This is a genomic window from Pseudomonas sp. B22(2017), from assembly GCF_002113105.1.
Classification (GTDB): Bacteria; Pseudomonadota; Gammaproteobacteria; order Pseudomonadales; family Pseudomonadaceae; genus Aquipseudomonas; species Aquipseudomonas asiatica.
Window position 1 is genome coordinate 57,672 of sequence record NZ_NEJN01000012.1, and the last position, 100,986, is coordinate 158,657.

The 100,986-nt window shown below is 63.1% G+C and carries 88 protein-coding genes and 1 tRNA gene (1 of these 89 cut by a window edge); 38 read left to right on the forward strand and 51 right to left on the reverse strand.

The annotated features are described in order from the left end of the window. From CAG18_RS21080 to CAG18_RS21110, 7 genes are all read right to left on the reverse strand, one after another. Window positions 1–144, reverse strand: the 5' portion of a protein-coding gene (locus tag CAG18_RS21080; RefSeq protein ID WP_085721474.1) for a hypothetical protein. 42 nt of this gene lie to the left of the window's left edge; the window shows 144 of its 186 coding nt (coding positions 1–144); the start codon lies at window positions 142–144; the stop codon falls past the left edge of the window. Further along, on the reverse strand, window positions 141–1,253 hold the full coding sequence (locus CAG18_RS21085; RefSeq protein ID WP_085721475.1) for a PepSY domain-containing protein: 1,113 nt from the start codon (window positions 1,251–1,253) through the stop codon (window positions 141–143). The genes CAG18_RS21080 and CAG18_RS21085 overlap by 4 nt, the downstream gene beginning before the upstream one ends. Before the next feature lie 129 nt (window positions 1,254–1,382). After that, window positions 1,383–3,818: a TonB-dependent siderophore receptor gene (locus CAG18_RS21090; protein WP_085721476.1), complete on the reverse strand. Its 2,436-nt coding sequence runs from the start codon at window positions 3,816–3,818 to the stop codon at window positions 1,383–1,385. Between the two features lie 219 nt (window positions 3,819–4,037). Next, window positions 4,038–4,994 (reverse strand): FecR domain-containing protein, encoded by a 957-nt coding sequence (locus CAG18_RS21095; protein WP_085721477.1) that lies wholly within the window; start codon window positions 4,992–4,994, stop codon window positions 4,038–4,040. Next, entirely contained in the window at window positions 4,991–5,509 is a 519-nt protein-coding gene (locus CAG18_RS21100; RefSeq protein WP_085721478.1) for an RNA polymerase sigma factor, read from the reverse strand. The genes CAG18_RS21095 and CAG18_RS21100 overlap by 4 nt, the downstream gene beginning before the upstream one ends. A gap of 281 nt (window positions 5,510–5,790) precedes the next feature. Then, window positions 5,791–6,501 carry a PolC-type DNA polymerase III gene (locus CAG18_RS21105; protein WP_013970547.1) on the reverse strand — a complete coding sequence of 237 codons (711 nt, stop codon included), beginning with the start codon at window positions 6,499–6,501 and terminating at the stop codon, window positions 5,791–5,793. After that, window positions 6,498–8,435, reverse strand: coding sequence for a putative nucleotidyltransferase substrate binding domain-containing protein (locus CAG18_RS21110; RefSeq protein ID WP_085721479.1), 1,938 nt, complete (start codon window positions 8,433–8,435; stop codon window positions 6,498–6,500). Before CAG18_RS21110 ends, CAG18_RS21105 begins: the two co-directional genes overlap by 4 nt. A gap of 116 nt (window positions 8,436–8,551) precedes the next feature. Between CAG18_RS21110 and CAG18_RS21115 the strand changes: the two genes are divergently transcribed. Beyond that, the gene (locus tag CAG18_RS21115; RefSeq protein ID WP_085721480.1) at window positions 8,552–9,091 is read left to right on the forward strand and encodes a response regulator; all 540 of its coding nucleotides are present in this window, start codon (window positions 8,552–8,554) and stop codon (window positions 9,089–9,091) included. Window positions 9,092–9,219: 128 nt separating this feature from the next. On the opposite strand, the gene CAG18_RS21120 is transcribed toward CAG18_RS21115, so the two are convergent. Beyond that, window positions 9,220–11,397, reverse strand: coding sequence for a malate synthase G (locus CAG18_RS21120; RefSeq protein ID WP_015268691.1), 2,178 nt, complete (start codon window positions 11,395–11,397; stop codon window positions 9,220–9,222). 451 nt (window positions 11,398–11,848) lie between these two features. Between CAG18_RS21120 and CAG18_RS21125 the strand changes: the two genes are divergently transcribed. Beyond that, window positions 11,849–12,367, forward strand: coding sequence for a glycine cleavage system protein R (locus tag CAG18_RS21125; RefSeq protein ID WP_013970551.1), 519 nt, complete (start codon window positions 11,849–11,851; stop codon window positions 12,365–12,367). A 332-nt stretch (window positions 12,368–12,699) separates the two neighbouring features. On the opposite strand, the gene rarD is transcribed toward CAG18_RS21125, so the two are convergent. From rarD to CAG18_RS21145, 4 genes are all read right to left on the reverse strand, one after another. Continuing rightward, the gene (gene rarD, locus CAG18_RS21130; protein ID WP_085721481.1) at window positions 12,700–13,587 is read right to left on the reverse strand and encodes an EamA family transporter RarD; all 888 of its coding nucleotides are present in this window, start codon (window positions 13,585–13,587) and stop codon (window positions 12,700–12,702) included. 64 nt (window positions 13,588–13,651) lie between these two features. Then, a complete protein-coding gene (locus CAG18_RS21135; RefSeq protein WP_013970553.1) occupies window positions 13,652–14,626 on the reverse strand; it encodes a serine/threonine protein kinase in 975 nt (324 codons plus the stop codon). A 101-nt stretch (window positions 14,627–14,727) separates the two neighbouring features. Then, window positions 14,728–15,492: a TOBE domain-containing protein gene (locus CAG18_RS21140; protein ID WP_085721482.1), complete on the reverse strand. Its 765-nt coding sequence runs from the start codon at window positions 15,490–15,492 to the stop codon at window positions 14,728–14,730. A 157-nt stretch (window positions 15,493–15,649) separates the two neighbouring features. Then, window positions 15,650–16,381, reverse strand: coding sequence for a ComF family protein (locus CAG18_RS21145; protein WP_015268695.1), 732 nt, complete (start codon window positions 16,379–16,381; stop codon window positions 15,650–15,652). An 89-nt stretch (window positions 16,382–16,470) separates the two neighbouring features. Between CAG18_RS21145 and bioB the strand changes: the two genes are divergently transcribed. The 9 genes from bioB to CAG18_RS21190 all read left to right on the forward strand — a co-directional run bounded on the left by bioB (window position 16,471) and on the right by CAG18_RS21190 (window position 27,003). Then, entirely contained in the window at window positions 16,471–17,529 is a 1,059-nt protein-coding gene (bioB, locus tag CAG18_RS21150) for a biotin synthase BioB (protein ID WP_013970556.1), read from the forward strand. A gap of 1 nt (window position 17,530) precedes the next feature. Further along, entirely contained in the window at window positions 17,531–18,703 is a 1,173-nt protein-coding gene (gene bioF, locus CAG18_RS21155) for an 8-amino-7-oxononanoate synthase (RefSeq protein ID WP_054573686.1), read from the forward strand. After that, window positions 18,696–19,427, forward strand: a complete 732-nt coding sequence (locus CAG18_RS21160; RefSeq protein ID WP_054573687.1) for an alpha/beta fold hydrolase — start codon at window positions 18,696–18,698, stop codon at window positions 19,425–19,427. Before bioF ends, CAG18_RS21160 begins: the two co-directional genes overlap by 8 nt. Beyond that, window positions 19,420–20,238 carry a malonyl-ACP O-methyltransferase BioC gene (gene bioC, locus CAG18_RS21165; RefSeq protein ID WP_015268699.1) on the forward strand — a complete coding sequence of 273 codons (819 nt, stop codon included), beginning with the start codon at window positions 19,420–19,422 and terminating at the stop codon, window positions 20,236–20,238. The genes CAG18_RS21160 and bioC overlap by 8 nt, the downstream gene beginning before the upstream one ends. A gap of 10 nt (window positions 20,239–20,248) precedes the next feature. Next, the gene (gene bioD, locus CAG18_RS21170) at window positions 20,249–20,929 is read left to right on the forward strand and encodes a dethiobiotin synthase (protein WP_015268700.1); all 681 of its coding nucleotides are present in this window, start codon (window positions 20,249–20,251) and stop codon (window positions 20,927–20,929) included. A 230-nt stretch (window positions 20,930–21,159) separates the two neighbouring features. Beyond that, window positions 21,160–21,456 (forward strand): pyrroloquinoline quinone biosynthesis protein PqqE, encoded by a 297-nt coding sequence (locus CAG18_RS21175; RefSeq protein WP_085721483.1) that lies wholly within the window; start codon window positions 21,160–21,162, stop codon window positions 21,454–21,456. A 286-nt stretch (window positions 21,457–21,742) separates the two neighbouring features. Next, window positions 21,743–23,548 carry a phenylacyl-CoA dehydrogenase gene (locus CAG18_RS21180; protein WP_015268701.1) on the forward strand — a complete coding sequence of 602 codons (1,806 nt, stop codon included), beginning with the start codon at window positions 21,743–21,745 and terminating at the stop codon, window positions 23,546–23,548. Window positions 23,549–23,817: 269 nt separating this feature from the next. Next, entirely contained in the window at window positions 23,818–25,101 is a 1,284-nt protein-coding gene (locus CAG18_RS21185) for a diguanylate cyclase (RefSeq protein WP_039613233.1), read from the forward strand. A gap of 123 nt (window positions 25,102–25,224) precedes the next feature. Continuing rightward, window positions 25,225–27,003 carry an acyl-CoA dehydrogenase C-terminal domain-containing protein gene (locus tag CAG18_RS21190; RefSeq protein ID WP_015268703.1) on the forward strand — a complete coding sequence of 593 codons (1,779 nt, stop codon included), beginning with the start codon at window positions 25,225–25,227 and terminating at the stop codon, window positions 27,001–27,003. Window positions 27,004–27,357: 354 nt separating this feature from the next. On the opposite strand, the gene CAG18_RS21195 is transcribed toward CAG18_RS21190, so the two are convergent. Continuing rightward, on the reverse strand, window positions 27,358–28,281 hold the full coding sequence (locus tag CAG18_RS21195) for a LysR family transcriptional regulator (protein ID WP_004375209.1): 924 nt from the start codon (window positions 28,279–28,281) through the stop codon (window positions 27,358–27,360). A 208-nt stretch (window positions 28,282–28,489) separates the two neighbouring features. Between CAG18_RS21195 and CAG18_RS21200 the strand changes: the two genes are divergently transcribed. Next, entirely contained in the window at window positions 28,490–29,770 is a 1,281-nt protein-coding gene (locus tag CAG18_RS21200; RefSeq protein WP_085721484.1) for an aspartate aminotransferase family protein, read from the forward strand. 152 nt (window positions 29,771–29,922) lie between these two features. Then, the gene (locus CAG18_RS21205) at window positions 29,923–30,081 is read left to right on the forward strand and encodes a YqaE/Pmp3 family membrane protein (RefSeq protein WP_009681539.1); all 159 of its coding nucleotides are present in this window, start codon (window positions 29,923–29,925) and stop codon (window positions 30,079–30,081) included. Between the two features lie 125 nt (window positions 30,082–30,206). On the opposite strand, the gene CAG18_RS21210 is transcribed toward CAG18_RS21205, so the two are convergent. The 9 genes from CAG18_RS21210 to CAG18_RS21255 all read right to left on the reverse strand — a co-directional run bounded on the left by CAG18_RS21210 (window position 30,207) and on the right by CAG18_RS21255 (window position 40,483). Next, complete coding sequence (locus tag CAG18_RS21210; RefSeq protein WP_085721485.1) at window positions 30,207–32,030, reverse strand: S9 family peptidase; 1,824 nt, start codon at window positions 32,028–32,030, stop codon at window positions 30,207–30,209. Next, window positions 31,996–33,156, reverse strand: coding sequence for a pyrroloquinoline quinone biosynthesis protein PqqE (gene pqqE / locus CAG18_RS21215; RefSeq protein WP_015268706.1), 1,161 nt, complete (start codon window positions 33,154–33,156; stop codon window positions 31,996–31,998). The genes CAG18_RS21210 and pqqE overlap by 35 nt, the downstream gene beginning before the upstream one ends. Further along, entirely contained in the window at window positions 33,128–33,403 is a 276-nt protein-coding gene (gene pqqD, locus CAG18_RS21220) for a pyrroloquinoline quinone biosynthesis peptide chaperone PqqD (protein WP_004375207.1), read from the reverse strand. Before pqqD ends, pqqE begins: the two co-directional genes overlap by 29 nt. Beyond that, entirely contained in the window at window positions 33,400–34,155 is a 756-nt protein-coding gene (gene pqqC / locus CAG18_RS21225) for a pyrroloquinoline-quinone synthase PqqC (protein WP_085721486.1), read from the reverse strand. The genes pqqD and pqqC overlap by 4 nt, the downstream gene beginning before the upstream one ends. A gap of 156 nt (window positions 34,156–34,311) precedes the next feature. Next, entirely contained in the window at window positions 34,312–35,223 is a 912-nt protein-coding gene (gene pqqB / locus CAG18_RS21235; RefSeq protein ID WP_061303871.1) for a pyrroloquinoline quinone biosynthesis protein PqqB, read from the reverse strand. Between the two features lie 78 nt (window positions 35,224–35,301). Next, window positions 35,302–35,373, reverse strand: coding sequence for a pyrroloquinoline quinone precursor peptide PqqA (gene pqqA / locus CAG18_RS21240; RefSeq protein ID WP_003243383.1), 72 nt, complete (start codon window positions 35,371–35,373; stop codon window positions 35,302–35,304). Between the two features lie 158 nt (window positions 35,374–35,531). Beyond that, a complete protein-coding gene (pqqF, locus tag CAG18_RS21245) occupies window positions 35,532–37,832 on the reverse strand; it encodes a pyrroloquinoline quinone biosynthesis protein PqqF (RefSeq protein ID WP_085721487.1) in 2,301 nt (766 codons plus the stop codon). A 159-nt stretch (window positions 37,833–37,991) separates the two neighbouring features. Next, complete coding sequence (locus CAG18_RS21250) at window positions 37,992–38,786, reverse strand: carbon-nitrogen hydrolase family protein (RefSeq protein ID WP_085721488.1); 795 nt, start codon at window positions 38,784–38,786, stop codon at window positions 37,992–37,994. A 14-nt stretch (window positions 38,787–38,800) separates the two neighbouring features. After that, window positions 38,801–40,483: an NAD(P)/FAD-dependent oxidoreductase gene (locus tag CAG18_RS21255; RefSeq protein WP_025337446.1), complete on the reverse strand. Its 1,683-nt coding sequence runs from the start codon at window positions 40,481–40,483 to the stop codon at window positions 38,801–38,803. Window positions 40,484–40,943: 460 nt separating this feature from the next. Here CAG18_RS21255 and CAG18_RS21260 point away from each other — a divergent pair, with 460 nt between their 5' ends. Beyond that, window positions 40,944–41,375: a hypothetical protein gene (locus CAG18_RS21260; RefSeq protein ID WP_256573423.1), complete on the forward strand. Its 432-nt coding sequence runs from the start codon at window positions 40,944–40,946 to the stop codon at window positions 41,373–41,375. Window positions 41,376–41,388: 13 nt separating this feature from the next. Here CAG18_RS21260 and CAG18_RS21265 read toward each other — a convergent pair whose 3' ends face one another. Further along, window positions 41,389–41,850: an Lrp/AsnC family transcriptional regulator gene (locus tag CAG18_RS21265; RefSeq protein WP_013970574.1), complete on the reverse strand. Its 462-nt coding sequence runs from the start codon at window positions 41,848–41,850 to the stop codon at window positions 41,389–41,391. 469 nt (window positions 41,851–42,319) lie between these two features. Here CAG18_RS21265 and nicB point away from each other — a divergent pair, with 469 nt between their 5' ends. Beyond that, window positions 42,320–43,258: a 6-hydroxy-3-succinoylpyridine 3-monooxygenase gene (gene nicB, locus CAG18_RS21270; protein ID WP_085721489.1), complete on the forward strand. Its 939-nt coding sequence runs from the start codon at window positions 42,320–42,322 to the stop codon at window positions 43,256–43,258. A gap of 73 nt (window positions 43,259–43,331) precedes the next feature. On the opposite strand, the gene CAG18_RS21275 is transcribed toward nicB, so the two are convergent. The 5 genes from CAG18_RS21275 to rpsU form a co-directional block, all read right to left on the reverse strand. Beyond that, window positions 43,332–43,408 (reverse strand) — tRNA-Ile (locus tag CAG18_RS21275). 16 nt (window positions 43,409–43,424) lie between these two features. Further along, window positions 43,425–47,168: a bifunctional diguanylate cyclase/phosphodiesterase gene (locus tag CAG18_RS21280; protein ID WP_085721490.1), complete on the reverse strand. Its 3,744-nt coding sequence runs from the start codon at window positions 47,166–47,168 to the stop codon at window positions 43,425–43,427. 313 nt (window positions 47,169–47,481) lie between these two features. After that, window positions 47,482–49,332: an RNA polymerase sigma factor RpoD gene (rpoD, locus tag CAG18_RS21285; RefSeq protein WP_013970578.1), complete on the reverse strand. Its 1,851-nt coding sequence runs from the start codon at window positions 49,330–49,332 to the stop codon at window positions 47,482–47,484. 67 nt (window positions 49,333–49,399) lie between these two features. Further along, complete coding sequence (dnaG, locus tag CAG18_RS21290; protein WP_013970579.1) at window positions 49,400–51,382, reverse strand: DNA primase; 1,983 nt, start codon at window positions 51,380–51,382, stop codon at window positions 49,400–49,402. A gap of 303 nt (window positions 51,383–51,685) precedes the next feature. Further along, window positions 51,686–51,901: a 30S ribosomal protein S21 gene (rpsU, locus tag CAG18_RS21295; RefSeq protein WP_003255575.1), complete on the reverse strand. Its 216-nt coding sequence runs from the start codon at window positions 51,899–51,901 to the stop codon at window positions 51,686–51,688. A 204-nt stretch (window positions 51,902–52,105) separates the two neighbouring features. On the opposite strand from rpsU, the gene tsaD reads away from it, so the two are divergent. Further along, window positions 52,106–53,131 (forward strand): tRNA (adenosine(37)-N6)-threonylcarbamoyltransferase complex transferase subunit TsaD, encoded by a 1,026-nt coding sequence (tsaD, locus tag CAG18_RS21300; protein ID WP_023661234.1) that lies wholly within the window; start codon window positions 52,106–52,108, stop codon window positions 53,129–53,131. A 3-nt stretch (window positions 53,132–53,134) separates the two neighbouring features. On the opposite strand, the gene plsY is transcribed toward tsaD, so the two are convergent. Next, window positions 53,135–53,704, reverse strand: coding sequence for a glycerol-3-phosphate 1-O-acyltransferase PlsY (gene plsY / locus CAG18_RS21305; RefSeq protein ID WP_013970581.1), 570 nt, complete (start codon window positions 53,702–53,704; stop codon window positions 53,135–53,137). Between the two features lie 74 nt (window positions 53,705–53,778). Here plsY and folB point away from each other — a divergent pair, with 74 nt between their 5' ends. Continuing rightward, window positions 53,779–54,135 carry a dihydroneopterin aldolase gene (gene folB / locus CAG18_RS21310; RefSeq protein WP_004375185.1) on the forward strand — a complete coding sequence of 119 codons (357 nt, stop codon included), beginning with the start codon at window positions 53,779–53,781 and terminating at the stop codon, window positions 54,133–54,135. Next, window positions 54,126–54,635, forward strand: coding sequence for a 2-amino-4-hydroxy-6-hydroxymethyldihydropteridine diphosphokinase (folK, locus tag CAG18_RS21315; protein WP_013970583.1), 510 nt, complete (start codon window positions 54,126–54,128; stop codon window positions 54,633–54,635). Before folB ends, folK begins: the two co-directional genes overlap by 10 nt. Before the next feature lie 110 nt (window positions 54,636–54,745). On the opposite strand, the gene CAG18_RS21320 is transcribed toward folK, so the two are convergent. The 11 genes from CAG18_RS21320 to CAG18_RS21370 form a co-directional block, all read right to left on the reverse strand. Next, entirely contained in the window at window positions 54,746–55,852 is a 1,107-nt protein-coding gene (locus tag CAG18_RS21320) for a multifunctional CCA addition/repair protein (protein ID WP_054573704.1), read from the reverse strand. Window positions 55,853–55,907: 55 nt separating this feature from the next. Next, window positions 55,908–57,476 carry a SpoVR family protein gene (locus tag CAG18_RS21325; protein ID WP_013970585.1) on the reverse strand — a complete coding sequence of 523 codons (1,569 nt, stop codon included), beginning with the start codon at window positions 57,474–57,476 and terminating at the stop codon, window positions 55,908–55,910. After that, on the reverse strand, window positions 57,473–58,744 hold the full coding sequence (locus tag CAG18_RS21330) for a YeaH/YhbH family protein (RefSeq protein ID WP_013970586.1): 1,272 nt from the start codon (window positions 58,742–58,744) through the stop codon (window positions 57,473–57,475). The genes CAG18_RS21325 and CAG18_RS21330 overlap by 4 nt, the downstream gene beginning before the upstream one ends. 130 nt (window positions 58,745–58,874) lie before the next feature. Further along, complete coding sequence (locus CAG18_RS21335; RefSeq protein WP_013970587.1) at window positions 58,875–60,797, reverse strand: PrkA family serine protein kinase; 1,923 nt, start codon at window positions 60,795–60,797, stop codon at window positions 58,875–58,877. Between the two features lie 283 nt (window positions 60,798–61,080). After that, window positions 61,081–61,410, reverse strand: coding sequence for a thiosulfate sulfurtransferase GlpE (gene glpE, locus CAG18_RS21340; RefSeq protein WP_015268719.1), 330 nt, complete (start codon window positions 61,408–61,410; stop codon window positions 61,081–61,083). Window positions 61,411–61,424: 14 nt separating this feature from the next. After that, on the reverse strand, window positions 61,425–62,291 hold the full coding sequence (locus tag CAG18_RS21345) for a symmetrical bis(5'-nucleosyl)-tetraphosphatase (RefSeq protein ID WP_015268720.1): 867 nt from the start codon (window positions 62,289–62,291) through the stop codon (window positions 61,425–61,427). Then, on the reverse strand, window positions 62,291–62,671 hold the full coding sequence (apaG, locus tag CAG18_RS21350; protein ID WP_013970590.1) for a Co2+/Mg2+ efflux protein ApaG: 381 nt from the start codon (window positions 62,669–62,671) through the stop codon (window positions 62,291–62,293). Before apaG ends, CAG18_RS21345 begins: the two co-directional genes overlap by 1 nt. Window positions 62,672–62,991: 320 nt before the next feature. Then, window positions 62,992–63,792 carry a 16S rRNA (adenine(1518)-N(6)/adenine(1519)-N(6))-dimethyltransferase RsmA gene (rsmA, locus tag CAG18_RS21355; RefSeq protein WP_054573705.1) on the reverse strand — a complete coding sequence of 267 codons (801 nt, stop codon included), beginning with the start codon at window positions 63,790–63,792 and terminating at the stop codon, window positions 62,992–62,994. After that, window positions 63,789–64,778 carry a 4-hydroxythreonine-4-phosphate dehydrogenase PdxA gene (gene pdxA, locus CAG18_RS21360; RefSeq protein ID WP_038408583.1) on the reverse strand — a complete coding sequence of 330 codons (990 nt, stop codon included), beginning with the start codon at window positions 64,776–64,778 and terminating at the stop codon, window positions 63,789–63,791. Before pdxA ends, rsmA begins: the two co-directional genes overlap by 4 nt. Then, window positions 64,775–66,094: a peptidylprolyl isomerase gene (locus tag CAG18_RS21365; RefSeq protein WP_015268722.1), complete on the reverse strand. Its 1,320-nt coding sequence runs from the start codon at window positions 66,092–66,094 to the stop codon at window positions 64,775–64,777. The genes pdxA and CAG18_RS21365 overlap by 4 nt, the downstream gene beginning before the upstream one ends. Further along, entirely contained in the window at window positions 66,075–68,906 is a 2,832-nt protein-coding gene (locus CAG18_RS21370; protein WP_085721491.1) for an LPS-assembly protein LptD, read from the reverse strand. The genes CAG18_RS21365 and CAG18_RS21370 overlap by 20 nt, the downstream gene beginning before the upstream one ends. Window positions 68,907–69,036: 130 nt before the next feature. Between CAG18_RS21370 and CAG18_RS21375 the strand changes: the two genes are divergently transcribed. The 3 genes from CAG18_RS21375 to CAG18_RS21385 are packed head-to-tail and all read left to right on the forward strand — an operon-like array spanning window position 69,037 to window position 71,493. Then, complete coding sequence (locus CAG18_RS21375; RefSeq protein ID WP_085721492.1) at window positions 69,037–70,056, forward strand: aminoglycoside phosphotransferase family protein; 1,020 nt, start codon at window positions 69,037–69,039, stop codon at window positions 70,054–70,056. Continuing rightward, on the forward strand, window positions 70,053–70,724 hold the full coding sequence (gene murU, locus CAG18_RS21380) for an N-acetylmuramate alpha-1-phosphate uridylyltransferase MurU (RefSeq protein ID WP_085721493.1): 672 nt from the start codon (window positions 70,053–70,055) through the stop codon (window positions 70,722–70,724). The genes CAG18_RS21375 and murU overlap by 4 nt, the downstream gene beginning before the upstream one ends. 1 nt (window position 70,725) lies before the next feature. Beyond that, window positions 70,726–71,493, forward strand: coding sequence for a TerB family tellurite resistance protein (locus CAG18_RS21385; protein WP_015268726.1), 768 nt, complete (start codon window positions 70,726–70,728; stop codon window positions 71,491–71,493). A 108-nt stretch (window positions 71,494–71,601) separates the two neighbouring features. Here CAG18_RS21385 and CAG18_RS21390 read toward each other — a convergent pair whose 3' ends face one another. Beyond that, complete coding sequence (locus CAG18_RS21390) at window positions 71,602–72,600, reverse strand: alpha/beta hydrolase family protein (protein WP_085721494.1); 999 nt, start codon at window positions 72,598–72,600, stop codon at window positions 71,602–71,604. A 94-nt stretch (window positions 72,601–72,694) separates the two neighbouring features. Here CAG18_RS21390 and CAG18_RS21395 point away from each other — a divergent pair, with 94 nt between their 5' ends. The 9 genes from CAG18_RS21395 (at window position 72,695) to trpE (ending at window position 83,718) form a co-directional block, all read left to right on the forward strand. Beyond that, on the forward strand, window positions 72,695–75,082 hold the full coding sequence (locus tag CAG18_RS21395) for a PAS domain S-box protein (RefSeq protein WP_085721495.1): 2,388 nt from the start codon (window positions 72,695–72,697) through the stop codon (window positions 75,080–75,082). A 7-nt stretch (window positions 75,083–75,089) separates the two neighbouring features. Beyond that, window positions 75,090–75,722, forward strand: coding sequence for a response regulator transcription factor (locus tag CAG18_RS21400; RefSeq protein ID WP_169774891.1), 633 nt, complete (start codon window positions 75,090–75,092; stop codon window positions 75,720–75,722). Window positions 75,723–76,015: 293 nt separating this feature from the next. Next, window positions 76,016–77,140, forward strand: a complete 1,125-nt coding sequence (locus CAG18_RS21405) for an ABC transporter ATP-binding protein (RefSeq protein ID WP_012270208.1) — start codon at window positions 76,016–76,018, stop codon at window positions 77,138–77,140. A gap of 40 nt (window positions 77,141–77,180) precedes the next feature. Then, entirely contained in the window at window positions 77,181–78,215 is a 1,035-nt protein-coding gene (locus CAG18_RS21410) for an ABC transporter substrate-binding protein (RefSeq protein WP_015268730.1), read from the forward strand. A gap of 157 nt (window positions 78,216–78,372) precedes the next feature. Beyond that, window positions 78,373–79,620, forward strand: coding sequence for an ABC transporter permease (locus tag CAG18_RS21415; protein WP_061550909.1), 1,248 nt, complete (start codon window positions 78,373–78,375; stop codon window positions 79,618–79,620). 11 nt (window positions 79,621–79,631) lie between these two features. Continuing rightward, a complete protein-coding gene (locus CAG18_RS21420) occupies window positions 79,632–80,459 on the forward strand; it encodes an ABC transporter permease (protein WP_015268731.1) in 828 nt (275 codons plus the stop codon). A 218-nt stretch (window positions 80,460–80,677) separates the two neighbouring features. Continuing rightward, window positions 80,678–81,352, forward strand: a complete 675-nt coding sequence (gene rpe / locus CAG18_RS21425) for a ribulose-phosphate 3-epimerase (protein WP_003260678.1) — start codon at window positions 80,678–80,680, stop codon at window positions 81,350–81,352. After that, window positions 81,349–82,167: a phosphoglycolate phosphatase gene (locus CAG18_RS21430; RefSeq protein WP_085721496.1), complete on the forward strand. Its 819-nt coding sequence runs from the start codon at window positions 81,349–81,351 to the stop codon at window positions 82,165–82,167. Before rpe ends, CAG18_RS21430 begins: the two co-directional genes overlap by 4 nt. 69 nt (window positions 82,168–82,236) lie before the next feature. After that, window positions 82,237–83,718 carry an anthranilate synthase component I gene (trpE, locus tag CAG18_RS21435; protein ID WP_013970606.1) on the forward strand — a complete coding sequence of 494 codons (1,482 nt, stop codon included), beginning with the start codon at window positions 82,237–82,239 and terminating at the stop codon, window positions 83,716–83,718. A 32-nt stretch (window positions 83,719–83,750) separates the two neighbouring features. Here the strand turns inward: trpE and estP are convergent, their stop codons facing one another. Next, entirely contained in the window at window positions 83,751–85,631 is a 1,881-nt protein-coding gene (gene estP / locus CAG18_RS21440; protein WP_085721497.1) for an esterase EstP, read from the reverse strand. Window positions 85,632–85,999: 368 nt separating this feature from the next. On the opposite strand from estP, the gene CAG18_RS21445 reads away from it, so the two are divergent. From CAG18_RS21445 to CAG18_RS21460, 4 genes are all read left to right on the forward strand, one after another. Then, window positions 86,000–86,593: an aminodeoxychorismate/anthranilate synthase component II gene (locus CAG18_RS21445; RefSeq protein WP_015268734.1), complete on the forward strand. Its 594-nt coding sequence runs from the start codon at window positions 86,000–86,002 to the stop codon at window positions 86,591–86,593. 9 nt (window positions 86,594–86,602) lie between these two features. Beyond that, entirely contained in the window at window positions 86,603–87,652 is a 1,050-nt protein-coding gene (gene trpD, locus CAG18_RS21450) for an anthranilate phosphoribosyltransferase (RefSeq protein WP_013970609.1), read from the forward strand. Then, the gene (trpC, locus tag CAG18_RS21455) at window positions 87,649–88,482 is read left to right on the forward strand and encodes an indole-3-glycerol phosphate synthase TrpC (RefSeq protein ID WP_015268735.1); all 834 of its coding nucleotides are present in this window, start codon (window positions 87,649–87,651) and stop codon (window positions 88,480–88,482) included. Before trpD ends, trpC begins: the two co-directional genes overlap by 4 nt. Before the next feature lie 103 nt (window positions 88,483–88,585). After that, the gene (locus CAG18_RS21460; protein WP_015268736.1) at window positions 88,586–89,290 is read left to right on the forward strand and encodes a lipoate--protein ligase family protein; all 705 of its coding nucleotides are present in this window, start codon (window positions 88,586–88,588) and stop codon (window positions 89,288–89,290) included. Here CAG18_RS21460 and crp read toward each other — a convergent pair. Beyond that, on the reverse strand, window positions 89,287–89,931 hold the full coding sequence (gene crp, locus CAG18_RS21465) for a cAMP-activated global transcriptional regulator CRP (protein WP_085721498.1): 645 nt from the start codon (window positions 89,929–89,931) through the stop codon (window positions 89,287–89,289). The two genes, CAG18_RS21460 and crp, sit on opposite strands and share 4 nt — an antisense overlap. A 191-nt stretch (window positions 89,932–90,122) precedes the next feature. Between crp and CAG18_RS21470 the strand changes: the two genes are divergently transcribed. Further along, on the forward strand, window positions 90,123–90,551 hold the full coding sequence (locus CAG18_RS21470; protein ID WP_025337475.1) for an OsmC family protein: 429 nt from the start codon (window positions 90,123–90,125) through the stop codon (window positions 90,549–90,551). A gap of 116 nt (window positions 90,552–90,667) precedes the next feature. Here CAG18_RS21470 and CAG18_RS21475 read toward each other — a convergent pair whose 3' ends face one another. From CAG18_RS21475 to hemJ, 6 genes are all read right to left on the reverse strand, one after another. Then, window positions 90,668–91,705, reverse strand: a complete 1,038-nt coding sequence (locus CAG18_RS21475; RefSeq protein ID WP_085721499.1) for a DUF2157 domain-containing protein — start codon at window positions 91,703–91,705, stop codon at window positions 90,668–90,670. Window positions 91,706–91,715: 10 nt separating this feature from the next. Further along, window positions 91,716–92,363: a 2-polyprenyl-3-methyl-6-methoxy-1,4-benzoquinone monooxygenase gene (gene coq7 / locus CAG18_RS21480; RefSeq protein ID WP_003258825.1), complete on the reverse strand. Its 648-nt coding sequence runs from the start codon at window positions 92,361–92,363 to the stop codon at window positions 91,716–91,718. A gap of 65 nt (window positions 92,364–92,428) precedes the next feature. Continuing rightward, entirely contained in the window at window positions 92,429–92,767 is a 339-nt protein-coding gene (locus CAG18_RS21485) for a histidine triad nucleotide-binding protein (RefSeq protein WP_013970615.1), read from the reverse strand. A gap of 63 nt (window positions 92,768–92,830) precedes the next feature. Next, window positions 92,831–93,613 (reverse strand): SDR family oxidoreductase, encoded by a 783-nt coding sequence (locus CAG18_RS21490; RefSeq protein ID WP_013970616.1) that lies wholly within the window; start codon window positions 93,611–93,613, stop codon window positions 92,831–92,833. A 67-nt stretch (window positions 93,614–93,680) separates the two neighbouring features. Next, window positions 93,681–94,637, reverse strand: a complete 957-nt coding sequence (locus tag CAG18_RS21495) for a nitronate monooxygenase family protein (RefSeq protein ID WP_085721500.1) — start codon at window positions 94,635–94,637, stop codon at window positions 93,681–93,683. Window positions 94,638–94,665: 28 nt separating this feature from the next. Beyond that, on the reverse strand, window positions 94,666–95,091 hold the full coding sequence (gene hemJ / locus CAG18_RS21500) for a protoporphyrinogen oxidase HemJ (protein ID WP_003258833.1): 426 nt from the start codon (window positions 95,089–95,091) through the stop codon (window positions 94,666–94,668). A gap of 141 nt (window positions 95,092–95,232) precedes the next feature. On the opposite strand from hemJ, the gene argC reads away from it, so the two are divergent. Then, complete coding sequence (argC, locus tag CAG18_RS21505; protein WP_085721501.1) at window positions 95,233–96,267, forward strand: N-acetyl-gamma-glutamyl-phosphate reductase; 1,035 nt, start codon at window positions 95,233–95,235, stop codon at window positions 96,265–96,267. 146 nt (window positions 96,268–96,413) lie between these two features. Then, the gene (gene erpA / locus CAG18_RS21510) at window positions 96,414–96,764 is read left to right on the forward strand and encodes an iron-sulfur cluster insertion protein ErpA (protein ID WP_015268740.1); all 351 of its coding nucleotides are present in this window, start codon (window positions 96,414–96,416) and stop codon (window positions 96,762–96,764) included. 59 nt (window positions 96,765–96,823) lie between these two features. Here erpA and CAG18_RS21515 read toward each other — a convergent pair whose 3' ends face one another. Together CAG18_RS21515 and CAG18_RS21520 are read right to left on the reverse strand one after the other, a co-directional pair. Beyond that, on the reverse strand, window positions 96,824–97,915 hold the full coding sequence (locus CAG18_RS21515) for an anhydro-N-acetylmuramic acid kinase (RefSeq protein WP_085721502.1): 1,092 nt from the start codon (window positions 97,913–97,915) through the stop codon (window positions 96,824–96,826). Between the two features lie 4 nt (window positions 97,916–97,919). Further along, window positions 97,920–99,341 (reverse strand): peptidoglycan DD-metalloendopeptidase family protein, encoded by a 1,422-nt coding sequence (locus tag CAG18_RS21520; RefSeq protein ID WP_015268742.1) that lies wholly within the window; start codon window positions 99,339–99,341, stop codon window positions 97,920–97,922. A gap of 213 nt (window positions 99,342–99,554) precedes the next feature. On the opposite strand from CAG18_RS21520, the gene tyrS reads away from it, so the two are divergent. Beyond that, complete coding sequence (gene tyrS / locus CAG18_RS21525) at window positions 99,555–100,754, forward strand: tyrosine--tRNA ligase (RefSeq protein WP_013970622.1); 1,200 nt, start codon at window positions 99,555–99,557, stop codon at window positions 100,752–100,754. Window positions 100,755–100,986 lie beyond the last annotated feature (232 nt).

The following is a 100,986-nucleotide window of genomic DNA, read 5'->3' on the forward strand; positions in this document are numbered from 1 at the left end:
AGCCGACACTCCCAGGCCGAGCCAGGCGAGGCTGTCCCATGTCCCGTCCCCCAGCAAGGCGGCAAACAGCCCGACGGCAGTGAGCAAGGCCACGACCATCGGCCAGATGAAGATGCGCCAGGTCGGCTGTGACTTGTGGCTCATGCCCGCGCCTCCCGCTTCGTGCGTTGTTTGCCCCACCACAGGTACAAGCCGCTGCCGAGGACGATGATGGTCAGCACATCGAGTAGCGCCCACAGGATTTGCATTGGCCGGCCGCCGTAGTCGCCGAAGTGCAGCGGTTGCGACAGGCCCATGGCATCCATGTACCAGGGGCGTTCGCCGACGGCGGTCACCGCCAGTGTTCGCGCATCGATCAGCACGGGCGTGAGCAAGTGCGAGGTCAGGTGCGTGGCGCCCTTCATGAACACCGCATAGTGGTGCTCACTGGAAAAGCGGGTGCCGGGGAAGGCGATGAAGTCCGGGCGCATGCCGGGGGCGGCCCGTTCGGCGATGGTCAGCAGGTGGGTGGCCGGGGCGCGTTCGGTGAGCGGTGGGGCATCACGGTATGGGGCAACCATGGCGGCCAGGCTGTCGTTGCGCCAGGCGGCGATGACCAGGTCCGACAGCGCGCTGATGACACCGGTCACGCCTACCGTCAGTGCCCAGGCCAAGGTGACCACGCCGATCAGGTTGTGCAGGTCGAGCCAGCGCAGGCGACGGGATTTGCCGTGGCGCACCGTGCCGAAGTCCAGGCGACGCATGAATGGTGCATAGAGCACTGTGCCGGAGATGATCGCCACGACGAAGAGCACGCCCATGAAGGCCAGCAGCAGCTTGCCGGGCAGGCCGGCGAACATGTCAACGTGCAGGCGCAGCATGGTCATCATGAAGCCGCCGTTGGCGGCCGGCATGGCCACGGCTTCACCGGTGCGTGCGTCGAGCATGAAGGTGTGCGACGAATTGGGTTCGGTGCCGGCGGTGGCGGCGGTGATGGCCACTACGCCGTTGGCTTCGTCCTCGTCGTAGCCGAAGTACTGCATGACCTCGCCGGGGCGGTGCTGCTCGGCCTTGATTACCAACTGCTGCAGGTCCAGGTGTGGGGTATTGGCCGGCATTTCCCGCAGTTCAGGGGCATCGCCGAGCAGGTGTTCGAGTTCGTGGTGGAAGATCAGCGGCAGGCCGGTGACTGCCAGCAACAGCAGGAACAGGGTGCAGACCAGGCTGCTCCAGGTGTGGATCACCGACCAGCGGCGGATGGTTGGGCTTTTCATCACGGTACCGATTTTTGCCTGTTGGAAGCTGGGGCTGCTGCGCAGCCCTTTCGCAGCGCAAGGCTGCTCCTACAGGGACCGCGTTGGCCGTTGTAGGGGCAGCCTTGTGCGGCGAATGGCCCGGCTCACTCAGAACTTGTAATTGACACTGGCCACCACGTTGCGCTCGTCGCCGTAGTAGCAGTAGTACCCGTCACAGGTAGACAAGTAGTCCTTGTTGAACAGGTTCTTCGCATCCACGGCTACGGTCACCCCCTTGAGGGTGCTGTTCAGGCGGCCCAGGTCGTAGTGCACCGATGCGTCGTAGACGGTGTATGACCCCACATGGCCCCAATCGGTGTTAGTGGTATTACCGTAGGTGTCGCCCACGTAGCGCACGCCAACGCCGACCCCGAACCCATCCAGTGGTCCGCTGTGCCAGGTGTAGTCAGCCCAGGCAGTAGCCTGGTTGCGCGGTACCTGCGCCATGCGCTTGCCTTTCTCGTCACTGGTGCCTTTGATGATTTCGCTGTCGTTGTAAGTGTACGAACCCACCAGTTTGAGGTTCTCGGTCACATCCGAGGTAGCCTCCAGCTCCAGGCCTTTGACACGCACTTCGCCTACCTGGCGGGTGACACCACCCTCGGTCACCGACATGTTCTCCTGTGTCAGGTCGAACACAGCAGCGGTGAACAGGCTATTGCTGCCTGGAGGCTGGTACTTGATGCCCAGTTCGTATTGCTTGCCTTCGGTCGGTTTGAAGGCATCGGTGCTGTTGACGGTGGAACCGGTGGCAGCCTGGAACGACTCGGCATAGGAGATGTAAGGCGTCAGGCCGTTATCGAATACATAGCTGAGAGCTGCGTTACCACTGAACTTCTTGTCGCGTTGGGTGTTGGTTGCGTCGCCTTGGTTGTGGAAGGTGGTGCCGGTGTGCACCCAGTCCTCACGGCCACCAAGGGTCAGGCGCCAGTTGTCCAACGCCATCTGGTCCTGGATATACAGGCCGGTCTGCTGGGTTTTCTGGTCGTAGTCGTACATGTCGAAGTACTGAACGTTCGAGAAATCCTGACCGTAGATGGGGTTGTGGATATTGCTCGGTGGCACACCCGCCGAGCCCCAGCGCCAGCGGGCATTACTGTCCGAGCGCTGGTGGTCGAGCCCCAGCAGCAGGGTATGGGCAACCTGCCCGGTCTGGAAGTCGGCCTGGAAGTTGTTGTCCAGGGCGAACTGTGAGATGTCCTCCTCGACGATACCGGCGGTGCGTTGCACGGTGCCATCGGCGCTGACAGCTTCGTCCGGGCCGGCTGGCCAGATCGAACCACCGGCGGTAATGCCCTTGAAGTCCAGTTCGTTACGCGCGTAGCGCAGGTTCTGACGGAACTGCCAGGTGTCGTTCAGGCGTGTTTCGAACGCATAGCCCAGGTGGTAGTAGGTGCGGTCGTAGGACTCCCAATCCGGGTCGCCCAGGTTCTTGTGGTGCGAAATCTTGCCTGCGGTGCTATCCAGTTTGGTGCCCTGCAGTGGCAGGAACTGGCCGGTGATGCCGGTGTCATCGCGGGTGTACTGGCTGATGAAAGTCAGCTTGGTGTCGTCGTTGATGTTCCAGGTCAGACTGGGCGCGATGTTGTAGCGCTTGTCCGGGATGTGGTCTACCGGCGAACCGCTGTCACGCACGGTGCCGCTCACTCGGTACAGGAACTGGCCTGCATCGTCGAGCTTGCCAGTGCTGTCGAAGTTGATCTGCTTGTGGTTGTTGCTGCCAACCTGGGCTTCGACTTCGTGGCTGCTTTCCAATTGCGGCCGACGGCTGGTCATGTCAAGCAGGCCACCTGGTGGAGTCTGACCGTAGACCGAAGAGGCCGGGCCACGCAGCACGGCGATGCGCTCCAGGTTCCAGGGCTCGATCTTGGGGGTGGCGTAGTTGCCCTTGGGCAATGGCAGGCCATCGAGGAACTGGGTAGGCACAAAACCCCGTACCAGCAACCAGTCGCTGCGCGAGTCGGATCCATAGCCGCTGCTCTGCACGCCAGCGGTGTAGCGAAGGGCGTCGTTCAGGCTGAGCACCGGCCGGTCTTCCATCTGCTGGCGGGTGATCACGCTTACCGAGCGGGGAAGTTCGGCGATGGCGGTGTCGGTCTTGGTGCCTGCTGCTGTCCGGGTAGCGGTGTAACCCTCTACCGGTCCCCAGGCGCTTTCATAGCTGGAAGCCGCATTGATCGCAGTCTCCGGCAACGCCAGCGTCCCTTCCGGCGTAGCCACCAGGCTGTAGCTGCCCACGCTGCTTTGCTGCAGTTGCAGGCCGGTGCCGCGTAGGGCGGCCTGCAGGGCACCAAGGCCATCGTACTGCCCGCTCACCGGGGCCGAGGTGCGGCCGCTTACCAATGCCGGGTCGATGGCCAGGGTGATGCCGGACTGGCTGGCGATCTGGTTGAGAGTGGTGGCCAGCGGGGCGCTGGGCAGGTCGTAGGCGCGCTGAGGGGATTGCTCGGCGGCGAACAGGGCAGGGCTGGCCAATGGTGCGGTCACGGCGATGGCCAGGGCCATCAGGCTGGGGCGCAGGATACGATCAACAGCACGGGACATGCAGAGGCTCCTCGACGGATAAGTGCTTTCTGCTTCCTTGCCGAGCGAGATTTGAAAAGTGATAGGGCGAATCTGAAAAAAATTGAGAATTATTTGAAGTTGGCTTTTGCCTGTACCGGCCCTTTCGCGGGTAAACCCGCTCCCACAGGGATCGCGGGGGCTTTGAGGCTGGTGCAATCCTGTGGGAGCGGGTTTACCCGCGAAGAGGCCAGTGCAGGCCTACTTGGGACCGACGGTCACCCACCACTGGGTATGCCGCTCGACCTTCACCGGCAGTGCCGGCACCAGCGACGACAGCGCCAGGTCGGTATCGGTCAGCGGGAAGCTGCCGGTCACCCGCAGGTCGGCGACCTGGTCGTCTACCCCGAGGTAACCGCTGCGGTACTGGCCAAGCGTGGCCAGCAGGTCAGCCAGGCGCACGTTGTCCACCACCAGCATGCCGCGGGTCCAGGCGTCGGCACCGGCTGGCACCGTGCCGATCCGGCCAAGGCCGTTGGCGTTCATCAGAACCTGCTGGCCTTCGCGCAGCACCTGTTCGTCGCCGCTGTTCAGCGGCATGGCGGCGACCGAAGCTTGCAGCACTTCCAGGCGCGTGCCGTCGTCCTCGCGGCGCACCAGGAAGCGCGTGCCCAACGGGCGCAGGCGGCCATCGTCGGTGCGCACCAGCAGCGGGCGCCGGTCCTGATGGCCGGTTTCGACGGAAATCTCGCCTTGGTGCAGCACGATCACCCGTTGCTTTCCGGCGTAGTCGATATCCACGGCCGTGTGGCTGTTCAGGCTCAACAAGGTGCCGTCTTCCAGGCGCAGGGTACGCAGTTCGCCGGTGGCGGTACGCTGATCGGCCAGCCAGTAGCTCGGTGCCAGCGATGGTGCGCCGACCCAGGCCAGCAGCGAGCCCAGCAGAAACATGCCGGCCAGCCCGCCGCCGACCTTGCCGATACGTCGGCGCAGCCCGGCGCGCGATTGCAGCAGGGCCTGGCGTGCCGGGCCGGCAGCGGCGCTCACGCGCTGGTCCATGGCACCGAGTTGGCGCCAGGCGCTGGCATGCTCCTCGCTGGCGGCATGCCAGCGCATGAATTCGCTGCGCTCGTCAGGTGTGCCGCTGCCGTTGTCGAGGCTGAGCTTCCAGGCAATGGCGGCTTCCAGCACCCGGGACGAAACCGGTGAACTGCTCACGTCGGCTCCCCGTACAGGGCCACGTAGCACTGGCGCATGCCCTGGGCGATGTACTGGCGCACCCGCGAAACCGAAACCCCCATGCGCTCGGCGATTTCGGCATGGCTCATACCGTCCAGGCGATTGTGCAGGAATGCTGCGCGGGCCTTGCTCGACAGCTTGCCTAGCAGGCGGTCGATGGCCTTGAGGTCCTCGAGGATCAGGTGTTGCACTTCCGGGGAAGGTTGTTCGGCTTCCGGCATCAGGGCCAGTTCGGCCAGGTAGGCTTGTTCTAGCGCGGCGCGGCGGAAGTGGTCGAACATCAGGCCCTTGGCCACGGCGGCCAGGAACGCGCGGGGTTCGCGGGGCGTATCCAGTTGCGCACGGCCGAGCAGGCGTACGAAGGTGTCCTGGCTCAGGTCTTCGGCACGTTGGCGGCAGGCCATGCTGCGTTGCAGCCAGGCGAGCAGCCAGTCGCGATGGTCGCGGTACAGCGCACCGACCAGATCGGCGTGTGGGCTCTGTGCAGAAGACAAGCAGCGTCCCCCCGGAACGAATGCATTAACTAACGATAATTATTCGCGATTGTTGCAGAGGGGAGGGGGTGGGTGCAATGGACGCTTATCGGATGGCCATCATGAAAAAGGCAGGTGGCCGTTCAGCAACTCGGTCGTTGTAGGAGCGGCCTTGCGTCGCGAAAGGGCTGCATAGCAGCCCCGGCCATATCTGCGGCGAAGCTGAAAATGTGGGGCCGCTGCGCGCCCCTTTCGCGACACAAGGCCGCTCCTACAAGATCTTCACCCGTGCTGGCGGAATGTTACAGGCCGTGGTTGTGCACCTTGCGCCTGCGCCACCCGCGCAAGCGCTGCTCCAGCTGCAGCGGGCTGTCCAGCTGCTGGCGCCGGGCCTGGCTGAACAGGATCAGCGCCAGTTCGGCGGTGACCAGCGCATCGGCGCTGGCGTGATGGCGCTCCTCTACCTGCAGGCCAAACCGCGCCACCCAGTCATCCAGCCCGGCCTCGCGCAGCACTGTGTCGGGGTTGAGCATCGGCGCCAGCTCGGCAACATCCAGGAAGGGCGAGTGCAGGCGATAGCCCAGGCTTTCCTTCAGCGCGCGGGCGAGCATGCGCTGGTCGAACGGCGCATGGAATGCCAACACCGGGCTGTTGCCAATGAAGTCGAGCAGGTCGAGCAAGGCCTCGGCCGGGTCGCAACCGGCAGCCAGGGCACTCGGGCCCAGGCCATGGATCAGCACGCTGGCGTTGGTCTTCTGCAAAGGCCGGTGCAAGGTGCGTTCGAATTGCTGGGCAAAGTCGATGGCGCCGTCTTCGATGGCGACGGCACCAACCGATAACACCTGGTCACGGTTGGTGTTCAGGCCGCTGGTCTCCAGGTCAAGCACCACCCAGCGCTGCTCGCGCAGGGTACACACCCCCAATGGCGCTGGCTTGGGCAGCCGGGCCAGGCGCTGGCGCGTGGCGTGGTCCAGTTCCGGCGCACTGGGGCGCAGCCAGGCGAACAGGCTCATAGCTGGTACCGCAAGGCCAGGCTGCTTTGCAGGCGCTGGGCCTGGCGCAGGGACTCGCGCAGGATGCGCCGGTCCAGGTGGTTGAGGCTGTCCGGGTCCAGGCGGTTGGAGTAGGGCAGGTTGTCGCGGGTCTGGCGCTGGTGCTGCTGCATGCGGGTTTGCTGGATGAAGTGGTAGGCCTCTTCATACGCTGCGCCATCCAGTGACTCGATCACGCCCTTGGCCACGAGCTGGCGCAGGCGCTCCAAGGTATTGCAGGCACCGATGCCGTTGGCCAGGGCCAGCAGCCGCGCACCATCGACGAAGGGCGTCAGGCCCTGGACCTTGAGGTCGAGGGTGGCGGCCTTGTCGTTACCCTGGCGGGTCAGCACGAACTCGCGCAGGCGGCCCACCGGCGGGCGCTGGCGCAGGGCGTTGTCAGCCATCATGCGCTGGAAGATGCGGTTGTCGGCCACCTGCTCCAGCAGGCCCTGGCGCAGTTGCTCGCAACCTTGCTCGTCGCCCCACACCACACGCAGGTCGAAATAGATGCTCGAGCCCAGCAGGTTCTCCGGGCTGGCTTCACGGACAAAACTGGCAAAACGCCGCGCCCATTCAATGCGCGACAGGCACAGCTCGGGGTTGCCGGCCATGACGTTGCCCTTGCACAGGGTGAAGCCGCACTGGGCCAGGCACTGGTTTATGTATTGCGCCAGCGGCAGCAGGCGTGCGCGGATGGCGTCGGCTTCGATGCTGTCGGCGGCTTCGAAGAGGATGCCGTTGTCCTGGTCAGTGTGCAGGGTTTGTTCTTGTCGCCCCTCGCTGCCAAAGCACAGCCAGCTGAACGGCACGCCCGGGTCACCGCGCTCGGCCAGCGCCAGTTCGATCACCCGGCACACGGTGTGGTCGTTCAGCAGGGTGATGATCTGGGTAATCTGCGTGGAGGATGCGCCATGGGCCAGCATTCGCTCGACCAGCTGGCTGATTTCGCCGCGCAGCGAGACCAGGGTATCCAGGCGTGGCGCATGGCGGATGGTGCGTGCCAGGTGCACCAGGTCGACCCGTTGCAGGGAGAACAGGTCGCGCTCCGAAACCACACCGCACAGGCGCTGGTTTTCCACCAGGCATACGTGGGCGATGTGCCGCTCGGTCATCGCCATGGCTGCGTCGAAGGCGCTGGCCTGGGGGCTGAGGTAGAACGGCTGGGCGGTCATGTGGCGCGCGATGGGTGCACCCAGGTCGGCATCGGCCGCAGCCACCACCTGGCGCAAGTCGCGCAGGGTGAAGATACCGGTGGGGTAGCGCTGCTGGTCGACCACAACGATGCTGCCGACCTGCTGCTCGTGCATCAGTCGCACGGCGTCTCGCAGAGGCGTTTCGGGGCTGCACACCACCGGGTGGCGCATGGCCAGTTCACCCAGTGGCGTGTTCAGCGAATACTGGGTGCCAAGGGTTTCCACCGCGCGCTGGCGTACCTGCTGGTTGACCTGGTCGAGCAGGCTGCTGACCCCGCGCAGGGCAAAATCCCGAAACACTTCCGACATCGAGAACACGCGGATGAACGCGGCCTTGTTCAACTGCAGGCAGAAGGTGTCCTCACCTGCCAGATGCTCGGTGCGGGTCGCCCGCTCGCCGAGCAGGGCAGCCAGCGGGAAGCATTCGCCGCTGGTGATCTCGAAGGTAGTCTCCACACCAGGTTTGACCAGATGCTGGCGTTCGCCGACCACGCGGCCCTGCTTGACTATGTAGAAGTGCTCGACCGGCCCATCGGCAGGTTTGACGATGCTTTCGCCGCTGGCATAGAAGCGCAGCTGGCACTGTTCGACCAGGTAGGCCAGGTGGCTGTGTTCCATCTGGTTGAACGGCGGAAAACGCTGCAGGAACTGCAAGGTGCCCTGGATGTTCTGCAGCACTGCCGTCCTTCCCGCCTGGCTGTAGGCGTCCTTTTTGCTCATGAAACTGACCGTATCGCTATGCCGAACTATATATCTATATATATAGGTGCCGGCCATGTTGTTCTCTGCCTCCATGGTCGGCTTGCGGCGGGATGGTGCCCATTGGACGTAAGTCTATGAGCGCCCCTGTCAAAGACCCGACGAAAGGCCAGCCGGGTTACGCAAGTTCTGCGGTCCTAATGCTGAAGCGGAATTTTTTTGACGAGATGAGCATGCCTGAGCAACACGACATCCTGAGTGACGCCGAGCGCGAGGCATTGGCCCTCGTAAGTGCGCCCGTGGTTGCCAAGCCACTGGTGCTGGTGGTGGATGACAATGCGGTGAATCGTGAGGCGCTGATCCTGTACCTGAAAAGCCGGGGGATTGACTGTGTCGGGGCGGATGGGGCCGAGGAGGCCAGGCTGTACCTGCACTACCAGCAACGGATTGGCTTGATGATTACGGATTTGCGCATGCAACCCGAGGATGGGCTGGACCTGATCCGCAAGGTTCGCGAATCAGAGCGGGCGGCGTTGTCGATCATCGTGGTGTCGGGCGATACCGACGTGAAAGAGGCGGTGGACGTGATGCACCTGGGGGTTGTGGATTTTCTTCTGAAGCCGGTCGACCTGGACAGGCTGCTGGAGTTGGTGAAGAAAGAACTGCAGATCGCTTAGCTGAGGAGCCTGTTCCGGCCTCATCGCCGGCAAGCCAGCTCCCACAGGGACCGCACAGCGTTTGGGGCCTGTGGGGGCTGGCTTGCCGGCGATTGGGCCGCAAAGCGGCCCGCTGTCGCAGATGTCGCTTACAGCCCGTTACGCGCCTTGAACTCGCGGCGACGGCGGTGCAGTACCGGCTCGGTATAGCCGTTCGGCTGCTTGCCACCTTCCACCACCAGTTCTACCGCCGCCTGGAACGCGACGTTGTCGTCGAAGTTCGGTGCCATCGGGCGGTACAGAGGGTCGCTGGCGTTCTGCTGGTCCACCACCACGGCCATGCGCTTGAGGCTTTCCAGCACCTGCTCCTGGCTGACCACGCCATGGCGCAGCCAGTTGGCCAGCAGCTGAGCCGAGATGCGCAGGGTGGCGCGGTCTTCCATCAGGCCGACGTTGTTGATGTCCGGCACCTTCGAGCAACCTACACCCTGGTCGATCCAGCGCACCACGTAGCCGAGGATGCCCTGGGCGTTGTTGTCCAGTTCGTTGCGGATCTCTTCGGCCGACCAGTTGGTGTCGGCGGCCAGCGGGATGGTGAGGATGTCATCCACCGACGCGGGTGTGCGCGAAGCCAGTTCACGCTGACGCGCCTGTACGTCCACCTTGTGGTAGTGCAGGGCATGCAGGGTGGCTGCAGTCGGCGACGGCACCCAGGCGGTGTTGGCGCCAGCCAACGGGTGGGCGATCTTCTGCTCGAGCATGGCTGCCATCAGATCGGGCATGGCCCACATGCCTTTGCCGATCTGCGCACGGCCTTGCAGGCCGGTGGCCAGGCCAACGTCGACGTTGTTGTTCTCGTAGGCACCGATCCACTTCTCGTTTTTCATGGCGCCCTTGCGCACCACGGCGCCGGCTTCCATCGAGGTGTGGATTTCATCGCCGGTGCGATCGAGGAAGCCGGTGTTGATGAACACCACGCGCTCGGCTGCGGCCTTGATGCACGACTTGAGGTTGACCGTGGTACGGCGCTCCTCGTCCATGATGCCGACCTTGACGGTATTGCGCTTCATGCCCAGCAGGTCTTCGACCTGGCTGAAGATTTCGGCGGCGAAGGCTACTTCCTCCGGGCCGTGCATCTTCGGCTTGACGATGTACACGCTGCCGGTGCGGGTGTTCTTGCGGCTGGTGTTGCCATTGAGGTTGTGCAGGGCGATCAGGTTGGTGAACAGGCCGTCCTGAATACCTTCGGGGATTTCGTTGCCTTGGGCGTCGAGGATCGCCGGGTTGGTCATCAGGTGGCCAACGTTGCGCACGAACAGCAGCGAACGGCCATGCAGGGTCACGCTACCGCCGTTGGGCGCGGCGTACTCGCGGTCCGGGTTCATGGTGCGGGTGAAGGTTTTGCCACCCTTGCTAACGCTTTCTGCCAGGTCGCCTTTCATCAGGCCCAGCCAGTTGCGGTAGACGATCACCTTGTCGTCGGCGTCAACGGCTGCAACCGAGTCTTCGCAGTCCATGATGGTGGTCAGCGCCGATTCCATCAGGATGTCTTTCACGCCGGCGGCGTCGGTGCTGCCGACCGGGGTGCTGGCGTCGACCTGGATTTCGAAGTGCAGGCCGTTGTGCTTGAGCAGCACGGCGGTCGGCGCAGCGGCATCGCCATGGAAGCCGATCAGCTGGGCATCGTCACGCAGGCCGCTGTTGCTGCCGCCTTTCAGGGCAACTACCAGCTTGCCGCCTTCGATGCGGTAGCCGGTGGAGTCGACGTGCGAGCCGGCCGCCAGTGGCGCGGCTTCGTCGAGGAAGGCGCGGGCGAAGGCGATGACCTTGTCGCCACGTACCTTGTTGTAGCCCTGGCCTTTCTCGGCGCCGCCTTCATCGCTGATGGCATCGGTGCCATACAGCGCGTCGTACAGCGAACCCCAACGGGCGTTGGCGGCGTTCAGGGCGAAGCGGGCGTTCATCACCGGTACGACCAGCTGCGGGCCGGCCATGTGGGCGATTTCTTCGTCCACGTTCTGGGTGGTTGCCTGGAAATCGTCGGCTTGTGGCAGCAGGTAGCCGATTTCCTGGAGGAATGCTTTGTAGGCTACGGCGTCGTGGGCCTGGCCTTTGCGTGCCTGGTGCCAGGCGTCGATCTTGGCTTGCAGCTCGTCGCGCTTGGCGAGCAGGGCTTTGTTCTTTGGAGCGAGGTCATTGATGATCTTCTCTGCACCGGCCCAGAACTGCTCGGCGACGATGCCGGTCCCTGGGATGGCTTCGTTGTTCACGAAGTCGTACAGGACCTTGGCGACCTGAAGGCCACCGACTTGAACGTATCCAGTCATTGCTTGCCTCACTCTGCTCAGCTATTTCGCTCTTCTGTATTAAGCCTGTAGCGCTTCTCTAAACACGGCACCAGTGCATGCCCCCGAGTAAAGCCCCGAGCGCGGCTGGGTGCGGCCTGCCAGACCGGCTGGCAGACAGTGTGCGTATTTTCACAGGCGCCTTGGCAGACATCCAAACGACGTTTTGTAGTCCGCGCCACGGGATACTACACGAAGCAGTAGGCGGGGCAAAATCAGACTAAAAGCGCCGTTATGCGACCCGTTGGTCGCGTATGGTCACGCTGGGAGTGAGTATGTTCGCAAAAAACAGGTGGATTGTTCCAGATAAATCTTGAAACAGTACACGATTCGTTGTGCGGATTGCCCTGCGGCAGGTTGCCGCGCCTTGCCTATACTGAGTCGATCCCCCGATTTTCTGCCGCACGGCGCGGTCCGACACGAGGAAGGGCTTGTGGATCATCTTGTACTGACTGTGATTGCCCCTGACAAGGCCGGCCAGGTCGAGCGCATTGCCCAGTGCATCGCCGACCACAGTGGCAACTGGCTGGAAAGCCGCATGTCGCGCATGGCCGGGCAGTTTGCCGGCATCCTGCGGGTGGCGGTGCCGGCGGAAAACTACGACGAGCTGGTGGCTTCGCTGCAGGGGTTGGTCCGATATGACATTCGCGTGCTGATCGCCGAGAGTGGCATCGAGCCTTCGTGTACCTGGAAACCGATTGCCATGGAGCTGGTAGGTAATGACCGGCCAGGGATCGTGCGTGATATCACCCGCTTGCTGGCTGAATTGCAGGTGAACGTCGAGCGGTTTTCAACAGAAGTGCGGCCGGCGCCGATGAGCAGCGAGCCGTTGTTTCATGCAGATGCGTTGTTGGCTTTGCCGTTGACTCTACCGCTCGAAGAACTGCAGCAGCGACTGGAGAGCCTGGCGGATGACTTGATGGTGGAGTTGAAGCTGCGGCCGGAGGATTGATCCGAGATTGCCGGGGCCGCTTCGCGGCCCATCGCGACACAAGGCCGCTCCTACAAGGGTTACGCGTTCCCCTGTAGGAGCGGCCTTGTGTCGCGATGGGCTGCAAAGCAGCCCCCTGCGGTTATCCCGATATCACGGGGAAGGCCCTGTGGATAACCTGGGGGTTCCCCTCTCCAGCCCAGGCCTCGCGCGCCTTGCACGGCCTTGATCAAAAAACACCCAAAAATCAGCAGCTTGTGCACAAAGCACGGGGACGAGGGTGTGGATAACCTTTGGAGATGTCTCTGCAGGCCACGAATCACAAGGCCTGCAGAGTTGTGATCATTTTCTGATCAACTACGCTTGCGCAAACTGACCCACGCATCGACGCTGTAAATCGCCAAACCTGCCCAGATGAACATGAACGCCACCAAGGTGCTCGGCGACAAATGCTCATCGAACAGCAGCACCGCCTGCAGCAGCACCAGGGTCGGCGCCAGGTACTGCAGGAAGCCCAGCGTGGTGTACGGCAAGTGCCGCGCAGCAGCGTTGAAGCACACCAGCGGCACCAGTGTCACCGGCCCCGCAGCCATCAGCCACAACGCTTCGCTGCTGGTGTAGAACGCGCCTTGGGCACTTGTCGCCGCCGGATGCAGCAATAGCCAGCCAAGCGCCAGCGGTACCAGCATCCAGGTTTCCACCACCAGGCCCGGCAGCGCCGCTACCGGTGCCTGCTTGCGAATCAGCCCGTAGAAGCCGAAGCTCAGCGCCAGTACCAGCGACACCCACGGCAGGCTGCCCACCTGCCACACCTGCTGAGCCACACCCACGGCGGCCATGGCCACGGCCAGCCACTGAAGCCGACGCAGGCGCTCGCCAAGAATCAGCATGCCCAGCAGCACATTGATCAGCGGGTTGATGTAGTAACCCAGGCTGGCCTCGAGCATGCGCCCGTTGTTCACCGACCATACGTAGGTCAGCCAATTGCCGGCGATCAGCGCCCCGCTCAGGGCCAGGATGCCCAGCCGGCTCGGGTTGTCACGCAGTTCACGCCACCAGCCGGGGTGTTTCCACACCAGTAGCAGCAGCGAGCCGAACAGTGCCGACCACAGCACCCGGTGGACAATGATCTCCACGGCCGGAACGCTCTGGATTGCCTTGAAGTACAGGGGGAAAAGACCCCAGATGATGTAGGCGCTGAGGCCCAGTAGGTACCCGCGACGCGGGTTTGCGGCGTGCATGCAGAATCCTTGCTTAGGTAGCTAAATAAAGCGACGCCTATTGTAGACAGAGGCGGTCGTGCTTCTAGAACAATTTCAGCGGCGCTTCATCCAGTGCGGCCATTTGCTCGCGCAGGGCGAGGATCTGGTCTCCCCAGTAGCGTGGCTGGCCGAACCAGGGGAAGCTCGGCGGAAATGCCGGATCGTCCCAGCGCCGCGCCAGCCAGGCGCTGTAGTGCAACTGGCGCAGGGCGCGCAGGGGCTCGATCAGGGCCAGCTCGCGCGGGTCGAAGTCGTGGAACTCGTTGTAGCCGTCGATCAGTTCGGCCAGTTGCCCCAGGCGCTCCTCGCGGCTGCCGGCCAGCATCATCCACAAGTCCTGCACCGCCGGGCCCATGCGGCAGTCGTCGAGGTCGACCACGTGGTACACCTCGTCGCGGTGCATAAGGTTGCCGGGGTGCAGGTCGCCATGCAGGCGGATGAGCTTGTGCGGGGTGCGGGCATAGATGTCCTCCACTCGCTTGAGCAGGTCGCGGGCCACCGATTCGAACGCCGGCAGCAGTTCGCGAGGGACGAAATCGCCTTCCAGCAGGGTATTCAGTGAGGCGTGGCCGAAGTTGTCCACAGCCAGCGCTTCGCGGTGCTCGAACGGTTTGCTGGCACCCACGGCATGCAGGCGGCCGAGCAACTGGCCAAGACGGTAGAGCTGGTCGAGGTTACCCGGCTCTGGCGCGTGGCCGCCGCGGCGGGGGAACAGGGTGAAGCGGAAGCCCTGGTGTTCGAACAGGGTGCGGCCGTCGTGCTGCAAGGGGGCGACCACCGGCACTTCGCATTCGGCCAGTTCGGCAGTGAAGCTGTGCTCTTCGAGGATGGCCGCGTCGCTCCAGCGGCCTGGGCGGTAGAACTTGGCGATCAGCGGTTGCGCGCCCTCGATGCCCACCTGGTAGACGCGGTTTTCGTAGCTGTTCAGCGCCAGCACCCGGGCATCGCTGAGAAAGCCCAGGCTTTCCACGGCGTCCAGGACCAGGTCGGGGGTGAGGGTATCGAAGGGGTGAGACATGGGGGCTCCGGGGATAGGCGGCGTGGGGACCATGGTAACGCGTTATGCCTGTACCGGCCTCTTCGCGGGTAAACCCGCGAACCGCGCAAAGCGCGGCCAGGCTATGCAGGAATCCCAAGCAATACATAAGAGGGATGAAATTGAACCCGCACCGAACTGCCTGCTGCCACCCGCTGCCCAGCCAACCAATCCGTCTCGGCAAACGCACACAACGTCTGCCCATTCCCCAACGCCAACCGGACCTCACCAGGCCCATCAGCCTCCGCCAGCACCTCCTCCACCGTCGCCCGTAGGCAATTGCTATCCGCTTCGGCCTGTTCCTCGTCGGCCAGCAACCTCACCCACCCCGCCTTGAGCAGCGCCACTACCGTCGTCCCCAGCGTCAGTTCCAGCCGTGCGGTGCTGTCGTGGGTGATCAACGCCTCGATCTCCAACCCTCCGCCCAACGCCAGGCTGACGCGATCATGTCGTCCCTCGCGGCGCAGGCCGCTGACCTGGCCCTGCAACTGGTTGCGCGCGCTGGTACGCAGCATCAGCCGGCCGAGCAGGTCGAGGTCGCTGGACTCTTCGGCCGCTTCGAGGATTTGCGCCTGAAGGGCCTGCAGCCTCTGGTACAGGCGCAGCACCCGCTGGCCTTCCGGCGACAGACGGGCACCACCGCCACCACGCCCGCCGGTACTGCGCTCGACGAGGGGCTGGCTGGCCAGGTTGTTGAGTTCGTCGATGGCGTCCCAGGCGGCCTTGTAGCTGATGCCCGCAGCCTTGGCGGCGCGGGTGATCGAACCTTCTTCGGCAATGTGCTGCAGCAGCGCGATGCGCTGGGGGCGGCGGGCGATGTGCTGGGTGAGGTGGGGGGGCAGGGACATGGGCATTCGGTCATTGTAAGTGGCAGCGAAGTGTAGCTTGTGTGGGAGCGGCCTTGTGTCGCGAAAGGGCTGCGTAGCAGCCCCAGCGATTTTTGCCGTGGCAGAGATCCTGGGGCTGCTACGCAGCCCTTTCGCGACACAAGGCCGCTCCCACACGTCATACATACCCCGGCTTGGGCGTGCGCGCCAGGCAATACACATCCACCCGCCGCGCACCGGCCTTGCGCAGCACTTCGGCAACCGCTTGCGCGGTCGCACCGGTGGTCAACACGTCATCGACAATGGCGACATGCTTGCCCGTCAGCTTGCCCGTGACGGTAAACGCCTGGCGCAAGTTGCGTCGCCTGGCCTTGGCGTCCAGTTGTTGCTGCGCAGGTGTCTCCCGTGTGCGCAGCAGCAACCGCTCGTCGCAACGTACCCCCACGTGCGACGACAGCCAGCGCCCGAGCATCCCCGCCTGGTTGAACCCCCGCTCCCGTAGTCGACGTTTGGCCAAGGGTACAGGCAACAACAGGTCGGGGCGCGGCAGCCCTTCGGTAAAGCGGTGCAGCAGCCCATGCGCGAGCAATTCGGCCATCAGGCGCCCCAAGGGCCACTGGCGGTTGTGCTTGAAACGGCTGATCAGCGTGTCCACCGGAAAGCCGAAATGCCACAGTGCAAGCACCTGCTCGAAGGCCGGTGCGCGGCGCTGGCATTGAGCGCAAGTCAGGCCGGCTATCGGCAATGGCAGGGCGCAGCGCAGGCAATGATCGCCCAGCCAGGGCAGTTCCTGCTCGCAGGCGACGCACAGCGGGTAGGCCTGCTCGGCAGGTTCATCGCACAGCAAACACAATTGATTAATAAGTGAGCACTTGTAAACCAGTCTTTTCCAGTGTGGTTGACAGTTCATAGGCCTTCCATGACTATGCGAGCTATCCGTGATGCGCTGGCGGGCTTTCCTGTCCCGGCGCCTGCTTCAGCCTAAACAAGGAAACGCCAATGAGCGCCAGCACAACTGCAACAACACGTCACGACTGGTCCCTGGCCGAGGTCAAGGCGCTGTTCCAGCAACCGTTCAATGACCTGCTGTTCCAGGCGCAGACCGTGCACCGCGCGCATTTCGACCCGAACCGCGTGCAGGTTTCGACCCTGTTGTCGATCAAGACCGGCGCCTGCCCGGAAGATTGCAAATATTGTCCACAGTCCGGCCACTACAACACCGGGCTGGAAAAACAGAAGCTGATGGAAGTGCAGAAGGTGCTGGAAGAAGCCGCCCGCGCCAAAGCCATTGGTTCTACCCGCTTCTGCATGGGCGCGGCTTGGAAGCACCCGTCGGCCAAAGACATGCCCTACGTGCTGGAGATGGTCAAAGGCGTGAAGGCCATGGGCCTGGAAACCTGCATGACCCTCGGCAAGCTCGACCAGGAGCAGACCAAGGCCCTGGCCCAGGCCGGCCTGGACTATTACAACCACAACCTCGACACCTCGCCTGAGTTCTACGGCAGCATCATCACCACCCGCACCTACAGCGAGCGCCTGCAGACCCTGGCCTACGTGCGCGATGCCGGGATGAAGATCTGCTCCGGCGGCATCCTCGGCATGGGCGAGTCGCTGGACGACCGCGCCGGCCTGCTGATCCAGCTGGCCAACCTGCCCGAGCACCCGGAGTCGGTACCGATCAACATGCTGGTCAAGGTGGCCGGTACGCCGCTGGCCGAGGAAGAAGACGTCGACCCGTTCGACTTCATCCGCATGCTGGCCGTGGCCCGTATCCTCATGCCCAAGTCGCACGTGCGCCTGTCCGCCGGCCGCGAGCAGATGAACGAGCAGATGCAGGCCCTGGCCTTCATGGCTGGTGCCAACTCGATCTTCTACGGCGAAAAACTGCTGACCACCGCCAACCCGCAGGCCGACAAGGACATGCAGCTGTTCGCACGCCTGGGCATCAAGCCCGAAGCGCGTGAAGAGCACGCCGACGAAGTGCACCAGGCGGCCATCGAGCAGGCGCTGGTCGAGCAGCGCAGCAGCGAGATGTTCTACAACGCCGCGACAGCCTGAAATGGCCTTCGACTTGGCAGCGCGCCTGGCCGAACGGCGCGCCGCAGACCTGTATCGGCAGCGGCCACTGCTGGAAAGCCCGCAGGGGCCGGAAGTGGTGGTCGATGGCCAGTGTTTGCTGGCCTTCTGCAGCAATGACTACCTGGGCTTGGCCAACCACCCCGAGGTGATTGCCGCCTGGCAGGCCGGCGCCGAGCGCTGGGGTGTCGGTGGCGGTGCCTCGCACCTGGTGATCGGCCACAGTACGCCGCACCACCAGGTGGAAGAGGCCCTGGCCGAACTCACCGGGCGCCCGCGCGCGCTGCTGTTCTCCACCGGCTACATGGCCAACCTGGGCGCCATCACCGCGCTGGTGGGGCAGGGCGACACGGTGCTGCAGGACCGCCTGAACCACGCTTCGCTGCTGGATGGCGGGTTGCTCAGTGGTGCCCGTTTCAACCGCTACCTGCACAACGACCCGGCCAGCCTGGCCAGCCGCCTGGACAAGGCCGTAGGCAATACCCTGGTAGTGACCGATGGCGTGTTCAGCATGGACGGCGACCTGGCCGACCTGCCGGCGCTGGCCGATGTCGCCCGCGCTCGCGGTGCCTGGCTGATGGTTGACGATGCCCATGGCTTGGGCACCCTCGGCACCCGGGGCGGCGGTATCGTCGAGCACTTCGGCCTGGGCGTTGAGGATGTGCCGGTGTTGATCGGTACGCTGGGCAAGGCTTGTGGTACCGCCGGTGCCTTTGTGGCCGGCAGCGAAGAGCTGATCGAGGCGCTGGTGCAGTTCGCCCGCCCGTACATCTATACAACCAGCCAGCCACCGGCGCTGGCCTGCGCCACCCTCAAGAGCCTGGAATTGCTGCGCCGCGAAACCTGGCGCCGCGAGCACCTGGCCGCGCTGATCCGCCAGTTCCGTGAAGGTGCGCAGCAGATCGGCCTGGAATTGATGGACAGCCCGACGCCGATCCAGCCCATCGTCATCGGCGACAGCGCAAAGGCCCTGCGCCTGTCACGCATGCTGCGCGAACGCGGTTTGCTGGTGACGGCCATCCGCCCGCCCACCGTGCCGGCGGGCAGCGCACGCCTGCGGGTGACATTGAGCGCCGCGCACAGCGGGGCGCAGGTGCAGCTATTGTTGAATGCATTGGCCGAGTGTTATCCACAGTTGGAGAGCGCCGATGCGTAATCGACTTGTTCTGTTGCCTGGCTGGGGCTTGGGCACTGCTTCCCTGGAGCCGCTGGCCGCCAGCCTGCGTGCCCAGGACGCCCGCCTGCAGGTAGAGCTGATGCCCTTGCCGGAACTGGCCCATAGCGATGTGCAGGCCTGGGTCGACCACCTCGACCGCAAGCTGCCGAGCGATGTCTGGCTGGGTGGCTGGTCGTTAGGCGGCATGCTGGCCAGCGCGCTGGCGCACAAGCGCGGCGACCATTGCTGCGGCCTGCTGACTCTGGCCAGCAACCCCAGTTTCGTGGCTCGCCCCGACTGGCCCCACGGCATGGCCGAAGACACTTTCGGCACCTTCCTCGACGGCTGCCGCAGCCATACCCAGGTCACCCTGAAGCGCTTCCGTACCTTGTGCAGCGACGGTGCCCTGCAACCGCGCACCCTGCTGCGTCAGCTGGGTGTCGGCGTGCCGGACACCGACCCGTTGTACCTGGCCACGGGCCTTGAGGTGCTGGCCAAGCTGGATACCCGCGAAGCACTGCAGGCCTATGGTGGCCCGCAGCTGCACCTGTTCGCCGGCAGCGATGCGCTGGTGCCGGCAGAGGCGGCAAAAGCGCTGAGCGAGCTGCTGCCCGATGTAGAAGTGGGCCTGGTCGAAGACAGTTCCCACGCGTTCCTGCTGGAGTACCCGCAGGAACTGGCGGCGGGCATCAAGAGTTTCCTGCATGAGAGTGGCGATGACTGACCTTTCCCGTCCGACCCTGCCCGGCGCGCTGCCCGACAAGCGCCAGGTAGCAGCCTCGTTCTCCCGCGCCGCAGCCAGCTACGACAGCGTGGCAGCCTTGCAGCGTGCGGTGGGTTCGAGCTTGCTGGAGCAGTTGCCGGAAGGCCTGCAGCCGTCACGCTGGCTGGACCTGGGCAGCGGCACCGGTCATTTCAGCAGGGCGTTGGCCGAGCGGTTCACCCAGGCCAGCGGCGTTGCGGTGGATATTGCCGAAGGCATGTTGTGCCATGCCCGCAACGAGCAAGGCGGGGCGCTCTATCACGTGGCCGGTGACGCCGAGCGTTTGCCGCTGCGTGATGCCAGCGTCGACCTGGTGTTCACCAGCCTGGCCGTGCAGTGGTGCGGCCAGTTCGCCAGCGTGCTGGCAGAAGCGCTGCGAGTGCTGCGCCCGGGCGGCGTGCTGGCCTTCAGCAGCCTGTGTGTGGGTACCCTCGATGAACTGCGCGCCAGTTGGCAGGCGGTGGATGGCCTAGTGCATGTGAACCGCTTCCGCCGTTTCGAGGACTATCAGCGCCTGTGCGCAGCCAGCGGCTTCGAACAGCTTGGTCTGCAGCGTTGTCCGCACGTGCTGCACTACCCGGATGTACGCAGCCTTACCCATGAACTCAAGGCTCTCGGCGCCCACAACCTGAACCCCGGCCGACCTTCCGGGCTTACCGGCCGGGCACGCATGCAGGGCCTGTTGCAGGCGTATGAGGCGTTTCGCCAGCCCGAGGGGCTACCAGCCACCTACCAGGTGGTCTATGGTGTGTTGCGCAAGCCACAGGCTTAAGGGGAGCGAGATGAGCCAGGCCTATTTCATTGCCGGTACCGATACCGATGTCGGCAAAACCACCATCGCTGCCGGCCTGCTGCATGCGGCACGGTTGCAGGGCATGAGCACGTTGGGAGCCAAGCCGGTGGCCTCCGGTTGCACGATGACGCCCAAAGGCTTGCGCAACAGCGACGCTCAGGCGCTGATCGATGAAAGCACGATCAAGATGCCCTACGAACAGGTCAACCCGTTTGCCTTCGAGCCTGCGATTGCGCCGCATGTGGCAGCACGTGAGGCCGGGGTGACGCTGGCCGTGTCGGACCTGCTGGCTGCGATGCGGAATGTGCTGCAACAAAATGCCGATTTCACCCTGATCGAGGGAGCCGGAGGCTGGCGCGTGCCGTTGTCGGGGCTGGAAAACCTGTCCGACCTTGCGGTGGCCCTGCGGCTGCCGGTGATTCTGGTGGTCGGGGTGCGGCTCGGCTGTATCAGCCATGCCTTGTTAAGCGCTGAGGCGATCGAGCGTGACGGGCTGCAACTGGCTGGATGGGTGGCGAACATCATCGAGCCGCGTACTTCGCGCCTGGAAGAGAACCTGGCCAGCCTGGCCGAGCGTTTGCCGGCGCCATGCCTGGGGCGGGTGCCCAAATTGAAGCAGGCCAGTGCCGACATGGTGGCTGAACACCTTCAGCTGGATCTGCTGGATTAACCGTTTCCAGGCTTGGCCCTTTCGCGGGTAAACCCGCTCCCACAGGTACTGCACAAGTCTCAAAAAATGTGGAGATCCTGTGGGAGCGGGTTTACCCGCGAAGAGGCCAGTGCAGGAATACCCAAGGCCTATCAAATGGCACGAGGCCATTAGGGATTTAAACGGGCCTTTTCGCCCCTGGCCTGCTTTAATTGGGCCTGTTCGTCATCCAGCGTCAATGGAGTCCTGACATGGAAATCACCGGTAGCTCCGCCTATTACGCGGGCCTGAGCGCAATCCAGACCGGCCAGAACCGCGTCGATCAGGCTGCCAGCCAGATCGCCAGCACCACCGCCGAACGTAGCGCCACCAGCCAGTCCAGCGATTTTCAGGCCGAGCGCCTGCGCGCGGTCGACCGCAGCCAGCAGATGGACCTGGCCACCAGCACCGTGCATCTGGCCGTGGGCAAACTCGAAGTCGAGCTTGGCGCAAAGGTCGCCAAGGCATCCGACGAAATGCTCGGCCGGATCATCGACACCTACGCCTGACACGGCGGCCCTTCCCGAACATAACGCTATCCCTGCGGGAGCGGGTTTACCCGCGAATGCGTCCGCCCGGAAACCTCTGTTTTCCGGGCTGGCCCATTCGCGGATAAACCCGCTCCCACAGGGGGACTTATCATGGCCTGACGCTTTTGCCATTTTTCGTGGCGTAAATGGCACCATAGTCCATCCTTGACATAAGGCGGAGCTAAACGTAAGTTTCAAACAACTGTTTGATCGACGGCCGCCACGTGCTGGTCACCCCACAGAACTCACCTAGAGGTTCATCGCAATGCCTGATTACAAAGCCCCCTTGCGTGATATCCGCTTCGTTCGCGACGAGCTGCTCGGCTATGAGGCGCACTATCAGAGCCTGCCGGGTTGCCAGGACGCCACGCCCGACATGGTCGACGCGATCCTCGAAGAAGGCGCGAAGTTCTGTGAGCAGGTGCTGTCGCCGCTGAACCGCGTGGGTGACCAGGAAGGCTGCACCTGGAGCGAGTCGGGCGTTAAAACCCCGACCGGCTTCAAAGCGGCCTACGAACAGTTCGTAGAAGGCGGCTGGCCGAGCCTGGCGCATGACGTCGAGCACGGCGGCCAGGGCCTGCCGGAGTCGCTGGGCCTGGCGCTGAGCGAAATGGTCGGCGGTGCGAACTGGTCGTGGGGCATGTACCCGGGCCTTTCCCATGGCGCGATGAACACCATCTCTGCGCATGGCACCCCCGAGCAGCAGCACACCTACCTGACCAAGCTGGTATCCGGCGAGTGGACCGGTACCATGTGCCTGACCGAGCCGCACTGCGGTACCGACCTGGGCATGCTGCGCACCAAGGCCGAGCCACAGGCCGACGGTAGCTACAAGGTGTCGGGTACCAAGATCTTCATTTCGGCCGGTGAGCACGACATGGCCGACAACATCGTCCATATCGTCCTGGCCCGCCTGCCGGACGCACCGGCTGGCACCAAGGGCATCTCGCTGTTCATCGTGCCGAAGTTCCTGCCCAACGCCGAAGGCGGTGTGGGCGAGCGCAACGGCGTGAGCTGCGGCTCGATCGAACACAAGATGGGTATCCACGGCAACGCCACCTGCGTGATGAACTTCGACGGCGCTACCGGCTACCTGATCGGCCCGGCTAACAAAGGCCTGAACTGCATGTTCACCTTCATGAACACCGCTCGCCTGGGTACCGCGCTGCAAGGCCTGGCCCACGCCGAAGTCGCGTTCCAGGGTGGCCTGAAGTATGCCCGTGAGCGCCTGCAGATGCGCTCCCTGACTGGCCCGAAAGCACCGGACAAGGCTGCTGACCCGATCATCGTCCACCCAGACGTGCGTCGCATGCTGCTGACCATGAAGGCCTTCGCCGAAGGCAACCGCGCGATGGTGTACTTCACTGCCAAGCAGGTGGACATCGTCAAGTACAGCCAGGATGAAGAAGAGCGCAAGAAGGCCGATGCCCTGCTGGCGTTCCTGACCCCGATCGCCAAGGCGTTCATGACCGAGGTCGGCTTCGAAGCCGCCAACCATGGCGTGCAGATCTACGGTGGCCACGGCTTCATCGCCGAATGGGGCATGGAGCAGAACGTACGGGACAGCCGCATTTCCATGCTGTATGAAGGCACCACCGGCATCCAGGCCCTGGACCTGCTCGGCCGCAAGGTGCTGATGACCCAAGGCGAAGCGCTGAAGGGCTTCACCAAGATCGTGCACAAGTTCTGCCAGGCGCAGGAAGGCAACGAAGCGGTCAAGGAGTTCGTCGAACCGCTGGCGGCGCTGAACAAGGAATGGGGCGAGCTGACCATGAAAGTGGGTATGGCCGCCATGAAGGACCGCGAAGAAGTGGGTGCGGCCTCGGTCGATTACCTGATGTATTCCGGCTACGCCTGCCTGGCCTACTTCTGGGCTGACATCGCCCGCCTGGCGGCGGAGAAACTGGCTGCCGGCACCAGCGAAGAAGCCTTCTACACCGCCAAGTTGCAGACCGCGCGCTTCTACTTCCAGCGCATCCTGCCGCGTACCCGTACCCATGTGGCGACCATGCTGTCGGGTGCCAACAACCTGATGGCGATGGACGAAGAACACTTCGGCCTGTCGTACTGATCCTGCCGCTGTACACGAAACCCGTCTGCCTTCACCGGCAGGCGGGTTTTTTCATTCTGCGGCCTGATGCCTATCTCTTTGTAGGAGCAGCCTTGTGCTGCGAAGAGGCCATAGCTGCCACAGAAAATCTTTTGTCATTGCGGCCTTTTCGCAGCACAAGGCTGCTCCTACAAGGAAAAGCGTCTGATTCGATATTCAACTGTTCATGTGCACTGCCGATGAAGTAAGGGCACAATGCCACCATTGATCTGCCGGGTTGGAGATTACCCTTGTTTCGTTTTAACGCTGTTCGCGCGAGTCACTTCCTGCCTTCGCTGATTCTTTTGCTGGCAGGACTCGCCGCGGCCTATGTGAGAGACCTCAGTGTCTTTTTCACATCGCTGTTCAACGTCCTGCCCACCTTGGTCCTGCTGCTGGGTGGCGCCTACTGTGCGGTGTACCGTCGCCAGCGCGAGCTGTTCCTGATGCTCACGGTGTACATCGCCTACTACCTGCTCGACACCCAGACCGACTTCTACCGTGACCATGGCCGCGTTCGCGAGGACGCGGCGGTGATCTTCCACCTCGTGTGCCTGCTGCTACCCGCCCTGTTCGGGCTGTATGGTGCCTGGCAGGAGCGCACCCACCTGCTGCAGGACCTGGTCGCCCGTGGCGCCGTGCTGTTCGCCGTGGGTAGCGTGGCGGTGGCCCTGGAGCAAAGCTACCCCCAAGCACTACTGACCTGGTTGGCGGAAATCCGCTGGCCAACCTTGCATGGCCAGTGGATGAGCCTGATCCAGATGGTCTATCCGCTGTTCCTCGGCGTGTTCATCCTGCTGGTGGTGCAATACCTGCGTGCACCACGGCCGCTGCACGCTGCGCAGGTGATGGGCCTGCTGGGCATCTTCTGGATGTTGCCGCAAACCTTCATCCTGCCGTTTACCCTGAACATCATGTGCAGCCAGGTCATGCTGATGATCGCCGCAGCGGTGGCGCACGAGGCCTACCAGATGGCTTTCCGCGACGAACTGACCGGCCTGCCGGGGCGCCGTGCGCTGAACGAGCGCATGCAGCGCCTGGGACGCAACTATGTGATCGCCATGACCGATGTCGACCACTTCAAGAAATTCAACGACACCCACGGCCACGATGTCGGCGACCAGGTGCTGCGCCTGGTTGCCAGCCGCCTGTCCAAGGTTACCGGGGGGGGCCGTGCCTACCGCTATGGCGGCGAGGAGTTCGCTCTGGTGTTTGCCGGCAAGACCGCCGAGGAATGCGTGCCCCATGTGGAAGCCGTGCGCGAAATGATCGCCAACTACGTGATGCACCTGCGCGACCAGCACAACCGCCCGCAGGACGATACCGCCGGGCGCCAGCGGCGGGCGGGCAGCAGTGGGGGTACGGTTTCGGTCACCATCAGCATCGGTGTGGCGGAGCGCCAGGCCGATCATCGTAACCCCGAAGCGGTGCTGAAATCCGCTGACCAGGCGCTGTACAGCGCCAAGGGCGCAGGGCGCAATTGTGTCATGGTACATGGGCAACAAGCGCAGCGAGGGGCGGTGCGCACGGCGTGACCGAGTTAGACTATACGGTCTATTGATGACCCTATGTCTCGTAAAAGTTGTTCGGTTACACTGCCTGCAACCCAGTGTCGCGGTTCCCCGAGACCGCTCCGACCCGACTAGCGAGAGGTTGTCATGGCTGAATATAAAGCGCCCCTGCGCGACATGCGCTTCGTACTGAATGAAGTCTTCAACGTGGCCGAGCAGTGGGCGCAGTTGCCCGGGTTGGCCGAGGTTGTCGATGCCGACACAGCCATGGCCGTGCTGGAAGAAGCCGGCAAGGTCACCGCCAAGTCCATCGCACCGCTCAGCCGTGCCGCCGACGAAGAGGGCTGTCACTGGGAAAACGGCGCAGTAAGTACCCCAGCCGGTTTCATCGAGGCGTACAAAACCTACGCCGAAGGCGGTTGGGTGGGTGTGGGTGGCGACCCGCTGTTCGGCGGTATGGGCATGCCCAAGGTCATCTCGGCCCAGGTCGAGGAAATGGTCAACGCCTCCAGCCTGTCCTTCGGCCTGTACCCGATGCTGACTGCTGGCGCCTGTCTGTCGATCAACGCCCACGCCAGTGAAGCGCTGAAGGAAAAGTACCTGCCAAACATGTACGCCGGCGTGTGGGCCGGCTCCATGTGCCTGACCGAGCCGCACGCCGGTACCGATCTGGGCATCATCCGCACCAAGGCCGAGCCCCAGGCCGACGGCAGCTACAAGGTCAGCGGCACCAAGATCTTCATCACCGGCGGCGAGCACGACCTGACCGAGAACATCATCCACCTGGTGCTGGCCAAGCTGCCGGACGCACCAGCGGGGCCGAAAGGCATTTCGCTGTTCCTGGTGCCGAAGTTCCTGGTCAATGAAGACGGCAGCCTGGGGGCGCGCAACCCGGCCACCTGCGGCTCGATCGAGCACAAGATGGGTATCCAGGCCTCGGCCACCTGCGTGATGAACTTCGATCAAGCGGTCGGCTATATCGTCGGTGAGCCGAACAAGGGCCTGGCGGCCATGTTCACCATGATGAACTACGAGCGCCTTGGCGTTGGTATCCAGGGCCTGGCCTCGGCCGAGCGCTCCTACCAGAATGCCGTGGAGTACGCCCGCGACCGCCTGCAGAGCCGCGCCCCGACCGGGCCACAAGCCAAGGACAAGGCCGCTGACCCGATCATCGTCCACCCGGACGTGCGCCGCATGCTGTTGACCATGAAGGCGCTGATCGAGGGTGGCCGTGCCTTCTCCAGCTATGTGGCCATGCAGCTGGACAGTGCCAAGTTCAGCGAAGACACCGCCGTGCGCAAGCGCAGCGAAGAACTGGTGGCACTGCTGACGCCGGTTGCCAAGGCCTTCCTCACCGACCTGGGCCTGGAGTGCGCGGTGCACGGCCAGCAGGTGTTCGGCGGGCATGGCTACATTCGCGAATGGGGGCAGGAGCAACTGGTGCGCGATGTGCGTATCACGCAGATCTACGAAGGCACCAACGGCATCCAGGCCCTCGACCTGATGGGGCGCAAGGTGGTGGCCAGTGGCGGGGCGTACTACCGGCTGTTCTCCGACGAGATTCGCCAGTTCATTGCCAGCGCAGGTAGCGAGCTGGATGAATTTGCCAAGCCGTTGGGTGCCTGTCTCGATCAGCTCGACGGGCTGACCGAGTGGGTGCTGGAACAGGCCAAGGGCAACCCGAACGAAATCGGAGCGGCTTCGGTCGAGTACCTGCATGCCTTTGGTTATGTCGCCTATGCCTACATGTGGGCATTGATGGCGCGGGCGGCGAAGGCGGGTGAAGGGGATGAGGCGTTCTATACGGGCAAGCTGGGTACGGCGCGGTTCTACTTTGCGCGGTTGCTGCCGCGGGTGGACTCGCTGGTGGCTTCGGTGAAGGCGGGGAGTGAGTCGTTGTACCTGCTGGATGCCGAACAGTTCTGACAGATTTGGGGGCTGCTTTGCAGCCCATCGCGACACAAGGCCGCTCCCACAGGTACCGTGCAAGCTCGAATGGCTATGCGTTCCCCTGTGGGAGCGGCCTTGTGTCGCGATGGGCCGCAAAGCGGCCCCTGTCGTGTAAGCCTTTTCCTACACAACGTGGTGACTTTTCACCACTGTTCTCAGATTGGATCCACGGTTATTCTTTACCACATGGACGTTGCGCAGGAAGCGCAAAGGACAGATCAAGGATGACGACGAAGGACACCTGCCAGGATGGCGGGGCGATACGGATGTCACAGGGAAACAGTCTGGAAAACCCCGCTTCGGCGGGGTTTTCTTTGTGCGCGTGTTTTTTCAGCCCAGCACATCCAGCGGTGATGCACCCAACAGGCGGGCGTCCGTCTCTTCCTCCAGCAGCGTGCGCAGCAGCTCCACAGATGCCTGCTGGCGTTGGGCATCGCGGAACACCAAGCCAACCTTCAGCGGTACCCGTGGCTCGCTCAATGGCTTCCACAGCAGCCCCTGGTCATCCTCGGCGGCCTCCTTGGCCCGCCCCGGCAGGATGGTGGCCAGCGCGGTATGGGCCAGGCTGTCGAGAATCCCCGCCATGTTGTTCATCTCTGCCTGCACCTGCGGCCGACGCCCCTGGCTGGCCAGTTGCGCCTGCCAGATCTGGCGGATCTGGAATTCCTCGCCCAGCATCAGCATGGGCAGCTCGGCGGCCTGGCGAATGGACACCTTCTTGAAGTCCTTTAGCGGGTGGGTAGCGGGGATGACCAGTTGCAGTTCATCTTCATAGAGCAGCAGACCATGCAGCCCCGGCTGGCGTGGCGGCAGGTAACTGATACCGATGTCCAGGCTGCCATTGAGCAAGCGCCGTTCGATCTCCAGCCCTGACAATTCGTAGATCTGCACCACCAGGTGCGGCTGTGCCCTGCGCAGGCGTTCAAGCAGCTGCGGCACCAGGCTCGGCCGCACGGTCTGCAGCACGCCGATGGCCAAGGTACGCAGCGACTGGCCCTTGAAGTTGCGCATGGCCTCGTGGGCGCGCTGCAGGCCGTCGAGCAACGGCAGGGCGTGGTTGTACAGGGTGTGGGCGGCCAGAGTCGGCAGCAGGCGCTTGTTGCTGCGTTCGAACAGGCTCAGGTCGAGGCTGTGCTCCAGCTGGCGTATCTGCTGGGAAAGCGCTGGCTGGGACAGCGACAGGCGCTCGGCGGCTCGGCCCACGTGGCCTTCTTCATACACCGCGACGAAATAACGCAGTTGGCGGAAATCCATAAGTGATACTTATCGAAAATGCTGGAAAAACGAAATGGTCGAAACCCCTCGCGAGGCCTAGTCTATCGCCGTATTCCAAAGGGTTACAGCGATGAATCGATCGATTGTTACCCCGGATGAAAAACACTTTTGATAGGCAAGGCAAAATATCGAGTGCCGCACCCAAGCCGCACCGTGACCGCCCCTGTCGTGATTGGTTGGAGCCCTGATGAACCTGTTCAACCTGCGCCGCCCGGCCCCTGCCGCCGTCGCCGAGCCCAAGCGTGCGCCGGTGATCGCGCCGGAAGCGCCGCAGCTGTCGCGTGAGCGCCTGATGCCCAGCACCGAACGCGCAGCGCAGGTATTCGTGCGTGGCCAGGGCTCCTGGTTGTGGGACAACGAAGGGCATGCCTACCTGGACTTCACCCAGGGTGGTGCAGTCAACAGCCTGGGCCACAGCCCCGGTGTGCTGGCGAAGGCGCTGGGCAGCCAGGCCCAGGCGTTGATCAACCCGGGCTCGGGCTTCCACAGCCGTGGCCTGCTGGGGCTGGTCAACCGCCTGTGCCAGAGCACCGGCAGCGACCAGGCCTACCTGCTCAACAGCGGTGCCGAAGCCTGCGAAGGCGCGATCAAGCTGGCGCGCAAGTGGGGCCAGCTGCACCGCAACGGCGCCTATCACATCATCACCGCCACCCAGGCCTGCCATGGCCGCAGCCTGGGCGCGTTGTCGGCGTCCGACCCGCTGCCCTGCAACCGCTGCGAACCGGGCCTGCCTGGCTTCAGCAAGGTGCCATTCAACGACTTGGTGGCGCTGCACGCCGAGGTGGACTCGCGCACCGTGGCGATCATGCTCGAGCCGATCCAAGGTGAGGCGGGTGTCATCCCGGCCACGCAGGAATACCTAAAGGGTGTGGAAACGCTGTGCCGCGAACTGGGCATCCTGCTGATCCTCGACGAGGTGCAGACCGGCATTGGCCGCTGTGGCGCGCTGCTGGCCGAGGAAACCTACGGCGTGCGCGCCGATATCATCACGCTGGGCAAGGGTTTGGGCGGTGGTGTGCCGCTGGCGGCCTTGCTGGCCCGGGGCACGGCGTGCTGCGCCGAGCCTGGCGAACTGGAAGGCAGTCACCATGGCAACGCGCTGATGTGCGCCGCCGGCCTGGCCGTGCTGGATACCGTGCTGGAGCCTGGCTTCTTCACCCAGGTGCGGGACAACGGCCGCCACCTGCGTGAAGGCCTGAGCCGGCTGGCCGGGCGCTATGGCCAGGGCGAAGTGCGCGGGCAAGGCCTGCTGTGGGCCCTGCAGATGAAAGAAAACCTGGCCCGCGAGCTGGTGGCGGCTGCCTTGCACGAAGGCCTGTTGCTCAACGCACCGCAGGCGGATGTGGTGCGTTTTTCGCCAGCGCTGACCGTGAGCAAGGGCAACATCGACGAAATGCTGCTGCGCCTGGCCCGTGCCTTTGCCCGTCTGCATGCCCAGCAGCAGGCCCGCCGCGAAATGCCAGCCTAGCGGCCTGGTGACATCGAGAATTCTACGAACCGTCTGGCGTTCCTGCGCATCGCCCTTGGCCTGTTTCATTCGGCCCGGGGCGTTTTTTTTGCCTGTTGAACCTCTGTGGCGGGCGGCTAGTCTCTGATGTAACCCCTTCAGGAGAGACTCGCATGGACTTTATACGCATCATCATCGCTATCATCCTGCCGCCGCTGGGCGTTTTCCTGCAGGTGGGGTTTGGCGGGGCGTTCTGGCTGAATATCTTGCTGACCTTGCTGGGGTACATTCCGGGGATCGTGCATGCGGTGTACATCATCGCCAAGCGTTAAGCGGCGAGCACGGTCCCTGTAGGAGCAGCCTTGTGCTGCGAATAGGCTATTACAGGCACGGCAAATGCGCTTGCCATGAGGGCCCTTTCGCAGCGCAAGGCTGCTCCTACAAGGGGTGGCCCGGCTTACTGCCCTAACACCCGGCAATAGAACTTCCATTCTTCTTCCAGCGCATGCGCCAGGTTTTCCGCCTTGCGGAACCCGTGCCGCTCCCCCGCGTAGAAGTGCCCTTCAGCCTCGATCCCGTTAGCCTGCAGTGCCGCCAGCATCGACCGCGTCTGCTCCGGCACCACCACCGCATCCAGTTCGCCCTGGAAGAAAATCACCGGTACCTTGATCTGCCCCGCATGCAGCAGCGGCGTACGCTGGCGATAGCGCTCGGCATCCTGCAGCGGGTCGCCAATCAGCCAGTCCAGGTAGTCCCCTTCGAACTTGTGGGTGGCCCGGCCCAGGGCAACCGGGTCGCTGACCCCGTACAGGCTGGCACCGGCGCGGAACACATCATGGAACGCCAGGGCGCATAGGGTGGTGTAGCCGCCCGCACTACCGCCACGGATGAACGCCTTGCGGCCATCGATCAGCCCGCGTCCGGCCAGGTATTCCACCGCTGCGCAGGCATCGGCCACATCGCTTTCGCCCCAGCGCAGGTGCAAGGCCTGGCGGTATTCCCGGCCATATCCGGAGCTGCCCCGGTAGTTGAGGTCGGCGACGGCGAAGCCGCGTTGGGTCCAGTACTGGATTCGCGGGTCGAGCACGGGATAACAGGCCGAGGTCGGGCCGCCATGGATGAACACCACCAGCGGTGCGGCTCCTTGCGACCGGGCTGCCGGGTAGAAGAAGCCATGGGCACGGTGGCCGTCACTGCCGTAGTGGATCGACTGCGGCAGGCTGATATGCCTTGCCGGCAGCACTTCGGCGCCACCAGCCAATACGCTGACCTCGTGGTCGTCGCGGGCGATGGCGATGACCGCCGGCGGGCTGATCGGCGAGGCGGCAATGGCATACAGGTGTTCGGCATCCATGGCCAGGCTGCGAAAGCGCGTGTAGGCGCTGGCGAAACGCTCCAGGCGGCCATCGGCTGTGCGCAGCCCCAGTTGCCCGAAGCCCTCTTCGAACCAGCTGGCCAGATAGCTTCGCGGCCCCAGCGCCAACCAGGTACTGGCGCCCAGTTGCCAGGGGGCTGCGGCGTGGTCCGCCGGTTTGGCAGGCAGGGCCTGCCAGCAGCCATCGATCTCGCCCCAGGGTTGCCAGAAGCCATTGCGGTCAGACAGGCAGTAGAGTCGGCCTTCGCTATCGAAGCGCGGCTGCTGCAGCGATTCGTCAGCGCCGGCCACACATTGCGCGGGCCCCCAGTGGCCACTTGCATCACGTGTGCGGCACATCAGCCTGGTGACGGTCCAGGGTTGTGCCGGTCGGTCCCATTCGACCCACGCCAGGCGCTGGCCGTCGGAACTTACCGTAGGCGATGCATAGAAGTCGGCTCCCTCGGCGAGCACTTCGCGGGCTTGTTCACCCAGGGCGACCAAGCGATGCTCGACCCGTTCGCCATGCTGCTCCTCGACCGCCAGCACCAGGCCGTCGTGCCACTGCACATCGCCGTAGCGGCAGCTGGCATCATCGGTCAGGGCGCGCGGTGCTGCGCCTTCCAGGGCCTGGGTATAGACCTGCTGGTCCTTTTCGTTGACGAACAGCAGCCCATCGCCACCCAGGCAAAAGCTGCCACCGCCGTATTCGTACACCCGGCTACGCACGCTGAAGCCATCGGGGGTCAGGCAGCGGGCCTGCTGGTGCTGCCAGTGCCAGATGCGACAGGCACCATCGGCCGGGCGAAACTCGTTCCAGAACAGCCCCGCGGCGCTGACCTTGAGTTCGGCGAAGTCGGTGCCGGCCGCAACAGCCTGGGCCGCGCTGAACTCAGCCGCGGACGATGACACGGGAATTTCGTTCATTGCGGAAGGTCATCTGTTCAATGGTGAGCTGGGCGCTTTCCGCCTCCTCGCGGGCCTTGAGGATGATGCCGTGGTCGGCCGACTTGGCGCACACCGGGTCGGCGTTGCTGGCATCGCCGGTGAGCATGAAGGCCTGGCAGCGGCAGCCGCCGAAGTCCTTTTCCTTCTCGTCGCAGGAACGGCAGGGTTCGGGCATCCACTCATAGCCACGGAAGCGGTTGAAGCCGAACGAGTCGTACCAGATGTGGTGCAGGTCGTGGTCGCGCACGTTGGGGAACTGCACCGGCAGCTGGCGCGCGCCGTGGCAGGGCAGGGCGGTGCCGTCCGGGGTGATGGTGAGGAACAGGCTGCCCCAGCCATTCATGCAGGCCTTGGGGCGCTCCTCGTAGTAGTCCGGTGTGACGAAGATCAGCTTGCACGGGTTGCCCTCGGCCTTGAGCTTTTCCCGATACTCGTTGGTGATGCGTTCGGCCCGTTCCAGCTGCGCGCGGGTTGGCAGCAGGCCCAGCCGGTTGAGGTGGGCCCAGCCGTAGAACTGGCAGGTGGCAAGCTCGACGAAGTCGGCTTCCAGGGCGATGCACAGCTCGATGATGCGGTCGATCTTGTCGATGTTGTGCCGGTGGGTGACGAAGTTGAGCACCATCGGGTAGCCATGGGCCTTCACCGCACGGGCCATTTCCAGCTTTTGCGCAAAGGCCTTCTTCGAGCCGGCCAGTAGGTTGTTGACCTGCTCGTCACTGGCCTGGAAGCTGATCTGGATATGGTCCAGGCCGGCCTTCTTGAAGTCGGCGATGCGCGCCTCGGTCAGGCCGATGCCCGAGGTGATCAGGTTGGTGTAGTAGCCCAGCCGGCGGGCCTCGCCGATCAGTTCAGCGAGGTCCTGGCGTACCAGCGGTTCTCCGCCGGAGAAACCGATTTGCGCGGCACCCATTTCCCGGGCTTCGGCCATCACCTTGAACCACTGTGCGGTACTCAGCTCCTGGCCCTGGGCTGCGAAGTCCAGTGGGTTGGAGCAGTACGGGCACTGCAGCGGGCAACGGTAGGTCAGCTCGGCCAGCAGCCACAGCGGCAGGCCTACTGCGGGCGTGGGCGGTAACTCAGGCGAGGACGATCCAGTGTTCGGCACGGGCCACCTCCATGAACTGCTCGATGTCATCGGCCACTTCCGGGACACCGGGGAACTGTTGTTCGAGTTCGCTGATGATCGCGGCAACGTCGCGTTGGCCGTCGATCAGGCCACCGATCAGGGCCGCGCTGTCGTTGAGCTTGATCATGCCCTCGGGGTACAGCAGCACATGGCCCTTTTGCGCCGGCTCGTACTGAAAGCGGTAGCCGGGGCGCCAGGCTGGCACTTGATTACGGTCGAAACTCATAGGGTGATCCCTTTGTGCCACACCCGTTCCTGGGTGACGGAATGATAGGGCGGGCGGTTCAGCTCGTAGGCCATGCTCATGGCGTCGAGCATGCTCCAGAGAATATCCAGCTTGAACTGCAGTATCTCCAGCATACGCTCCTGGCCCGCGCGGGTGGTGTAGTGCTGCAAGGTAATCGCCAGGCCGTGCTCCACGTCACGCCGGGCCTGGCCCAGGCGGGTGCGGAAGTATTCGTAGCCGGCCGGGTCGATCCACGGGTAGTGCTGCGGCCAGCTGTCCAGGCGCGACTGGTGGATCTGCGGGGCGAACAGCTCGGTCAGCGAGCTGCTGGCCGCTTCCTGCCAACTGGCCCGGCGGGCGAAGTTGACGTAGGCGTCCACGGCAAAGCGTACACCGGGCAGTACCAGCTCCTGGGAGCGCAGCTGGTCCGGGTCCAGGCCCACGGCCTGGCCCAGGCGCAGCCAGGCGTCGATACCACCGTCCTCGCCGGGCGCGCCATCGTGGTCGAGCAGGCGCTGGATCCACTCGCGGCGTACTTCGCGGTCCGGGCAGTTGGCCAGGATCGCGGCATCCTTCATCGGGATGTTGACTTGGTAGTAGAAGCGGTTGGCTACCCAGCCCTGGATCTGTTCGCGGGTGGCGCGACCCTGGTACATCGCCACGTGGTACGGGTGATGGATGTGGTAGTAGGCGCCCTTGGCGCGCAGGGCCTGCTCGAATTCGGCAGGGGACATTGGCAGTGCGTCGCTCATTCGGCTGGCTCCTGTATAGCTGAGTCTCGGCTCACCTCGCCTCCTGTGGGAGCGGGCGTGCCCGCGAACACCGGCGAAGCCGGTGCCATACACCGTGTTGGATTTTTCGCGGGCATGCCCGCTCCCACAGGGGGTTGTGTCAACTCGCAGACCTTTTTACAACTCGATACTCATGCCATCGAAGGCCACTTCCACACCCCGGCGCAGCACTTCGGCACGCTCGGGCGAGTCTTCGTCGAGAATCGGATTGGTGTTGTTGATGTGGATAAGTACCTTGCGCTGGCGCGGGAAGCCATCCAGCACCTCCAGCATGCCGCCGGGGCCGTTCTGCGCCAGGTGGCCCATCTCGCGACCGGTGCGGGTACCCACGCCACGGCGCTGCATTTCATCATCTTCCCACAGGGTACCGTCGACCAACAGGCAGTCGGCGCCATGCATCATCGTCAGTAGCTTCTCATCCACCTGGCCCAGGCCCGGGGCATAGAACAGCTTGCCGCCGGTGCGGGTGTCCTCGACCAGCAGGCCAAGGTTGTCGCCCGGGTGCGGGTCGAAGCGGTGCGGCGAGTAGGGCGGCGCGGCGCTGCGCAGGGGGAACGGGGTGAAGCGCAGGTTGGGGCAGGCGTCGATGACGAAGCTGCCTTCCAGCTCGATGCGGTTCCACTGCAGGCCGCCGTTCCAGTGGCTGAGCATGTTGAACAGCGGGAAGCCGGTGGTCAGGTCCTGGTGAACCATGTCGGTGCACCACACCTGGTGCGGGCAGCCTTCGCGCAGGCTGAGCAGGCCAGTGGTGTGGTCGATCTGGCTGTCCAGCAGGATGATGGCGTTGATGCCGGTATCGCGCAGGGCACGGGCCGGCTGCATCGGCGCAAAGGCCTGGAGCTGGGCACGAATATCGGGCGAGGCATTGCACAGCACCCAGTGCACGCCGTCGTCGGACAGGGCGATGGAGGACTGGGTGCGTGGCGTGGCCCGCAGGGTGCCGTCACGCAAGCCCTTGCAGTTGACGCAGTTGCAGTTCCACTGTGGGAACCCGCCGCCAGCGGCGGAACCGAGAACCTGGATGTACATGGCCACTCTCTCTGCAGAAACCGTAGCGAAAAAACGAAAACGCCCCGGCAGGCCGAGGCGTTGAACCGTAAGCCGGGCTTAGCGGTTGGCGAAGTACATGGTGACTTCGAAGCCGATGCGCAGATCAGTGTATGCAGGTTTGGTCCACATGGAATTACTCCTTCCGGATGAGGGGGTGGGTTTTTCAGCTACTACTTGGGTACCGCCAATGGCTGGAGGTTCCCATGGCTGGGATTGCGCTATCTTACAAGAAAAATTTGTACCGAAAGGTTAATTATTCGAAAACTCCGTTGCGGTTTTCGTAACAATCATGGGTTTGAACCCAGCCAGGAAGCATCTGGTGCGGCTGCGTTGGCAAGGCATAGCCAAGTGGAATCTGTATCGAGCAAGTGGTTCAGCAACTGGTCCAGATCCGTCTGCCGCGTTTTCAGGATAGACCTGCGCAGTGCATCCAGCCTGCCGGGTTGTGTGGCCAGGAATGTCTGCCACGCCCATTCGGCGACTTCGGCGTTGCCCATCGCCGGTTCATCGAATTGCGCGGCCAGGGCCTGACCAGCGGCAGGGGCCAGGGTAACGCCCTGGCGCAGCAAGGTGAGCAGGTGGTCGAGGATCTGTACCTGGCTGGCATGAGGCGACTGGACCCCGAACAGCAGGCCGCCGACACCCTCTACCTGACGAAAGGTACTGAATACCGCATAGCCGAGTTGCAGTTCTACCCGTAGCCGTTGGTAAACCGGCCCTTGCAGCAACTGCGCGAGCAGGCGGCCAGCGGCTTCCATGGCCGCTGGCAGTGGGCAGAACAGCAGCAGGGCATGCTCACTGCCGGGTACTTCGGCATGTTGCCAACGGTGGTTGGCTAAGGCGGGCAGAGGGCCAGGCGCCGAGCCTTGGCCAGGGCAGTGCTGCAGCACGGTGCCCAATGCCTTCAGGGCGGCATCGTCGAAGCCGGCAGCCAGGCCGTGCCAGCGTGCTTGCTGCCACAGTTTGTCGAGATGCGTCTGTGCCAGGGTGCAGGCCGCAGCAGGTGCAGGCGTGGCGCCTAGCACGGCGTCGGGCAGCTGCTTGAGCAGGGCCCGGATGGGAATCAGTGCCGGAGGCTGCGTCGAACTGGGCAGCCAGCTGCCTGCCGGGGGCTTGCGCATCAGCGCCAAGGCTTGGTCCACAGTGCGCAGTACCGCTGCCGGCAGCCCGGCGCAGCGCAGTTGCCAGTATTCGCCAGCGGCACTGAACTGCAACTGCACCGATACGCGCTCGCAGCGCTCCTGCAGGGGGTGCAAGGCGCGTTCGAGCAGCGCATGCAGGCGTTGGCGCAACGGCGAAGGGACATGCCAGCGCAGGTACAGTGCCGCGTACTGACGAGCACCAGGCAGCTGGTCGCTGACTTTCAATGCCGCTGGCAGTGGTTGCGGACTGGCATCAGGCAAGTCGGCCAGAAGCAGGGGGTCGACGGAGGGCAGTTGCCAATGCCTATGTGCGCGGCCCGGCAGGCCTTCCAGCAGGGCTCGGAGCGCCTGCAAGCCTTGTGTGTCCAAACCGCTGAACGGCTGGCCGGCGCTGTCCCGGCGGGCCAGCTCAAGCGCACTGGCACTGCGTTCGCGGCTTTGCTGCAGCAGCTCGAATTCGGCACTCAATTGCTCAGGGGCGGCCTGGCGGATGAAGCCGAACCAGCCCTGCAACAGGGCATTGGCTTCCTCTGGGCAGGCGTCCTCGCTCAGCTTCAGATCAATGTGCCACAGCAACTGCCCGGCGAAGGCATACAGCGCCTCAGCCTTGAAGCCTTGCAGCCAGCCACGCTGGCGAAGTGCATCCAGCCAGGTGCCCGGGCGGCTATCGCCGAGGCTGGCGATGAGCAACTCAAGGGCCTGCTCGGCACCTGCCGGCAGGTTTTCGTGGCTGAACAGCAGGTGCGTGTCGGTCGCCGATAAAGGCGGTGGCAGAGCTTGTGGCACCCGTTCACCTGTTGCGAACAGCTTGGCATGCTGCCGGCCCAGTAATTCCAGTTCATCCAGCGATTGCGGGCCGCACAGGCTCAGGGTGACCTGGCCGCCTTGGTAGAAGCGCTGGTGAAAGCCACCGAGCGCTTGCTGGAAGGCAGGATCCTGCAAGGCCAGGGTGTGCCGGTTACCGGCATGAAAAGCGCCCAATGGATGGCCGGGCGCTGCCGATTGCAGCAAGGCGAACTGCTGCTGGGCCTGCGGGCTGCGCGACCAGGCAATGAACTCGGCATGGATTACTTCGCGTTCGCGGCGTTGGCGCTCGATACCCAAATCTGGCTCGGCCAACATCTGGCACAGGCGCTCCAGCCCCCCGGCCAGGGCGCTGGGCGGGACCTCGAAGAAGAAGTCGGTGGTGCGTTCGCGAGTGCTGGCATTGACCTGGCCGCCGAGGGCCTGCACGTAGCGCATCAGGCCGTCGTCCAGAGGGAAGCGCGAGGTGCCGAGGAAGAACAGGTGCTCCAGGAAGTGGGCCAGGCCGGGCCATCTGGTCGGCGCGTCGTGGCTACCCGCGTGCACCCGCAGGGCCGCGGCCGAGCGCTTCAGGCGCGGGGCGTGGCGCAGGGTCAGCTGCAGGCCGTTGGCGAGGGTGAGGTGGCGGGTGGCGTCAGGCATGGAAACTCCGGGGCAGGTGTTCATGCTAACCCATTTGTGTTGGCAGGCTTGGCCCTATCGCCGGCAAGCCGGCTCCCGCAGGGAATGCAAATGCCTTGAAACCGGTGCGGTCGAGGTGGGAGCCGGCTTGCCGGCGAATGGGCCGCACAGCGGCCCCTGTCAGCCCTTACGCAGGTGCAGCTCCTGGCGCAGATCGCTCAGGTAAGGAAACGCCGCCCGCCCCTGTACCACCCGCTCATGCTCCAGCTCCGCCAGCAACTGGCACTCGTCCCGCCCGGCCATGGCCAGCAGGCTGCCATCCGGGCCGACGATGCTGCTCTGCCCGCAATACTGGATATCGTCTTCCGAGCCGCAGTAGTTGGCATACACCAGGTAGCACTGATTCTCCTGCGCCCGCGCCCTCACTGTCACCTGGCAGATGAAGTCGTACGGCGACATGTTCGCCGTCGGCACCAGGATCAGCTCGGCACCGTCCAGCGCCAGGCGTCGCGCGTTTTCCGGGAACTCGATGTCGTAGCAGATCAGCAGACCGACCTTCCAGCCATCCAGCTCCACCACCGGGAAGTGATCGGCACCTGCGCTGAACATCGAGCGGTCCAGCTCGCCGAACAGGTGGGTCTTGCGATAGTTGCTCAGGCTGCGGCCGTGACCATCGATCAACTGCACGCTGTTGTAGATCGCGCCATCATCGCCACGTTCCGGATACCCGTAGACGATGGCGATGCGGTGCGCCTGGGCGATTTCCACCACCTCCATGGCCGCCGGGCCATCGGCGGCCTCGGCCAGGCGCTCGACCTGGGCCAGGCCGATGTTGTAGCCGGTCAGGAACATCTCCGGGCACACCAGCAAACTGGCCCCGCGTTCGGCCGCCAGTTGCGCCTGGTGGCGCAACCGTTGCAGGTTGCCGGGCACGTCCAGTGGCTTGGGTGCGCCCTGGAACAGAGCGATGCGCATGCTGCCTCCTTGTCTCAGTCCGGCAGGGCGATCGGGCCGATTTCGTCGAACACATCGCCTGGGCCGGGGTTGTCCGGGTGGGTGCGGCCACCGAAGTGATTCATGATACCCCACACCGCATTCAGCGATGTTTGTACCGCGCCTTCCACCCAGGCCGGCGTCCACGACACATCGTCACCGGCGATGAACATGCCGCGCTGCTCGGCAGGCATGTCCTGCTGCATGAAGTGCGCGTACATGCGCTGGTTGTAGCGGTAGTGCCCAGGCAACGCGCCCTTGAAGGCGCCGAGGAAGTGCGGGTCGGCTTCCCAGGAAACGGTGATCGGGTCGCCGATGATGTGCCCGGCGATGTCGGTCTTCGGGTAGATCTTCTTCAGTGCATCCAGAGCCAGTTGCACGCGTTTTTCCACCGGGTGCGGCAGCATCTTCAGCGCGTCGCTCATCCACGAGTAGGACAGGCAGATCACCCCCGGCTTGTCGTCACCGTTATCGAACAAGTAGGTGCCACGGGTGAGGCGATCGGTGAGGGTCATGCTCATCAGGTCGCGGCCGGTTTCCGGGTCCTTGTCCTTCCAGAACGGCCGGTCGACCATGACGAAGGTCTTCGACGACTGCATGTAGCGGGTGCGGTCCAGGGCCATCCACATCTTTTGCGAGAACAGCGATTCCTCGCAGTCGATCTGGGTGGTCAGCAGCCAGGTCTGGCAGGTGGCGAGCACGGCACTGTAGTGACGGGTGTCGCCCCAGTTGTCGGTGACCGCCAGGCGGCCATCGGCAGCGCGGGCGATGCGCTTGACCCCGGTACGCGGTGCGCCGCCATGCAGCCCGCTCAGGCTGGTGCCTTCCGGCCAATGCACGCAGCGCTCCGGTACGTGGCGCCAGATGCCTTGCGGTACCTGCTCTACACCGCCGACTACCAGGTGCTGGTGGTCGTCGCAGTTGGTCATCACCACGCGGAAGATTTCCAGCATCGAGTTGGGGAAGTCCGAGTCCCAGCCGCCGGTGCCGAAGCCGACCTGGCCGAACACTTCGCGGTGCTGGAAGCTCAGCTGGGCGAACGAGCGCGAGGTGGCGACGAAGTCGTAGAACGTGCGGTCGTCCCACAGCGGTACCAGCTTGTTCCACAGCTCTTTCAGGCGCGGTACGTCACGGTCGCGGATGGCCTGCTGGATGTCAGCGAACTGCGCACCGCTTTCCAGCGCGTCGGCCCAGGCATCGGCCACTTCGTGGAACAGCTTGGGCAGGTCGGTGGGTTTTTCGGCGTAGTAGGTCTGGCCTTCCAGGTCGATCACCGTGCTGCCCGAGGCCGGGGTCAGCGGGTTGGGGAACGGTTTGGTCTCCAGGCCCAGCTTGTCCACGTAGTGGTAGAAGGCAGTGGATGACACCGGGAAGCGCATGCCACCCAGTTCGGCGATGATCCCGTCGGTGCCGTTGAAGGTTTGCGAGCGCAGCCGGCCACCCAGCTTGGATGCTTCGTACACCACCGGCTTGAGGCCCAGCTTCATCAGCTCGTAGGCCGCCACCAGGCCGGCGATACCGGCGCCCACGATTGCCACTTCCTCACCATGGCGCTCGGCCGGGATGCTGCCCAGGCCTGCGGGGTGTTCCAGCCAGTCGTCGAAGGCGAAGGGGAAATCCGGGCCGAAGATGGTGACGGGTTTTTTACCATCGGCGGGGTGGCGGTTTTTCTTGTTCATGAAGTGACCTTGCCAGAGAGGCTGCGCAGCGGGCGGAGCCTGAGTATAGGAGATGCCTGGGGGCCATTTTAGGGAGTGGGGTGTTCGTTATTAAGGTGCAGATTGTTGTCTGAATGTAGCTTGTATCGTCGAAATGTATAAGCAAGATAGATTTATGACGAACAGGAAGCCTACCCATCTCAAGCACAGCATCGGCCCCCTGTGGGAGCGGGCGAGCCCGCGAAGAAGCCCCCGCGGTGTATGGCACGGGCTGCGCCCGTGTTCGCGGGCACGCCCGCTCCCACAGGGTGTGATCAGACAGTTCCTACACCCATGCCATGAATTAAAGAATTACCCTACGCCCGCTATAGCCTCGGTCTGGCTGCGTGGGAAACGCCTCATCGTTAACTTCACTGGGTCGCCGCTGTTCGGGCGACTGGGTGTGAGAACCCATCTCCAACTTCGCACCAAGGCTTATGTCATGGCAGCTGTGCGCGGGCAGGCTTTCGCCTGGCCGGATTTCCAAGTTGGCCGGTTCTCACCCCGTGCATGGCTGCCACCTATTTCCCGTGAGAAGGAGTTGGTAGGCGGTTTCCTCAAGAATCAATTTGGAAATTGCATCATGAAGAAGACTTATTCCGACCAACCCGAAAAACTGAAACCCACCGCAGAAAAAACCTTTTGCAACTGCGAATCCAGCCATCCGCCATTATTCGCCATACGTCCCGGCATCGACGCTGCAGACGCCTTGGTCCACGCCTGCCTGCTGGCCCGTGGCCTCAATCAGATCGCCACCGACTACGCCCAGCATCACGCCCCCGAGCGCAGCCGTGACATCGTCTGGTCGATGCAGCATTCCGCCGAAAGCCTTTCGGCGATTCTGGAAGGCCTGCTCGACGGCCAGGAGGCCTGACCGCCAGCCAGGTTCAGAACGGCTGCCCGCGGTCCACCTTGCTGCTGAGAATGATCGACGTGGTGGTCTTCTCCACCCCGTCGACACTGCCGATCTGGTCGAGCAACTGGTCCAGTTGCTCGGGCGAATCCGTACGCAGCCAGGCCACATAGTCGAACTCGCCGCTCACTGCGCACAGCTGCTGTACCTGGCCCATGGCACTCAGGCGCCGCACCACCTCCTTGCCCGAGCGCGGCTGCACCTTGATCCCCACATACGCCTGCAGCCCACCCCCCATCACCCGCTGGCCCAGGCGCACGCCATAGCCGGAGATGACCTTGTTCTTCTCCAGCCGCTCCAGACGCGAGTTGACGGTAGTACGAGCGATGCCCAGCTGGCGGGCGAGGGTGGCGACGCTTTCGCGGGCGTTTATCTGCAGCAGGGCGATCAGCTGGCGATCGATTTCATCCAGCGTGATGGAGCGGGAATCCGACATGGCGAGTCTCTACGGTTGACCCGCTAGCCTAGCCAGCCTGCGGTAAGCAGGGCAAGGGTAGACAGTTGGCCATGCGTTGCATCAGTGCTGCAATCCCGGGGCAGCTTCGCGGCCCTTTCGCGACACAAGGCCGCTCCTACAGCTGCTGCGCCGGCATGTAAGCATCGGGCGCAATGACAGAACTGCTCGATTGGTCCGGCAGGTCGAGGTGCGGTCTAGGGTGGAATAGGAGCTCACAAAATCTAACGATTTATAGCTGTTTAGATAGCCATGCCTGAGCAGAGAATGGCCCTCTCACCAACGTTGTGTTTCGGAGGACGAGGATGCCAGCCTACTACCTTGCATCAGCTCCCTCATTGCGCAATACTGCCGACAACAACTAACCCTCACGACCGGCGTGGCATGACCATCTGGTTGGAGGGGGAAAAAGCCGGCTTAAGCCGGTTTTTTCGTTTCTGGAGTGCAAAAAATGCAGAGAAAGCTTGATTCTGAGCCTCTGCGCACTCGTATCTATATCGACGGCTACAACTTCTACTACGGCTGCTTGCGCGGCACACCGTACAAGTGGCTCGACCTGCTACCTCTCTTTGAAAAGCACATCTTGCCTTCCATACTGGTCACGGACAGCCATGGCCAGATCAGGGCATGGCGGCTCCTGGAATCCCCCTCGATCAAATATTTCACGGCAAAGATCATCGAGTCGGTCGCCCGTGCTGGCGATTCAGTGTCGTCACAAGCTCGCTACCACACCGCTTTGCGCAAGCTGCATGACGGTCGAATAGAGCTCATCGAAGGTTATTACGCCGTCAATAAAATGAAGGTGAAGTTCGTCGACCCTGAAAATCCGGACAAGGCTCCGCGTGAGTGCCAGGAAATCCAGGCCTGGAAGGTGGAGGAGAAACAGAGCGACGTGAATCTGGCCCTCCAGGCTTACCATGATTCGATCACGGGGCAGGTTGACCATGCCGTCATCGTTACCAACGATACTGACATCGCTCCTGCACTTCAGATGATTCGTGCTCACACAGATGTGCGGATTGGCGTGGTTGTGCCGACGTCGGGGCAAAACCGCTCGGCGAATACCGACCTGATCAAGTTTGCGCACTGGAAGCGAGAGCACATCAATTCAGGCGAGCTTGCGGCCTGTCAGCTACCGAGAGTGATTCCAGGGAGGAAACCAACCATCAAGCCGGAGTCCTGGTATGGGCAACCTGAACTGCTGCAGGAAATTCTGGATTTGGCCATTCCTGTACGCGGAAGCAGGGCGGCAGCGTTCAAGTGGATGGAGCAGCCCAATCAGTTCCTCAGTGGTGAGCGGCCGATAGAGCTGGTGGAAACTGCCGAAGGTGCGACACGGGTTCTTCAGAACATCCACAGCTGGATAGCCCAGCAAGAGGAGTTGCCCTAGTCAGGAGAACATGGCGACTGCAGTCCCCGAAAAGACAAAGGCCTACGTTCTGCAACGTAGGCCTTTGATTATCTGGTGGGCCCACACGGACTCGAACCGTGGACCAAAGGATTATGAGTCCTCTGCTCTAACCGACTGAGCTATAGGCCCTCAGTAAGTGGCCGGATTATAACGAGGGTTTCGCACCTGTGCCATCTGAAAGATCCGATAGTGCTATGCGAAGAAACGTCGCCGCGAAGTCGTCCGGGGGCAGGGGCAGGCTGACGATGTAGCCCTGGATCTGTTCACAGCCTTCAGCCGCCAGGAAGCGTTGCTGGGCCTGGTTTTCCACACCCTCGGCAATGATGGTCAGCTGCATGCTGCGGCCCAGGGCGATGATCGCGCGGGCGATGGCAGCGTCATGAGGGTCGTCGGGCAGGCCGCGGATGAAGGATTTGTCGATCTTGAGGATGTCCAGCGGCAGGCGCTTGAGGTAGCTCAGCGATGAATAACCTGTGCCGAAGTCGTCGATGGCCAGCTGCACGCCCAGCTTCTTCAGCTGGTACAGCACGGCCAGGGCTTCCTCTGCCTGGCTCATGATGAAGTTTTCGGTGATTTCCAGCTGCAGGTCGCCGGCCTTGAGCTGGTAGTGCTTCAGCAACTGTTCGATGCGCCGGGCAAGGTGGGGGTGGCGTAACTGGGCGCCGGCGAGGTTTATCGACAGTGGGCCGAAGGGGTCGTAGTGCATCTTCCAGGCCTGCATCTGCCGGCAGGCCTGTTCCAGTACCCAGTCGCCGATCTGGAGGATGGTGCCGTTCTCTTCCGCCAGGTGGATGAAGTGCTCTGGCGGCACTTCACCAAAGGTCGGGTGGCTCCAGCGGATCAGCGCTTCGGCACCGACCAGGCTCTGTGTCTTGAGGCTGAGCTTGGGCTGGAAGCACAGGCTCAGTTCGTTGCGCTCGATGGCGCGGCGCAGTTCGTGCTCCAGGGCGATGCGTTCGCTGGCCTGGGCGGTGAGGTCGAGGGTGTAGGCTTCGACGCGGTTACGGCCCTTGGCCTTGGAGCGGTACATGGCTGCGTCGGCGTTGCGAATCAGTGTGGCAACGTCGGTGCCGTCCTGTGGATAAAGGCTGATGCCGATGCTGGCGCTGGTGAAGAACTCGTGCTCGCCGGCCTGGAACGGCGCGTTGAAGCAGGTCAGCAGCTTGTTGGCGATGGCGCTGGCGTCACTGGGTTTGTGCAGGCCGGGCAGCAGGATGATGAACTCATCGCCGCCCAGGCGGGCCACGGTGTCGACATCACGCACCTGCTCCTTCAGGCGTTGGGCGATGCCCTTGAGCAGCAGGTCGCCGACCGGGTGGCCGAGGCTGTCGTTGATGTGCTTGAAACGGTCGAGGTCGAGGAACAGCACCGCGCCCTTGCGGTTGGACACTTGCGAGCAGGTGAGCGCGGCCTGCAGGCGGTTCTCGAACAGGGCACGATTGGGCAGGCCGGTCAGCGGGTCGTGGTGGGCCTGGTAGTCGAGCTTGGCCTGGGCATGCTTGAGGCTGGAGATGTCGGCGAACACGGCGACGAAGTGGGTGATCTCGCGTTCTCTGTTGCGCACGGCGCTGATGGTCAGCCAGCCGGGGTACAGCTCGCCGTTCTTGCGCTTGTTGTAGATCTCGCCTTGCCAGTGGCCTTCGTCGGTCAGCTGGTGCCACATGGCGACATAGAACGCGCTGTCGTGCTGGCCGGAGGCAAGCAGGCGCGGAGTCTGGCCGAGGGCTTCGATCTCGCTGTAGCCGGTGATTTCGCTGAAGGCGCGGTTGACGGCACTGATGCGCTGGTCGATGTCGGTGATCAGCACGCCTTCGGCGGTGTTCTCGAACACGGTGGCGGCCAGCTGCAGCTTTTCCTGCATCAGGTGGCGCTCGGTGATGTCCCGGGCGATGGTCAGCATGCAGTCGTCGCCAGCAATCGGCAGCGGCCGTGCAGAGAGCTCGCAGAGGCGAATCTGCCCATCACTGCGGCGCAGGTGGCACGTGAAGTCGCGTACGAAACCGTCGCGGTTGAGCTGTTCGACCAGGCGCTTGCGCTCGTTGAGGTCGACCCAGATGCCCAGGTCCAGCGAGGTCTGGTCGAGCGTCGGGCTGAGGTCATAGCCGGTGAGGCGGCAGAAGCCCTCGTTCACTTCAAGCAGCAAGCCGTCGCTCTGGCGCGACAGCAGCAGGCCATCGGGCGAGGCATGGAAGGCCTTGGCGAATTTCTCTTCCGAGATTTGCAGCTGCTCCTGGGTTTCCTTGAGCTGGCTGATATCGCGTACCGCTACCACCAGCGCGAGGTTGCCGTCGAGTTCGAAGGTTTCGGCCGAGGTCAGGCCGGTGAACAGTTGGCCGTTGCTGCGGCGGAAACTCATTTCCAGGTTGCGGATACCGCCCCGGTGCAGGCGTTCGAGCAGCCGCGGGCCGGTGCCTTCGACGCCCCACAGGTTGAGCTCGGTGGCGGTGCGGCCAATTACCTGGCTCGGGGTGAGGCCGATCTGCTCTTCGAAGGCCTCGTTCACCTCCAGCAGGCAGCCGTCGCTGTGGCGGGCGATCAGCAGGATGTCGGGGCACTGCTGGAACACCGAGGCGAACTTCTGCTCGGACAGGCGCAGGGCGTCCTCGGTGCGCTTGGTCTCGCTGATGTCGATCATCAGGCCACGCATCACCGGCTGGTGACCATGCTCGATCATGCTGACGATGTTGCGTACCCACAGTGGCTGGCCATCGGCCCTGATCACCCGGTAGTCGAGGCTGTGGTCGCGGCCGGCGGCAGTCTCGCTGTCGCAGTAGGCCTGGGCCCAGAGGGCATCCTCCGGGTGCAGGATGCTGCGCCAGAAGCCAGGTTTGAGCCAGTCGGCCAATGGGTAACCGAGCAGGCCTTCTGCGTGGGGCGAGACGTAGCTGTAGGTGAAGTCGTTGGCGTCGGCCTCCCAGGCTATGGCGGACAGGCTCTCGACCAGGCTGCGATAGTGGTACTCGCTGCTGCGCAGTTCCTGCTCCAGGGCGATGCGCCGTGAAATTTCCGAACTGAGCCGGCGGTTGATGCGGATGACCGCTGCCAGCACGGCCATCAATACCAGCACCGTGGGCAGGCCATACACCAGCAGGTCCGACCAGAACATCCGTTGGTCGACCACATTGCCCACCCAGCGTTGCTGGATCTGGCTGACTTCGCTGCTGCTCATGTCGGCTATCACTTTGTCGAGAATGCCGACCAGTACTTTCTTGTCGCGCGGGGCGGCCATGGCCAATTGGTAGCGGTAGGGCGTTTCGCCGCTGACGTAGAGGCCGTCGAGCTTGAGCTGGCGCAGGCTCCAGATGCTTGAAGCGAGGTCACCGACCACAGCGTCCACTTCGTCGGTGGCCAGGGCCTGCAGGGTAGAGCTGACGTTAGGTAGGGCCACCAGGTTGAGGTCTGGGTGTTGGGTGCGCAGCAGTTCGTGCGGGGCGTAGTTTTCGACCACGGCAATCTTCAGGCCGTAAAGGTCGTCCAGGTTGCGCGGCTGTGCACCGCCTTTGTGGGCGAGGATAACGATGGGAAAGTCGAGGTACGGCCGGGTGAAGGCCAGGTAGCCTTGGCGCTCGGGGGTGGACATGATGCCGGGCAGCAGGTCGATGCGGCTTTCGCGTGCTTGCGCCAGTACCTCGGTCCAGCTGCTGGGTTCGACCGGTTTGAGCGTCACGCCCAGGCGTTGCTGGATCGTGGCGATGTAATCGGCGGCCAATCCCTGGTACCGGCCCTCCTGGTCGCGAAACTCGAACGGTGGCCAAGAGGCGTCTACACCCAGGCTCAGCTGCGGGTGGGCAGCCAACCAGGCTTTCTCCTCGTCTGTCAGGGTCAGGGCGCCGGCCGTTGTGTTCCACAAGATCAGGAGCAGCAACAGGATGGCCGGCATCAGCGGCATAGCGGCCTCACATTCAAGTGGTATGAAGTCGAGTGTAGACGGGCATTGCTGCAGATGTGCGGTGGAGGGCAGGGTCTTTTGTCAGAGGCGACAGGGCCTTGCGGGTGTGGGGCGGCCTGCATGGCCTTCATGGCATGCGCACCCCCTGTAGGAGCAGCCTTGTGCTGCGAAGACGCCAGTCAGGCGAAAGATCATCTACTGTTGCAATGGACTCTTCGCAGCACAAGGCTGCTCCTACAGAGATCGCGCCAGAATTCAGATTTTGCGCAACAGCCGGAAAAGAAAAACCCCGGCCTGGGCCGGGGTTTTGTCATCACTCGTCGAGGAAGGAGCGCAGATGCTCGCTGCGAGTCGGGTGGCGCAGTTTGCGCAACGCCTTCGCTTCGATCTGACGGATCCGCTCGCGGGTCACGTCGAACTGCTTGCCCACCTCTTCGAGGGTGTGGTCGGTGTTCATGTCGATACCGAAGCGCATACGCAGCACCTTGGCTTCGCGTGCGGTCAGGCCCGAGAGCACGTCACGAGTGGCTTCCTTGAGGCTTTCGACCGTGGCCACGTCAATCGGGGACTGCATGGTCGAGTCCTCGATGAAGTCGCCCAGGTGCGAATCTTCGTCGTCACCGATCGGGGTTTCCATGGAGATCGGCTCTTTGGCGATCTTCAGTACCTTGCGGATCTTGTCCTCAGGCATTTCCATGCGCTCGCCCAGCTCTTCCGGGGTCGGTTCGCGACCCATTTCCTGCAGCATCTGGCGGGAAATACGGTTGAGCTTGTTGATCGTCTCGATCATGTGCACCGGAATACGGATGGTGCGCGCCTGGTCGGCGATCGAACGGGTGATCGCCTGGCGGATCCACCAGGTGGCATAGGTCGAGAACTTGTAGCCGCGACGGTATTCGAACTTGTCCACCGCTTTCATCAAGCCGATGTTGCCTTCCTGGATCAGGTCGAGGAATTGCAAGCCACGGTTGGTGTACTTCTTGGCGATGGAGATAACCAGACGCAGGTTCGCCTCGACCATTTCTTTCTTGGCGCGGCGGGCCTTGGCTTCACCGATCGACATGCGACGGTTGATTTCCTTGATCTCGGCAACGGTCAGGCCGGTTTCGGTCTCAAGGTCGATCAGCTTCTGCTGGCAAGCGACGATGGCAGCGTCCTTTTCACCCAGGGCGGCAGCCCATTTGGTGTTGCGCTTGGCCAGGTCACCGCTCCAGGTCTGGTCGGTTTCGTTGCTCGGGAACATGCGCAGGAAGTCGGCACGCGGCATGCGGGCGTCACGCACGCACAGCTGCATGATGGCGCGTTCCTGCTGGCGCAGGCGGTTCAGGGCGTCACGAACACGCTCTACCAGTACCTCGAACTGCTTCGGTACCAGCTTGATCGGCATGAACAAATCGGCCAGGGCCTGCAGGGCGTCGATGCTTTCCTGGTGGGTGCGACCATTCTTCTTCAGAACCTTGTTGGTGGCCTGAAGCTGGTCGTTGACCGCGCCGAAACGCTGACGGGCGACTTCCGGGTCCGGGCCGCTCTCGGCCTCTTCCTCGTCGTCACCGCTTTCGGATTCGTCCTCGTCGTCGTCGGACTCTTCCTTCGCAGCGGCGGCCTTGGTGCCTGGGATCGGCACTTCTTCGGTCGGCGCGGCGATATTGTCGTCAGGATCGATGTAACCGCTGAGAACGTCCGACAGACGGCCGCCTTCGCTGGTGACACGGTCATATTCGCTGAGAATGTAGTCGACAGTGCCCGGGAAGTGAGCGATGGCGCCCATGACTTCACGGATGCCTTCCTCGATACGCTTGGCGATTTCGATCTCGCCTTCGCGGGTCAGCAGCTCGACGGTGCCCATTTCGCGCATGTACATGCGCACCGGGTCGGTCGTGCGGCCGATATCGGTTTCAACTGCCGCCAACGCAGCAGCGGCTTCTTCGGCCGCGGCTTCGTCGGTGTCGGCTTCCGCCAACAGAAGGGCATCCGCATCCGGAGCACTCTCGAATACGTTGATCCCCATGTCGTTGATCATGCGGATGATGTCTTCCACCTGTTCCGGATCTGAAATATCCTCAGGCAGGTGGTCGTTGACCTCCGCGTAAGTCAGGTAGCCCTGCTCACGACCGCGGGTGATCAACTCTTTGATACGAGACTGCTGTTGCGCTTTTCCGGACATAACACCCTATCCACTGAAGGTCTTGGCGGGCAAAAAACAAGCCGAGGATTATACCCGAGCATGGGCCTCACGCGCCAGATGAGGTCGGCGTTTGTGCGGGAACATTCCGGCTCAGCAGGGCGAGGAGCTGGGTTTTTTCCTCGCTGGTCAATTCGCTTTGACGTGATTTCCTGAGCAGTTGTTCCAGGCTGCGCTCGCGTTGGCGGGCGGACAAGCTAGTTATAGTGTCGAAAAACTGTTGTTCAAGGTTGTCGGCCACGATCAGCCATTCCTTTTCCGCCAGGGCCCGCAGCAGGCGCCCCTGTTCGGTGCCGTGCCAACGTGCGATCAACTGCATTGAGCTTAGCCCAGGATTTTTCTGCGCGGCTTCGATCAGTGCCACCAGCAGCTGGCTGTACAAGTGTTCTTCATCGGCGAAGTGGCTGGCATCTTCCACCTTGCCGGCCAGCAGAGGGTGGTGCAGCAAGGTGCGCAGGGCGGCCAGGGTGGGTGGCTCGACCGGGGCCGGTACGCGTGGTGGTGCTTCGTCACGCTGCTGCCATGGCTTGCCACCCTTGCGGTTCTTGTCCCAGGGTTTGTCGCCCCATTGCTTCTTGCCAGCGCCCTTGTTCGGCTTCCACTCCTGTTCCTGATGAACGGGGGCGAAGTCGTGCTGCGGCATGTCGCCGTAATCGGGGGTATAGCTGGCCATGGCGTCATAGTCGTAGCCAGGGTCGTAGTCCGGCACGCTGCTGGTGGCCGGGGCGTGTTGCGCCAGTTGCTCGACCTGCTGCGGGTCGAGGCCGGTGATTTCCTTAAGGCGGTTGCGCATCAGCTGGCGCAGGTTGGCGCCGGGGATCTTTTCGATCAGCGGTGCGGCAAGGGTCGCCATGTGCGCCTTGCCTTCCAGCGAGCGCGGGTCGGCTTCGACGCTTAGCTGCTCGAAGAAGTAATCGGCCAGCGGCTGGGCGTGCTGGTTGATGCGGGCCATGAAGGCGTCGGTGCCTTCGGCGCGCACCAGGCTGTCCGGGTCTTCGCCTTCGGGCAGGAACAGGAAGCGCGCGCGGCGGCCGTCCTGCAGGTTCGACAGGGTCGACTCCAGGGCGCGCCAGGCGGCCTTGCGCCCGGCCTGGTCACCGTCGAAGCAGAACAGCACGCTGGGTACCACGCGGAACAGGCGCTTGAGGTGCTCTTCGCTGGTGGCGGTGCCGAGGGTGGCCACGGCGTTGCGCAGGCCCTGCTGGGCCAGGGCAATGACGTCCATGTAGCCCTCGACGACGATGATTTCGTCGAGGTTGCGGTTGTGCTTGCGTGCCTCGTACAGGCCGTAGAGTTCCTGGCCCTTGTGGAACACCGGGGTTTCCGGGGAGTTCAGATACTTGGGCTTGTCGTCGCCGAGCACTCGGCCACCAAAGGCGATGATGCGTCCGCGGCTGTCGCGGATCGGGAACATCACCCGGTCGCGGAAACGGTCGTAGCGCTTGCCGCTTTCGGCGTTTTCGATCAACAGGCCGGCATCGATCATCACCTTCTGCTGCAAGGTGTCGGCACCCAGGTGCTTGAGCAGGTTATCCCAGCCTGGCGGGGCGAAGCCCAGGCCGAAGTCACGGGCGATTTCCCCGGACAGGCCGCGGCCCTTGAGGTAATCCACCGCTGCCTTGCGGGTCGGGTGGCTGCGCAGGGCCTGGCGGTAGAACTCCGAGGCGGCGTCCAGCAGCGGGTACAGCGGCGAATCGGTTGGCTGGCGCGGCTTGTGGTCGCGGCGACCTTGCTCGCGGGGTACTTCCATGCCGGCGGCGCGGGCCAGCTCCTCGACCGCCTGGGGGAAGTCCAGGTTGTCGTGGTCCATTACGAAGCCCAGGGCGTTGCCGCCGGCGCCGCAGCCGAAGCAGTAGTAGAACTGCTTGTCGGGGCTGACCGTGAAGGAGGGGGTTTTTTCCTTGTGGAACGGGCAGCAGGCGGAATAGTTCTTGCCGGTTTTTTTCAGCTGGACGCGCGAACTCACCACGTCGACGATGTCGAGGCGGTTGATAAGGTCGTCAATGAAACTCTGGGGAATCAGCCCGGCCATGGCAGTCTCGTCATCTGGCAGCTGGCAAGTCTAATCGCTCACGCGCCGAATGGGGCGAGTGCCGCTTGGGAAAGTGCGAGGGAATGTGTGCTCGTCGCCAGCCCCTGAGGGCCCGTCAGTCGGACGTGCACGTCTGGTCATACAACAAGGAGGACCAGCTCTGACGTTTCAGGCAGGTTGCCCATGTGCAGTTCGCATGAAGCTTGTGCAGGGCCTTGAGCTAGCTGCTCAAGTTTGAAACGACCACTGCCATCGCCCGGCGGTTAGCCGGGCAGGGCAGAAGCTTTGCGTAGAACGCCTGTATTAGTACAGACGAACGGCGCGGCGCTGTTCGCGCTGAACTTTCTTGGCGTGACGCTTAACAGCAGCAGCTGCTTTGCGCTTACGCTCGGCGGTCGGCTTCTCGTAAAACTCGCGGCTACGAACTTCAGCCAGTACACCGGCTTTTTCGCAGGAGCGCTTGAAACGACGCAGAGCTACGTCGAAGGGTTCGTTCTCTTTAACTTTGACGGCTGGCATCCAGGGCTACCTTAATTCATTACCGGGGTAGACGTGCTCCTGGCAAAACAAAGGTGTGCTGGAGAACGTCGGTTTTCAAGGGTTGCGGATGTTAACCCTTAGCAAGCCGGAATGCAAAGCCTCTGATCGAAAACCGCTGGTCGGCATCCGACACGGGGACTATCATGCGCGGCTTCGAATTCAGCCCCCACAAGGGACGAACCCATGCTAGTACTGGGATTGGAAACATCCTGCGACGAAACTGGCGTCGCATTATACGACAGCGAGCGCGGTTTGTTGGCCGACGCGCTGTTCAGCCAGATCGACCTGCACCGCGTGTTCGGCGGTGTGGTGCCAGAGCTTGCCTCGCGCGACCACGTCAAGCGCATGCTGCCACTCATCCGCCAGGTGCTGGATGAGGCCGGCTGCGTCGCCACCGAGATCGACGCCATCGCCTACACCGCAGGCCCTGGCCTGGTCGGTGCCCTGCTGGTGGGGGCCTCGTGCGCCCAGGCGCTGGCCTTTGCCTGGGACATCCCGGCGATTGGCGTACACCACATGGAAGGCCACCTGCTGGCACCCATGCTGGAGGAAAACCCACCGGAGTTTCCGTTCGTCGCTTTGTTGGTTTCCGGTGGTCACACCCAGCTGGTGCGGGTCGATGGCATCGGCCAGTACGAGCTGCTGGGCGAGAGCCTGGACGACGCCGCCGGCGAAGCGTTCGACAAGACCGCCAAGCTGATCGGCCTGAACTACCCCGGTGGCCCGGAAATCGCCCGCCTGGCCGAGCGCGGCGTGCCTGGCCGCTTCGTGTTCCCGCGGCCGATGACCGACCGCCCGGGCCTGGAGTTCAGCTTCAGCGGCCTGAAAACCTTTGCCCTGAACACCTGGCAGCAGTGCCGCGATGCCGGCGACGACAGTGAGCAAACCCGTTGCGACCTGTCCCTGGCATTCCAGCAGGCGGTGGTGGAGACTTTGACCATCAAGTGCAAGCGGGCGTTGAAGCAGGCAGGCCTCAAGCGCCTGGTCATTGCTGGTGGCGTCAGCGCCAACAAGGCCTTGCGTGCGTCCCTCGAGGACATGCTCGGCAGCATCAAGGGCAACGTGTACTACGCGCGCCCGCAGTTCTGCACCGACAACGGCGCGATGATCGCCTATGCCGGCTGCCAGCGGTTGTTGGCCGGGCAAAAGCAGGACCTGGCAATCAGCGTGCAGGCACGCTGGCCGATGGAGCAGTTGCCGCCGGTTTAAGCGTTAGAAGTGCCGTTCGCGGCCTGCGAACAGGTCGCGAAGGTTGCTGCGGTGGCGCCATACGATCATTGCCGTCAGCACAGTGATCGGTAGCAGGGCCTCTGGCTCGCGCCAGGCCAGCAACGGCAAGGTCAGCGGTGTGGCGATCAGCGCCGCCAGCGAGCTGGTGCGGGTGAGGTAGAAGGTCAGCAGCCAGGCGCCAATGGCCAGCAGCGCGGCCGGGAAGTACAGGGCCATGAGCATGCCGGCGGCGGTTGCCACGCCCTTGCCGCCCTGGAAGCGGAAGTACAGCGGGAACAGGTGGCCCAGCACTGCGCACACGCCAACCCAGGCCTGCGCGTGCAGGTCCAGCCCGGCACCGCGGGCGAGCAATACCGGCAACAGGCCCTTGCACAGGTCGCCAAGCAGGGTCAGGATCGCCAGTTTGCGGCCTGCCAGGCGTAGCATGTTGGTGGCGCCGGCATTGCCTGAACCGCTGGAACGCGGGTCCGGGCTGCCCGTAAGGCGGCTGAGGACGATGGCGAAGGACAGCGAGCCAAGCAGGTAGGCGAGCAACGCCAGTAACCAAAACATGCTAACTATTCCGGGCGAGGACGCCCTGATTCTAACGGCGCCAGTCGCCCTTGTCGTGCTGTGGAGAGAAGTGCTTGGACAGAGTGTTCATCGAAGGCCTGGAAGTCGATACCGTCATCGGTGCCTATGACTGGGAGCGGGATATTCGCCAGTGCTTGCGCCTGGACCTGAGCTTTGCCTGGGATAACCGCCCGGCTGCGGCGGGTGACGACCTGAACCTGGCGCTGGATTATGCCAGTGTGTCGGCCCGTATCCAGGCGTTTGCCGAACAGGCGCGTTTCGAGTTGGTTGAAACTTTCGCCGAGCGCCTGGTGGCGACGTTGATGGAAGAGTTCCACATCCCGTGGGTGCGGTTGAAGCTGACCAAGCCGGGTGCGGTACCGGCGGCCCGTGGCGGTGTTGGCGTGGAGATCGAGCGCGGATGTCTCTGAGCACGGTTTACCTGGGGCTTGGCAGCAACATTGATCGCGAGGTGCACTTGTGCGCCGGGCTCGATGCGTTGGCAGGCATCCTGACCGACATGCGCTGCTCGCCGGCGTTCGAAAGCCAGGCGGTGGGGATCAAGAGCGGTCCGTTCATCAACTTCGTGGTGACTGGGCAGACTGCGTTGCCGTTGATCGAACTGGACCGCCGGTTGAAGTTCATCGAGGCCGACAATGGCCGCTATGCCCCGGACCGCAAGGGGCTGCCGCTGGATATCGACGTGCTGATGTATGACGACTTGCACGGCACGTTCGATGGGCTGGTGTTGCCTCGGGCCGAGATCCTGAAGAACGCCTTTGTGCTGTGGCCGCTGTCGCTGCTGGCGCCGGAGCTTGTGCATCCGGGGGTAGGCAAGACAATGGCGCAGTTGTGGCAGGAGGCGCGGATTGATCAGGTGTTGGCCCCGGTTGCCTTTGAGTGGCGTGGGTTGCAGCTGACTCCCGCGTAAGCCTGTACCGGCCCTTTCGCGGCTAAAGCCGCTCCCACAGGTACAGCGACAACCTCGAGAGCAACGCCGTCCCTGTGGGAGCGGCTTTAGCCGCGAAGGGGCCGGTATGTTCAACCGAGCTTGTAAGCTTCGAGGGCTTTCAGCCGCTCACCTTTGAGCGCTTCACCCAAGGCCTGGCCGGTCAGCCCTGCCTGCACCAATGGCTTAACATCCACTGCCCGCGCCGCCGCCGCTGCCCCTCGCAGGTATTCGGACTGTGGATAACCCGCTTTGCCCTCGCCCAGCGCTGCCATCTCGGAAGCGATCAGGAAGTCTTCGAATCGCTGTGGCCGCCGGTACACATCGAACTTCTGCAGCAGCCCCAGCAGTGCCGTGGCGGGCAACTCCTGCGCCTGGTTGCCCAGCTTCAGGCACTCACCCGTCAGCAGCGCCAGCTCCTGGCACTCCCGCGGCGCCTTCAGGCGCTGGTTGATGGCTTTGATCGCGGCCGGTGTCAGCGACTGCAGCAGGCAGGCCCAGCGTACATGCAGGGGCTGTTCGTGCATTGCCGACTGTTCCAGCGCTGCCAGGGCCTGAGGGGCGTCATCTAGCTCTGGCAGCAGCTCCTGCAGGGCCCCACAAGCATGCAGCACCTGGAAGAACACCTGCGGCTGCGCCTCCATCAGCGCCCGCTCGATTTCCTTCCAGCTGCGCTCGGCGGTCAGTGCCTGCAATTCGCCAGAGGCACTGATCTGACGCATCAGCTCAAGCGTCTCATCGGCAACCCGGAATCCCAGCGGTGCATAACGGGCAGCAAAGCGCGCAACTCGCAGCACACGCAATGGATCTTCGGCGAATGCCGGGGAAACATGGCGTAAAAGGCGCTGGTCGATATCGTCCTGGCCATGATAGGGATCGTATACCGTACCCGTCTCGTCCTCGGCCATTGCATTGATGGTCAGGTCACGACGGATCAGGTCTTCTTCCAGGGTCACATCGGGGCTGGCGTGGAAAGTGAAGCCGCCGTAGCCCCGCCCGCTCTTGCGCTCGGTGCGCGCCAGGGCGTATTCCTCGCCGGTTTGCGGGTGCAGGAACACCGGGAAATCAGCGCCGACCGGTCGAAAGCCCTTAGCGTGCATTTCCTCGACCGTGGCGCCGACCACCAGCCAGTCGATATCGCTGACAGGGCGGCCGAGCAGGCGGTCGCGCACGGCGCCGCCAACTTTGTAGATGTGCATGTGCAGCTCTCCATAACTGCCGACAGGATAACCCGTCGGCAGCCTTGAAGTTGCACTAGAGGTGGTGAATGACAGCCAGATCCATGCGGCCATAGTCGGCGCTTTCGCCGTGCTCGCCGCGTGGTGGCATGTGGTGGGTTTTCATCACCTGCTCGCCCTGGACGGTCTCCAGGTGGATGTCGAAGCCCCACAGGCGGTGCAGGTGCTTGAGCACTTCATCGGTAGAATCGCCCAGCGGTTTGCGGTTGTGTTGCTGGTGACGCAAGGTCAGCGAGCGGTCGCCGCGGCGGTCAACGCTCCAGATCTGCACGTTCGGTTCGCGGTTGCCCAGGTTGTACTGCGCCGCCAGTAGTTCGCGAATGGTCCGGTAGCCGGCCTCGTCGTGGATGGCAGGTACATACAGGTCGTCGCGCTGGTCGTCATCGAGGATGCTGAACAGCTTCAGATCGCGAATGACCTTCGGCGACAGGTACTGCAGGATGAAGCTCTCGTCCTTGAAGCTGCTCATTGCGAACTTGATGGTAGAAAGCCAGTCGCTGCCGGCAATGTCGGGGAACCAGCGCCGATCTTCTTCGGTCGGGTTTTCGCACATGCGGCGGATGTCGGTATACATCGCAAAGCCCAGTGCGTAGGGGTTGATGCCGTTGTAGTAGGGGCTGTCGAAGCCGGGCTGGAATACCACGCTGGTGTGGGATTGCAGGAACTCCATCATGAAGCCTTCGGTGATCAGCCCCTCGTCGTACAGGTCGTTCATCAGTGTGTAGTGCCAGAACGTCGCCCAGCCTTCGTTCATCACTTGGGTCTGGCGCTGCGGGTAGAAATACTGGGCGATCTTGCGCACGATGCGCACCACTTCACGTTGCCAGGGCTCCAGCAGCGGGGCGTTCTTCTCGATGAAATACAGGATGTTTTCCTGCGGTTCGGCGGGGAAGCGCGCATCATCTCGCTCGTTACCCTTGTCGGCGCTCTTCGGAATGGTCCGCCAAAGGTCATTGATCTGCCGCTGCAGGTGCTCCTCGCGCTCCTTCTGCCGCCGCCGCTCCTCTTCGGCGGAAATCGGATAAGGCCGCTTGTAGCGGTCGACGCCGTAGTTCATGAGGGCATGGCAGGAGTCGATCAGGTCTTCCACGGCATCAATGCCATGGCGCTCTTCGCACTGGGCGATGTACTGCTTGGCGAACACCAGGTAGTCGATGATTGAACTGGCGTCGGTCCAGGTGCGGAACAGGTAGTTGCCCTTGAAGAAACTGTTATGGCCGTAGCAGGCGTGGGCGATCACCAGTGCCTGCATGCACATGGTGTTTTCTTCCATCAGGTAGGCGATGCAGGGGTCGGAGTTGATCACGATCTCGTAGGCCAAGCCCATCTGGCCACGGCTGTAGGACTTCTCCGTGCTGAGGAACTGCTTGCCGTAGGACCAGTGGTGATAACCCAGCGGCATCCCGACCGAGGCGTAGGCGTCCATCATCTGCTCGGCGGTAATGACCTCGATCTGGTTGGGGTAGGTGTCCAGGGCGTAACGCTCGGCCAGGCGGCTGATTTCCCGGTCGTAGGTCTGGATCAGTTCGAACGTCCACTCGGACCCGGTGGAAATAGGTTGGCGTCTCTGTGCTCTGGCGGTCATGTGGCTAACCTGCGCTGGAAGAGTTCACGGAAGACCGGGTAGATATCGCCGGCCGATACCAACTGCTGCTGGGCGAACGTGTCGGGGAAGGCTTCGCCGATGCGCTCGTATTCGTACCACAGCGCCTGGTGTTCACGCGGAGTGATTTCAACGTAAGTGTAGTACTGCACATGCGGCATGATCTGCTTGGCCAGGATGTCGCGGCAGATCGGCGAGTCGTCGTTCCAGTTGTCGCCGTCGGAAGCCTGGGCGGCGTAGATGTTCCAGTCGCTGGCCGGGTAGCGTTCGGCCATGACCTCCTGCATCAATTTGAGTGCGCTGGAAACGATGGTGCCGCCGGTTTCCCGCGAATAGAAGAATTCTTCCTCGTCGACTTCACGAGCGCTGGTGTGGTGGCGGATGAACACCACTTCGATGCGGTCGTAGTTACGCTTGAGGAACAGGTACAGCAGGATGAAGAAGCGCTTGGCGATGTCCTTGGTGGCCTGGGTCATCGAGCCGGACACGTCCATCAGGCAGAACATCACAGCCTTGGAACTGGGGTTGGGCTGCTTGACCAGCAGGTTGTACTTGAGGTCGAAGGTGTCGAGGAAGGGCAGGCGGTTGATGCGTGCCTTCAGGCGTTCGATCTCGTGTTCGACTTCCTGGATATCGGTGAAGTTGTCTGGCTCCTCGACCTTCAGGCGGGCGAGTTCCTTTTGCGCTTCGCGCAGCAGTGCGCGGCTGCTGCCGGTCAGGGCGATGCGCCGGGCATGGGCCGAACGCAGGGTGCGCACGATGTTGATACGTGACGGGTTGCCTTCGTTGGCGATACCGGCGCGCACGGTCTTGAAAGTGTCGGCCCCGGTCAGGTGACGTTTGACCAGGTTGGGTAGCTCGAGGTCCTCGAACATGAACTCGAGGAATTCTTCCTGGGTGATCTGGAAGACGAAGTCGTCCATGCCCTCGCCGGAGTTGCCGGCCTTGCCGCGGCCGCTGCCACCGCCGCCGCCTTGTGGCCTTGGGATGTGTTCACCGGCGGTGAATTCCTTGTTGCCTGGATGCACGATGGTCTGCTTGCCCCCGCGACCATGGTGCAGCACCGGTTCGTCGATATCGCGCCCCGGAATGCTGATCTGCTCGCCATGTTCCATGTCCATGATGGAACGGCGGCTCACCGCCTCTTCGACGGCTTTCTTGATGTGTTCGCGGTACCGCCGCAGGAAGCGCTGGCGGTTCACCGTGCTCTTGTTCTTGCCGTTCAGGCGTCGATCTATAACGTAGCTCATGGTCCCTCCGGTAGCTGGGAACAGCTGCACGCTTCAAGCTACGAGCTGCTGCACATAAAGGCAGCAAAGCAGCTGCCGCCGCCCAGGGCTGGCATATCAGCCCTGGGCGCGCGGTGGGTAGCTTGTCGCTTTATTGCGATTTCCTGACCCGCAGGTACCATTCCGACAGCAGACGAACCTGTTTGTCGGTGTAGCCACGCTCCACCATACGCGTGACGAAGTCGTTGTGTTTCTGTTGGTCCTCCTTGCTTGCCTTGGCGTTGAAGCTGATGACCGGCAGCAGGTCTTCGGTGTTGGAGAACATTTTCTTCTCGATCACCACCCGCAGCTTTTCGTAGCTCAGCCAGCTCGGGTTCTTGCCGTTGTTGTTGGCACGGGCACGCAGCACGAAGTTGACGATTTCGTTGCGGAAATCTTTCGGGTTGCTGATGCCGGCCGGCTTCTCGATCTTCTCCAGTTCTTCGTTGAGGGCGATACGGTTGAGGATTTCGCCGGTTTCCGGGTCGCGGTATTCCTGGTCCTGGATCCAGAAGTCTGCGTACAGCACGTAGCGGTCGAAGATGTTCTGGCCGTATTCGCTGTAGGACTCCAGGTAGGCGGTCTGGATCTCCTTGCCGATGAACTCGATGTAGCGCGGGGCCAGGTATTCCTTCAGGTAGCGCAGGTAGCGTTCGCGCACCTCGGCCGGGAACTGTTCCTGCTCGATCTGCTGCTCCAGCACATAAAGCAGGTGCACCGGGTTGGCGGCCACTTCATGCGGATCGAAGTTGAACACCTTGGACAGGATCTTGAACGCGAAGCGGGTCGACAGGCCGTTCATGCCTTCGTCGACGCCGGCCGCATCGCGGTACTCCTGGATCGACTTGGCCTTTGGATCGGTGTCCTTGAGGTTCTCCCCGTCGTACACCCGCATCTTCGAGTAGATGTTGGAGTTTTCCGGCTCTTTCAGGCGCGACAGCACGGTGAACTGGGCGAGCATTTTCAGCGTGTCTGGCGCGCAGTGCGCCTTGGCCAGCGAGCTGTTGATCAGCAGCTTGTCGTAGATCTTGATTTCGTCGCTGACGCGCAGGCAGTACGGCACCTTGACGATGTAGATCCGGTCGATGAACGCCTCGTTGTTCTTGTTGTTACGGAAGGTGTGCCACTCCGATTCGTTGGAGTGGGCCAGCAGAATCCCGGAGTAGGGGATGGCGCCGAGGCCTTCGGTACTGTTGTAGTTGCCTTCCTGGGTGGCGGTAAGCAACGGGTGCAGGACCTTGATCGGGGCCTTGAACATCTCGACGAATTCCATCAGGCCCTGGTTGGCCCGGCACAGCGCGCCCGAATAGGCATATGCGTCGGCGTCGTTCTGCGGGAATTCCTCGAGCTTGCGGATATCGACCTTGCCGACCAGGGCCGAGATGTCCTGGTTGTTCTCGTCGCCAGGTTCGGTCTTGGCGATGGCGATCTGGTTGAGGATCGACGGGTACAGCTTCACCACCTTGAACTTGCTGATGTCGCCGCCGAACTCCTGCAGGCGTTTGGTGGCCCAAGGCGACATGATGGTGTTCAGGTAGCGCCGCGAGATGCCGTACTCTTCCTCGAGAATGGCCCCGTCTTCGGTGGCATTGAACAGGCCCAATGGCGACTCGAATACCGGCGAGCCCTTGATAGCGTAGAACGGTACCTTTTCCATCAGCTGCTTGAGTTTTTCGGCCAGCGACGACTTACCGCCGCCCACCGGGCCCAGCAGATAGAGGATCTGTTTCTTTTCCTCCAGACCTTGGGCGGCGTGGCGGAAGTAGGACACGATCTGGTCGATGCACTCTTCCATGCCATGGAAGTCGGCAAAGGCCGGATAGCGGCGGATAACCTTGTTGGAGAAGATTCGCGACAGTCTGGAGTTGGTTGAGGTGTCGATCAGCTCCGGCTCACCGATGGCCAGCAACAGCCGTTCGGCCGCCGATGCGTAGGCACTGCGATCCTCTTTGCACAGCTCGAGGTACTCCTGCAGCGAGAGTTCTTCCTGGCGCGTAGACTCGAAACGTTGTTGGAAGTGGCTAAAAATACTCATGACGTCACCTCGCTCGATACGTGGAGACGACGCCGGATCAGTCAGCTGATGCTGGCATGCAACCGGGGCTGCCGATTGCTGTATACCCCCCAGAACACCCTGTAACGCTACCGATGACCCGCACGCCGGTGTACCGGCTCTCCCCTTTTTCTGGATGGCCTGCGCTTAAGAATAGTTGGTTATCCGCAAGGTCAAGGGCGAGGCGTGGAGAAGTTGCGAACGACCGTTCGTCAGATAAGCCGCAAGCCCGCATGGGGCGCGGGCTGCAGTAAAAATGAAAAAATTATTCGGCAGTGCCCTGGGCGGTTTCGGCCGGGTAGGTGGCGCGCCACAGCTCAAAGCCGCCGTCGACGCTGTATACGTCCGAGAAACCCTGGTTCACCAGATAGGCCGCAGCGCTCTGGCTGGAATTGCCGTGGTAGCACACCACCAGGGTTGGGGCGTCGAGGTCGGCATTGCGGATGAACTCGGCGACAGAATGGTTATCCAGATGCTTGGCGCCAGTGATGTGGCCGGCGGCAAAGGCCTGCGGGTCGCGAATGTCGACGACTACCGCACCTTGCGCGCGAAGGGCCAGGGCCTGTTCGGGATGGATGCGCTTGAATTCGCTCATGGGTACGGCTTCCTTCAGGATTGATCGTTCAGTGTAGGCGTTTGGGTGGGGAGGCGTAAGTTGCCGTCGTCGCTGCAGTCACAGCGGTGGTATTCGCCGCTGTCGACGTTGTACAGGGTCATGGCACCGCCCCATACGCAACCGGTGTCCAGGGCGATGATGCCGGGCTCGTCGACCTGCCCCTGCAGGGCGGCCCAGTGGCCGAAGATGATCTTCACGTGGCGTGAGCGGCGGCCTTTGTGTGCGTACCAGGGCTTGTAGCCCTTGGGCGCGGTATCCAGGCCTTCCTTGCTCTTGAGGTCGAGCTTGCCCTCGGCGGTGCAGAAGCGCATGCGCGTGAGGCAGTTGGTGATGACCCGCAGGCGTTCGATGCCGGTGAGGCTCTTGCTCCACTTGTTCGGCTCGTTGCCGTACATGCCGTCCAGGTACAGTTTCAGGCGCTCATCGTCACGCAGCACTTCCTCTACCTCGGCGGCCAGTTCCAGGGCTTTGCCCAAGGTCCATTGCGGTGGAATGCCGGCGTGAACCAGCGCAATGCCACGGGGTTCGTCGTAATGCAGCAGCTTTTGCTGGCGTAGCCAGTCGAACAGCTGATCGGCGTCCGGTGCTTCGATGATCTCGCGCAGTGTGTCGCTTTTCTTCAGGCGTTCGACGTTATGCCAGACGGCCAGCAGGTGCAGGTCATGGTTGCCCAGCACGCACACCAGCGACTGGCGGATCGAATAAAGGAAGCGCAGGGTTTCCAGTGACTCGGGGCCGCGGTTGACCAGGTCCCCGACCAGCCACAGGTGGTCGACGGCGGGGTTGAAATTGACCCGTTCGAGCAGGCACTTGAGTGGCTGCAGGCAGCCCTGCAGGTCACCGACGGCATAGGTAGCCATCAGTGCAGCGCCCCGGGCACCGCCAGGCGGAAGGGGGCGATCTCGGCATCGAAGCGTTTGCCGTCTTCGGCGAACATCTGATAACTGCCCTGCATGGTGCCCACGCGGGTGCTGATGACCGCGCCGCTGCTGTAGGTGTGGCTCTGGCCCGGGTCGATATTGGGCTGCTGGCCGACCACGCCGGCGCCACGCACCTCCTCGACCTCGCCGTCACCGTTGGTGATCAGCCAGTGGCGCGACAGCAGCTTGGCCTTGAGCGAGCCATTGTTCTGCACGGTGATGGTGTAGGCGAAAGCGAAACGACTGTTTTCGGGGTCGGATTGTTCTTTGAGGTAGCGGGTCACGACGCTAACGTCGATTTTATAGCGAGGGTCGGACATGCAAGGGCCTTGGGCAAACTGACGCAATAATGCAGTCTAGGCCATTGGGAGGGGTGAGGGCCAGCGGTGAGGGGCTTGGGGGTTTGTGTTGTCTGTCCCGGCCCTTTCGCGGGTAAACCCGCTCCCACCTGGAGAGCATGGGTTTCAAGGTATGCACAGGACCTGTAGGAGCAGCCTTGTGCTGCGAAGAGGCCATTACTGTCGAAGAAAATCCTTCTTCGAAGCACAAGGCTGCTCCTACAAGGTACTACGCAGATTTTGAGGGCTGTGCAGTACCTGTGGGAGCGGGTTTGCCCGCGAAGAGGCCGGTACAGGCGATATCAGGCTTGCTGATCGGCCAACTGGTCAGCCAGGCGCACGAAGGCGGCCAGGTCCAGCTGTTCAGGGCGCAGGCTGCCATCCACGCCGGCAGCTTCGATGGCCGGGCTGTCGAGCAGGCCTTTCATGGTGTTGCGCAGGGTCTTGCGACGCTGGTTGAAGGCTTCGCGTACCACCTGCTCCAGCAGCTTTGCGTCCTTGGCCGGGTGTGGCAGCACTTCGTGCGGCACCAGGCGGACGATGGCCGAGTCCACTTTCGGCGGCGGGTTGAAGGCGCCCGGGCCAACGTTGAACAGGTGCTCGACCCGGCAGTGGTACTGCACCATTATCGACAGACGCCCCCAGTCACCACCGCCAGGGCCTGCGGCCATCCGCTCGACCACTTCCTTCTGCAGCATGAAGTGCATGTCGCGGATCAACCCGGCATGGCTGAGCAGGTGGAAGATCAGTGGGGTGGAAATGTTGTAGGGCAGGTTGCCCACCACCTTGAGGCTGCGCGGTGGCACGCCTAGCTGGTTGAAGTCGAACTTCAAGGCGTCGCCCTGGTGCAGACGGAAATTGCTGCGGTCGGCGAACTTGTGCTGCAGGATCGGCACCAGGTCCTTGTCCAGTTCCACCACGTCCAGTTGTGCCCCGCTGCCCAGCAGGCCTTCGGTCAGGGCGCCCTGGCCGGGGCCGATTTCCAGCAGATGTTCGCCGGCCTTGGCGTTGATGGCACGCAGGATGCGGTCGATGATGCCGGCGTCGTGCAGGAAGTTCTGGCCGAAGCGCTTGCGCGCCCGGTGTTGGTATTGCTCGTTCATGGTCGGTTCTCGGCCATCTGGTAGGCGGTTTCCAGCGCGACGCGCAGGCTGCCGGTGTCGACCTTGCCGGTACCGGCCAGGTCGAGGGCGGTGCCGTGGTCGACCGACGTGCGGATGATCGGCAGGCCCAGGGTCACGTTGACCGCAGCGCCGAAGCCTTTGTACTTGAGTACGGGCAGGCCCTGGTCGTGGTACATCGCCAGCACCGCGTCGCAGTGCTCCAGATATTTGGGGGTAAACAGGGTATCGGCCGGCAGCGGCCCGCGCAGGTCCATGCCTTCGGTGCGCAGGCGGGCCAGGGTCGGCTCGATGATGTCGATTTCTTCGCGGCCCAGGTGGCCGCCCTCGCCCGCGTGAGGGTTGAGGCCGCACACCAGGATGCGCGGGTTGGCAATGCCGAACTTGTCGCGCATGTCGGCATGCAGGATACGGGTTACACGCTCGACGCGCTCGGCAGTGATGGCGTCGGCAATGTCGCGCAGCGGCAGGTGCGTGGTCACCAGGGCCACGCGCAGGCCACGGGTGGCCAGCATCATCACCACTTGCGCGGTGTGGGTCAGCTCGGCAAGGAATTCGGTATGCCCGGAGAAGGCGATACCGCTTTCGTTGATTACGCCCTTATGTACAGGGGCGGTGATCATCCCGGCGAAATGCCCTTCCAGGCAGCCTTGCCCGGCACGGGTCAGGGTTTCCAACACAAACGCGGCATTGGCCTTGTCGAGCTGGCCCGGCACTACCGGGGCCGCCAGGGGGGTATCCCAGACGTACAGGCTACCCGCTGGCGCCGGCTGCTCGGGCCATAGGCCCGGCGCTACCGGCAGCAAGTTGACGGCCAGCCCCAGCTGCGTGGCCCGCTCGGCGAGCAGGTCACGGCTGGTAATGGCGATCAGGGGGTGGGGCTGGGCGTCTGCGGCGAGCAGCAGGCACAGGTCAGGGCCTATGCCGGCCGGCTCGCCGGGGGTGACGGCGAAGCGCAGGGGCTTCACTGGGCGGCCTGGTCAGCGCCAGGCAGCTTGATTTCAACGTAGGCCTCGTCGCGGATCTGGCGCAGCCAGGTCTGCAGCTCTTCGTCGTACTTGCGGTTGCGCAGTACGTTCATGGCCTGTTGCTCACGAGCCTGTTCGGTGCTGTCGGTGGCGCGACGGCCCAGCACTTCCAGGACATGCCAGCCGTACTGGGTCTTGAACGGACGGGTGACCTCGCCTTGGGCGGCGTTGGCCATCTGCTCGCGGAACTCCGGTACCAGGCTGTTCGGGTCAACCCAGTTGAGGTCGCCGCCGTTGAGCGCCGAACCCGGGTCTTCCGAGAAGCTCTTGGCCAGCTCACCGAAGTCTTCACCGTTCTTGATGCGCTCGTACAGGCGCTCGGCGAGTTGCTCGGTGGCCGCCTCGCTGCGGATCTCGCTCGGCTTGATCAGGATGTGGCGAACGTGCACTTCGTCACGCAGCACGTTCTCGCTGCCACCGCGCTTCTCCTCGAGCTTGAGGATGATGAAGCCGTTGGGGATGCGGATGGGCTGGGTAATTTCGCCAACCGGCATGCTGCTGAGCATCTTGGCGAAGTCTGGTGGCAGCTGGCCGGCTTTACGCCAGCCCATCTCGCCACCTTCCAGGGCGTTTTCGCTGGCGGAGCGGGCAATGGCCATCTGGCCGAAGTCCGCGCCCTGCTTGAGCTGCTGGTACACATCGCCAACCTGGCGCGCGGCAGCCTGGATAGCTTCCGAGTTGGCCGCTTCCGGGGTCGGGATCAGGATGTTGGCCAGGCGGTACTCTTCCGACATCTGCATCTTGCCAAGGTCGGAGTTGAGGAAGTTCTTCACTTCCTGCTCGGAGACCTGGATACGCTCGGCCACGCGGCGCTGGCGCACGCGGCTGATGATCATCTCGCGCTTGACCTGCTCGCGGGCGTCGTCGAACGACATGCCGTCACGAGCCAGGGCGGCGCGGAACTGGTCCAGCGACATACCATTGCGCTGGGCAATGGTGCCCATGGCCTGGTTCAGCTCTTCGTCGGTGATGCGGATGCCGGAACGCTCGCCGATCTGCAACTGCAGGTTCTCGACGATCAGGCGTTCCAGCACCTGCTGATCCAGCGCACCGGCAGGCGGCATGCCGCCGCCACGCTTGGCGATGGTTTGCTGGACCTCGCGGACACGCTGGTCCAGCTGGCTTTGCATGACCACGTCGTTGTCGACGATGGCCACCACGCGATCAAGAGGTTGTACCGCGGCATGCACCGCGCCACTCAGCAATGCAACGCCCAGCAACGCCGGGCGCAGTCGATCAATAAGCTTGGTCTTCACGTTCACGATAACCTTGAATGCCTTGGTCGAGGAAAGATTCGACCTTGTTGCCGACTACACCACCGAGGCCTTTCAGCACGATCTGAAGGAAGATGCCGTGGTCGCCCTTTTCGTTTGTCGGAAGGGCTTGGCTGAAGTCGTCGTAATCGATCCAGTAGCGGTTGATCAGACGCAGCTTCCAGCAGCAGTTGTCGTACTCGAAACCGCCCATGGCTTCCAGGGTGCGATTGCGGTTGTAGTCATGCTGCCAGCGAGCGATGACGCTCCACTGCGGAACGATCGGCCAGATGACCGAGAAGTCATGCTGCTGGATCTTGTAGTAGTCCTTGATGTAGTTCTCGCTGCCTGGGACGCCGTAGTCGCCACCGCCCACTTTCCAGGTACCGGTCGTGGAGTCGTAGGAGATGGTGTCGTTACGGTAGCGATAACCGAGGTTGACCACTTTGTTCGGGTTGTCTTCAGGCTGGTAGTGGAACATCGCGCTGCCCGAGCGGGTGCTGCGGCTGTCCGGATCCCAGTTGAAGTCCGAATTGAAGCGCCAGTCGCGGTTGAAGAAGTAGTTGTACACCAGCGCATACGGAGATACATCGGACTGCGAGTCACTACGGGTACGATAATCGATACCTGGGAGCTGAACTTTGCGGTCCTTGAAGTAGAAGGCCTGGCCGATGCTGAAGTTCTGGCGCTCGAAGCCGTTTTCTTCGATCCAGCGGGTGGTTACGCCCAACGACAATTTGTTCTCGTCACCGATACGATCGGTGCCGCTGAAGCGGTTGTCACGGAACAGCGAGTCGTAGCTGAACAGGGTTTCACCCGAGTCGAATAGAGGGATGTCCTTCTGGTCCTTGTACGGGACGTAAAGGTAGAACAGGCGCGGTTCGAGGGTTTGCTTGTAGTTGGTGCCGAACATCGACGTGTTGCGGTCGAAGAAGAGCCCGCTGTCCACGCTGAAGATCGGTACATCGCGGTTCAGCGAGCTGTTGTAGCTGCCGTATGCCGGATTGGCCGATTGCGCGATTGCCTGAGCTTTACCTTGGCTGTCCAGATCCAGATCGTAGTGGGTGTACGCGTACTTCAGCTTGGGTGTCAGGAAGCCATAGCTGGCTTTCATCGGCAGGCTGATCGACGGTGCAACGTTGAAACGGTTGCCGTTGGCGCGGGCGATGCCGGAAACGTTCTGATCCAGTCTGCGACCGCCCAGTACTGCCCCCGTAACCGGATCCCTGACGACACCTGCGGTTGTATCTGGCAGGCCGTCTTCGTTGAAGACCAGGTCGTTTTTCAGGTCGCGATCAAAGCGAACGGCTTCAGTTTCATAACTAAGGTTCAGCCCGCCCGGTTCAAACGGCAGCTTGCCATTGAAGGTAATCTGCGGCAGGCGATCGTACGGCGTGATCTGCGAGATAGTGGCCATTTCGTAGGCATGCACATTCAGTCGCGCGGTATAGCTATCGCCGCGATAGGTCAGTGCACCCTGCTGGTTCAGGAAGTCCTGGCTTTCGACACCGATCTGGTCGGATTCCAGGTCCTGGAAGTAGAACGGATCGCTGATGTCGGTGTAGTCCACTTCAGCCATCAGGCGCTCGTCCAAGCCACCCTTGTGCTGCCAGTTGACCATCCAGCGCTGCTCTTTGTAGTCAGTCTGGTCTTTACGGTCGTCGTTCTTGTCGTTGAGGTACGCGCCACCGAACTGGCCTTCGCTGGAAGGCGTCAGGTAGCGGAACTCGCCTTCCATCAGCAGGCCGCGCTTGGTCATGTAGCGCGGGTACAACGTGGCATCGTAATTCGGCGCCAGGTTGAAGTAGTACGGCGTGACCAGCATGAAGCCGGTATCGCTGGTGCTGCTGAACGATGGCGGCAGGAAGCCGGACTGGCGACGGTCGTCGATCGGGAAGTAGATGTACGGTGTGTAGAACACCGGGAAATCCTTGACCCGCAGCGTAACGTTGGTCGCGGTACCGAAACCGGTGGCCGGGTTCAGGGTGATGTTGTTGCCCTTCAGCTGCCAGGCGTTGCTGCCCGGTTCGCAGGTGGTGTACGTACCGTCCTTGAGGCGGATGATGGCGTTCTCGCCACGCTTGGCGTACAGGGCACTGCCGCGGATGTGCGACTTGTGCATCACGTATTCGGCGTTGTCGACCTGGGCCTCGCCCGTGTCGAGCTGGATCTGTGCCTCGTCACCGACCACCAGAGAACCGTTGTCACGGATCTTGACGTTGCCCTTGAGCTCGCCACGGTTTTCGGTCTGGTAGAGGTTGGCCTCGTCGGCCTCGGCCTGCATGCTGCCCTGGCGCATCACCACGTCACCGGCGAGGGTAGCGATCTGCTGCTCTTGCTGGTACTTGGATACCTTGGCGTTGATGTAGGTCGGCGACTCGTCCTTCGGCGTGGTGTCGGCCATGCCAGGGCGGGTTGGCTCGATGTAGGCGCCTCCGCAGTACGGGCCGGTTTCGGCCAGCTGTGCGGCAGTGAGCTTTTCACGCGGAACCCAGTCCAGGTGGCTGTAGTCTTCGCTACGCGACTTCAGGCCACGGCCCTTGGCCTCGGTGACCAGCATCGGCCGGTCCGCGGTTTCGCCTTCGCTCGCGGCTTCGGTGCCGGTGCTGACGGCAGCACCCTCGTGCACCGGGCGCGGCGGCAGGTTGTTGGTTGGGGTCTTGGGCTTGCAGTCCCAACCACCGGAGGCGGACACTTGGCAGTCGAACTGTTCGGCTGCCACCACGTAAGACGTGGCCAGAGGTTGCAGGGCCAGCAGACCGCCGGTTACCAGCAACGGAAACTTTCTACGAAACGCGGGGGATTTCAATGCCATCTTATTAGTCCGGGCTTCCTGCGTGCCATCTGCCCGCGTGTGGGGCCGCACGCCTCTCGATGGTCTGAAAAAGATGCTGGATAATAAAGCATGACCCGCTTGACGGCTAGGGCCGTCGGAGACCCTTGTAATGCCTGAACACGATGTACGCCTGCAACAACTGACGGTCTGGCTCGATGAGCAGCTCAATGATCTTTTCCGGAAAAACGCCTGGGGCGACGTGCCTGCAGGCAGCTTGACCGCGGCCAGCAGCGACGCCAGCTTCCGCCGTTATTTCCGCTGGCAGGGTGCCGGCCACAGCTTCGTGATCATGGATGCACCACCTCCACAGGAAAACTGCCGACCGTTCGTCGCCATCGACCACCTGCTGGCCAGCGCCGACGTGCACGTGCCGCTGATCCATGCCCAGGACCTGGAACGTGGTTTCCTGCTGCTGGGTGACCTGGGCCACCAGACATACCTTGATATCATTGATGCGGACAACGCCGACGGCCTGTTCGCCGATGCCATCGACGCGCTGCTGGCGTTCCAGCGCCTGCCGATGGACGCGCCGTTGCCCAGCTACGACGATGCGCTGTTGCGCCGTGAAGTCGAGTTGTTCCCGGAGTGGTACGTGGGTCGTGAGCTTGGCCTGGCCTTCAGCGATGCTCAGAAAGCCACCTGGCAACGAATCAGCCAGCAGCTGATCGACAGCGCACTGGCCCAGCCCAAGGTGCTGGTGCACCGCGACTACATGCCGCGCAACCTCATGCAGAGCACGCCCAACCCCGGCGTGCTGGACTTCCAGGATGCCGTGTATGGCCCGGTCACCTACGACATCACCTGCCTGTTCAAGGACGCGTTCCTCAGCTGGCCGCAGGCGCGAGTCGAAGGCTGGCTGCGCGACTACTGGCAGAAGGCGCAGGCTGCCGGCATCCCGGTGCAGGCCGATTTCGAGGCGTTCCAGCGTGCCAGCGACCTGATGGGTGTACAGCGCCACCTGAAGGTGATCGGTATTTTCGCCCGTATCTGCCACCGTGACGGCAAACCCCGTTACCTGGGCGACGTACCGCGCTTCTTCGCCTATATAGAAGAAGTGATCAGCCGCCGGCCCGAATTGGCGGAGCTGGGTGAGCTGATTGCCGAGTTGCAGGCCGGAGCGCGTGCATGAAGGCAATGATCCTGGCAGCGGGCAAAGGCGAGCGCATGCGCCCGCTTACCCTGCACACCCCCAAACCGCTGGTCCCGGTCGCCGGCCAGCCATTGATCGAGTACCACCTGCGGGCCCTGGCTGCGGCGGGCGTCACCGAGGTGGTGATCAACCATGCCTGGCTCGGCCAGCAGATCGAGGACCACCTGGGTGACGGCAGCCGTTTCGGCCTGAGCATCCGCTATTCGCCCGAAGGAGAGCCGCTGGAAACCGGCGGTGGCATCTTCAAGGCCCTGCCATTGCTGGGGGACGCGCCGTTCCTGTTGGTGAACGGCGATGTCTGGACCGACTACGACTTCGCGCGCCTGCAGGCTCCCCTGCAAGGCCTGGCTCACCTAGTGCTGGTCGACAACCCAGGCCATCACGGCCGCGGCGACTTCCGCCTGGTGGGCGAGCGGGTGGTCGATGGTGATGATGCGCCCGGCACGCTGACCTTCAGTGGCCTTTCGGTGCTGCACCCGGCGCTGTTCGAAGGCTGCCAGCCTGGCGCCTTCAAGCTGGCGCCGTTGCTGCGTCAGACCATGGCTGCGGGCCAGGTCAGTGGCGAGCACTACCGTGGGCACTGGGTTGATGTCGGTACGCTCGAACGCTTGGCCGAGGCCGAGCGCCTGATCCGCGAGCGTGCCTGACATGTGGTGGCCAAGCACGGTGATTGGTGTCGGTGCCGGCTTTGCCGTTGCCAGCATCCCCGGGGCCTTGCTCGGGGCGTTGCTCGGGCAGGCCATGGACCGTCGCCTGCGTTTGCAAGGCTGGGAGGACATGCGCGAACGCCTGGGTGGGCGCCCGGCGTTGCAGGACGACGAATTGCTGTTCGTGATGCTCGGGCGCCTGGCCAAGTGCGATGGCCGGGTGGGCGAGCAGCATATTCAGCAGGCGCGCCAGGAGATGGTGCGCCTGGACCTGGCCGAAGAGGCTCGGCTGCGTGCGATTGCTGCGTTCAACCGCGGCAAGGCGGGCAAGGACCGGCTGGGTGGGCACCTGCGGCGCATTCGCCAGCAGCCGCATGCGGCCGAAGGTACCCTGCGTGCCTGTTGGCGCATGGTCTGGGCCGACGGCAAGATGGGCAACAAGGAGCGTGAACTGCTGCTGGACTGGGGGCAGAAACTGGGCCTGAGCCGGCGGCAGGTGCAGGCCATGTCGCTGGAGTACGAACCACGCAAGGCGGCGGGGCCGGAAGGGGTCGCCATGACCTATGCGGCGGCGTTGCGCTTGCTGGCGGTCGAGGCGGATACCGATGGCGACAAGGTCAAGCAGGCGTATCGTCGGCTGGTCAGCCGGCACCACCCGGACAAGCTGGCGGGTACTGGTGCCAGTGAGTCGCAGGTGCGTGAAGCAACCGAGCGGACCCGGGAGCTGCATCAGGCTTATGCCATGATCCGCAAGCGGCGCGGGCTTTGATGGCCCTATCGCCGGCAAGCCAGCTCCCACAGGTATTGCACTGACCCTGAACACTGTGGCGTACCTATGGGAGCTGGCATGCCGGCGATAGGGCCATCATGGCAAACCTTACCCCTGCGGACTCATCCACCCCCGCACCCGGCGGAACAGTTGCTCCTGCTCGGCCGCCTTGTTCCCCGGCATGGCAATCAGCGACAACTGCCGGTACTTGTTGTCCTTCTGCCGCTTGCTGGCCTGCAGGCGCTGTGCGGCTGCATTGCGGTCACTGCTGCGGGTGGCGTAGTAGATGTCGGCAGTCGGCACTTTCAAGGTTGGCGCCAGGCTTTCCAGGTCATGCTCCACCCGTGCTGGTGTCTGCGCGGCAACCATTACCAGTTTCTGCACCTGTGGTGGCTGCCTCTCGCTCAGATAGCGGGCCGCCCAATATGCGCCGCTGCCATGGCCGATCAGCACGATGCTGCGGGCGTTGTGCTGCTGGGCAAAGGCCACCGCAGCATCCAGGCGGGCGAAAATGCGCTCGGCATCGGCTGGGTCGGTTTGTTCGCTGGCCTGTTTGGCGTCAGTGCTCTCTGCGGTGTCGGCATCGGCTGCGGTAGCCTGGGCGACGTTAGCATTGGCATCGGCCGGCATGTCCTTGGCCGGGGCGCTTTCGCCCTTGTCTGGCTCCGGCTCGGCAGCCGGCTTGGCCTCGACTCGCGCCTGCGGGCTGTCGGCGAGCAGGTCAGGCAGGCTGATGCTGAGGCTGTGCCAGCCGATATCGGGGAACTTCTGCCGCAGCGGGCCGACCGCATTCGGCCAGTCAGCCGTTTCGCCAGCCCCCGGGACGATGATGACCGCGCCCTGTGGATCGCTGTCGTTGGCTGGTTTCCACAAGGCCAGGAAGCTGTCGGCACCGGCCTGAAGGGTCTGCTGTTCGGCCTTGGGCACCAGCCGTTCAAGTGCCTGGGCATCCTCCTGGCTGCGTTCCAGCAGCGGCGGGCGAGGAGCTTGGGCAACGGGTGCCTCGGTGGTGGTGGATGGTTTTTCGGCATCGGCGGCCAGGGCGCCGAGTGGAAGGATCGAGGCCAGGCAGCACATTGCCAGCGTCGTGCGATAAAGTGTGGACATGAGTCAACCCGGGGCCAGAATGATACCGGCAGCCTAATGGTATTTGCCCGTGACGGCCATGCTGCATGGCCGCTTTGCCAAGACGAGCGTGTAGATGAAGCGAGTGCGTCGCCTGTTGGTTATCGGCTGCTTTTGGCTGCCCTTGATTGCATTGGCAAGGCCCGAAGCGGTGCCCACGGTTGCCCTGGAACCTGCCCAGCAGCAATGGCTGGATACACATCGTAGCCTGCGTGTCGGCCTGGTGTTGCAGGCGCCCTACGCTCAGTTCGACCGGCGCCTGCAGCAACTGTACGGTGCCAACGTGGAACTGGTGAGCAGCCTGGCGCAGGCGCTGCGGCTGGACCTTACCTGGCGCAACTTCGCCGACCAGGCCAGCCTCGAACATGCCCTCCAGGCCGGCGAAATCGACTTTGCCCCGGGGCTTACCCAGACCCCCGCCAGCCTGCGTCTATGGCTGTTCAGCGACCCTTACATGCGCGTGCCGCAACTGGTGGTGGGGCCGCGCACCGGGACGATGGCCGTGGAACTGGAAACGCTCGGAGCCGAGCAGCGGGTGGCGGTGCGCATGCCCAGCCAGCTGGCGGACTACCTGCGCGGTAACTACAGCAACCTCAACCTGCAAGGGGTACCCAACGAGCGCGAGGCCCTGCAATTGGTGGTGGGCGGCCAGGCCAGTTTCGCCGTGCTGGATGAAGCTCAGCTCAGCCGCCTGTCGCGCGAAAGCGAGTTCGGCGAGCTGGCTGTGGTCGGCGATATCGGCCTGCCGCAACTGTTGCGCATCGGTTCGCGGCGCGACTGGCCGCTGCTGGCCGATGTGCTGGAGCGTGGCCTGCAGGCGCTGCCGGCCAAGGAACTGGAGCAACTGCACCAGCGTTGGCTGCAGCCAAAGTACCCACGCCTGAGCGAGTCGACAGGGTTCTGGAAGAACCTGGCACTGCTGTTCGGCTTGCTGCTGTTGTGTGCGCTGGCCACCCTGGTGTGGCAGCGTCGGCAACAGCGCCAGTTGGAGCGCAGCCTGCTGGCCACGCGGGAAAGTCTTGTGGAGCGGCAAGTGCGCGAAGAAGCGTTGCGCCTGAGTCAGTTTGCCATCGACCAGAGCACGGTGGGCATCCTCTGGGTCAACTGGGACAGCCACGTACGCTACGCCAACCATGCCGCCGAGCGCATGCTGGGCTACGGCGAAGGCGCACTGCTGGAGCGGCCGCTGAGCGACTTTGAACCCAGCCTGACCATGGATCGCTGGCTGGAGCTGTGGAAGGGCGCACGTACCGGGGCGGGCGGTGTTGGTCAGTTCGAGACGCAGTGCCGCCGGGCTGACCACAGCCTGTTGCCGGTCGAGCTGTCGCTGAGTTTTCTGCGCTTTCGTGACTCCGAGTACCTGGTGGTGTACCTCGCCGATGTCACCGAGCGCTACCGCGCCCTGGCGGCCCTGCGCGAAAGCGAGGCGCGGCTCAAGGGCATTGCCGGCAACGTGCCGGGGCTGGTGTTCCGCCTGGAGCGCGACCCGGCCGAGGGCGACCTGGAATTCCCCTACATCAGCGAAGGCAGCGAGGCCTTGGTGGGCTATTCGCCCAGTGAGATCCAGGACCCGCAGATGGGCCTGCGCAACCTGGTGCACCCTGAGGACCGTGCCGATTACCACCGGGTGCAGGACCTGGCCCTGGCCAGCGACCAGGACTGGTCCTGGCAGGGGCGCATCCTCACCCGCCAGGGTGAACAGCGCTGGGCCGACATCAAAGCCAGTACCCGGCGCCTGGGTAACGGCCAGGTGGTATGGGACGGTGTGGTTTGGGACATCACGCAGGGCAAGCGGGCCGAGTTGGCGCTGGCCAGGTCCCAGGAGCAGCTGCGCGAATTGTCGGCCCACCTGGAAAGCGTGCGTGAGGAAGAAAAAGCCCGCATCGCCCGAGAAGTGCACGATGAACTGGGGCAGATGCTGACCGTGCTCAAGCTGGAAGTGTCGATGTGCGAGCTGGCCTTCGCCGAGCTGGACCCGGGGCTGAACGAGCGGCTGGCCAGCATGAAGCGCCTGATCGCCCAGCTGTTCCAGCTGGTGCGCGACGTAGCCACTGCCTTGCGTCCTCCGATTCTCGATGCCGGCATCGCCTCGGCCATTGAATGGCAGGCGCGGCGCTTTGAAGCACGCACGCAGATCCCCTGCCTGGTGCAAGTACCGGATAATCTGCCAGCATTGAGCGATGCCAAGGCCATCGGGCTGTTCCGTATCCTCCAGGAGGCGCTGACCAACGTGATGCGCCATGCCCAGGCGCATAGCGTGGAGATCGAACTGGTGCGTGAGCACGGGCAATTGCGCATGACCGTCAGCGATGACGGCCAGGGCTTTTGCCGTGACCAGCCTCGGCCCACCTCGTTCGGCCTGGTAGGGGTACGTGAGCGGGTGCTGATGCTGGGCGGCAGCATGGCGCTGGACAGTGAACCGGGCGAAGGCACCAGCCTGAGCGTGGCCATACCGTTGGAGTAGGAGAGCGATCGTGATTCGAGTGCTGGTGGCCGAAGACCACACCATTGTCCGTGAGGGCATCAAGCAGTTGATTGGCCTGGCCAAGGACATGCAGGTGGCGGGGGAGGCCGGTAACGGCGAGCAGTTGCTGGAGACCTTGCGCCACACCCCGTGCGAGGTGGTACTGCTGGATATCTCGATGCCGGGCGTGAATGGCCTGGAAGCGATTCCGCGAATCCGCGCGTTGCAGGACGCCCCGGCGATCCTGATGCTGTCGATGCACGATGAAGCGCAGATGGCGGCGCGGGCGCTGAAGGCCGGAGCGGCGGGCTATGCCACCAAGGACAGCGACCCGGCGCTGTTGCTGACCGCGATTCGCCGGGTTGCCGCTGGCGGGCGCTATATCGACCCGGCGCTGGCCGACCGCATGGTCTTCGAGGTGGGCCTGACCGAGTCGCGGCCGTTGCACACCCTGCTGTCGGAGCGAGAGTTTTCGGTGTTCGAACGCCTGGCCCAGGGCGCCAACGTCAACGACATCGCCCAGCAGTTGGCGCTGTCGAGCAAGACCATCAGCACCCACAAGGCGCGCCTGATGCAGAAGCTGAAAGTGAATTCGCTGGCTGAGCTGGTGAAGTACGCGATGGAGCACAAGCTGGTCTGATTGCGACATGCGCTTCCTACGTCCTGTAGCGAATCCCTGTGGGAGCGGGTTTACCCGCGAAAGGGCCTGACCTGCCATCTGCGCTGCCTGGGCTAGCCTCTTCGCGGGTAAGCCCGCCACAGGGGCGCGCCGGAGGTCTGAGAGAAGTATTCCAATCCCGCCATCTTTGTAGGGGAATCCCTACAACAAATCTTCCATCCGGATGATGGCATTCTCTCAGCACCCCCGATTTTCCGGTGCTTGCCGCTTGTCTAGTCTATGCCTACGCAGTCATCCAACAAGAAGGTGCAGGCATGAGCGAGGCGAAGTCGAACGCTGCAACCAGCGAAACGCTGGTCAGCTTCCGTGGTGTGCAGAAGAGCTACGACGGCGAGTCGCTGATCGTCAAAGACCTCAATCTGGATATTCGCAAGGGCGAGTTCCTTACCCTGCTTGGCCCGTCCGGCTCGGGCAAGACCACCAGCCTGATGATGCTGGCTGGCTTCGAAACCCCCACCGCCGGTGAAATCCAGCTGGCCGGGCGTTCGATCAACAACGTGCCGCCGCACAAACGCGACATCGGCATGGTGTTCCAGAACTACGCGCTGTTCCCGCACATGACCGTGGCCGAGAACCTGGCGTTCCCGCTGACCGTGCGCAACCTGAGCAAGACCGACATCAGCGAGCGGGTAAAGCGGGTGCTGAACATGGTCCAGCTCGATGCCTTCGCCAAACGCTACCCCGGCCAGCTGTCCGGCGGCCAGCAGCAGCGTGTGGCCCTGGCCCGGGCACTGGTGTTCGAGCCGCAGCTGGTTCTGATGGACGAACCGCTGGGCGCGCTGGACAAGCAGCTGCGCGAGCACATGCAGATGGAGATCAAGCACATCCACCAGCGCCTGGGCGTGACCGTGGTGTACGTGACCCACGACCAGGGCGAAGCGCTGACCATGTCCGACCGGGTGGCCGTGTTCCATCAGGGCGAAATCCAGCAAATCGCCGACCCGCGCACGCTGTACGAAGAACCCTGCAACACCTTCGTCGCCAACTTCATCGGCGAGAACAACCGCATCAACGGCACCTTGCTGGCCAGTGATGGCAAGCGCTGCCAGGTGCAGTTGCCGCGTGGCGAGCGGGTCGAGGCGCTGGCGGTGAATGTCGGCCAGGCCGGCGAGCCGGTGACCCTGTCGATCCGCCCGGAGCGCGTGCGCCTGAATGGCCACAGCGAAAGCTGTGTTAACCGTTTCTCGGGCCGGGTGGCCGAATTCATTTACCTGGGAGACCACGTGCGGGTGCGCCTGGAAGTTTGCGGCAAGGGCGATTTCTTCGTGAAACAGCCGATTGCCGAGCTCGACCCGGCCCTGGCCGTGGGCGATGTGGTACCGCTGGGCTGGGAGGTGGAGCACGCCCGCGCGCTCGATCCGATTGCCGAAGCCCATTGATGGATTGCTTCACCAACCCTGTACTGTGGAGAGAATAATAATGCGCAAGCAGTTGAAACTGACCGCCCTGGCCCTGGGGCTGTTCGCCGCTGGCCAGGCCATGGCCGCAGACCTGACTGTTGTCTCGTTTGGTGGTGCCAACAAGGCGGCCCAGGTGAAGGCGTTCTACGAACCGTGGGAGAAGGCCGGCAAGGGCAAGATCATCGCAGGCGAGTACAACGGCGAGATGGCCAAGGTCAAAGCCATGGTCGACACCAAGAGCGTGTCGTGGAACCTGGTGGAAGTGGAGTCGCCAGAGTTGGCCCGTGGCTGTGACGAGGGCATGTTCGAAGAACTCGACCCGGCCCTGTTCGGTAATGAGGCCGACTATGTGCCGGGTGCCATTCAGCCATGTGGCGTTGGCTTCTTCGTATGGTCCACGGTGCTGGCCTACAACGCCGACAAGCTGAAGACCGCACCGACCAGCTGGGCCGATTTCTGGGACACCAAGAAATTCCCGGGCAAGCGCGGCCTGCGCAAGGGCGCCAAGTACACCCTGGAATTCGCCCTGATGGCCGACGGTGTGGCGCCGAAGGATGTGTACCAGGTGCTGGGCACCAAAGAGGGCGTGGACCGCGCCTTCAAGAAGCTCGACGAACTCAAGCCAAGCATCCAGTGGTGGGAAGCCGGCGCCCAGCCACCGCAGTACCTGGCCTCGGGTGACGTGGTCATGAGTTCTGCCTACAACGGCCGCATCGCTGCGGTGCAGAAAGAGAGCAACCTGAAGGTGGTGTGGAACGGCGGCATCTACGACTTCGATGCCTGGGCCATCCCGAAAGGTGCCAAGGATGTCGAGGAAGCGAAGAAATTCATCGCCTTCAGCGTGCAGCCAGAGCAGCAGAAGACCTACTCCGAGAACATCGCCTATGGCCCGGCAAATTCCAAGGCCGTGAGCCTGCTGTCGGACGCTGTGAAGAAGGACATGCCGACCACGCCTGAAAACATCGCCAACCAGGTGCAGATCGATGTGGCCTTCTGGGCCGACAACAGCGAGCAGCTGGAGCAGCGCTTCAACGCCTGGGCGGCGAAGAAGTAAACGACCAGTGTAGGGGGCCGCTTTGCGGCCCATCGCCGGCAAGCCAGCTCCCACAGGGGGCCGCTGCCCTGGAGCCAGCGCAGTATCTGTAGGAGCTGGCTTGCCTGCGATGGGCTGCGCAGCAGCCCCATTTTCAGTTCGTATCGCGGAGTTCGCCATGGCCATTGCAGTGCCCCTCAAAGAAGGCGCAGGTCCAAGTCTCAAGCAGCGCCTCAAGCATGCCGAGCGGGTCAACCGCTGGAAGGCGCAGGCGTTGATCGCGCCGCTGGCGCTGTTTCTCCTGCTGGTGTTCCTGGTGCCTATTGCGGCGCTGCTGTACAAGAGCGTCGGCAACCCGGAAGTGGTTGGCGGCTTGCCGCGCACCGTTGGCGTCATCACCCAGTGGGATGGCAAGAGCCTGCCGGGCGAGGACGTTTACAAGGCGTTGAGCCAGGATTTGGCCGAATCGCGCAAGAACCAGACCTTGGGCGACCTTTCCAAGCGCCTGAACATGGAGCTTGCCGGTTACCGCAGCCTGTTGGCAAAGACCGCGCGGGCGCTGCCGTTCAAGAGCGAACCCGCTTCGTATAAAGATGCCTTGCAGGCTCTCGACGAGCGTTGGGGCGACCCGGCCTACTGGCAGGCAATCCGCCGCAACACCAGTACGGTCACCTCTTTCTACCTGCTGGCTTCGCTCGACCACCGTATCGATGACCTTGGCGAACTGGCCAAGGCCACCCCGGACCAGGCCATTTACCTGGACATCTTCGCCCGCACCCTGTGGATGGGTGTGGTGATTACCGCCATTTGCCTGGTGCTGGCCTATCCGCTGGCCTACCTGTTGGCCAACCTGCCGACCCGGCAGAGCAACCTGCTGATGATCCTGGTGCTGCTGCCGTTCTGGACCTCGATCCTGGTGCGGGTGGCGGCGTGGATCGTGCTGCTGCAGTCGGGCGGCCTGATCAACAGCGCGCTGATGGCCATGGGCATCATCGACCAGCCGCTGGAACTGGTGTTCAACCGCACCGGCGTGTACATCTCGATGGTGCACATCCTGTTGCCGTTCATGATCCTGCCGCTGTACAGCGTGATGAAGGGCATTTCGCCGAGCTACATGCGTGCGGCGATCTCGCTGGGCAGCCACCCGTTCGCCAGTTTCTGGCGGGTCTACTTCCCGCAGACCTACGCCGGGGTTGGCGCTGGTTGCCTGCTGGTGTTCATTCTGGCCATCGGCTACTACATCACCCCGGCACTGCTGGGCAGCCCGAATGACCAGATGGTCAGCTACTTCGTGGCCTTCTACACCAACACCAGCATCAACTGGGGCATGGCCACCGCGCTGGGCGGGCTGTTGCTGCTGGCGACCGTGCTGTTGTACCTGATCTATAGCTGGCTGGTCGGCGCCAGCCGCCTGCGCCTGAGCTGAGGAGCCTTGTCATGCTGAGCCCTTACATGTCGCCCGTGGAGCGGGTGTGGTTCTACAGCCTGCGCATTCTTTGCGGCTTGATCCTGCTGTTCCTCATACTGCCGGTCCTGGTGATTGTGCCGCTGTCGTTCAACAGTGGCAGTTTCCTGGTGTACCCGCTGCAGGGCTTCTCGCTGCAGTGGTACCAGGACTTCTTCGGCTCGGCCGAGTGGATGCGGGCCTTGAAGAACAGCATCATCGTCGCCCCGGCAGCCACGGTGCTGGCCATGGTGTTCGGCACCCTGGCGGCCATCGGCCTGACCCGTGGCGACTTCCCGGGCAAGTCGCTGGTGATGGCGCTGGTGATTTCGCCGATGGTGGTGCCGGTGGTGATCATCGGTGTGGCCAGCTACCTGTTCTTCGCCCCGCTGGGCATGGGCAACAGCTTCACCTCGCTGATTCTGGTGCATGCGGTACTCGGCGTGCCGTTCGTGATCATTACCGTGTCGGCGACCTTGCAGGGCTTCAACTACAACCTGGTGCGTGCGGCAGCCAGCCTGGGCGCCTCGCCACTGCTGACTTTCCGCCGGGTAACCCTGCCGTTGATCGCGCCCGGGGTGATTTCGGGGGCGTTGTTCGCTTTTGCCACGTCGTTTGATGAAGTAGTGGTGACCCTTTTCCTGGCCGGGCCGGAGCAGGCGACCCTGCCGCGACAGATGTTCAGTGGTATTCGCGAGAACCTGAGCCCGACCATTGCCGCGGCGGCGACCTTGCTGATTGCCTTCTCGGTAGTGTTGCTGCTGACCCTGGAATGGTTGCGTGGGCGTAGCGAGAAGCTGAGGACCCAGCAGCCGACTTGATTAGTAGCTCAAGGCCTGCGCATTACCCTTGTAGGAGCAGCCTTGTGCTGCGAAGAGGCCGGTAAGACAAAAGCTATTCTTCGGCCCTACCGGCCTCTTCGCAGCACAAGGCTGCTCCTACAGACGCGAAGAGGCCGGTACAGGTTGATGCTAATCAGCCTTCATCCGCTTCCCTGGGTTACAATGCGCGCCACCGTGATTCTGCCAACAGGTGCGCCATGCAGCCCTACGCTATTGCCCCCTCCATTCTCTCCGCCGATTTCGCCCGTCTGGGCGAGGACGTCGACAAGGTATTGGCCGCGGGTGCCGACATCGTCCACTTCGATGTGATGGACAACCACTACGTCCCCAACCTGACCATCGGTCCGATGGTCTGCACCGCTTTGCGCAAGTACGGCGTCACCGCCCCGATCGACGTGCACCTGATGGTCAGCCCGGTCGACCGCATCATCGGCGACTTCATCGAAGCTGGCGCCACCTACATCACCTTCCACCCGGAGGCCTCGCAGCACATCGACCGTTCTCTGCAGTTGATCAAGGACGGTGGTTGCAAGGCCGGTCTGGTGTTCAACCCGGCCACCAGCCTGGATGCCTTGAAGTATGTGATGGACAAGATCGACATGGTGCTGCTGATGAGCGTCAACCCGGGCTTTGGCGGGCAGAAGTTCATCCCTGGCACCCTCGACAAGCTGCGCGAGGCGCGTGCGCTGATCGACGCCAGCGGCCGTGATATCCGCCTGGAAATCGACGGTGGCGTCAACGTCAACAACATCCGCGAAATCGCTGCCGCTGGCGCCGACACTTTCGTGGCCGGCTCGGCGATCTTCAACGCCCCGGATTACCAGGAAGTAATCGCCAGGATGCGCGCCGAACTGGCTCAGGCCCGCCCATGAGCGGCTTCGAGCAGCTGTTCCCCGGGACGCTGCCCAGGCTGGTGATGTTCGATCTGGACGGTACCCTGATCGATTCCGTGCCAGACCTGGCCGCCGCCGTGGACCGCATGCTGCTCGAACTGGGGCGCCCGCCTGCCGGCCTGGAGGCGGTGCGCCACTGGGTGGGCAACGGTGCCCAGGTGCTGGTGCGCCGGGCGCTGGCCGGCGGCATCGACCACGCTGCCGTGGAAGATGCGCTGGCCGACCAGGCGCTGGCGCTGTTCATGGACGCCTATGCCGAAAGCCACGAACTGACCGTGGTCTACCCCGGTGTGCAGGACACCCTGCGCTGGCTGCGCAAGCAGGGCGTGGAGATGGCTCTGATCACCAACAAGCCCGAGCGCTTCGTTGGCCCGCTGCTGGACCAGATGAAGATCGGCAACTACTTCCGCTGGATCATCGGTGGCGACACCCTGCCGCAGAAAAAGCCCGACCCTGCGGCGTTGCTGTTCGTCATGCAGATGGCCGGTGTCACCTCGCAGCAGTCGCTGTTTGTCGGCGATTCACGCAGTGACGTGCTGGCGGCCAAGGCGGCTGGCGTGCAGTGCGTCGGCCTGACCTACGGCTACAACCATGGCCGGCCGATCCACGACGAATCCCCCAGTCTGGTGATCGACGACCTGCGTGCATTGCTGCCCGGTTGCGCAGACCCGGCCACTGGGATAACGTTGGCGGACCTTCAAGCCTCACAAGACAGAGAGTCCACCGTGGCGGTTACCGGCAAATTCTGGATGAAAGTCATCAAGGCCTTGGCCCGTTGGCGTTGGCGCGCCTGACTTCAGCCTGCCGGCGCGTGCCGGCCCGTCCGTTTGCCTGACCTATTGCTGCTTGCCACGAGGCTACCCATGACCCGCGAAGAATTCCTGCGCCTGGCCGCTGCCGGCTACAACCGCATTCCCCTGGCCTGCGAAACCCTGGCCGACTTCGACACGCCGCTGTCGATCTATCTGAAACTGGCCGACCAGCCCAACTCGTACCTGCTCGAATCGGTGCAGGGCGGCGAGAAATGGGGCCGTTACTCGATGATCGGCCTGCCGTCGCGCACCGTGATGCGTGTGCACGGTTACCACGTCAGCATCCTGCAGGATGGCGTGGAGGTGGAAAGCCACGATGTCGAAGACCCGCTGGCCTTCGTCGAAACCTTCAAGGACCGTTACAAGGTCGCCGATATCCCTGGCCTGCCGCGCTTCAACGGCGGCCTGGTCGGCTACTTCGGCTACGATTGCGTGCGCTATGTGGAAAAGCGCCTGGGCGCCAGCCCCAACCCGGACCCGCTTGGCGTGCCGGATATCCTGTTGATGGTGTCCGATGCAGTGGTGGTGTTCGACAATCTGGCGGGCAAGATGCATGCGATCGTGCTGGTCGACCCGGCGGAAGAGCAGGCTTTCGAACAGGGCCAGGCACGCCTGCAAGGCCTGCTTGAAACCCTGCGTCAGCCGATCACTCCACGCCGCGGCCTGGACCTGAGTGGGCCGCAGGCTGCCGAGCCGGAATTCCGCTCCAGCTATACCCGCGAGGATTACGAGAACGCCGTCGGCCGCATCAAGGAATACATCCTGGCTGGTGACTGCATGCAGGTGGTGCCGTCGCAGCGCATGTCGATCGACTTCAAGGCGGCGCCTATCGACCTGTACCGCGCGCTGCGCTGTTTCAACCCGACGCCGTACATGTACTTCTTCAACTTTGGCGACTTCCATGTGGTCGGCAGCTCGCCCGAGGTGCTGGTACGCGTCGAGGACAACCTGGTCACCGTACGCCCGATTGCCGGCACCCGCCCGCGTGGTGCTACCGAAGAGGCCGACCGCGCGCTGGAAGACGACCTGCTGTCGGACGACAAGGAAATTGCCGAGCACCTGATGCTCATCGACCTGGGCCGTAACGACGTCGGGCGCGTGTCCTCGACCGGCAGCGTGCGCCTGACCGAGAAGATGGTGATCGAGCGTTACTCCAACGTGATGCACATTGTGTCCAACGTCACTGGCCAGCTGCGCGAAGGGCTGACGGCGATGGACGCACTGCGGGCGATACTGCCGGCCGGTACGCTGTCGGGTGCGCCGAAAATTCGTGCGATGGAAATCATCGACGAGCTGGAGCCGGTCAAACGTGGGGTTTACGGTGGTGCCGTCGGTTACTTCGCATGGAACGGCAACATGGATACCGCCATTGCCATCCGTACCGCGGTAATCAAGGACGGTGAGCTGCATGTGCAGGCCGGGGGTGGCATCGTTGCCGACTCGGTGCCGGCGCTGGAATGGGAAGAGACCATCAACAAGCGCCGAGCGATGTTCCGCGCGGTGGCGTTGGCTGAGCAGACTTCCGCCAAATAAGTTGATCGGGGCCGCAAAGCGGCCCCATCAATTCAAAAGTCGACGCTGATGCCCAAGCTCACTCCCTGCTGCGTCAATTCATCACTCTTGCGCCAGTTGTAGTTGCCGCGCAAATGCACCCCCGCCACCACTTCATGGCTCACCCCCAGGCTCGCCCGGGTCAGGTCGCTGTGCGGCGTATACCCTGTCAGGGTGAAATCGTTCGCCGGCAGGCTGGTCAGGTGCATCGTCACATCCTGCTGGTCATCCTCGAACTCGTGCTCCTGCGCCACCTCGGCGAACAGCCGAGTACCTGGCAGCACCTGCACGCTACCCAGCAACCCCACGCCCAAACGGCGTGATGTACGTTCCTGGTCATCGAAACCCAGCGCCGTCGAGCGCCCGGTCTTCTCGTCATAGCCATCCACCTTCACCCGCGCATAGTCGGCGCTGATGAACGGCGCCAGCTGCCAGCTGCTGCTCTCGGCTGCCAGGTTGTAGCCCAGTCGCCCCGACATCGCCCAGGCCTCGCCATTGGTGTCGCCCTTTTCGCTGCGGTCGTTCACGCCAAGGGCGAAGGTGCGCTTGAGGTCGCTGTAGTCCAGGTGCCCGGCGGTCAGCGCCGCGTCGGCCCACCAGCGGTCCTGGCGGTATTGGGCGAAGGCGCTGGCAAGGTAGCTGTCCAGCTTGTAGTCCGAGTCCTGTGCGCCGGCTTCCAGCTTCTGCCGGTACACGCCGCCGGCCAGGCCCAGGCGCCATGCATCGTTCAGGCGGTAGCTGCCGCCCAGAGTCAGGTTGTAGCCGCGGCCATCGCCGCTGGCCGCGCTGCGCTGGCCGTCGATGTCCAGGTCCTGTGCGCCGGTGGCAACGAAGGCCTGCCACTGGCCAACTGCCTGCCAGGGTGTCTGCCACTGGTTGCGCAGTTCGTCCTGGTGAGCGCGTAGGCTGGCGTGGGCCATTTCCGGGAGCAAGGTCAGTTCCCAGGGGGCGGCGATGATCGAATAGGCGTAGTCGGCAATCAGTTGCTGGCCGGCAATGGTCGGGTGCACCGAGTCGTTGAACAGCAGCTTGGTCGGGTCTGGCGTGGCGCCGTTGATGCCATACACGGGATTTTCCACACAGCCTTCGCCGCTGTAGCAGGTGCCGACCAGATTCTGGCCGCTGGCCAGGCCGAACTGCTCGGGGCTGGCCAGCGCTTCGCTCAGCAGCACAGGGATGTTCAGCGGAATGATTTCGGCATCGATCTGCCCCAGTTGGCTGAGCAGCGACTGGTTGAACGCGCCGGATAGCCGCGACAGTGGGTTTTGTTGCGGCGTACCGCTGAAGTTCGGTGTTTGCCCGAGGTCGGGCAGCAGCCAGACCATGATGTAGCGGGCGCCGCCTTGCTGCAGGGCCTGGGCGCTGGCGGCCAGGCGGGCGCCGGCGGCCACGGCATCGGTCGGGCTGTTGACCAGGCCTTGCAGGAAGTCATTGCCGCCGCCAGTCAGGTAATACAACGCGTTGGGGTCGGCGCGCAGGCCGTTGGCCAGGTAGCCCGGTTTATCACGCAGTACCAGCCCGGCGCCGGGTCGCCCTGGCGGGATGACGGTTTCGGAGGTACTGGTGATCGAGTCCAGGATCTGCTGGGTGGTGTAGCCACCGACTGCCCAGTTGTTGCCGTCGGGAAGGCCCAGCACCGGATTGACCGGTGAGGTGGAAGGGCCAAGCTCGGTCGGGCTCACACCGAGCCGCCCGCCCAGGATCATCGGTGACACTGGCGCATAATTGCCATTGGCATCGCGGTTGGTGAAGCGCACCCCGCCAAACTGCCCGGCGTCGCTGAGGCTGTCACCAAACACGATCACGCTGGAGTAGGGCGAGGGTGTCGCTAAGGCCTGGCTGCAGGCTAACGTCAATGAGGCGAGGGTAAAGCGCAATAACGGTGCTTTTCGCATCAGGGAACATCCTTTTCTTTGTTTTTATCAGGACAACCCCATCGACCTTAGCAAATCGCAGTGCATCCCTCCCAAGTCCATTCGTTTCCCCGTGTTTACGGGCATATTGCGCCCGCCGCCCCGGTAGGCTACTGTGCCGGAACGTATGAGCGAGACCTATCCTGTGTTGATCGTCAGCAAACTCTTGATGCGCGTTATCAAGGCCCACGCCCGTTGGCGTTGGCGCGCCTGACTTTATCCCCTGCCGGCCCGTCCGGCCCGCCCCCGTTTGCCTTCCTGACTACCGCCCCTGAATGGCCAAGCTGCGCCTTTGGCAGAAGCAGGAAGGTTCGAATTTTGAAGTCAGTAGATTCAAGAGGTTTAACCCGATGTTACTGATGATCGACAATTACGACTCATTCACTTACAACGTCGTTCAGTACCTTGGCGAGCTGGGTGCCGATGTAAAGGTCATTCGCAATGACGAAATGACCATTGCCCAGATCGAAGCCCTCAATCCCGAGCGCATCGTCGTATCTCCAGGCCCGTGCACGCCGAGCGAGGCGGGCGTGTCCATCGAGGCCATCCTGCACTTTGCCGGCAAGCTGCCGATCCTTGGCGTATGCCTGGGCCACCAGTCCATCGGCCAGGCCTTTGGTGGTGATGTTGTACGTGCCCGCCAGGTGATGCACGGCAAGACCAGCCCGGTACATCACCGTGACCTGGGCGTGTTCGCCGGCCTCAACAACCCGTTGACCGTTACCCGTTACCACTCGCTGGTGGTAAAGCGCGAAACCTTGCCCGACTGCCTGGAAGTGACCGCCTGGACCGCCCATGCTGACGGCTCGGTCGACGAGATCATGGGCTTGCGCCACAAGACGCTGAATATCGAAGGGGTGCAGTTCCACCCCGAGTCGATCCTGACCGAACAGGGCCACGAACTGTTCGCCAACTTCCTCAAGCAGACCGGCGGCCGCCGCTAAGGATCGAACATGGATATCAAGAGTGCGTTGAGCCGTATCGTCGGTCAGCTGGACCTTTCTACCGAAGAAATGCGCGACGTCATGCGCCAGATCATGACCGGCCAGTGCAGCGAAGCGCAGATCGGCGCCTTCCTGATGGGCATGCGCATGAAGAGCGAAAGCATCGACGAGATCGTCGGTGCGGTGTCGGTGATGCGCGAGCTGGCAGACAAGGTCGAACTGCAGAGCCTCGATGGCGTGGTCGATATCGTCGGTACCGGCGGTGATGGCGCCAACATCTTCAACGTGTCCACCGCCTCGTCGTTCGTACTGGCGGCGGCAGGTTGCACCGTGGCAAAGCATGGCAACCGCGCGGTATCGGGCAAGAGCGGCAGTGCCGACCTGCTGGAGGCCGCAGGTATCTACCTGAACCTGACGCCCACCCAGGTGGCCCGCTGCATCGATAGCCTGGGCATCGGCTTCATGTTCGCGCAAAGCCATCATTCGGCCATGAAGCACGCAGCCGGCCCGCGTCGCGACCTGGGGCTGCGCACCCTGTTCAACATGCTCGGCCCGCTTACGAATCCGGCCGGGGTGAAGCACCAGGTGGTCGGTGTATTCGCCCAGACCCTGTGCCGCCCGTTGGCTGAAGTGCTGCAGCGCCTGGGCAGCAAGCACGTGCTGGTGGTGCACTCGAAAGACGGCCTGGACGAGTTCAGCCTGGCTGCGCCTACCTTCGTCGCTGAACTGAAAAATGGCGAAATCACCGAATACTGGGTAGAGCCGGAAGACCTCGGCATGAAGAGCCAGAGCCTTCATGGCCTGGCCGTCGAGAACCCGCAGGCGTCGCTGGAGCTGATCCGCGATGCGCTGGGCCGACGCAAGACCGAAAACGGCCAGAAGGCCGCCGAGATGATCGTGCTCAATGCCGGCGCGGCGCTGTATGCCGCTGACCATGCCATGAGCCTGAAAGCCGGTGTGGAACTGGCCCACGACGTACTGCACACCGGGCTGGCCTGGGAGAAGCTGCAGGAGCTGGGTGCCTTTACTGCAGTATTCAAGGTGGAGAACGAAGCATGAGTGTGCCGACGGTGCTGGAAAGGATCATTGCCCGCAAGTTTCAGGAAGTGGCCGAGCGCAGCGCGCGCGTCAGCCTCGCCGAACTGGAGGGCCTTGCAAAGGCTGCCGACGCCCCGCGTGGTTTTGCCAAGGCTCTGATCGAGCAAGCCGCACGCAAGCAGCCGGCGGTGATTGCCGAAATAAAGAAGGCCTCGCCGAGCAAAGGCGTGATTCGCGAGCATTTCGTGCCGGCGGAAATCGCCGTCAGCTACGAGAAGGGCGGGGCGACCTGCCTGTCGGTACTGACCGATGTGGATTACTTCCAGGGCGCCGACGAGTACCTGCAGCAGGCCCGCGCGGCGGTGTCGCTGCCGGTGATCCGCAAAGACTTCATGGTCGACCCGTACCAGATCGTCGAGGCCCGGGCCCTGGGCGCGGACTGTGTACTGCTGATCGTGTCGGCGCTGGATGACGTGAAGATGGCCGAACTGGCGGCCACGGCCAAGGATGTTGGCCTCGACGTGCTGGTGGAAGTGCATGATGGCGATGAACTGGAGCGCGCGTTGAAAACCCTGGATACACCGCTGGTGGGGGTGAACAACCGCAATCTGCACACCTTCGAGGTCAGCCTGGAAACCACCCTCGACCTGCTGCCGCGTATTCCGCGTGATCGCCTGGCGATTACCGAGAGCGGCATCTTGAACCGGGCCGATGTGGAGCTGATGGCGATCAATGAGGTCTACTCGTTCCTGGTAGGTGAGGCATTCATGCGCGCCGAGCAGCCAGGGCTTGAATTGCAGCGGTTGTTCTTCCCGGAACAGGTGAAGAAGACTGTTCAGCAACTGGACTGATCGAATGAAGCCGGCGTTATTGCCGGCTTTTTTGTATGCCTGCAATGGCCTCTTCGCGGGCGAGCCCTCGAAGAGGCCGGTAAAAAAAGACATAGGTGGATCAATGACCGATCAACCCCTGACCCTGACCGTAGAACAAGGCCTGCACGCCGAACAGGAATTGCTGGCCGCCGTCTGCCGCGGGGAGTGCGACAGTGGCGTGCTGTTCTGGCGCCCGACCGACCACGCCCTGGTCATGCCCCGGCGCATGAGCCGTCTGGAAAACTTCGAAGCCGCCTGCGCGGAGCTGGCGATTGCCGGCTGGCCGGTGCTGCTGCGCGAAACCGGCGGCGAACCGGTGCCGCAGTCACACTCCACGGTGAACGTAGCCCTGGTCTATGTTGCCCCCCGCAGCGAAGGAGACCACGGCCGTATCGAAAACGCCTACGAGCGCTTGTGCCTGCCGCTATGCGACGTGCTGCGCGAGTGGGGTGGGGTGGCATCGGTGGGCGAAATCGACGGTGCCTTCTGCGATGGCCGTTACAACGTCAACCTCAATGGCCGCAAATTGGTCGGCACCGCCCAGCGCTGGCGCCAGGGGCTGGGTGGCAAGCGCCCGGTGGTGCTGGTGCACGGTGCGTTGCTGCTGGACAACGAGCGTGATTCGATGGTGGCTGCGGTCAACCGCTTCAATGAGTGCTGCGAACTGGAGCAGCGCTGCCGTGCCGATGCGCACATCGCCCTGCACGAAGTGGCGCCCGCGGCCCCATGGTTCGAGCGGCTGTCGCAGGCCTATGCCAAGGTGCTGACCGACCTGCCCAGAGACTAGCGGGTACCGTAGACCACCATGGTCTTGCCTTTGACCTGCACCAGGCTGCGTTCCTCAAGGTCCTTGAGGACGCGGCCGACCATTTCCCGCGAGCAACCGACGATGCGGCCGATTTCCTGACGAGTGATCTTGATCTGCATGCCATCGGGGTGGGTCATGGCGTCGGGTTGCTTGCACAGCTCCAGCAGGCAACGTGCGACACGCCCGGTAACGTCGAAGAACGCCAGGTCGCCGACCTTGCGCGTGGTGTTGCGCAGGCGCTGGGCCATCTGGCTGCCCAAGGCATAAAGGATTTCCGGGTCTTGGCGCGCGAGTTCGCGAAATTTCTCATAACTGATTTCGGCCACTTCGCATTCGGTCTTGGCGCGCACCCAGGCACTGCGCTGCTGTTCACCTTCGACTGGTTCGAACAGGCCCAGCTCGCCGAAGAAGTCGCCATAGTTGAGGTAGGCGATGATCATTTCATGGCCGTCATCGTCCTCGATGAGGATGGTGACCGAACCCTTGATGATGAACGACAGTGTCTCGGCCCGGTCGCCGGCGCAGATGATGTTGCTTTTGGCGGTATAGCGACGGCGCTGGCAGTGCACCAGCAGCTTGTCGATGTTCTTGATCTTGGCGGGTAGGGCGGAAGCAACCATCACGAAATCCTGTTCGATATGACGCATAGGCTTTATATAAAGGTTGGCTGGCGGAGCGCGCCAGTCATTTGGCGCCAGCTTATCAGACACTACAGGATGTTTCGGTACTAAACCGACATGACTCGTACTTTTCCCACAGCCGTACAAGGTCTAAGCTGACACCCTTTTTCGTAAATCAGGAGTCCGGGTAGATGAAGGCACGTATCCAGTGGGCCGGTGAGGCGATGTTCCTCGGCGAATCGGGGAGCGGCCATGTCGTCGTGATGGACGGCCCGCCCGAGGCCGGTGGCCGTAACCTGGGCGTGCGCCCGATGGAAATGTTGTTGCTGGGCCTGGGTGGCTGCAGCAGCTTTGACGTAGTCAGCATTCTGAAGAAGTCGCGCCAGGCGGTAGAAAGCTGCGAGGCGTTCCTGGAGGCCGAGCGTGCCAGCGAAGACCCGAAGGTGTTTACCAAGATCCACATGAACTTCGTGGTGAAGGGGCGTGGGCTGAAGGAAGCCCAGGTCAAGCGTGCGGTGGAGCTGTCGGCGGAGAAGTATTGCTCGGCTTCGATCATGCTCGAGCGTGCCGGGGTTGAGATTACCCACGGGTACGAGATTGTAGAGCTGGGTCAAGGCTGACATTTTGGGGCCGCTTTGCGCCCCATCGCGACACAAGGCCGCTTCTACAAGGGATCGCGTACCACCTGTAGGAGCGGCCTTCTGTCGCGATGGGGCGCGGAGCGGCCCTGGCAATTTCAGCTGCGAAGCGCCGGCAGCGCAGCCCGCACCCATCCCGGCAAACAATCGCGCATCACCCGGCTCAACCGCTCCCGCCGCTTCTGGTAAACCAGCCCCAGCCCGATAACCCCCAGCCCGATCAGGGTCACCACCACCGGGAACAGCAGCGAGTCGGCAAACACCTCGTACGACAGGTACCCCAGGTAAGCCGCCACACCCAACGCCCCGAACACCATGAACACCGGCCGGCGCAACAGCACCGCCATACCCATCAGGGCAATATTGATCAGGCAGTACAGGGCCTTGCCCAACTCACTGCCGCTGTCCACCAGCGTCAGCCCGCCCCAGAATGCCGCCAGCCCGGCCAGGTAGCCCCAGTGGGCATAGTCTTCGCGGGTGCGGCCGTCCACACCAACAAAAAACACCAGCAAGCCCAGACCGAACCACAGCGAAACCTCGCGGCGCTGTTCCCAGCTGAATGGCGAGCCGAAGAACCATTCGCTCAAGTCCATTGACATGAACCACAGGGTGACGGCAATCGGCATGACGATAAACGGGTAGGGGATCAGCCTCAGCATCAACAGCCCGGCAAGTACCGTGGCTGCTTCCATTGCCAGCCAGCCGCCCTGCACGTAGGTGTAGTACTGGTGATAGTTCGCCTGCGCATCATCCATTGGCCACCAGCCGACCAGCCGTTCGATGGCGAACACCGCCAACGGCACGATGCTGACCGCCACCGCCGCCAGCACCCCGGCCGCGGGCTGTACGCGCCGTTGCAGGTTAACGGCGAACAGTGTGAGCAGCAGAATATAGAGGCTGGCGATGAGCAGCAGCGCCCAGTCGCCGATGCGCATCCAGGCTTCGGTGAGCAACCAGCCCATGGCTGCCATGATCAGCATGGCGCCGAAGTAGAACGCGACATGGGCCAGTTGGAAGCTGCCACGCTGTGCTGGTCGCTGGCGCAGGAACGCCAGCAGGGCCTGGTCCTGGCCCGGCTGGAGAATGCCGGCTTGCACGGCGCGCGCCAGGTCCTTGGCGTCGAAACGGTCCGTCATGGTGATGCCTTCAGATACGGTAGGTGCTCTTGGTCATGACTTTGGCCAACAGGCTCATGCCAAAGCGAACCGGGGCAGGGAAGCGATAACCGCCGGCTTCCAGTGCAGACTCGGCGTGCTGTTCCTCGTCGACGCGCATCTGTTCGAGGATGGCCCGGGACTTTTCGTCTTCCTGCGGAATCTGCTCCAGGTGCTCGTCGAGGTGCTTGCACACCTGATGCTCGGTGGCGGCGACAAAGCCCAGGCTGACCTTGTCGCTGACCAGCCCGGCGAGTGCACCGATACCGAACGACATGCCGTAGAACAACGGGTTGAGCACGCTGGGGTGGCTGTTCAGCTGGCGAATGCGCTGTTCGCACCAGGCCAGATGGTCCACTTCTTCCTCGGCGGCATGTTCCATGGCCTTGCGCACTTCGGGCAGCTTGGCGGTCAGGGCCTGGCCCTGGTACAGCGCCTGGGCGCAGACTTCACCGGTGTGGTTGATACGCATCAGCCCGGCAACATGGCGGGCCTGCTGTTCGTCAAGGTCGACGTCCGGCTGGACGATGGCCGGCGATGGGCGGGCGGGTTGGCCGCTGAAGGGCAGCAAGGTGCGCATGGCGGTATCGGCCTGCAGCAACAAGCGGTCGAGCGGCGAGTAGTGACGTTCGGTAGCCATCGGGCACCTCCGCAAGAATGTGCCCGACAGTTTACCGCAATAGTGGCAGGGTCGCTTGCCGTGGATCAGCCCGGTGGCCAGTGCATCTGGCGCTGGCCAAGTACGTGCATGTGGATGTGGTAGACGGTCTGGCCGCCTTGCTCGTTGCAGTTCATGACTACGCGGAAGCCTTCCTCGCAGCCAAGTTCCTTGGCCAGGCGCTGGGCGGTGAACAAGATGTGACCAGCCAGGCCTTTGTCTTCCTCGGTCAAGTCATTGAGGGTGCGTATGTGCTTTTTCGGGATGACCAGAAAATGCACGGGCGCCTGGGGGGCGATATCGTGGAACGCCAGAACCTGGTCGTCCTCGTAGATGATCTTCGCCGGGATCTCCCGGTTGATGATCTTGATGAATAGATCGTCCACAGCACTTGCTCCATGGTGAGGGTCGGGCCGAGTGTACTCAGCCGGGCGCCGCTCGCCCAGTAGCTATTCCATGCCAACCGGGCAATAGCGGCGGTGGATGGCACCGGCCAGCTTGCGCACCAGCCAGCGCGGCAGCAGACGCGGGGCGAACGCCAGCCAGCGGTTGCGCCGGCCGGGCATGATCAGCGCGCGGTTCTTGTCCAGCGCGCGCACCGTGTACAGCGCAACTTCCTCAGGGCTGAGGCAGCGTGGCTTGCCATCCAGCCGCGGAATGCGCCGGCGCGAGGAGTGCACCGGGCCTGGGCACAGTACCGAAACCTTGATGCCGGTGCGCTTGAGTTCTTCACGCAAGGCCTGGGAGAAGCTCAGTACATAGGCCTTGCTAGCGGCATAGGCGGCCATCCACGGGCCAGGCGCCACCCCGGCCAGGCCGGCGACATTGAGGATCTGCCCACCGCCTTGCACTGCCATCAGGTTGCCGATGGCGTGGCACAGGCGGCTCAGGGCCAGCACGTTGACTTCCAGCAGGTCCTGCTCGTCCGCCCACTCATGGGCCAGGAATGGCCCGTAGGTGCGCAGGCCGGCACAATTGACCAGCAGGTCGATACGTCGCTCGCCTTCCTCCAGTTCAAGCACGAAGCCTGACAGGCGTAACGGTTGGCTGAGATCGCAGGCGCGGAATAGCACCTCGACACCGAAGCGTTGGGTCAGTTCGATGGCCACCGGCTCCAGCGTTTCACGCTGGCGAGCCACCAGGATCAGGTTGCGCCCGCGCCGCGCCAGGGCTTCCGCCAGGGCGAGGCCCAGGCCGCTGGAAGCACCAGTGATCATGGCGTAACGGGTCATGCAAGGCTCCTGGGGGCTGAAGAGGGCGCCTAGTGTACAGCTTGGCCAGTCAAGGTGTTGCCTTTTGCTACAAGGTACGGGCGCGCAGGGCCTGGCAGCGCTCCAGGGCGTCCCGGTACTCGTCATGCAGCCGTCCGATCAGCGCGCTGGCGCTGGGCAGGTCGTCTATACCGCCGACCCCCTGGCCCGCCGACCACACGGTCTTCCAGGCCTTGGCTTCGTCGTCGATCGGCTTGAGCTTGCCTTGCTCATGGCCGCCCTTGATGGCGTTCATGTCATAGCCGGCCTGTTCCAGGCTCGGGCGCAGGAAGCTGGCGGGGACGCCGGACACCGCCGGGGTGTGGACGATGTCGGCGGCATGGGAGTCGAGCAGCATCTGCTTGTAGGCGCTCGGGGCCTGGCTTTCTGCGGTGGCGATGAAGCGGGTGCCCATGTACGCAAGGTCCGCACCCAGCATTTGCGCGGCGAGGATCTCGTGGCCGTGGTTGAGGCAACCGGCCAGCAGCAGGGTCTTGTCGAAGAACTGGCGAATCTCTGCGGCCAGGGCGAACGGGCTCCAGGTGCCAGCATGGCCGCCTGCGCCCGCAGCGACGGCGATCAGGCCATCGACGCCGGCTTCGGCGGCTTTCTCGGCATGGCGGCGGGTGGTGACATCGTGGAACGCCAGGCCGCCGTAGCCATGCACGGCATCGACCACTTCCTTCACCGCGCCGAGGCTGGTGATGACGATCGGTACACGATGTTCCACGCACAAGGCCAGGTCGGCCTGCAGGCGCGGGTTGGTCGGGTGGACGATCAGGTTGACGGCATAGGGTGCTGGCGCCTGCAACAGTGCCAGGCCTGCCTCGATTTCCTCCAGCCAGGCCTTGAAGCCGGCGCTGTCGCGCTGGTTCAGGGCCGGGAAGCTGCCGACCACGCCGTTGGAGCAGCAGGCCAGTACCAGCCTGGGGTTGGAGATCAGGAACATCGGTGCGGCAACCACGGGCAGGCGCAGGCGTTGTTCGAGGGAGGCAGGTAGCGACATGGCAAGGCTCCTTGAGCGGGTGGCTATGTCAGAACGGTTTGACCACCACCAGAATTACGATACCCAGCAGGAACAATACGGGTACTTCGTTGAACCAGCGATAGTAGACATGGCTGCGGGTGTTGCTGCCGCTGGCGAAGCGCTTGCGCTGGGCGCCGCACATGTGATGGTAGACCGTCAGCAGGATGACCAGGGTCAGCTTGGCATGCAGCCAGCCCTGGCTGAGCCAGCCGGGCGTGAGGTAGAGCATCCATGCGCCGAACACGTAGGTGGCGATCATCGCCGGGTTCATGATGCCGCGAAACAGCTTGCGCTCCATGGTCACGAAGCGTTCCTGGCTGATGCTGTCCTGGCTTTGGGCGTGGTAGACGAACAGCCGCGGCAGGTAGAACAGGCCGGCGAACCAGCAGACCACACTGACGATATGCAGCGCTTTGATCCATAGGTAAAGCATGGGGGAGTTCCTTCAGGTATTCACGGTCGTCAGATAGTAGTGGTCAAGCGCCCGAAGGGTCACCCGAAGAGTTGTTACAGGCGCCTTGCGCCCCTATTATCGTGCGCTTTCCAGACGGCTCGTTGATAAGGGGCAAGCGTTATGATCAAGGTCGGTATCGTCGGCGGCACGGGTTACACCGGCGTCGAACTGTTGCGTCTGCTGGCACAGCATCCACAGGCCGAAGTGGCGGTCATCACTTCGCGCTCCGAGGCGGGCGTTGCAGTGGCGGACATGTACCCGAACCTGCGCGGCCACTATGACGGGCTGGCGTTCAGCGTGCCGGACAGCAAGACCCTGGCAGCCTGCGACGTGGTGTTTTTCGCCACCCCGCACGGTGTTGCCCACGCCCTGGCTGGCGAACTGCTGGCGGCCGGTACCAAGGTGATCGACCTGTCGGCCGATTTCCGCCTGCAGGACGCTGCCGAGTGGGGCAAGTGGTACGGCCAGCCGCACGGTGCGCCAGAGCTTCTCAAGGACGCGGTATACGGCCTGCCTGAAGTCAACCGCGAGAAGATTCGCCAGGCGCGCCTGATCGCTGTGCCGGGTTGCTACCCGACTGCTACACAACTGGGCTTCCTGCCGCTGCTGGAAGCTGGCCTGGCCGACCCGTCGCGCCTTATCGCCGACTGCAAGTCGGGTGTCAGCGGCGCTGGCCGTGGTGCGGCGGTGGGCTCGCTGTTCTGCGAAGCCGGCGAAAGCATGAAAGCCTACGCAGTGAAGGGCCATCGCCACCTGCCGGAAATCAGCCAAGGTCTTCGCCTGGCCGCTGGCAAGGATATCGGCCTGACTTTCGTGCCGCACCTGACGCCAATGATCCGTGGCATCCACGCCACCCTGTACGCTACCGTCGCCGACACCTCGGTCGACCTGCAGGCGCTGTTCGAGACGCGTTACGCCAATGAACCGTTCGTCGACGTGATGCCGGCTGGCAGCCATCCGGAAACCCGCAGTGTGCGCGGTGCCAACGTCTGCCGCATTGCCGTTCATCGCCCGCAAGGTGGTGACCTGGTGGTGGTGCTGTCGGTGATCGACAACCTGGTCAAGGGCGCGTCCGGCCAGGCAGTGCAGAACCTCAACATCCTGTTCGGCCTGGACGAACGCATGGGCCTGTCCCACGCGGGCCTGCTGCCATAAGCAGCCAGCTTGCGAAAAGGCCCGCGTCGTGCGGGCCTTTTTGTATGTCGCGACTAAAGCCGCACAATTCTTGACCGATTTTCTCGGGAAAGCGGATAATGCGCGTCATCGAGTTTTATGGCGGCTACCACGCCGGGAGAATCAACATGAGCGTCGAAACCTTCACCCCCACCGCTTTGGAATTCACCCACGGCGCTGCGCAAAAGGTGAAGAACCTGGTTTCCGAGGAAGGCAACGATCGTCTGAAGCTGCGCGTGTTCGTCACCGGTGGTGGCTGCTCGGGGTTCCAATATGGCTTCACCTTCGATGAAGACGTGGCTGAAGACGACACCATCGTCGAGCGCGAAGGTGTTTCCCTTGTGGTCGACCCAATGAGCTTCCAGTATCTCGCCGGCGCCGAGGTGGATTACCAGGAAGGTCTGGAAGGCTCGCGCTTCGTGATCAAGAACCCGAACGCTGCCACCACCTGTGGCTGCGGCTCCTCGTTCTCGATCTGAGGCCTGGCCATACGAAAACGCCGCGCAATTGCGCGGCGTTTTGCTTTCTGGCGTAACGTTCAGGCCGGGTAGATTGCGCCGAGTACGCGCAGGCCCTTGGCCGCTGTCACGCTAGGGCGATTGGCAGCGATGCCTTCCAGGCAGCAGTGGGCCAGCCAGGCGAAGGCCATGGCTTCGACCCAGTCCGGGTCCACGCCATGGGCGCCGGTGCTGGCGACACGGGCGTCGGGCAGCAACTGGCCAAGGCGTGCCATCAGGGCGCCGTTGCGCGCACCGCCACCGCAGACCAGCAGCGCTTCGGTGCCTTGCTGGGCGTTGCTCAACGAGTCGATGATGCTGCGTGCGGTCAGTTCCAGCAAAGTTGCCTGTACGTCCTCGTCGCGGTAAGCGGGCAGGCGGGCCAGATGACCTTCCAGCCAGGGCAGGTTGAATACTTCGCGACCGGTGCTCTTCGGGCCGATTCCGGCGAAGAACGGGTCGGCCAGCAGTGCGCTGAGCAAGCCGGCTTGCACCAAGCCCGAGGCAGCCCAAGCCCCATCCGCATCGTAGGCCTGGCCGCGCTTGCGTTCGATCCAGGCATCCAGCAGCACGTTGCCCGGGCCGCAGTCGAAGCCGTGGACTGGCTTGTCGTGTTCGATCAGGCTGAGGTTGCTGAAGCCGCCCACGTTGAGAATTGCCAGGCGCTGGCCCAGATGGCTGAACAGGGTTTCATGGAAGGCCGGCACCAGTGGCGCACCTTGGCCGCCGGCGGCCACATCGCGACGGCGGAAGTCGGCGACCACGCTGATACCGGTAAGCTCGGCCAGCAGCGCCGGGTTGCCGATCTGCACGGTAAAGCCGCGTGCAGGTTCGTGGCGGATGGTCTGGCCGTGGCTACCGATGGCGCGGATGGCTCCGGCCTGCAGCCCTTGCCTGGCCAGCAGTTGGCGGATGCCTTCGCCTGCCAGGCTGGCCCAGCGGTTTTCCGCCAGTGCAGCGCGGGCGATCTCGTCAGGGCCACTGCTGCAAAGGCCCAGCAGTTCCTGGCGCAGGTCGCCGGGCATGGGCAGGTAGTGGGTGGCGAGCAGTTCGAGCTGCTCGCCTTGTTCGATCAAGGCAATGTCCAGGCCATCGAGGCTGGTGCCGGACATCACCCCCAGGTATAGCGCCATGTGCTTAGCGCTTGTTCGCTGCGAGCAGGGTGGCCTTTTCCTGATCCATGCGGGCGATCAAGGGCTGGCTCTGCTGCAGGAAACGCTGGCGTTCGTTCCTGGCAATCGGGTCGGCCATCGGCACTTTCTGGCTCAGCGGGTCAACGTGCACACCGTTGACCTGGAACTCGTAGTGCAGGTGCGGTCCGGTGGACAAGCCGGTGGTGCCGATATAGCCGATGATCTGGCCCTGCTTGACCGAGCTGCCGGTCTTGATGCCCTTGGCAAAGCCTTGCATGTGGCCGTACAGCGTCTTGTAGCGGTTGCCGTGCTGGATGATCACGGTATTGCCGTAACCACCGCGGCGCCCGGCCAGTTCGATGCGGCCGTCACCGGCTGCCTTGATCGGGGTGCCGCGTGGGGCGGCGTAGTCGACGCCTTTGTGGGCACGGATCTTGTTCAGGATCGGATGCTTGCGGCCGGCAGAGAAGCGCGAGCTGATGCGGGCGAAGTCGACCGGAGTGCGGATGAATGCCTTGCGCAGGCTGTTGCCATCTGCGGTGTAGTAACTGGTGTTGCCCTGCTTGTTGGTATAGCGCACGGCGGTGTAGGTCTTGCCGCGGTTGGTGAAGCGCGCGGAGAGGATGTTGCCGGTACCGACGACCTTGCCGTCCATCACCTTCTGCTCGTAGACCACGTCGAATTCATCGCCCGGGCGGATGTCCTGGGCGAAATCGATGTCGTAACCCAGCACGCGAGCCATGTCCATGGTCATGCTGTGGGACAGGCCGGCACGTTGGGCCGAGGCCGACAGCGAGCTTTTGATCACACCGTGGGCGTAGGCGGTACGCACGACCGGCTTGCTGATCTCGCGGTTGAAGGTATAGCCCTTGTCGGTCTTGGTCAGGCGAATGGTTTCGAGGTTGCTGACCTTGCTGTGCAGGCTGGCCAGCTGGCCGTCCTTGTCAAGCTCGAACTGCAGCACCTGGCCATGCTTGAGCTGGCTGAACTGCTTGGCCTGCTTGTTGCTGGCCAGAAGGTCGTGCACCGCGTTACTCGGCAGGCCGACCTTGGCGAACAGTGTGGACAGGGTGTCGCCACGGGCCACGGTGACTTCACGGTGGCTGGGCTGCTTGGCAGCTTCGACGACCGGTTCGGCCGCAGGGGCTTCCTGCTCGGCCTTCTGGGTCTCGGGGGCGGCCTCTTCGATCTGGGCGAATGGTGAGCCTTGCTCACCTTCTGCCTGCACCAGCGGCGCAGCGCGGGATTCGTCCTTCAACTGCTCGGCAGGGCTCTCCAGCTCGAGGTTGAGGGTGGTTTTCTTGGCTTCCACTTCGCTGGAAGGAAACACCAGCAGGGCCAGGCTGAGCAGGGCGGCTATGCCGCTGGCGGCCAACAGATGGCTTTTCGGATAAAGCGGGGGCGCTTTAGGCGGTTCGTTGGTCATGGGCAAGGTGACTTTGAAAAAGGTGAAATGGAAAAGATGAATGACATGATGAAGATGAAATAACTGTATAAAATATAACCAAAACCATTTTCACGCAAGGGCGCGTAGACGCCGCAAGCCCGGGCTCGGGTCACATTCCTTTGCGAAACTTGTAATTGACGGCCGATCTTGTATGGTTGGCTCCCCCTGAATCTGAGCCTTGCGGGTTTGTCTATGAAGTCGGTTGAAGAGCAGCTGGCGCTTATCAAGCGCGGCGCGGAAGAAGTACTGGTCGAGTCGGAACTGGTGGAGAAGCTCAAGCGCGGCCAACCTCTGCGCATCAAGGCCGGCTTCGACCCGACCGCGCCTGACCTGCACCTTGGGCACACGGTGCTGATCAACAAGCTGCGCCAGTTCCAGGATCTGGGGCATCAGGTCATCTTCCTGATCGGTGACTTCACCGGCATGATCGGCGACCCGAGCGGCAAGAGCGCCACGCGCCCGCCGCTGACCCGCGAGCAGGTGCTGGAAAACGCCGAGACGTACAAGCAGCAGGTGTTCAAGATCCTTGACCCGGCCAAGACCGAGGTTGCATTCAACTCCACCTGGATGGACAAGCTGACTCCGGCTGATTTCATTCGACTGGCGTCGCAGTACACCGTGGCGCGCATGCTCGAGCGCGATGACTTCGACAAGCGCTACACCACCAACCAGCCTATTGCCATCCACGAGTTCCTGTACCCGCTGGTGCAGGGCTATGACTCGGTGGCACTGAAGGCTGATGTCGAACTCGGTGGCACTGACCAGAAGTTCAACCTGCTGATGGGGCGTGAACTGCAGCGCGCCTATGGCCAGGAGGCGCAGAACATCGTGACCATGCCGCTGCTCGAAGGGCTCGACGGCGTGAAGAAGATGTCCAAGTCGCTGGGTAACTATGTAGGTATCCAGGAAGCGCCGGGGGTTATGTACAGCAAGTTGGTGTCGATCCCGGATACCCTGATGTGGCGCTACTTCGAGCTGCTGAGCTTCCGTTCCATGGAAGAGATCGAGCAGTTCCGTACCGACGTCGCCAATGGCGCAAATCCACGCGACATCAAGATCAAGCTGGCGGAAGAGATCGTTGCACGCTTCCATGGCGAGGAGGCTGCGGCCAATGCTCACCGTGCCGCGGGTAACCGCATGAAGGAGGGCGAGTTGCCGGAAGATCTGCCGGAGGTCGAAGTGGCTGCGGCTGAAAGCCTGCCAATTGCTGCCGTGCTGAACCGGGCTGGCCTGGTGAAGAACTCGGCTCAGGCGCGTGATTTGCTGAGTGGTGGTGCGGTCAAGGTTGATGGCGCGGTGGTCGATCGTGACTTCGTGTTTGCGCTGGGTGCAACCCATGTGTGCCAGGCGGGCAAGAAGTCGTTTGCTCGGGTTACCCTCAAGGCTGAGTGATAGCCGGTAGGTGTAGCTATGTAAAAGCGGAGAGGCCGGTAGGCCTCCCCGCTTTGTTTTTGGGTTTTGGGTTGTTGGTTGTGTCAGGGCTGCCGGGTGCCTGTCTTGAGATGGCATTGGCTTTGAGAGGTGCCTGTCTTGGGTTTTCTGGCGCCTGTGAGATCGAGCGCCGCCCGCGCGGCGCTTCGCAGCACAAGGCTGCTCCTACCGTTTGTTTCGGGCCAATTATTCC

Excerpts from the sequence above, each read along its gene's own strand:
- CAG18_RS21520 (WP_015268742.1), bottom strand. The coding sequence starts at position 99,341 with ATGACCAACGAACCGCCTAAAGCGCCCCCGCTTTATCCGAAAAGCCAT.
- tyrS (WP_013970622.1), top strand. The coding sequence starts at position 99,555 with ATGAAGTCGGTTGAAGAGCAGCTGGCGCTTATCAAGCGCGGCGCGGAA.
- CAG18_RS21320 (WP_054573704.1), bottom strand. The coding sequence starts at position 55,852 with ATGCACATCTACAAAGTTGGCGGCGCCGTGCGCGACCGCCTGCTCGGC.
- CAG18_RS21430 (WP_085721496.1), top strand. The coding sequence starts at position 81,349 with ATGAGCGGCTTCGAGCAGCTGTTCCCCGGGACGCTGCCCAGGCTGGTG.
- CAG18_RS21475 (WP_085721499.1), bottom strand. The coding sequence starts at position 91,705 with ATGACGGACCGTTTCGACGCCAAGGACCTGGCGCGCGCCGTGCAAGCC.
- CAG18_RS21195 (WP_004375209.1), bottom strand. The coding sequence starts at position 28,281 with ATGGATTTCCGCCAACTGCGTTATTTCGTCGCGGTGTATGAAGAAGGC.
- CAG18_RS21420 (WP_015268731.1), top strand. The coding sequence starts at position 79,632 with ATGCTGAGCCCTTACATGTCGCCCGTGGAGCGGGTGTGGTTCTACAGC.
- CAG18_RS21120 (WP_015268691.1), bottom strand. The coding sequence starts at position 11,397 with ATGACTGGATACGTTCAAGTCGGTGGCCTTCAGGTCGCCAAGGTCCTG.
- folK (WP_013970583.1), top strand. The coding sequence starts at position 54,126 with ATGTCTCTGAGCACGGTTTACCTGGGGCTTGGCAGCAACATTGATCGC.
- CAG18_RS21090 (WP_085721476.1), bottom strand. The coding sequence starts at position 3,818 with ATGTCCCGTGCTGTTGATCGTATCCTGCGCCCCAGCCTGATGGCCCTG.
- CAG18_RS21210 (WP_085721485.1), bottom strand. The coding sequence starts at position 32,030 with ATGAACGAAATTCCCGTGTCATCGTCCGCGGCTGAGTTCAGCGCGGCC.
- glpE (WP_015268719.1), bottom strand. The coding sequence starts at position 61,410 with ATGAGCGAATTCAAGCGCATCCATCCCGAACAGGCCCTGGCCCTTCGC.
- CAG18_RS21110 (WP_085721479.1), bottom strand. The coding sequence starts at position 8,435 with ATGAGCAAAAAGGACGCCTACAGCCAGGCGGGAAGGACGGCAGTGCTG.
- CAG18_RS21115 (WP_085721480.1), top strand. The coding sequence starts at position 8,552 with ATGAGCGCCCCTGTCAAAGACCCGACGAAAGGCCAGCCGGGTTACGCA.
- CAG18_RS21205 (WP_009681539.1), top strand. The coding sequence starts at position 29,923 with ATGGACTTTATACGCATCATCATCGCTATCATCCTGCCGCCGCTGGGC.
- trpD (WP_013970609.1), top strand. The coding sequence starts at position 86,603 with ATGGATATCAAGAGTGCGTTGAGCCGTATCGTCGGTCAGCTGGACCTT.
- CAG18_RS21490 (WP_013970616.1), bottom strand. The coding sequence starts at position 93,613 with ATGACCCGTTACGCCATGATCACTGGTGCTTCCAGCGGCCTGGGCCTC.
- pqqD (WP_004375207.1), bottom strand. The coding sequence starts at position 33,403 with ATGAGTTTCGACCGTAATCAAGTGCCAGCCTGGCGCCCCGGCTACCGC.
- CAG18_RS21265 (WP_013970574.1), bottom strand. The coding sequence starts at position 41,850 with ATGTCGGATTCCCGCTCCATCACGCTGGATGAAATCGATCGCCAGCTG.
- bioB (WP_013970556.1), top strand. The coding sequence starts at position 16,471 with ATGAGCGCCAGCACAACTGCAACAACACGTCACGACTGGTCCCTGGCC.
- CAG18_RS21085 (WP_085721475.1), bottom strand. The coding sequence starts at position 1,253 with ATGAAAAGCCCAACCATCCGCCGCTGGTCGGTGATCCACACCTGGAGC.
- argC (WP_085721501.1), top strand. The coding sequence starts at position 95,233 with ATGATCAAGGTCGGTATCGTCGGCGGCACGGGTTACACCGGCGTCGAA.
- trpC (WP_015268735.1), top strand. The coding sequence starts at position 87,649 with ATGAGTGTGCCGACGGTGCTGGAAAGGATCATTGCCCGCAAGTTTCAG.
- pqqF (WP_085721487.1), bottom strand. The coding sequence starts at position 37,832 with ATGCCTGACGCCACCCGCCACCTCACCCTCGCCAACGGCCTGCAGCTG.
- CAG18_RS21190 (WP_015268703.1), top strand. The coding sequence starts at position 25,225 with ATGGCTGAATATAAAGCGCCCCTGCGCGACATGCGCTTCGTACTGAAT.
- CAG18_RS21405 (WP_012270208.1), top strand. The coding sequence starts at position 76,016 with ATGAGCGAGGCGAAGTCGAACGCTGCAACCAGCGAAACGCTGGTCAGC.
- CAG18_RS21415 (WP_061550909.1), top strand. The coding sequence starts at position 78,373 with ATGGCCATTGCAGTGCCCCTCAAAGAAGGCGCAGGTCCAAGTCTCAAG.
- apaG (WP_013970590.1), bottom strand. The coding sequence starts at position 62,671 with ATGTCCGACCCTCGCTATAAAATCGACGTTAGCGTCGTGACCCGCTAC.
- CAG18_RS21140 (WP_085721482.1), bottom strand. The coding sequence starts at position 15,492 with ATGTCCCTGCCCCCCCACCTCACCCAGCACATCGCCCGCCGCCCCCAG.
- erpA (WP_015268740.1), top strand. The coding sequence starts at position 96,414 with ATGAGCGTCGAAACCTTCACCCCCACCGCTTTGGAATTCACCCACGGC.
- CAG18_RS21325 (WP_013970585.1), bottom strand. The coding sequence starts at position 57,476 with ATGACCGCCAGAGCACAGAGACGCCAACCTATTTCCACCGGGTCCGAG.
- CAG18_RS21390 (WP_085721494.1), bottom strand. The coding sequence starts at position 72,600 with ATGTCCACACTTTATCGCACGACGCTGGCAATGTGCTGCCTGGCCTCG.
- bioF (WP_054573686.1), top strand. The coding sequence starts at position 17,531 with ATGGCCTTCGACTTGGCAGCGCGCCTGGCCGAACGGCGCGCCGCAGAC.
- CAG18_RS21255 (WP_025337446.1), bottom strand. The coding sequence starts at position 40,483 with ATGAACAAGAAAAACCGCCACCCCGCCGATGGTAAAAAACCCGTCACC.
- CAG18_RS21175 (WP_085721483.1), top strand. The coding sequence starts at position 21,160 with ATGGAAATCACCGGTAGCTCCGCCTATTACGCGGGCCTGAGCGCAATC.
- CAG18_RS21260 (WP_256573423.1), top strand. The coding sequence starts at position 40,944 with ATGGCAGCTGTGCGCGGGCAGGCTTTCGCCTGGCCGGATTTCCAAGTT.
- rarD (WP_085721481.1), bottom strand. The coding sequence starts at position 13,587 with ATGCACGCCGCAAACCCGCGTCGCGGGTACCTACTGGGCCTCAGCGCC.
- CAG18_RS21160 (WP_054573687.1), top strand. The coding sequence starts at position 18,696 with ATGCGTAATCGACTTGTTCTGTTGCCTGGCTGGGGCTTGGGCACTGCT.
- CAG18_RS21385 (WP_015268726.1), top strand. The coding sequence starts at position 70,726 with ATGTGGTGGCCAAGCACGGTGATTGGTGTCGGTGCCGGCTTTGCCGTT.
- pqqC (WP_085721486.1), bottom strand. The coding sequence starts at position 34,155 with ATGAGCGACGCACTGCCAATGTCCCCTGCCGAATTCGAGCAGGCCCTG.
- rpsU (WP_003255575.1), bottom strand. The coding sequence starts at position 51,901 with ATGCCAGCCGTCAAAGTTAAAGAGAACGAACCCTTCGACGTAGCTCTG.
- bioC (WP_015268699.1), top strand. The coding sequence starts at position 19,420 with ATGACTGACCTTTCCCGTCCGACCCTGCCCGGCGCGCTGCCCGACAAG.
- plsY (WP_013970581.1), bottom strand. The coding sequence starts at position 53,704 with ATGTTTTGGTTACTGGCGTTGCTCGCCTACCTGCTTGGCTCGCTGTCC.
- CAG18_RS21105 (WP_013970547.1), bottom strand. The coding sequence starts at position 6,501 with ATGAGCCTGTTCGCCTGGCTGCGCCCCAGTGCGCCGGAACTGGACCAC.
- trpE (WP_013970606.1), top strand. The coding sequence starts at position 82,237 with ATGACCCGCGAAGAATTCCTGCGCCTGGCCGCTGCCGGCTACAACCGC.
- CAG18_RS21250 (WP_085721488.1), bottom strand. The coding sequence starts at position 38,786 with ATGCGCATCGCTCTGTTCCAGGGCGCACCCAAGCCACTGGACGTGCCC.
- CAG18_RS21200 (WP_085721484.1), top strand. The coding sequence starts at position 28,490 with ATGAACCTGTTCAACCTGCGCCGCCCGGCCCCTGCCGCCGTCGCCGAG.
- estP (WP_085721497.1), bottom strand. The coding sequence starts at position 85,631 with ATGCGAAAAGCACCGTTATTGCGCTTTACCCTCGCCTCATTGACGTTA.
- CAG18_RS21375 (WP_085721492.1), top strand. The coding sequence starts at position 69,037 with ATGCCTGAACACGATGTACGCCTGCAACAACTGACGGTCTGGCTCGAT.
- CAG18_RS21135 (WP_013970553.1), bottom strand. The coding sequence starts at position 14,626 with ATGTCTCACCCCTTCGATACCCTCACCCCCGACCTGGTCCTGGACGCC.
- CAG18_RS21495 (WP_085721500.1), bottom strand. The coding sequence starts at position 94,637 with ATGTCGCTACCTGCCTCCCTCGAACAACGCCTGCGCCTGCCCGTGGTT.
- pqqB (WP_061303871.1), bottom strand. The coding sequence starts at position 35,223 with ATGTACATCCAGGTTCTCGGTTCCGCCGCTGGCGGCGGGTTCCCACAG.
- crp (WP_085721498.1), bottom strand. The coding sequence starts at position 89,931 with ATGGTTGCTTCCGCCCTACCCGCCAAGATCAAGAACATCGACAAGCTG.
- dnaG (WP_013970579.1), bottom strand. The coding sequence starts at position 51,382 with ATGGCCGGGCTGATTCCCCAGAGTTTCATTGACGACCTTATCAACCGC.
- CAG18_RS21180 (WP_015268701.1), top strand. The coding sequence starts at position 21,743 with ATGCCTGATTACAAAGCCCCCTTGCGTGATATCCGCTTCGTTCGCGAC.
- bioD (WP_015268700.1), top strand. The coding sequence starts at position 20,249 with ATGAGCCAGGCCTATTTCATTGCCGGTACCGATACCGATGTCGGCAAA.
- CAG18_RS21370 (WP_085721491.1), bottom strand. The coding sequence starts at position 68,906 with ATGGCATTGAAATCCCCCGCGTTTCGTAGAAAGTTTCCGTTGCTGGTA.
- nicB (WP_085721489.1), top strand. The coding sequence starts at position 42,320 with ATGCAGAGAAAGCTTGATTCTGAGCCTCTGCGCACTCGTATCTATATC.
- rsmA (WP_054573705.1), bottom strand. The coding sequence starts at position 63,792 with ATGAACGAGCAATACCAACACCGGGCGCGCAAGCGCTTCGGCCAGAAC.
- CAG18_RS21330 (WP_013970586.1), bottom strand. The coding sequence starts at position 58,744 with ATGAGCTACGTTATAGATCGACGCCTGAACGGCAAGAACAAGAGCACG.
- CAG18_RS21470 (WP_025337475.1), top strand. The coding sequence starts at position 90,123 with ATGAAGGCACGTATCCAGTGGGCCGGTGAGGCGATGTTCCTCGGCGAA.
- CAG18_RS21395 (WP_085721495.1), top strand. The coding sequence starts at position 72,695 with ATGAAGCGAGTGCGTCGCCTGTTGGTTATCGGCTGCTTTTGGCTGCCC.
- rpe (WP_003260678.1), top strand. The coding sequence starts at position 80,678 with ATGCAGCCCTACGCTATTGCCCCCTCCATTCTCTCCGCCGATTTCGCC.
- CAG18_RS21335 (WP_013970587.1), bottom strand. The coding sequence starts at position 60,797 with ATGAGTATTTTTAGCCACTTCCAACAACGTTTCGAGTCTACGCGCCAG.
- CAG18_RS21410 (WP_015268730.1), top strand. The coding sequence starts at position 77,181 with ATGCGCAAGCAGTTGAAACTGACCGCCCTGGCCCTGGGGCTGTTCGCC.
- CAG18_RS21445 (WP_015268734.1), top strand. The coding sequence starts at position 86,000 with ATGTTACTGATGATCGACAATTACGACTCATTCACTTACAACGTCGTT.
- CAG18_RS21345 (WP_015268720.1), bottom strand. The coding sequence starts at position 62,291 with ATGGCTACCTATGCCGTCGGTGACCTGCAGGGCTGCCTGCAGCCACTC.
- CAG18_RS21280 (WP_085721490.1), bottom strand. The coding sequence starts at position 47,168 with ATGCCGCTGATGCCGGCCATCCTGTTGCTGCTCCTGATCTTGTGGAAC.
- murU (WP_085721493.1), top strand. The coding sequence starts at position 70,053 with ATGAAGGCAATGATCCTGGCAGCGGGCAAAGGCGAGCGCATGCGCCCG.
- CAG18_RS21460 (WP_015268736.1), top strand. The coding sequence starts at position 88,586 with ATGACCGATCAACCCCTGACCCTGACCGTAGAACAAGGCCTGCACGCC.
- CAG18_RS21145 (WP_015268695.1), bottom strand. The coding sequence starts at position 16,381 with ATGAACTGTCAACCACACTGGAAAAGACTGGTTTACAAGTGCTCACTT.
- coq7 (WP_003258825.1), bottom strand. The coding sequence starts at position 92,363 with ATGGCTACCGAACGTCACTACTCGCCGCTCGACCGCTTGTTGCTGCAG.
- CAG18_RS21515 (WP_085721502.1), bottom strand. The coding sequence starts at position 97,915 with ATGGCGCTATACCTGGGGGTGATGTCCGGCACCAGCCTCGATGGCCTG.
- tsaD (WP_023661234.1), top strand. The coding sequence starts at position 52,106 with ATGCTAGTACTGGGATTGGAAACATCCTGCGACGAAACTGGCGTCGCA.
- hemJ (WP_003258833.1), bottom strand. The coding sequence starts at position 95,091 with ATGCTTTACCTATGGATCAAAGCGCTGCATATCGTCAGTGTGGTCTGC.
- rpoD (WP_013970578.1), bottom strand. The coding sequence starts at position 49,332 with ATGTCCGGAAAAGCGCAACAGCAGTCTCGTATCAAAGAGTTGATCACC.